The 115,343-nt window shown below is 57.2% G+C and carries 103 protein-coding genes, 2 tRNA genes and 2 other RNA genes (2 of these 107 cut by a window edge); 44 read left to right on the top strand and 63 right to left on the bottom strand.

Translation table 11 applies throughout. The annotated features are described in order from the left end of the window. On the top strand, nt 1-754 hold the 3' portion of the coding sequence (gene ppx, locus ACSJLU_RS00785) for an exopolyphosphatase (protein WP_043142260.1). The gene continues 743 nt to the left of window position 1, outside the view; 754 of the gene's 1,497 nt are visible here — the last part of the coding sequence; its start codon lies beyond the left edge, outside the window; its stop codon occupies nt 752-754. Nucleotides 755-786: 32 nt separating this feature from the next. On the opposite strand, the gene rep is transcribed toward ppx, so the two are convergent. Then, a complete protein-coding gene (rep, locus tag ACSJLU_RS00780) occupies nt 787-2,811 on the bottom strand; it encodes a DNA helicase Rep (protein WP_043142264.1) in 2,025 nt (674 codons plus the stop codon). A gap of 109 nt (nt 2,812-2,920) precedes the next feature. On the opposite strand from rep, the gene ppiC reads away from it, so the two are divergent. After that, complete coding sequence (ppiC, locus tag ACSJLU_RS00775) at nt 2,921-3,202, top strand: peptidylprolyl isomerase PpiC (protein ID WP_004934175.1); 282 nt, start codon at nt 2,921-2,923, stop codon at nt 3,200-3,202. Between the two features lie 26 nt (nt 3,203-3,228). On the opposite strand, the gene ACSJLU_RS00770 is transcribed toward ppiC, so the two are convergent. From ACSJLU_RS00770 to bcsR, 9 genes are all read right to left on the bottom strand, one after another. Continuing rightward, nucleotides 3,229-4,731 carry a M16 family metallopeptidase gene (locus tag ACSJLU_RS00770; protein WP_025304850.1) on the bottom strand — a complete coding sequence of 501 codons (1,503 nt, stop codon included), beginning with the start codon at nt 4,729-4,731 and terminating at the stop codon, nt 3,229-3,231. Between the two features lie 261 nt (nt 4,732-4,992). Next, complete coding sequence (locus ACSJLU_RS00765) at nt 4,993-6,279, bottom strand: dicarboxylate/amino acid:cation symporter (protein WP_016929514.1); 1,287 nt, start codon at nt 6,277-6,279, stop codon at nt 4,993-4,995. A 273-nt stretch (nt 6,280-6,552) separates the two neighbouring features. After that, nucleotides 6,553-8,559: a biofilm formation regulator HmsP gene (hmsP, locus tag ACSJLU_RS00760; protein ID WP_025304849.1), complete on the bottom strand. Its 2,007-nt coding sequence runs from the start codon at nt 8,557-8,559 to the stop codon at nt 6,553-6,555. 228 nt (nt 8,560-8,787) lie between these two features. Further along, nucleotides 8,788-12,261, bottom strand: a complete 3,474-nt coding sequence (gene bcsC / locus ACSJLU_RS00755) for a cellulose synthase complex outer membrane protein BcsC (protein WP_342096845.1) — start codon at nt 12,259-12,261, stop codon at nt 8,788-8,790. After that, nucleotides 12,243-13,355 (bottom strand): cellulose synthase complex periplasmic endoglucanase BcsZ, encoded by a 1,113-nt coding sequence (bcsZ, locus tag ACSJLU_RS00750; RefSeq protein WP_043142331.1) that lies wholly within the window; start codon nt 13,353-13,355, stop codon nt 12,243-12,245. The genes bcsC and bcsZ overlap by 19 nt, the downstream gene beginning before the upstream one ends. A 5-nt stretch (nt 13,356-13,360) precedes the next feature. Then, entirely contained in the window at nt 13,361-15,667 is a 2,307-nt protein-coding gene (gene bcsB / locus ACSJLU_RS00745) for a cellulose biosynthesis cyclic di-GMP-binding regulatory protein BcsB (RefSeq protein WP_089181522.1), read from the bottom strand. 62 nt (nt 15,668-15,729) lie between these two features. Next, a complete protein-coding gene (gene bcsA, locus ACSJLU_RS00740; protein WP_060434820.1) occupies nt 15,730-18,333 on the bottom strand; it encodes a UDP-forming cellulose synthase catalytic subunit in 2,604 nt (867 codons plus the stop codon). Then, nucleotides 18,330-19,070: a cellulose biosynthesis protein BcsQ gene (gene bcsQ, locus ACSJLU_RS00735; RefSeq protein WP_025304844.1), complete on the bottom strand. Its 741-nt coding sequence runs from the start codon at nt 19,068-19,070 to the stop codon at nt 18,330-18,332. The genes bcsA and bcsQ overlap by 4 nt, the downstream gene beginning before the upstream one ends. A gap of 3 nt (nt 19,071-19,073) precedes the next feature. Next, entirely contained in the window at nt 19,074-19,265 is a 192-nt protein-coding gene (bcsR, locus tag ACSJLU_RS00730; protein WP_025304843.1) for a cellulose biosynthesis protein BcsR, read from the bottom strand. A 189-nt stretch (nt 19,266-19,454) separates the two neighbouring features. Between bcsR and bcsE the strand changes: the two genes are divergently transcribed. The 3 genes from bcsE to bcsG are packed head-to-tail and all read left to right on the top strand — an operon-like array spanning nt 19,455 to nt 22,865. Continuing rightward, nucleotides 19,455-21,023 carry a cellulose biosynthesis protein BcsE gene (gene bcsE, locus ACSJLU_RS00725; RefSeq protein WP_164100149.1) on the top strand — a complete coding sequence of 523 codons (1,569 nt, stop codon included), beginning with the start codon at nt 19,455-19,457 and terminating at the stop codon, nt 21,021-21,023. Next, nucleotides 21,010-21,213, top strand: a complete 204-nt coding sequence (gene bcsF, locus ACSJLU_RS00720; protein ID WP_004934139.1) for a cellulose biosynthesis protein BcsF — start codon at nt 21,010-21,012, stop codon at nt 21,211-21,213. Before bcsE ends, bcsF begins: the two co-directional genes overlap by 14 nt. Beyond that, entirely contained in the window at nt 21,210-22,865 is a 1,656-nt protein-coding gene (gene bcsG, locus ACSJLU_RS00715) for a cellulose biosynthesis protein BcsG (RefSeq protein WP_043142279.1), read from the top strand. Before bcsF ends, bcsG begins: the two co-directional genes overlap by 4 nt. A 297-nt stretch (nt 22,866-23,162) precedes the next feature. Here the strand turns inward: bcsG and dppF are convergent, their stop codons facing one another. The 15 genes from dppF to ACSJLU_RS00640 form a co-directional block, all read right to left on the bottom strand. Continuing rightward, on the bottom strand, nt 23,163-24,152 hold the full coding sequence (gene dppF / locus ACSJLU_RS00710; protein WP_015376237.1) for a dipeptide ABC transporter ATP-binding subunit DppF: 990 nt from the start codon (nt 24,150-24,152) through the stop codon (nt 23,163-23,165). Further along, nucleotides 24,149-25,129: a dipeptide ABC transporter ATP-binding protein gene (gene dppD / locus ACSJLU_RS00705; RefSeq protein WP_004934132.1), complete on the bottom strand. Its 981-nt coding sequence runs from the start codon at nt 25,127-25,129 to the stop codon at nt 24,149-24,151. Before dppD ends, dppF begins: the two co-directional genes overlap by 4 nt. Nucleotides 25,130-25,144: 15 nt before the next feature. Continuing rightward, a complete protein-coding gene (gene dppC / locus ACSJLU_RS00700; protein ID WP_025304838.1) occupies nt 25,145-26,047 on the bottom strand; it encodes a dipeptide ABC transporter permease DppC in 903 nt (300 codons plus the stop codon). A gap of 11 nt (nt 26,048-26,058) precedes the next feature. Then, nucleotides 26,059-27,078, bottom strand: coding sequence for a dipeptide ABC transporter permease DppB (dppB, locus tag ACSJLU_RS00695; RefSeq protein ID WP_038630050.1), 1,020 nt, complete (start codon nt 27,076-27,078; stop codon nt 26,059-26,061). Nucleotides 27,079-27,248: 170 nt separating this feature from the next. Then, nucleotides 27,249-28,856: a dipeptide ABC transporter periplasmic-binding protein DppA gene (gene dppA, locus ACSJLU_RS00690; RefSeq protein ID WP_025304836.1), complete on the bottom strand. Its 1,608-nt coding sequence runs from the start codon at nt 28,854-28,856 to the stop codon at nt 27,249-27,251. Nucleotides 28,857-29,457: 601 nt separating this feature from the next. Next, a complete protein-coding gene (locus ACSJLU_RS00685) occupies nt 29,458-31,149 on the bottom strand; it encodes a glycosyl hydrolase family 18 protein (protein ID WP_342096844.1) in 1,692 nt (563 codons plus the stop codon). A gap of 424 nt (nt 31,150-31,573) precedes the next feature. Beyond that, a non-coding RNA gene (locus tag ACSJLU_RS00680) (RtT sRNA) lies at nt 31,574-31,702 on the bottom strand. 36 nt (nt 31,703-31,738) lie between these two features. Then, nucleotides 31,739-31,867, bottom strand: a non-coding RNA gene (locus tag ACSJLU_RS00675) — RtT sRNA. Between the two features lie 36 nt (nt 31,868-31,903). Further along, a tRNA-Pro gene (locus ACSJLU_RS00670) sits at nt 31,904-31,980 on the bottom strand. 120 nt (nt 31,981-32,100) lie between these two features. Continuing rightward, nucleotides 32,101-33,432 (bottom strand): MFS transporter, encoded by a 1,332-nt coding sequence (locus tag ACSJLU_RS00665; RefSeq protein WP_089181519.1) that lies wholly within the window; start codon nt 33,430-33,432, stop codon nt 32,101-32,103. A 95-nt stretch (nt 33,433-33,527) separates the two neighbouring features. Further along, nucleotides 33,528-35,072 (bottom strand): signal transduction histidine-protein kinase/phosphatase UhpB, encoded by a 1,545-nt coding sequence (uhpB, locus tag ACSJLU_RS00660; protein WP_043142285.1) that lies wholly within the window; start codon nt 35,070-35,072, stop codon nt 33,528-33,530. Further along, nucleotides 35,069-35,659 (bottom strand): transcriptional regulator UhpA, encoded by a 591-nt coding sequence (gene uhpA / locus ACSJLU_RS00655; RefSeq protein WP_033645065.1) that lies wholly within the window; start codon nt 35,657-35,659, stop codon nt 35,069-35,071. Before uhpA ends, uhpB begins: the two co-directional genes overlap by 4 nt. 123 nt (nt 35,660-35,782) lie before the next feature. Further along, nucleotides 35,783-37,477, bottom strand: coding sequence for a kdo(2)-lipid A phosphoethanolamine 7''-transferase (gene eptB / locus ACSJLU_RS00650; RefSeq protein ID WP_025304831.1), 1,695 nt, complete (start codon nt 37,475-37,477; stop codon nt 35,783-35,785). A gap of 225 nt (nt 37,478-37,702) precedes the next feature. Then, nucleotides 37,703-38,128 (bottom strand): organic hydroperoxide resistance protein, encoded by a 426-nt coding sequence (locus ACSJLU_RS00645; RefSeq protein WP_004934114.1) that lies wholly within the window; start codon nt 38,126-38,128, stop codon nt 37,703-37,705. 160 nt (nt 38,129-38,288) lie between these two features. Then, nucleotides 38,289-38,753 (bottom strand): MarR family winged helix-turn-helix transcriptional regulator, encoded by a 465-nt coding sequence (locus tag ACSJLU_RS00640; RefSeq protein WP_049209001.1) that lies wholly within the window; start codon nt 38,751-38,753, stop codon nt 38,289-38,291. Between the two features lie 96 nt (nt 38,754-38,849). Here ACSJLU_RS00640 and ACSJLU_RS00635 point away from each other — a divergent pair, with 96 nt between their 5' ends. Continuing rightward, complete coding sequence (locus ACSJLU_RS00635; RefSeq protein ID WP_025304829.1) at nt 38,850-39,449, top strand: HD domain-containing protein; 600 nt, start codon at nt 38,850-38,852, stop codon at nt 39,447-39,449. Here ACSJLU_RS00635 and ACSJLU_RS00630 read toward each other — a convergent pair whose 3' ends face one another. From ACSJLU_RS00630 to ACSJLU_RS00615, 4 genes are all read right to left on the bottom strand, one after another. Continuing rightward, complete coding sequence (locus ACSJLU_RS00630; protein WP_373408032.1) at nt 39,450-40,820, bottom strand: carbohydrate porin; 1,371 nt, start codon at nt 40,818-40,820, stop codon at nt 39,450-39,452. It abuts the gene before it with no gap. 151 nt (nt 40,821-40,971) lie between these two features. Further along, nucleotides 40,972-42,375, bottom strand: coding sequence for a glycoside hydrolase family 1 protein (locus tag ACSJLU_RS00625; RefSeq protein WP_049295046.1), 1,404 nt, complete (start codon nt 42,373-42,375; stop codon nt 40,972-40,974). A 14-nt stretch (nt 42,376-42,389) separates the two neighbouring features. After that, nucleotides 42,390-44,252 (bottom strand): PTS beta-glucoside transporter subunit IIABC, encoded by a 1,863-nt coding sequence (gene bglF, locus ACSJLU_RS00620; RefSeq protein WP_060448370.1) that lies wholly within the window; start codon nt 44,250-44,252, stop codon nt 42,390-42,392. A gap of 260 nt (nt 44,253-44,512) precedes the next feature. Further along, complete coding sequence (locus ACSJLU_RS00615) at nt 44,513-45,271, bottom strand: SDR family NAD(P)-dependent oxidoreductase (protein WP_025304825.1); 759 nt, start codon at nt 45,269-45,271, stop codon at nt 44,513-44,515. 114 nt (nt 45,272-45,385) lie between these two features. Here ACSJLU_RS00615 and ACSJLU_RS00610 point away from each other — a divergent pair, with 114 nt between their 5' ends. Next, a complete protein-coding gene (locus tag ACSJLU_RS00610) occupies nt 45,386-46,249 on the top strand; it encodes a LysR family transcriptional regulator (RefSeq protein WP_197813068.1) in 864 nt (287 codons plus the stop codon). Between the two features lie 93 nt (nt 46,250-46,342). Beyond that, nucleotides 46,343-47,092, top strand: a complete 750-nt coding sequence (locus ACSJLU_RS00605) for an NAD-dependent epimerase/dehydratase family protein (RefSeq protein WP_043142321.1) — start codon at nt 46,343-46,345, stop codon at nt 47,090-47,092. A 33-nt stretch (nt 47,093-47,125) separates the two neighbouring features. Here the strand turns inward: ACSJLU_RS00605 and ACSJLU_RS00600 are convergent, their stop codons facing one another. Then, entirely contained in the window at nt 47,126-48,292 is a 1,167-nt protein-coding gene (locus tag ACSJLU_RS00600; protein WP_025304822.1) for an MFS transporter, read from the bottom strand. Between the two features lie 379 nt (nt 48,293-48,671). On the opposite strand from ACSJLU_RS00600, the gene ACSJLU_RS00595 reads away from it, so the two are divergent. Further along, nucleotides 48,672-49,772: an alkene reductase gene (locus tag ACSJLU_RS00595; protein ID WP_025304821.1), complete on the top strand. Its 1,101-nt coding sequence runs from the start codon at nt 48,672-48,674 to the stop codon at nt 49,770-49,772. Between the two features lie 31 nt (nt 49,773-49,803). Here ACSJLU_RS00595 and ACSJLU_RS00590 read toward each other — a convergent pair whose 3' ends face one another. Both ACSJLU_RS00590 and ACSJLU_RS00585 read right to left on the bottom strand, forming a co-directional pair. Next, a complete protein-coding gene (locus tag ACSJLU_RS00590) occupies nt 49,804-50,547 on the bottom strand; it encodes a nucleotidyltransferase domain-containing protein (RefSeq protein ID WP_089181517.1) in 744 nt (247 codons plus the stop codon). Between the two features lies 1 nt (nt 50,548). Continuing rightward, complete coding sequence (locus ACSJLU_RS00585; protein ID WP_049205736.1) at nt 50,549-51,061, bottom strand: Mpo1 family 2-hydroxy fatty acid dioxygenase; 513 nt, start codon at nt 51,059-51,061, stop codon at nt 50,549-50,551. 409 nt (nt 51,062-51,470) lie between these two features. Between ACSJLU_RS00585 and ACSJLU_RS00580 the strand changes: the two genes are divergently transcribed. From ACSJLU_RS00580 to ACSJLU_RS00505, 16 genes are all read left to right on the top strand, one after another. Beyond that, nucleotides 51,471-52,196 carry a winged helix-turn-helix domain-containing protein gene (locus ACSJLU_RS00580; protein WP_049205755.1) on the top strand — a complete coding sequence of 242 codons (726 nt, stop codon included), beginning with the start codon at nt 51,471-51,473 and terminating at the stop codon, nt 52,194-52,196. Next, a complete protein-coding gene (locus tag ACSJLU_RS00575) occupies nt 52,138-52,650 on the top strand; it encodes a hypothetical protein (RefSeq protein ID WP_141996979.1) in 513 nt (170 codons plus the stop codon). Before ACSJLU_RS00580 ends, ACSJLU_RS00575 begins: the two co-directional genes overlap by 59 nt. Nucleotides 52,651-52,795: 145 nt before the next feature. Continuing rightward, nucleotides 52,796-53,026 carry a Flp family type IVb pilin gene (locus ACSJLU_RS00570; protein ID WP_049205753.1) on the top strand — a complete coding sequence of 77 codons (231 nt, stop codon included), beginning with the start codon at nt 52,796-52,798 and terminating at the stop codon, nt 53,024-53,026. Further along, nucleotides 52,975-53,526, top strand: coding sequence for an A24 family peptidase (locus ACSJLU_RS00565; RefSeq protein ID WP_080352627.1), 552 nt, complete (start codon nt 52,975-52,977; stop codon nt 53,524-53,526). The genes ACSJLU_RS00570 and ACSJLU_RS00565 overlap by 52 nt, the downstream gene beginning before the upstream one ends. Nucleotides 53,527-53,538: 12 nt before the next feature. Further along, complete coding sequence (locus tag ACSJLU_RS00560) at nt 53,539-54,498, top strand: hypothetical protein (protein ID WP_049205749.1); 960 nt, start codon at nt 53,539-53,541, stop codon at nt 54,496-54,498. Next, nucleotides 54,479-55,750, top strand: a complete 1,272-nt coding sequence (locus ACSJLU_RS00555; protein ID WP_142105465.1) for a type II and III secretion system protein family protein — start codon at nt 54,479-54,481, stop codon at nt 55,748-55,750. Before ACSJLU_RS00560 ends, ACSJLU_RS00555 begins: the two co-directional genes overlap by 20 nt. Continuing rightward, nucleotides 55,737-56,201, top strand: a complete 465-nt coding sequence (locus ACSJLU_RS00550; RefSeq protein ID WP_342096750.1) for a hypothetical protein — start codon at nt 55,737-55,739, stop codon at nt 56,199-56,201. The genes ACSJLU_RS00555 and ACSJLU_RS00550 overlap by 14 nt, the downstream gene beginning before the upstream one ends. Next, nucleotides 56,201-57,343, top strand: coding sequence for a hypothetical protein (locus ACSJLU_RS00545; RefSeq protein ID WP_142105463.1), 1,143 nt, complete (start codon nt 56,201-56,203; stop codon nt 57,341-57,343). The genes ACSJLU_RS00550 and ACSJLU_RS00545 overlap by 1 nt, the downstream gene beginning before the upstream one ends. A 4-nt stretch (nt 57,344-57,347) precedes the next feature. Beyond that, entirely contained in the window at nt 57,348-58,601 is a 1,254-nt protein-coding gene (locus ACSJLU_RS00540) for a CpaF family protein (RefSeq protein ID WP_043140903.1), read from the top strand. Further along, nucleotides 58,594-59,499 (top strand): type II secretion system F family protein, encoded by a 906-nt coding sequence (locus ACSJLU_RS00535; protein ID WP_049205748.1) that lies wholly within the window; start codon nt 58,594-58,596, stop codon nt 59,497-59,499. The genes ACSJLU_RS00540 and ACSJLU_RS00535 overlap by 8 nt, the downstream gene beginning before the upstream one ends. Beyond that, nucleotides 59,496-60,407, top strand: a complete 912-nt coding sequence (locus ACSJLU_RS00530; protein ID WP_043140897.1) for a type II secretion system F family protein — start codon at nt 59,496-59,498, stop codon at nt 60,405-60,407. Before ACSJLU_RS00535 ends, ACSJLU_RS00530 begins: the two co-directional genes overlap by 4 nt. Then, on the top strand, nt 60,407-61,165 hold the full coding sequence (locus tag ACSJLU_RS00525; RefSeq protein ID WP_260515996.1) for a tetratricopeptide repeat protein: 759 nt from the start codon (nt 60,407-60,409) through the stop codon (nt 61,163-61,165). The genes ACSJLU_RS00530 and ACSJLU_RS00525 overlap by 1 nt, the downstream gene beginning before the upstream one ends. After that, complete coding sequence (locus ACSJLU_RS00520; protein ID WP_260524078.1) at nt 61,162-61,629, top strand: TadE/TadG family type IV pilus assembly protein; 468 nt, start codon at nt 61,162-61,164, stop codon at nt 61,627-61,629. The genes ACSJLU_RS00525 and ACSJLU_RS00520 overlap by 4 nt, the downstream gene beginning before the upstream one ends. Beyond that, nucleotides 61,613-62,140, top strand: coding sequence for a tight adherence pilus pseudopilin TadF (tadF, locus tag ACSJLU_RS00515; protein ID WP_197832504.1), 528 nt, complete (start codon nt 61,613-61,615; stop codon nt 62,138-62,140). The genes ACSJLU_RS00520 and tadF overlap by 17 nt, the downstream gene beginning before the upstream one ends. A gap of 12 nt (nt 62,141-62,152) precedes the next feature. Beyond that, nucleotides 62,153-63,820: a hypothetical protein gene (locus tag ACSJLU_RS00510; protein WP_260515997.1), complete on the top strand. Its 1,668-nt coding sequence runs from the start codon at nt 62,153-62,155 to the stop codon at nt 63,818-63,820. Continuing rightward, entirely contained in the window at nt 63,813-64,442 is a 630-nt protein-coding gene (locus ACSJLU_RS00505) for a hypothetical protein (protein WP_060434853.1), read from the top strand. Before ACSJLU_RS00510 ends, ACSJLU_RS00505 begins: the two co-directional genes overlap by 8 nt. Before the next feature lie 14 nt (nt 64,443-64,456). Here the strand turns inward: ACSJLU_RS00505 and ACSJLU_RS00500 are convergent, their stop codons facing one another. From ACSJLU_RS00500 to ACSJLU_RS00480, 5 genes are read right to left on the bottom strand one after another with little or no spacing between them, the layout of a single operon-like run. Beyond that, nucleotides 64,457-64,900 (bottom strand): universal stress protein, encoded by a 444-nt coding sequence (locus ACSJLU_RS00500; RefSeq protein ID WP_025304818.1) that lies wholly within the window; start codon nt 64,898-64,900, stop codon nt 64,457-64,459. Nucleotides 64,901-64,921: 21 nt separating this feature from the next. Next, the gene (locus ACSJLU_RS00495; protein WP_025304817.1) at nt 64,922-65,695 is read right to left on the bottom strand and encodes a siderophore-interacting protein; all 774 of its coding nucleotides are present in this window, start codon (nt 65,693-65,695) and stop codon (nt 64,922-64,924) included. Next, nucleotides 65,676-67,121 carry an efflux transporter outer membrane subunit gene (locus ACSJLU_RS00490; RefSeq protein ID WP_025304816.1) on the bottom strand — a complete coding sequence of 482 codons (1,446 nt, stop codon included), beginning with the start codon at nt 67,119-67,121 and terminating at the stop codon, nt 65,676-65,678. The genes ACSJLU_RS00495 and ACSJLU_RS00490 overlap by 20 nt, the downstream gene beginning before the upstream one ends. Next, nucleotides 67,118-68,161 carry an HlyD family secretion protein gene (locus ACSJLU_RS00485; protein WP_043140870.1) on the bottom strand — a complete coding sequence of 348 codons (1,044 nt, stop codon included), beginning with the start codon at nt 68,159-68,161 and terminating at the stop codon, nt 67,118-67,120. The genes ACSJLU_RS00490 and ACSJLU_RS00485 overlap by 4 nt, the downstream gene beginning before the upstream one ends. Before the next feature lie 41 nt (nt 68,162-68,202). Next, nucleotides 68,203-69,738 carry an MFS transporter gene (locus ACSJLU_RS00480; protein ID WP_342096749.1) on the bottom strand — a complete coding sequence of 512 codons (1,536 nt, stop codon included), beginning with the start codon at nt 69,736-69,738 and terminating at the stop codon, nt 68,203-68,205. A gap of 140 nt (nt 69,739-69,878) precedes the next feature. Here ACSJLU_RS00480 and ACSJLU_RS00475 point away from each other — a divergent pair, with 140 nt between their 5' ends. Continuing rightward, complete coding sequence (locus ACSJLU_RS00475; RefSeq protein WP_025304814.1) at nt 69,879-70,781, top strand: LysR family transcriptional regulator; 903 nt, start codon at nt 69,879-69,881, stop codon at nt 70,779-70,781. Between the two features lie 35 nt (nt 70,782-70,816). Here the strand turns inward: ACSJLU_RS00475 and ACSJLU_RS00470 are convergent, their stop codons facing one another. Both ACSJLU_RS00470 and ACSJLU_RS00465 read right to left on the bottom strand, forming a co-directional pair. Further along, nucleotides 70,817-71,992, bottom strand: a complete 1,176-nt coding sequence (locus ACSJLU_RS00470) for a sensor histidine kinase (RefSeq protein ID WP_025304813.1) — start codon at nt 71,990-71,992, stop codon at nt 70,817-70,819. Beyond that, a complete protein-coding gene (locus tag ACSJLU_RS00465; protein ID WP_043140865.1) occupies nt 71,989-72,687 on the bottom strand; it encodes a response regulator in 699 nt (232 codons plus the stop codon). The genes ACSJLU_RS00470 and ACSJLU_RS00465 overlap by 4 nt, the downstream gene beginning before the upstream one ends. 127 nt (nt 72,688-72,814) lie before the next feature. On the opposite strand from ACSJLU_RS00465, the gene ACSJLU_RS00460 reads away from it, so the two are divergent. From ACSJLU_RS00460 to ACSJLU_RS00450, 3 genes are all read left to right on the top strand, one after another. Next, on the top strand, nt 72,815-73,603 hold the full coding sequence (locus tag ACSJLU_RS00460; protein ID WP_025304811.1) for a MipA/OmpV family protein: 789 nt from the start codon (nt 72,815-72,817) through the stop codon (nt 73,601-73,603). A gap of 1,569 nt (nt 73,604-75,172) precedes the next feature. Then, nucleotides 75,173-77,701, top strand: coding sequence for a colicin-like bacteriocin tRNase domain-containing protein (locus tag ACSJLU_RS00455; RefSeq protein WP_342096748.1), 2,529 nt, complete (start codon nt 75,173-75,175; stop codon nt 77,699-77,701). Between the two features lie 11 nt (nt 77,702-77,712). Continuing rightward, nucleotides 77,713-77,970: a colicin E3-like toxin immunity protein gene (locus tag ACSJLU_RS00450; RefSeq protein ID WP_025304809.1), complete on the top strand. Its 258-nt coding sequence runs from the start codon at nt 77,713-77,715 to the stop codon at nt 77,968-77,970. Nucleotides 77,971-78,165: 195 nt separating this feature from the next. Here ACSJLU_RS00450 and ACSJLU_RS00445 read toward each other — a convergent pair whose 3' ends face one another. From ACSJLU_RS00445 to ACSJLU_RS00395, 11 genes are all read right to left on the bottom strand, one after another. Further along, a complete protein-coding gene (locus ACSJLU_RS00445) occupies nt 78,166-79,482 on the bottom strand; it encodes an IS4 family transposase (protein WP_342096747.1) in 1,317 nt (438 codons plus the stop codon). A gap of 103 nt (nt 79,483-79,585) precedes the next feature. Further along, nucleotides 79,586-80,629, bottom strand: a complete 1,044-nt coding sequence (locus ACSJLU_RS00440) for a virulence RhuM family protein (RefSeq protein ID WP_025304807.1) — start codon at nt 80,627-80,629, stop codon at nt 79,586-79,588. Between the two features lie 2,068 nt (nt 80,630-82,697). Next, entirely contained in the window at nt 82,698-83,684 is a 987-nt protein-coding gene (locus tag ACSJLU_RS00435) for a reverse transcriptase domain-containing protein (protein WP_230201429.1), read from the bottom strand. A gap of 17 nt (nt 83,685-83,701) precedes the next feature. After that, nucleotides 83,702-84,277 (bottom strand): fimbrial protein, encoded by a 576-nt coding sequence (locus tag ACSJLU_RS00430; protein ID WP_015376214.1) that lies wholly within the window; start codon nt 84,275-84,277, stop codon nt 83,702-83,704. A gap of 10 nt (nt 84,278-84,287) precedes the next feature. Further along, nucleotides 84,288-84,788 (bottom strand): fimbrial protein, encoded by a 501-nt coding sequence (locus ACSJLU_RS00425; protein ID WP_015376213.1) that lies wholly within the window; start codon nt 84,786-84,788, stop codon nt 84,288-84,290. A 12-nt stretch (nt 84,789-84,800) separates the two neighbouring features. Then, nucleotides 84,801-85,292 (bottom strand): fimbrial protein, encoded by a 492-nt coding sequence (locus tag ACSJLU_RS00420; RefSeq protein ID WP_015376212.1) that lies wholly within the window; start codon nt 85,290-85,292, stop codon nt 84,801-84,803. 10 nt (nt 85,293-85,302) lie between these two features. Then, complete coding sequence (locus tag ACSJLU_RS00415) at nt 85,303-85,968, bottom strand: fimbrial protein (RefSeq protein WP_015376211.1); 666 nt, start codon at nt 85,966-85,968, stop codon at nt 85,303-85,305. Between the two features lie 52 nt (nt 85,969-86,020). Further along, a complete protein-coding gene (locus ACSJLU_RS00410; protein WP_049810819.1) occupies nt 86,021-86,806 on the bottom strand; it encodes a fimbria/pilus periplasmic chaperone in 786 nt (261 codons plus the stop codon). Between the two features lie 98 nt (nt 86,807-86,904). After that, nucleotides 86,905-89,496, bottom strand: a complete 2,592-nt coding sequence (locus tag ACSJLU_RS00405) for an outer membrane usher protein (protein WP_015376209.1) — start codon at nt 89,494-89,496, stop codon at nt 86,905-86,907. Nucleotides 89,497-89,564: 68 nt separating this feature from the next. Beyond that, nucleotides 89,565-90,101 carry a fimbrial protein gene (locus ACSJLU_RS00400; protein ID WP_015376208.1) on the bottom strand — a complete coding sequence of 179 codons (537 nt, stop codon included), beginning with the start codon at nt 90,099-90,101 and terminating at the stop codon, nt 89,565-89,567. 104 nt (nt 90,102-90,205) lie between these two features. Beyond that, entirely contained in the window at nt 90,206-90,742 is a 537-nt protein-coding gene (locus ACSJLU_RS00395) for a fimbrial protein (RefSeq protein ID WP_060434867.1), read from the bottom strand. Nucleotides 90,743-91,174: 432 nt separating this feature from the next. Here ACSJLU_RS00395 and ACSJLU_RS00390 point away from each other — a divergent pair, with 432 nt between their 5' ends. The 10 genes from ACSJLU_RS00390 to ACSJLU_RS00345 all read left to right on the top strand — a co-directional run bounded on the left by ACSJLU_RS00390 (nt 91,175) and on the right by ACSJLU_RS00345 (nt 99,508). Beyond that, nucleotides 91,175-91,972 (top strand): winged helix-turn-helix domain-containing protein, encoded by a 798-nt coding sequence (locus ACSJLU_RS00390; RefSeq protein WP_015376206.1) that lies wholly within the window; start codon nt 91,175-91,177, stop codon nt 91,970-91,972. A 6-nt stretch (nt 91,973-91,978) separates the two neighbouring features. After that, complete coding sequence (locus tag ACSJLU_RS00385) at nt 91,979-92,464, top strand: hypothetical protein (RefSeq protein ID WP_033639057.1); 486 nt, start codon at nt 91,979-91,981, stop codon at nt 92,462-92,464. Between the two features lie 371 nt (nt 92,465-92,835). Continuing rightward, nucleotides 92,836-93,480, top strand: a complete 645-nt coding sequence (locus ACSJLU_RS00380) for a helix-turn-helix transcriptional regulator (protein ID WP_015376204.1) — start codon at nt 92,836-92,838, stop codon at nt 93,478-93,480. 2 nt (nt 93,481-93,482) lie between these two features. After that, nucleotides 93,483-93,875, top strand: a complete 393-nt coding sequence (locus ACSJLU_RS00375) for a hypothetical protein (protein WP_015376203.1) — start codon at nt 93,483-93,485, stop codon at nt 93,873-93,875. Next, nucleotides 93,872-95,254 (top strand): FKBP-type peptidyl-prolyl cis-trans isomerase N-terminal domain-containing protein, encoded by a 1,383-nt coding sequence (locus ACSJLU_RS00370; protein ID WP_227944642.1) that lies wholly within the window; start codon nt 93,872-93,874, stop codon nt 95,252-95,254. The genes ACSJLU_RS00375 and ACSJLU_RS00370 overlap by 4 nt, the downstream gene beginning before the upstream one ends. 470 nt (nt 95,255-95,724) lie before the next feature. Beyond that, entirely contained in the window at nt 95,725-96,009 is a 285-nt protein-coding gene (locus ACSJLU_RS00365; RefSeq protein WP_015376201.1) for a DUF3892 domain-containing protein, read from the top strand. Between the two features lie 133 nt (nt 96,010-96,142). After that, a complete protein-coding gene (locus ACSJLU_RS00360) occupies nt 96,143-97,366 on the top strand; it encodes a nucleotidyltransferase domain-containing protein (protein WP_015376200.1) in 1,224 nt (407 codons plus the stop codon). Between the two features lies 1 nt (nt 97,367). Then, nucleotides 97,368-97,847 carry a hypothetical protein gene (locus ACSJLU_RS00355; RefSeq protein ID WP_230201430.1) on the top strand — a complete coding sequence of 160 codons (480 nt, stop codon included), beginning with the start codon at nt 97,368-97,370 and terminating at the stop codon, nt 97,845-97,847. After that, nucleotides 97,837-98,400 carry a 3'-5' exonuclease gene (locus ACSJLU_RS00350; protein WP_015376198.1) on the top strand — a complete coding sequence of 188 codons (564 nt, stop codon included), beginning with the start codon at nt 97,837-97,839 and terminating at the stop codon, nt 98,398-98,400. The genes ACSJLU_RS00355 and ACSJLU_RS00350 overlap by 11 nt, the downstream gene beginning before the upstream one ends. Nucleotide 98,401: 1 nt before the next feature. After that, nucleotides 98,402-99,508, top strand: a complete 1,107-nt coding sequence (locus ACSJLU_RS00345; RefSeq protein WP_015376197.1) for an SAVED domain-containing protein — start codon at nt 98,402-98,404, stop codon at nt 99,506-99,508. A gap of 248 nt (nt 99,509-99,756) precedes the next feature. On the opposite strand, the gene ACSJLU_RS00340 is transcribed toward ACSJLU_RS00345, so the two are convergent. The 10 genes from ACSJLU_RS00340 to ACSJLU_RS00295 form a co-directional block, all read right to left on the bottom strand. Further along, the gene (locus tag ACSJLU_RS00340) at nt 99,757-102,090 is read right to left on the bottom strand and encodes a primase-helicase zinc-binding domain-containing protein (protein WP_015376196.1); all 2,334 of its coding nucleotides are present in this window, start codon (nt 102,088-102,090) and stop codon (nt 99,757-99,759) included. A 10-nt stretch (nt 102,091-102,100) separates the two neighbouring features. Continuing rightward, nucleotides 102,101-102,436, bottom strand: a complete 336-nt coding sequence (locus ACSJLU_RS00335) for a DUF5375 family protein (protein WP_015376195.1) — start codon at nt 102,434-102,436, stop codon at nt 102,101-102,103. After that, the gene (locus ACSJLU_RS00330) at nt 102,433-102,696 is read right to left on the bottom strand and encodes a hypothetical protein (RefSeq protein ID WP_016928972.1); all 264 of its coding nucleotides are present in this window, start codon (nt 102,694-102,696) and stop codon (nt 102,433-102,435) included. The genes ACSJLU_RS00335 and ACSJLU_RS00330 overlap by 4 nt, the downstream gene beginning before the upstream one ends. Next, a complete protein-coding gene (locus tag ACSJLU_RS00325) occupies nt 102,693-103,238 on the bottom strand; it encodes a host cell division inhibitor Icd-like protein (RefSeq protein ID WP_072269882.1) in 546 nt (181 codons plus the stop codon). The genes ACSJLU_RS00330 and ACSJLU_RS00325 overlap by 4 nt, the downstream gene beginning before the upstream one ends. 5 nt (nt 103,239-103,243) lie before the next feature. Continuing rightward, on the bottom strand, nt 103,244-103,489 hold the full coding sequence (locus tag ACSJLU_RS00320; RefSeq protein ID WP_016928974.1) for a hypothetical protein: 246 nt from the start codon (nt 103,487-103,489) through the stop codon (nt 103,244-103,246). Then, nucleotides 103,486-103,749 (bottom strand): helix-turn-helix transcriptional regulator, encoded by a 264-nt coding sequence (locus ACSJLU_RS00315; RefSeq protein ID WP_016928975.1) that lies wholly within the window; start codon nt 103,747-103,749, stop codon nt 103,486-103,488. Before ACSJLU_RS00315 ends, ACSJLU_RS00320 begins: the two co-directional genes overlap by 4 nt. A gap of 783 nt (nt 103,750-104,532) precedes the next feature. Continuing rightward, on the bottom strand, nt 104,533-105,708 hold the full coding sequence (locus tag ACSJLU_RS00310) for a tyrosine-type recombinase/integrase (RefSeq protein ID WP_015376188.1): 1,176 nt from the start codon (nt 105,706-105,708) through the stop codon (nt 104,533-104,535). Nucleotides 105,709-105,870: 162 nt separating this feature from the next. Then, nucleotides 105,871-105,965 (bottom strand) — tRNA-Sec (locus ACSJLU_RS00305). Between the two features lie 100 nt (nt 105,966-106,065). Next, nucleotides 106,066-107,409, bottom strand: coding sequence for an esterase-like activity of phytase family protein (locus ACSJLU_RS00300; RefSeq protein WP_025304806.1), 1,344 nt, complete (start codon nt 107,407-107,409; stop codon nt 106,066-106,068). Between the two features lie 75 nt (nt 107,410-107,484). Beyond that, a complete protein-coding gene (locus tag ACSJLU_RS00295) occupies nt 107,485-108,600 on the bottom strand; it encodes a cyanate transporter (RefSeq protein ID WP_342093757.1) in 1,116 nt (371 codons plus the stop codon). Nucleotides 108,601-108,810: 210 nt separating this feature from the next. Here ACSJLU_RS00295 and ACSJLU_RS00290 point away from each other — a divergent pair, with 210 nt between their 5' ends. Beyond that, complete coding sequence (locus tag ACSJLU_RS00290) at nt 108,811-109,665, top strand: LysR family transcriptional regulator (protein WP_149570660.1); 855 nt, start codon at nt 108,811-108,813, stop codon at nt 109,663-109,665. A gap of 6 nt (nt 109,666-109,671) precedes the next feature. Here the strand turns inward: ACSJLU_RS00290 and ACSJLU_RS00285 are convergent, their stop codons facing one another. Both ACSJLU_RS00285 and ACSJLU_RS00280 read right to left on the bottom strand, forming a co-directional pair. Further along, on the bottom strand, nt 109,672-110,112 hold the full coding sequence (locus ACSJLU_RS00285) for a DNA-binding protein (RefSeq protein ID WP_149570661.1): 441 nt from the start codon (nt 110,110-110,112) through the stop codon (nt 109,672-109,674). Next, complete coding sequence (locus ACSJLU_RS00280) at nt 110,063-110,683, bottom strand: nucleotidyltransferase domain-containing protein (RefSeq protein WP_193402774.1); 621 nt, start codon at nt 110,681-110,683, stop codon at nt 110,063-110,065. Before ACSJLU_RS00280 ends, ACSJLU_RS00285 begins: the two co-directional genes overlap by 50 nt. Nucleotides 110,684-110,890: 207 nt before the next feature. Between ACSJLU_RS00280 and ACSJLU_RS00275 the strand changes: the two genes are divergently transcribed. From ACSJLU_RS00275 to ACSJLU_RS00265, 3 genes are all read left to right on the top strand, one after another. Continuing rightward, nucleotides 110,891-112,279, top strand: coding sequence for an amidohydrolase family protein (locus tag ACSJLU_RS00275; RefSeq protein ID WP_193402758.1), 1,389 nt, complete (start codon nt 110,891-110,893; stop codon nt 112,277-112,279). Between the two features lie 100 nt (nt 112,280-112,379). Beyond that, the gene (locus ACSJLU_RS00270; protein WP_043140796.1) at nt 112,380-112,931 is read left to right on the top strand and encodes an isochorismatase family protein; all 552 of its coding nucleotides are present in this window, start codon (nt 112,380-112,382) and stop codon (nt 112,929-112,931) included. A gap of 2 nt (nt 112,932-112,933) precedes the next feature. Continuing rightward, nucleotides 112,934-113,857 carry a GlxA family transcriptional regulator gene (locus ACSJLU_RS00265; RefSeq protein WP_049295032.1) on the top strand — a complete coding sequence of 308 codons (924 nt, stop codon included), beginning with the start codon at nt 112,934-112,936 and terminating at the stop codon, nt 113,855-113,857. Here the strand turns inward: ACSJLU_RS00265 and ACSJLU_RS00260 are convergent. Next, entirely contained in the window at nt 113,852-114,844 is a 993-nt protein-coding gene (locus ACSJLU_RS00260; RefSeq protein ID WP_089196390.1) for an acyltransferase, read from the bottom strand. The two genes, ACSJLU_RS00265 and ACSJLU_RS00260, sit on opposite strands and share 6 nt — an antisense overlap. A 217-nt stretch (nt 114,845-115,061) precedes the next feature. On the opposite strand from ACSJLU_RS00260, the gene ACSJLU_RS00255 reads away from it, so the two are divergent. Beyond that, on the top strand, nt 115,062-115,343 hold the beginning of the coding sequence (locus ACSJLU_RS00255) for an MFS transporter (RefSeq protein WP_049204735.1). The gene runs 966 nt beyond the window's last position; 282 of the gene's 1,248 nt are visible here — the first part of the coding sequence; its start codon is at nt 115,062-115,064; its stop codon lies beyond the right edge, outside the window.

Below are 115,343 nucleotides of genomic sequence, written 5' to 3'. Positions count from 1 at the left end.
GCTGGAAGAACTGGAGATCGAAGGGTTGACGCTGGAGCGCGCGCTGGTCTTCCCGAGCGGCCTGTCCATTCTGCTGGCCATTTTCCAGGAGCTCGGCATCGAGAGCATGATGCTGGCCGGCGGAGCGCTGCGTGAAGGCCTGGTTTACGGCATGCTGCATCTGCCGGTGGAGCAGGATATTCGCATCCGCACCATCCGCAACCTGCAGCGCCGTTACCTGATCGATACCGAGCAGGCCGAACGCGTGAGCCAGCTCGCCGCCAATTTCTCGCAGCAGGTCGCCAACGAATGGCAGTTGGACGCACGATGTCGCGAGCTATTGCACAGCGCCAGCCTGATCCACGAACTCGGCCTCAGCGTCGATTTCAAGCAGGCGCCGCAACACGCCGCCTACCTGATCCGCCATCTGGACTTACCCGGCTTTACCCCGGCGCAGAAAAAACTGCTGGCCACCCTGCTGCAAAACCAGAGCAACCCTCTCGACCTGTCGCTGTTGAACCAGCAAAACGCCCTGCCGCCGCGCACCGCGCAGCGTCTGTGCCGCATTTTGCGCCTGGCGATCATCTTCGCCAGCCGCCGCCGCGACGACACGCTGCCGGCGGTGCGTTTACGCGCCAATCAGGACGATGAACTGACGGTGATTTTGCCGCCGGGGTGGCTGGAACAGCATCCGCTGCGCGCCGAGGCGCTGGAGCAGGAAAGCCACTGGCAGAGCTACGTCCACTGGACGCTGCGGTTGGAAGAACAACGTTGAAATGACCAGGGCGCGATGAGCGCCCTGTCTTTTTAATTCCCGCCTTTGGCCTTGGCCAGCTGGGCGCGGATATTGGCCAGATGGCTCTGCCCTTTCTGCATCCGCTCCTGCGGGCTCACCACTTTGCGCTCGGTTTCCCACGCCAAATCGTCCTGCGGCAACTCCAGCAGGAAGCGGCTCGGCTCCGGCCGCACCAGCTCACCGTACTGACGGCGCTCGCGGCACAGGGTGAAGATCAGCTCTTTTTGCGCGCGGGTGATCCCCACATAGGCCAGACGCCGCTCTTCGTCGACATTGTCTTCGTCAATGCTGCTCTGGTGCGGCAGCAGGCCCTCTTCCATGCCCACCAGGAACACGTAAGGGAACTCCAGCCCCTTGGAGGCGTGCAGCGTCATCAGCTGTACCTGATCCAGTTCTTCTTCGCTTTCGCCGCGCTCCATCATGTCGCGCAGGGTGAAGCGCGTCACCACCTGGGTCAGCGTCATCGGCTCGTCCAAATCGTTGCCTTCCAGCATCTCCGTCATCCAACCGAACAGCGTGTTGACGTTCTTCATCCGCATTTCGGCGGCCTTCGGGCTGGTCGAGGTTTCAAACAGCCAGCTTTCATAATCCACGCCGCGGATCAGATCGCGCACCGCCGCCACCGGCTCACGTTCCGCCTGTTGAGCGATGCCGCCCAGCCAATGGGTGAAGCGCTGCAACGATTCCAGCCCGCGCCCGGTCAAGTGCTGGCTCAGCCCCAGATCGAAACTGGCGTGGAATAAACTCTTGTTGCGCTGGTTGGCCCATTCGCCGAGCTTCTGCAGCGTCGCCGGGCCGATCTCGCGCTTGGGGGTATTGACGATGCGCAGGAAGGCGCTGTCGTCCTCCGGGTTGGTCAGCACGCGCAGGTAGGCCAGCAGATCCTTGATCTCGGGGCGCGAGAAGAACGAGGTGCCGCCGGAAATCTTGTACGGAATGCGGTTCTGCATCAGCATCTTTTCAAACACCCGCGACTGGTGGTTGCCGCGGTACAGGATCGCATAGTCGCCGTAGTTGGTCTTTTTCACGAAGTGGTGGGCGATCAGCTCCCCCACCACCCGCTCGGCTTCGTGCTCCTCGTTGTTGGCAGTCACCACTTTCAGCTCTTCACCATACCCCAGCTCGGAAAACAGCCGTTTTTCAAACACGTGCGGGTTATTGGCGATCAGGATATTGGCCGCCTTCAGAATGCGCTCGCTGGAACGGTAGTTTTGCTCCAGTTTGATCACCTGCAGCGCCGGGAAATCCTCCTTCAGCAGCACCAGGTTCTGCGGCCGCGCGCCGCGCCAGGAGTAGATCGACTGGTCATCGTCACCCACCACGGTAAAGCGCGCGCGGTTGCCCACTAACAGCTTCACCAGCTCGTACTGGCTGGTGTTGGTATCCTGGTATTCATCCACCAGCAGGTAGCGGATGCGCTGCTGCCAGCGTTCGCGCACCTCTTCGTTGCGTTGCAACAGCAGCGTAGGCAACAGGATCAGGTCGTCGAAGTCCAGCACGTTGCACGCCCGCATATGGGCGTGGTACAGGCCGTAGCAGTGGGCGAACAGCTTGTCGCGCTCCGAGCGCGCCAGCTCCGCCGCCCGCTGGGGATCGATCAGGTCGTTTTTCCAGTTGGAGATGGTCGAAATCAGCTGCGCCACCAGCGTTTTATCGCTTTCCAGCCACTTTTCGGTCAGCTCTTTCAACAGCGCCAGCTGATCCTGGTCGTCGAACAGCGAGAAGTTGGATTTCATCCCCAACGCCACGTATTCCCGCTTGATGATCTCCAGCCCCAGGGTATGGAAGGTGGAAATCATCAGCCCGCGCGCCTCTTTGCGCCCCAGGGTTTGCGACACGCGCTCTTTCATCTCGCGCGCGGCCTTGTTGGTAAAGGTCACGGCGGCGATGTGCCGCGCCTGGTAGCCGCAGTGGTGGATCAGGTGGGCTATCTTGTTGGTGATAACGCGCGTCTTGCCGGAACCGGCACCGGCCAACACCAGGCAGGGCCCGGTAACGAATTCGACGGCTTGTTGTTGGCTGGGGTTTAATCGCATGGTGCTGGCTTGCTCGGCTGTAAAACGTGGAAGGGAATTGTAGCAGAAAGCGCCGACGAGATTTAGCGGGTATAATCAGCGCAATTTTCGCATCGACAAAGGCAATACCATGGCAAAAACGGCGTGCGCCCTGCACATTCTGGTAGACAATGAAAAGCTGGCCAACGAGCTGCTGGCCAAGCTGAAGCGCGGCGTCAGCTTCGACACGCTGGCGCGCAAATACTCGAGCTGCCCGTCAAAACGCAACGGCGGCTCGCTGGGCGAGTTCAACAAAGGCGCGATGGTGCCGGCGTTCGATAAAGCGGTGTTCAGCATCCCGCTGCTCAAACCTTACGGCCCGGTCAAAACCCAGTTCGGTTACCACATCATCAAGGTGCTGTACCGCAACTGAGGGGGCCTGAGCCCCCCTGCGGCGAATTACTGCGCGCTGGCGTCCGTCGCCGGCGCTGCCACCGCGGCGTCGGCCGGCTTGGCTTCTTCCGTCACCACCGCCGGCGCCGGCATCATGATGCCGTCATAGGTTTCCTGCAGCTGCTTCATGCTCATTTCCGGCTCGCCCTTCGGCTGCATCAGCACTAGCGTCGCCTCCTGAGAAAGCTGCAGCTTCAGCGCCTGATTCAGCGTCTCCAGCGTCAGGCTGGACAGGAACTCCTGGCGCAGCTTCTGATACAGCTCCGGCGCGATATCCACCACCCCGCTCTGTTGCGAGCGCAGACGCTGGCTCATCAGCACATCGGTGTCGGTACGGGCGTAGGTCGCGAACAGCTTGCTCAGCTGATCGTTTTTCTGCGCCAGCAGCGCATCGAATTCTTCTTTCGACAGGCCGTTGTCACGCACGTTGGCCAGCTCGCGGGCAATAAAGCCCAGGCTGCCGTTCAGATTGTTGTTCGGCGTATCCAGATGAATGGCGCACTGCCCTCGTTGATACTGCACGCGGCAGTCAAAGCCCAGATGCAGGCTCTTCTGTTCGCTTTTTTCCAGCGTCTGCTGGAGATGCCAGAACAGCGCCTCGCGGGCGAGATCGCCACGCCAGTAACGAAGCAGGCTCTGCGAATCGCGAATCGGGTGCCACGGCGAATCCCACATGATCGACAGCGTATCCTGTTTCACCTGCTCGCTGATCAGACTCACCGGCTGCTGCGGCAGGGGTGTCAGCGTCGGCATCGGGGCCGGGGTTTCACGTTTGCCTTGCAGCGGCGAGAACGCCTTGTTGATCTGCTCGCCCAGGCTGCGGCTGTCAACCTTGCCGACCACGAACAGCGTCATGGCATCCGGGGTATACCACTGTTGGTAGAATTTCTTCAGCTGCTCGAGGTTGACCGGCCGTTTTGCCGGCTGCGCCGGATCGTGCGCCAGCAGCGTCGAGCCTTTCAGGCGGTAACGCCACCAGACGTCTTGGGTATTAGGCGGGAAAGTGCCGACCGGATTGATGCTGGAATTCATCACCGCATGCACCGTATGCTCGTCGATCGCCAATTTGCCGGTGGTATCCGCCAGCCAGGCCAGCGCTTCTTTCAGCAGGTCGGGCCGGTTGTTCGGCAGGCTGAGGTTATACATGGTGAAATCATACGAGATGATAGCCGGCGGCAGCGGCCGCTCGTTGTCCACGCTCTGCTGCCACAGGGCGCGCAGCTGCGGGGCCGTGAAGCTTTCGCTACGCGCCAACGCCAGCCGCGGCAGCAGATGAGCAAAGCCGGTCTGCTGCGAAGACTCCACCAAAGAGCCGGTATTGACGATCAACCGCAGTTCAACGCGGTCACTCGGCCGCTGCGGCGTATCGAGAATCTGCCATGAAAACCCGTTGGCCAACGCCCCCTGCTGCCAGGCAGGGTCGGGTTGTAGTGCTTCAGCCTGCACGCTGCTACTGGCTGCAGCCAATAGCAACCCACCAACTATAAGATGAATTCTGGTGCCCTGCATGTGAACCCCTACTTAATGACTATCCAATTTCTTATGCAAATGCGTGTATTCCATTCAATGGAATCATAAAAATACGCCCTGAGTTTCACGGTGGGGCGGAAAGCAGAAAGTGTACCACCGTGTTAGACCGCGCGCCTTTGCGGATGTCACTCATTAGAGTGAAAAATAATGGATTGCGGGGTTTTTAATGCAAAAAATCGTTACGAGGCAGGGGGAAGAACCTCACCGGCCGCGGATGCGGCCGGTGATTTACCGCCGATATCAGGCGGAAGGCAGCGTTTTGTCCGCGCCGGTGTTTTTGTTGTTCAGCGTGTCTTTCAGCTGTTTTTCATCCAGCTGGTTACACCATTTTGCCACCACCACGGTCGCCACCCCGTTGCCCACCAAGTTGGTCAACGCACGGGCTTCCGACATGAAGCGGTCGATGCCGAGGATCAGCGCCAGGCCGGCCAGCGGCAGGTGGCCGACGGCGGAGATGGTGGCGGCCAACACGATAAAGCCGCTGCCGGTGACACCCGCCGCCCCTTTGGAGGAGAGCAGCAGCACCACCAGCAGGGTAATCTGATGCATGATGTCCATGTGGGTATTGGTCGCCTGCGCGATAAACACCGCGGCCATGGTCAGGTAGATAGAGGTGCCGTCCAGGTTGAAGGAGTACCCGGTCGGAATAACCAGACCCACCACTGATTTCTTGCAGCCCAGCTTCTCCATTTTATCCAGCATGCGCGGCAGCGCGGATTCGGACGACGAGGTCCCCAGCACGATCAGCAGCTCTTCTTTGATGTAGTTGACGAATTTGAAGATGCTGAAGCCGTTGGCGCGGGCGATGCTGCCCAACACCACCACCACGAACAGGATGCAGGTGATATAGAAGCACACGATCAGTTGGCCGAGTTGCACCAGGGTGCCGACACCGTATTTACCGATGGTAAACGCCATAGCGCCGAAGGCCCCCAGCGGCGCCAGGCGCATGATCATGTTGATGATGCCGAAAATCACCCGTGAGAAGCTGTCGATCACGTTGTAGATCAGCTGCCCTTTGTCGCCCAGACGATGCAGGGCGAAGCCGAACAGTACCGCGAACAGCAGCACCTGAAGAATGTTGCCACTGGCGAACGCGCCGATCACGCTGCCGGGGATGATGTCCAGCAGGAACGGAATGATGCCCTGCTGCTGTGCCTGCTCGGCGTAGACCGCCACCGCCTTGGCGTCCAGCGTACCGGGATCGACGTTCATGCCGGCGCCCGGTTGCACCAGGTTGACGATCACCAGACCGATAATCAGCGCGATGGTGCTGACGATTTCAAAATACAGCAGCGCGATGGCGCCGGTGCGCCCCACCGCCTTCATGCTTTCCATGCCGGCGATGCCGGTCACCACGGTGCAGAAGATCACCGGTGCGATGATCATCTTGATCAGTTTGACGAAGCCATCGCCCAGAGGTTTCATCTCGGCGCCGAGGTCAGGGTAGAAATGGCCAAGCAGGATACCCAGCGTGATCGCCGTCAGTACCTGAAAATAGAGGCTCTTAAAGATCGTTGTTTTCATATGAACATCCTATGGGGGGAAGACACGCACCAGGCAGCAGTCTAAAAATCCAGCCTGTTCATTGCTTGCGCGGAAAATAACACCCACTTAACAACATGGAAATAATTTGTTGCACCCGCCCCTGAGGGTTGATGTGAATTTAAGAGCTGAAACGCGTCAGTCGAGGTGCAAAGCTGAAAATTGCGTAAGCCTTTGTTTGCACTAACGCAAAAGAGGTAGATAAAGAATAGCGATTTTCGGACGGGGAAAAGTACCGGAAAGGTCACGCGGCGCTCACGGCGCCGCGCGGCAAAACTCGGCTTCGAACGCTTCGCGCGGCAGCGGCCGGGCGAACAGGAATCCTTGCCCGCTGCGAATGCCGTGCTGCAGCAGCCAGTCGCGCTGCCCGGCGTTTTCCACGCCTTCGGCCATCACCGGTAACGCCAGCACTTCGGAGATCGAACTGACGATACGCGCCATCGCATCGTCGGCCGGCAGCCCCTGAATGAAGCTGCGGTCGATTTTGATCAAATCGATCGGCAGGGATTTCAACCGGTTCAGGTACTCCAGGCTGGAGTAGCCCATGCCGAAGTCATCTAGCGCGATAGACAATCCCAGATCGTGCAGCTCACGCAGCAGCGCCAGCGCGTGGTCGAGATCGTCGATGCGTACCGTCTCGGTGATCTCCAGCAGCAGCTTGCGCGGATCGATCCGATACTGCGCCAGCAGGTTTTTCAGATGCGGAACAAACGCCTCATGTTGCATCTGAATACCGGAAACGTTGACCGCCAGCGGCAGCGCAATGCCGCGTTGCTGCCAGTCCGCCAGGATGCGGCAGGACTCTTCCAACACCCAGTTGCCGAGAGGCACGATCACACCCAGCTCTTCCGCCAGCGGGATAACGTCGGCCGGCAGGGTATAGCTGCCGTCATACTGCTGCCAACGCAGCAGCGCTTCGGCGCCGATCACCTCGTTGGACTGCATGTCGATCTGCGGCTGCAGGAACAGCGTGAAATGCCGCTGCTCGATGCCGTGCAAGATCTCGCTCTCCTGGGTCAACCGCTTCTGCGTGCGTTCCGTCAGGCTGGGCTCGAAGAACAGGATTTGATTTTTTCCTTCGCGGTGCGCGGACATCATCGCCGAGGTGGCGCTGCGCAGCAGCTGTTCCGCACTCTCCCCCTGATTGAGGTAGTGCGCGATGCCGATACTGGCGTTGGGCCGCAGCGCCAAACCTTCCAGCGTCAACGGCGCGTTGATCTCCGCCATGATACGCCGCGCCAGCTGCATGGCGTGGAACGGCCGCTCGATGCCCTTGGCCAGAATGGCGAATTCGGTATTGCTCAGCTGTGCCAGCACGCCGTTTTCGTCGATGCAGCCGCGCAGCTTCTTCGCCAACGCCAGCAGCAACGCTTCACGCATCGCCGGGCTCATCACGCCAGACGCTTCATGCAGCGTCTCGATGCCGATCACCAACAGGTTAAAACGCTCGGGGCGCAGGCTGGAGGCGATATGCTGTTCCAGCAACGCGTTCAGCAACGCCGGATTTGGCAATTCGGTCACCGGGTGGCGGGTGCTCAGGCGGCTCATGTCGGCATGCGCCTTGGCCAACGTCTGTTGATTGCGGTTGTAGTTGCGCACCAGCAGGCCGAGCTCGTCGTCCTGGTGCAGCGCCGGCAGCATCAGTTGGTGATAGGGCGCTTCGTCCTGCGAGATGTTCTCCAGCTCTTTGGCCATCGCGCGCAGCGGGTGCACCATCAACCGGTTCATGCACCAGGTGATGGCCACCGACAGGATCAGCGCCAGCAGCAGGTAGGTCGACAGCATGGTCGACAAAATGCTGAGGATAAACTGGTACATGCGGAACGAATCGGCCTGCAGCACCAGATAGGCCAGCGGCTGCTGGTTGGCCGGCACCCGTTCCAGCGAATAGAGCGGCACGGAAATTTGGATAGGCAGTTCAAACAGCCGGGCGATCAGCGTCGGCACCGGCCGCTCCGGCGGGAAATTGGCGTGCAGCGCCTGAAACTCGTTCGGCAAGACGATATCCGCCCGACTAAGAATGCCGACCGGCAACAGAGTGTTCAGCACCCTTTTGGCTTCCGGCACGTCCATCCGCAGCACCGCTTCCGCCAGCGGCTGGCGCACGGAGTGAGCGATATTCTCCAGTTGCTGGGCGTAGTCATCCCTGCGCTGCTGCACAAAGTGGAATAACTGGATCACGATAAAGATGCAGATCGTGACCAGCGCCACGCCGGACACTGTCGCCATCTGCTTAATCGTTAACGAACGCCTGACCCGCAAACCTGCTCTCCGTGAAATCGGGCTAAAACAAAAAGGGGGCTGACTCTCACCCGCCCCCTCGAACCGGGCTGAGTATACTCGATCATCGGCTGTTTTTATCTGGCTATGCCGCAGGCAAAACCAAGAAAATCGCGGGTTTCAGTCTTTTCCTAAAGCGAACAAACACGACCCGGACACAGGGTAACAAAACTCCCCGGCGTCCGACACTCCGAATCTTTCCCCTTCCGACTACTTAAAGTCGGCGTAAGGCGTCAGCGGCTGCGGCGGCAAATCGAGATCCCCCTGCCAGCCGGCCAGGGAATAGCGCAGATAAATCAACGCGTGGCTCGGCGTATAGTCCTTCGCCTGTTGAATGTCGATGCCGGCGCCGAGCGTCCAGTGCGAACTGAGACGGCGTTCGACGATTGCCCGCAGGGTATAACCGACGCCGCTTGAGGAGCTGCCGTCCTCGACGGCGAACTTATCGGGCAACGAATCCGGGATCAGCCCCTGCAGTGGATAACGGCGCTGGCTGTCGGTTTTGGAATGGGACAGCGAAACCGAACCGCCCAGCTCCCACGACCAGTTCTCGGTGCGCTGACGGTAGTTGACCGGCAGCGACAGAGACAGATATTGCTGCGGGCTGTAATAGCCGCCCTGCCCCAGCGAATAACCACTCAAATCCTTCTGGTAATGCCACAGCATGGTATTGAGCCCGACGCTCAGGCGGCGATTGTCTTCGTTGATCAGCTTGTAGTAGTAACCGGCCATCAACCGCTGCCGCTGGTTGTCCGCCACATTCTTGCCGGTAATCTGGTGCGCGCTGAGATCGGCCCATACGCCGTTCGCCTCGCCGCGATCGTAGCTGGCGCTCAGGCTGACGCCGGTGGCGCGCACGCCGCCCCAGGTGGTACCGGTGTTCGGATCTTTGGCACCGCCGAACGCCAGCAGCGAGCTGGAGATCGGCCGCCGCGAGGCCGCCAGCGTCCAACCGATGTGGTTCCAGTCGCCGCTGTAGGCCAGGCCGCCGGTCCAGTCGACCACCTCAAAGCCCATCGGCGTCGTGCCGATATCGGCGGCCCAGCGATCGTTTTTCCAGCCGGCCGCCACGCTGGTGCCGGTGGTTTTCTGGTGTTCATCGCCGCGGCACCCTTGCGTGTGGCAGGTGCCGAAGGTTTCGTAGTATTTGCCGCTGCCGTCGGTCGAGAAGCGGCCGGCATCCAGCTGCACGGTGTCGGTGCGCAAGAAGGCGCGCCCGTCATACAGCGGCATGTCCACCTGCAGCATGGTGTCGTGCGCGTTGAAATCGGAAATGCCACCGGTGCCGCTCGAGCGCCAGTAATCGTGATCGAGCGTGACGTTCACGTCTTGCTGTCGATACAGATCCGCGGCGTCGGAGCGGATGCCGCGTTTCAGCCAGTCGTCGCCCGCGTTATTGCGCGTCAAATAAGTGTAGCTGTCATTATCCTGCGGCAGCGTCGGCGTGATGCCGCCGGCCACCATCGCCTGCCGGAAATCCTGCTGCGCCCGCTCAGGCTGTTGCTGAGCCCGCTCCAGACGGGCGGCGTCACGGTAGATCAGCGCCTTGGTCTGCCCGACGGGTTCTGAAGCCGCCGCCGTTTTCAGCCGGCCGAAGAGCGCGTCGGCCTGCTGCGCATCGCCGACCGCACTCCAGGCGTTGGCAACCCGCCGTTGGCTGTTGAGCGAAGCGTCTTGCGGCTGCGGTTCGGTTTTCAGCCGCTGGCGCGCCGCGTCAAGATCTCCCTGCGCCACATAGGCTTCGATCTCGCCCAGCTGCGCATCCGGATTGTTCGGTTCACGGCGTTTCACCCGCTGATAGTCGTCCAGCGCCGCCGCATACTCCCCGCGCGCCAGCGCCCAGTCGGCGAGCAGCAAATCGATGCGCGTGTCCGCCGGCTGCCGGCGCAGATAGGCTTCCGCCGCCGGTTCGTCACCGGCCGCCCGCAGCCCTTCGGCATGCGCGATCGTCGCCTGCATTTTCAGCCGCTGCGCCAGTTCGCGCATGTTGTCGTTCCACTGCGCCGCCGGCAGCGTATTGAGCTGCGCCAGCGCCTGCCGGTCGCGATCGCTGCCGGAAAGATAGAGCGCATAGGCGTAGGTCAGCTGCGGATTGGCGTGCTGGCGCTGCGCCAGCTGCCGGAACAGAGCGTCCGCCTGCTGCGGCTGCCCAGCCTGACGCAGCGCCTGCGCGTAGCGATAGGTCAGCCAGACATCGTCGGGATCCATCGCCTGGGCGCGGCGATAAATTTCCACCGCCTGTTGCCACTGTTGCTGCTGCGCCAGCGTCTCCGCCTGCTGTTTCAACATGTCGAGCCGCAGCCCGTCGAAGGTGCTGCGCAGCTTGGCCTGTTGGCTGCGCGGCAGGCCGCTGAGGTAGGCCAACGCTTTTTCCGGCGACTGCCGTTGATAGATATTCACCAGGCCGCGCAGCGCGCTGCCGTTGCCGGGATCGCGTCGCAGCGCCTGCTGATAAAACCCTTCCGCCGCGGCGTCATCCTTGCTCGCCACCGCCACATCGCCCAGGCCGATAAACGCATCGCCGTCGCTGTCGTCGAGCTGGCGCGCCTGCTGATATTTCTGCCGGGCCAGCGCGAGATTGCCTGCCTTGAGCGCTTTGTCGCCCTCGTCGATCGCCAGCCAGTAGCCGGTGCTCTTGATCAGGCTTTGCCATTTGCCGCTGCCGTAGCCATTCTTGTCGGCGGCCAGCGCCTGGCGAAACAGCTTCAGCGCCTGCGGGCGGTTACCGGCGCGCGAATAGGCCTGGCCGAGCGCGCCCAGCACCTCGGCGTCGTTCGGCGCTGCCGTCAGCGCCTTTTGCAACGCCGGAATGGCCGCCCGGCTGCCACCTTTATCCACCTGCGCCAGGCCGCGCACCCGCGCCTGATAAGCCGGATCGGCCAACAGTTTCTGTTGTCTGGCCAGCTCTTCACGGGCGCGGGTCGCCTGATCGCCGGTATCGAACACGCCGAGGAAGCGGTTGAGCGCCGCCACGCTTTGCGCGTTGACCGGCATCGCTTTGACCTTGTCCAGCCACAGATCGGCGGCATCGCCGCGCCCGGCCGGATCGGCGGCGATCTTCTGCAGCAGTTCATAGGCCTGCGCGTCCTGATTCTGACTGAACAGCATGCGCGCCAGCGACATGCGCAGCGCCACGTTGCCGGAATATTGCTGGTCCAGCGCCTGCAACTGCTTTAACGCCTTCGCCTCCTGCCCCGGCAAACGCGCCACCAGCCGCCAATACTCCACCGCCAGATCGAGCGTCGGCGGCTCGCCGTGGAACAGCGCATCGTACTGCGCCTTGGCCTCCGGCAGCCGGCCGGCGGTCGCCATCAGGCGGGCCTGCTGCAGCTTTTGCCGGGTTTCCGGCTGGGTCAGCAGCATGTTCATTTGCGCCTGGCGATAGGCGCTGGACTGCGGCGCGAGAGTTTTCAGCTTGTCCAACTGCTGTTGCGCCAGCGCCATGTTGCCCTGCCGCAGCGCCAAACGCATGCGCGCGGCGATCACGTCCGGGTTATTCGGATCCATCAGCTCGAGCCGGTACAGCGACTGGCGCACCAGATCGTCCTTGTTGCCGGCCTCGCCAATGCGCACCTGCTCCAGCAGCCACTGCTCCGGGGCCACGGCCTCCGCGGCGCGCGCCTGCGGCAGCATCGCCAGGCTCAGCGGAATCAAATTCAGCCAGTTTATTTTGAAGTTGTGCATTGGCCGTCCCACGAGGGTTGCAATTCACCCTGACGATTAAAGCGATAACGTTGTTGATCCCACCCCTGACCGAACAGCGTCAGCGAGGCGCTGAAATAAGCGTCGTCACCCGGCGGATGTTCGCTGATGCGTTGCCGCTGTGTCGCCAGCGCCTCGGCCTGCGTCGCCAACATCGGCAGCATTGAGGCGGAAAAGCCGACCGGGCCGTCACCGGTGGTTTTGCCGCTGGCGGTATCGGTTTTCTCCGGCGGCACACCCTGTTTGGCGGTGAGCTGCGCCATCGGCTGGAAGCGTGCGAGCAGCGCCGCCTTATGCTCATCGTCGTCCGCCAGCATGCCGGCCCACAGATAGACCCGAATCGCGTCGTAGCTGCCGACGTTCGGCTTGACGGTATCCGGCTGCCAGCCGGTGCCGACTCGCCACACCACCCAGTCCGGTGAGAAGCCGTGCGGCGCGCTGTCCAGCCACAGCCGCTGATTGACCTGGCGCATCGCGCGCCACGGGCCGTTCAGCGCCGCAAAACGCGCCAGCAGCTGCGGCGGCAGGTAGCTGGGGTTCAGCCGCCAGCGATCTTCCGCCACAAACCCGACTTTGCCCGGCAGCAACATCAGGCCCAGGCCGGGGATGTCGGCCACTTCCTCGCGGCCGATGCGTTGCAGCAGCAGCGTTCCCAGGGTTTGATAACGCCGGCTTTTCCACAGGCGGCCGGCTTCGAGCAGGTTATAAGCGATCCACAGATCGGCATCTGACGCCGAGTTGGCGTCCAGCACCTTCCACTGCTTGTCGTCGCTCTCGCCCCACAGCCAGGCGGGCAAACGGGCGCTGAGATCGCCCGCCGCCAGGTTGTTCTCCGTCCAGGCCAACAGCCGATCGAAGGTCGGCCGGTCGTTGGCCACCAGAGCGAAGAACAGGCCGTAACTCTGTCCCTCGGAGGTGGTGATCTTGTTCGGACTGCTCGGATCGATCACCCGCCCCTGCGGGCTGATGTAGAATTGCTTGTACTGTTGCCAGCCCGGCCACTCGCAGACCGCCGCCGCGCTGAACGCACACAGCAGCAGCATGCCGAGCGACAGGCGTTGCAGCATCGCGCTCACCGCCGTCAATCCCGATCTTCAGGCGCCAGACGACGCCGGCTGAAGGCCTTCAGGCCGCGCCACAGCATCAGCCCCAGGATCACCACCAGCACCACCGCGATCACCGCCAGCAGGACCGGATGGGTGGAGAGGGCATACCACAGCCGCTCCCACCACGGCAGGTGGCCGACATAGTAAATATCGCCGACGCGCAGGCTGTTGACCCCTGATTCGCGGATCACCGCCACCGAACCAAACACCGCGGCGCGCTTGCCGCTGTCCAGCAGGGCATTGTTGAGCAGCTCATAGCCGCGCGGGCTGTCCGCCAACAGCGCCACGATGCTGCGCTGGTCGTTGAACGGCGACTGTACGCCGATGATCGCCGACATTGCGCCCTCGGAGCTGACGGTGGTCTTGCTGTCCGGCTTGGTGTCCTCTGCCAGCACTTCCGCACTCGGCAGCGGCGGCTGCCGCGTCGGCTGTTTCACCCAGCTTTGGGTCGCGTCCACCAGCAGACTGATTTTCTTGTCGTCGCGCAGCGCCGGCGGAATGGTGCCGACCATCAGGATGTCGTCGTCGCGATCCTTGGCCTGCGACCAGTCGTCGCTCAGCGTGAAGGCCAGCGCCGGATAACCGGTTTGCGCGCCGATCACACCCAGCGCGTTCAGCAGCGCGCTGACCTGCGCCGGCTGCGGTTTCTGGTTCACCAACACCAGCGTTTGCGACAGATCCGCCAGGCGGCTGAATGGGAAGCCGGCGTTGGCGAAGGCGCGCAGGTCCGGCATCGCCATAAAGTGGCGGTAGCCGGAGAAATCGATGGTAGACGCACCGTCGATCACCGCATGGTTTTGCGTGAAGGAATAGGTTTCGCAGCGCCCTTCCGCGCCGCTGGCCAGCAGCGTGGTGTAGTCAAAGTCAAAACGCAGCTGGTTGGTAGCCCCCAGCCGCAGCGCCGGGATATTGACGTTCTTGTCGGAGTCGAGCAGCCCCTGCGTCAACGGCAGGCGCAGCAGCTGCGCGCCCTGTTCGTGTTCCGGCACCAGCGAGTACGCCTGCACGAACTGGTTGTTCAGGCTGACGCTCAGCCGCGAACCGTCCTGAATGCGCGGCGCGGTATAGCGGTATTTCAGGTGCATATCGATGCCGGTGCTGCGGATCAGGAACAGGTCCGGCGGCAGGTTCATGGTCAGCGAAATCGGGCCAGGCTCGATGCCGCTGGTTTGCAGCTGTTCGGCATATTGCTGCAGCTCGGCGAAGGTCATCGGCCGATCGGTGCGCACCCAGTTCGGCGCGTCGTAAGGCTGGCGCGGCGCGAGCTGTTCCACCTTGTCCACCGTCACGTTCTGGCCGCGGAACAGAATGTTGCCCTGCGCGATGCCCTTCACCGCGGTGATCAAATCGTTGTCGTCACGCCCCTGAATCAACAGCAGTTTGACGTACGGATTGTCGGGGTGGCTGATCATCTCCACCGTCGGGCCGTTGACCGCCGGATAATCGCGCAGGAAATCCGGGCGCTGCGAGTTGGTGGCGAACACCACCGCGTGCTGCGTCGGCAGCGCGTTGTACAGCGTCGGGAAGGATTGCCCGCGCCACTGCGCCTTGCTGCCGAACCAGGAGGCCAGAATACCCGCCGCGCGCTGCTGGGTGAGGTCAGGCTGGCCGGCGAACACCATCGGCAGCGTCAGCGGCCGATTGTCACGGCTGTCGAAGAACGGCTCAGGGAAGTGCGACAGCTCGTTTTTCACCGGCAGCGTCTGGAAACGCAGCTTCAGCGCGCTGGACTTGCTGACGTCGAGCCACAGCGAGGTGCTGGCCGGGTTTTCGCAGATGTTCTGATAATGACCGACGAACACCAGCCGGACGCGGTTAAAATCGGTGATATAGCGCGGATCGATCACCATCTGGATGCGATTGGGCTTGCCCAGTTGCTCTTTGGCGAGGGTAGTTACGCCCATCAGTTCGTCGTTCAGATAGACCTTGACGTGCGACTCCACCGGGATCAGCGCCGGTGACGGCGTAAACTCCATATCGAGCATCGCCTGCGAGACCACCTCATCGCTGCGCACGCCGAATTCGATCTGTCCGTCCGGCCGGGTACCGCGCAGAACAAAGGTGCCCGGCGGCGGCGCTATCTGCGCAAACGACAGCGATACGTCGCGCACCGGCGCATTCGGATCCTGCGGTGCGGTGGCCAGCGGTGGCGCGGTCGCCGTATCGGCCGCCGCGGCGATCGGCGGCTGGGCCGCCACGGTCGGCGCGGTGGCGGTTTCGGCCTGCGACAGGGTACTGATGCCTAAGGCCAGAGCAGTTAACCAGGTTATTTTTCGCGTCATCGTATCATCATCAATGTTGGAGCCTGTTCACCGGGCGAGTGAGCGGGCGGTTGAACTCGCAGCTAACCCACTGTTTCTTGTTGACCCAAGGTCGGATCCCTGCCGACGCCGCGCGGAATAAACGACACGACCCAGGCGGTCAGCGACGTGACCCCGACCAGCAAACCGCGCACCAGCGGCGGCGCGTAGTCCGCCATGCGCACATAGCCCCGGAAGCCCAGCGCCAGCACGTCGCGCAGGCTTTCGATCGGCCGGTCTTCAGGGAACCCGTCCTGCCACAGCGCCCAGGTATCGGCGCGGGCGAAGGTGCACTGAATGAAATCGATGTGTTCACGGGTAGAGAGACTGACCAGACGCACCCCCACCTTGTTGCCGAAGGCGCGCGTCACCACGCAGGGGAAGCTGTACTCCTGCTGGCCACGCTTGAGCAGCAGCGAGGCTTTGTCGCCGTCTTTCAACGCGTTTTCCACTCGCATCTCAATGCCCACGCCGCCGTCGGAGTAATCGCGCAGCGTGCAGGGGTAGAGGTGGCCGTCGGCACGCGCGATCGCCGCCGGCATGGCGATCTCCACGCGGTGCGCCTGACGCACCTGCTTGGCCTCTACCGCCACCGCCACCGCGCCGCCGAGAATGGTCATGTTGTACAGCACCCACACCAGGCTGATGATCACCGTCATCACCTCGTCCGTCGGGCCATAGGCCAGCCGCCAGGCGCCGAACGCCAGCCCGGCCAGGTTAAGGATCACCAGGAACATATAAGGTCGGGTGATCACCCAGTCTACGTGCTCCTCCTCCACCAGTCCGCCCTTGGCGGTGACGTTGAATTTGCCCTTGTGCGGATTGAACAGCGCCACCGTGGTCGGCCGCGCGATATACCAGGCCAGCACCGTTTCATAGATTTCGCTCCAGAACGAATGGCGGTATTTCCCCTGGATACGCGAGTTGGTCAGGCTGGCGTGGATCATGTGTGGCAGCACATAAAGCGCGATCGCCAGCGCCGGCGCGAAGATGATGTAGGCATGCAGCAGCAAAAACGCCAGCGGTGCGGTGAGGAAGATCAGCCGCGGAATGCCCGACAGGAAGTGCAGCATGGCGTTGGCGTAGCACAGGCGCTGCGCCAGTTTCAGCCCCTTGCCCAGCAGCGGGTTGTCGAGCCGGAAGATCTGCACCATGCCGCGCGCCCAGCGAATGCGCTGGCCGATGTGCGCCGACAGGCTTTCGGTCGCCAGCCCGGCAGCCTGCGGAATGCGGATATAGGCCGAGGTATGCCCGCGCCGGTGCAAACGCAGCGAGGTGTGGGCGTCTTCGGTGACGGTTTCCACCGCGATGCCGCCGATCTCGTCCAGCGCGCTGCGGCGCAAGATGGCACAAGAGCCGCAGAAGAAGGTGGCGTCCCACATGTCGTTGCCGTCCTGCACCAGCCCGTAGAACAAGGTGCCCTCGTTGGGCGTCTGGCGGAAACGCCCCAGGTTGCGCTCGAACGGATCCGGCGAGAAGAAGTGGTGCGGGGTCTGCAGCATCGCCAGCTTTTTGTCTTTGAAGAACCAGCCCATGGTCAGCTGCAGGAAAGAGCGCGTCGGCACGTGGTCGCAGTCGAAAATCGCCACGAACTCGCCGGTGGCCTGCTTCAACGCGTTGTTGATGTTGCCGGCCTTGGCATGTTCGTGGGTCGGCCTGGCGATGTATTTCACCCCCACTTCGGCGGCGAACGCACGGAATTCGGGGCGATTACCGTCATCAAGGATATAGATATTCACCTTTTCCTTCGGCCAGTCGATGCCCAGCGCCGCATAGACGGTCGGCTTCACCACCCCGAGGTCCTCATTGTAAGTCGGCACCATCAAATCGATGGTTGGCCAGGTCGCGCTGTCAGCGGGCAACGGCACCGGCTGGCGATTAAGCGGCCAGATAGTCTGGAAATAGCCCAGCACCAGCACCACCCAGGCGTAGGTTTCCGCCACCAACAGCAACAGGCCGCACACCAGGCTAAGTGGATCGTCCCAGTTCAGCGTGGCGGTATAGCGCCACCACAGGTAACGGCAGGAGACGGTCAGCGACAGCACGATCAGCATCAGCGCAGGCAAGCGCCCCGGCACCCGGCGCACCACCATCGCGATCCCCCACAGCAGCACGACGAACACGAATTGCGCCGACAGATCGAACGGTTGCGAGATGCACAGCATGGCGAGGATCGCCGCCAGCACGCCGACCAGAATAAACAGCGCGCGTCGCATGCCGCGGTTCATGCGGCCGAGGCGCTCTACCGAACGCTGTTCCACGCCGGCGTTTTTCAGCCGCTGCGGCAGGCCCTGCAGCCAATCGGCGTAGCGCTGCTGCAGCCGACGCCACCCAGCGAAATAGTCACGCTGCACTGGCGCGCGGCCGCTGCGGAACAGCAGTAGCCACAGGCCCTGCAGCAGATAGCGCAGCGCATCCGCCGGGCGTGGGCGTTCGGCGGACAGATGCGGGAACCAGTAAGCGCGGCCGGTACGCACACGCTGCCAGGCCGGTGATTCAAAGCGCAGCAGCATCCACCCCAGCGCCACCAGCAACGTGGCAAAAAACGCGGTCAGCGCCGACGCGCCGTTGCGGCGATAGCCGCGGTAGCGCGCCTGCACCGCCTGACGCACCGGCGGCACCAGCAGCAGGCTCAGCACCCGGCTCATGGCGCAACACCCCGTTTGAGGTTGATCAGGCACCAGTTGGCCAGCGTCAGCACTTCATCCGCCGCCAGACTCTCGGGGCGGTACTCGCCCAGCGGCTGTTTGACCGCCAGCGCTTCCGCCAGCGCTTCATCGCGGTGGATCACCACCGGCAACAGACCGCTCAGGGTTTGCAGCCACAGCTGATGCAAATCCTGCTGCAGCTGGCTGGCGGAGGAGTAGTGATTGACCAGGAACCGGCAGTCGTTCGGCAGCGTCTGCTGATGGAGCCGTACCTGACAGTTGGCGTCGGGGTTCAACAGCATGAACACGCTGTCGGCTAGCTGCAGCGCCTGCTGCGCCAGAGCGCCGTCCCCGATCGGAACATCTAATAGGATCCAGCGCTGCGGATCGCCGGCGCTCAGTTGGCGCAGGTTGTCGCGCCAGCGTTCGGGCAGCTGCTGACACTGACGCTGCACTTCCAGCCGTTCCGCCGCATTCAGGCGGCCAAACGGCAGAAAATCGAGGTTTTCACAATAACGCAGCGCGCCTTCCTGCCAACCGCCGCCGTCCTGCTCCGCGCGGGCCCAGCCGCGTGCCAGTTCGAACGGCGTGTTGAAATGCAAGCGCAGCAGATTATCCGGCGTGAAATCGATCGCCAACACCGACTCACCCAGCTGCTGCAACGCCCAGGCGAGCGCCGCCGTGACCGACGTCGTCCCCATCCCACCCCGCAGCCCTTGCAGCGCGATCACCGGCATAGATCAATGGCTCCCCGCAGTCTGCGCCAATTCGGCCAACAGTGACCAGCGCGTCATCATGTGCGTTAGCCGCTCCTGCCGCGAAATATCGACATAGCTTAATTTCGGCAATGAAAAAGCCTGGCTGAGCGCCTGCAGGTCATCCTGGCTCTCCCCAGGTGCCGCTGCACGAAAATGGGTAGGTGCGTTATTCATTCTTCCGCCTTGGCGAAAATAGGCTATGTTAATTAACTATAGCAACGATACAAAAAGAGACAGGCAATAAGATGATTCTCAACAAATATTGCCGAATAGCGTCGGATATTTGTTATTGCCAGAGTAAAAATGGCTATCTTTAAATATAAACGCCTTTAGTCGGCTTTCAACGAAAGTAGAACACATCCTATGGCGCACTCTTTTTCTCTAGGCATTCGGCAGATTTGGGAAGAGCTCTCGGTGATGCAGGCTCCGGGGCTCTATTGGATCAATGTCGACAGGCAAAGCGACGCCGCGTTGCTGTGTCGCCAGGTGATCGCCGCCCAGCCGGCCACTCACAAAGTCGCCCTGATCTGCAGCGGCGACAAACCCGAAAGCCTGCTGGCCGAGCTGGCTTCGCCCGCTTTGCAAAAGCTGCCGCTGTATCAATTACCAGAGAAAAAAGCCGCGCTGACGCAGCTGAGCGACGATCTGATGCGCGCCCTGCGGCCGCAGAATCGCTTGCTTATCCTGCTGGCCCACGCCAGCCTGTGGCAAACCTTCACCACCGAAGAGCTGCGCGAGTGGACGCGTACCCTCGCCGCCTGGCTGCGGCGGCAGGGCTGCACGCTGTTGATCCTCAGCCACGGCGGCGGCATCAATAAGCTTAAAGGGCAGCTCAGCGCACAGCATCGTATCCTGAACGGCCTATCCAGCCTGCAATGGCAGCAGGACAGCGCGCAATATCTGGTGAACTGGTGGAGCACCGAAAACGGCATCAACGCCAATCAACTGCTGACGTTGTACGCCGCGCAAGGCGGCTGGCAGGGCGAGGATGAAAATAGTCAACCCTCCCCCACCGCCTTGCGCAGCGACGAAGGTCAGTATCTGGCCGAACGCAGCATTCTGGAGGGCGCGCCGCCGCTGTCCGCCAACTGGCAGCTGTTGGAGAGCAACGACGAACTGGCGCAGCACGGCATGCTGAGACTCTCGGCAACGTTGATTTTCGCGTTGTATCAAAGCGACCAAATCGATCACCTGGCGCACCAGATCCACACCCTGCGACGCAGCCGCGGCAGCGGCCTGAAAATCGCGGTGCGCGAGATGAGCGCCAGCCTGCGCTACAGCGACGAACGGCTGCTGCTGGCCTGCGGCGCCAATCTGATCGTGCCGCACGTCGCGCCGCTGTCGCGTTTTCTCACCATGCTCGAGGGCATCCAGGGGCAGCGTTTCTCACGCCATGTGCCCGCCGACATCGATGCGTTACTGGCCGGTTTACGCCCGCTGCAGCTCAAAGGCTATATGCGGCCGGAGGCGTTCAGCCAGGCGGTGCTTTCGCTGATGGGCAACACGCTGCTGCCTGAGGACGGCAAAGGCGTGATGGTGGCGCTGCGCCCGGCCACCGGCCTACGCGCCGAACAGGCGATGACCCTGTGCCACCTGCGGCGGTTCGGCGATGTGATGACCGTGGTGCAGGGGCGGCTGGTGCTGTTCCTGTCCACCTGCCGCATCAACGATCTGGATACCGCGCTGAAGTTCATCTTCCGGCTGCCGGTGGATGAAGCCTTCAGCAACCGGGTGGTGTGGCACCAGGACGTCGATATCGTTTCGGAAATCAAACGCATGGCCCAGGGGCACTGGCAGCTTTCGGCTACCGGTACCGCCGGCGCCGCGCCGCGCCCCAGCGTGGCGGTGGCCGAGGAACCCGTGGAACGGCGGCAGCCGGTCGCCTTCACGCTGTCGCTTGACCCGCAGGAGGAACCGCATGCTGAACCTTAACGATATCGTGCAACTGATCCTGCTGTGCGCGCTGATCTTCATTCCGCTGGGTTACGCCTTTCACCGGCGTTTTCCGCATTTGCGTCAATACTGGCAAAACCTGTTGTTATCGCCGCGCTATTTGAAATCCGCCGGTTTGTGGGTGCGCACTGGCTCCTCATCTCAGATTAAACGTAAGAAGCAGCCATGAATCGAAACTCGAATACGCAATCCGATAACGCTCTGTGGCGCTACTGGCGTGGGCTGGGTGGCTGGAACCTTTATTTTCTGGCTAAATTCGCCCTGCTGTGGTTCGGCTACCTGAATTTCCACGCGCTGCCGAACCTGGTGTTCATGGCGTTTCTGCTGATGCCGATCCCTTCGCAACGCCTGCATCGCTGGCGCCACTACCTCGCCATCCCGATCGGCATCGCCTTGTTCTACCACGACACCTGGCTGCCGGGCATCAACAGCATTCTTAGCCAGGGGTCGCAGCTAGCCGGCTTCAGCGCCCAGTATCTGCTGGAACTGGTCAACCGCTTTATCAACTGGCAGATGATCGGCGCGGCCTTCGTACTGTTTATCGCCTACCTGTTCGTCGCGCAATGGGTGCGCGTCACCGTATTCACCGTGGCGGCGCTGGTGTGGCTCAATATCGTCAACATTGCCGGGCCGGCGGTCTCACTGCTGCCCGCGACCTCCACAGCCTCGGCCGGCAGCGCCAATACGCCGGCCACGGCCGCGCCGGCGGCGGGGGACGCTGCGCCGGCGGACAGCCTGCCGCCGACCAGCGCCAACCTGACGGCCTACCTGAACCAGTTCTACGACCGGGAAAAAGGCCGCGCCACCGCGTTCCCGACCACCTTGCCCGCCGACGCCCAGCCGTTCGATCTGCTGGTGATCAACATCTGTTCGCTGGCCTGGGCCGATATGGACGCGGTCAACCTGCAGAATCATCCGCTGTGGTCGAAGATGGATATCATGTTCGACAGCTTCAATTCGGCCACCGCCTACAGCGGCCCGGCCTCGATACGGTTGCTGCGCGCCAGCTGCGGCCAGCTTTCGCATCATGATTTGTACCAGCCGGTGAACCAGCAGTGTTACCTATTCGACAACCTGACAAAACTCGGCTTCAAGGAACAGCTGATGCTCGATCACTCCGGGGTGTTCGGCAACTACCTGAAAGAGCTGCGTGAACAGGGCGACATGCAGGCGCCGTTAATGTCGCAGGCCGGCATCGGCAACGAGCTGACGTCGTTCGACGGTGAGCCGATTTATAACGATCTCGAATTGCTGACCCGCTGGCTGGATCAGCAGCAAAAAGGCGGCGACGGCCGCACCGCTACCTTCTTCAACGTCATCCCGCTGCACGACGGCAACCGCTTCGTCGGCGCCAACAAGAGCGCCGACTATCAGCCACGCGCGCAGAAGCTGTTCGATCAGCTGAACACCTTCCTCGATCAGCTGGAAAAATCCGGCCGCAAAGTGGTGGTGGTGATCGTGCCGGAACACGGGGCGGCGTTAGTGGGTGACAAGATGCAGATGTCCGGCCTGCGCGATATCCCCAGCCCGAACATCACCCATACGCCGGTCGGCATCAAACTGGTGGGCATGAAGGCGCCGCATCAGGGCAGTCCACTGCAGATCAAAACGCCGAGCAGCTATCTGGCGCTGTCTGAACTGGTGTCGCGCCTGGTGGACGGCAAGGTCTTCAGCGAATCCAGCGTCGATTGGCAGACACTGACGCAGGCGCTGCCGCAGACCCCGGTCATCTCCGAAAACGACAACGCTATCGTGATGCAATATCAGGGCAAGCCTTACATTCGCCTGAACGGCGGCGACTGGGTGCCTTATCCGCAATAAGCGCGACCTCATCAACCTAAAGCACGCCGCCGGCGTGCTTTTTTATTAGGGTTTTATAATAGAAATGGCGAAACAACTCGACCGACAGAATGTTATTAACAACAAACCGTTGAATTCTATTATTCGATTATTATTTTCATGCGAAGATTCTTAAAAAATAACGATTTGTCAGAATGACGTTAAGGGAATAATTTAAAAAATGAGTTGTCGCGATCGTTTACTGACTAACCCTTTGATTGAGTAATAAAAAACGCCGGCGTGATGCCGGCGTGAATTTAAGCGATGACGTTCGACGCCTTACGCCCCCGGATGTTCGTCCTGATCGACCGCAAAGCAGGCCACCATCTGCTCACCGTACTGTTTGAGCTGCGGCTGCAGCTGTACGCAGGTGCCAAAAGCGCGGCGGCAGCGGGCATTGAACGCACAGCCCGGCGGCGGATTCATCGGGCTGGGCAGCTCGCCGGTCAATTTGATGCGCTCGCGGCGCATATCCGGGTTTAACCGCGGCGTCGCCGACAGCAGCGCCTGAGTGTACGGATGACGCGGGTTGTTGAAGATCGCCTCTTTGCTGCCCTTTTCCACGCAGCGACCGAGGTACATCACCATCACCTCGTCGGCGATGTGTTCCACCACCGACAGATCGTGCGAGATAAACACATAGGACAGCCCCAGCTCCTGCTGCAGATCCATCATCAGGTTCAACACCTGCGCGCGCACCGACACGTCCAATGCCGACACCGGTTCATCGGCGATCACCACGTCCGGATTCAGCATCAGCCCGCGGGCAATGGCGATACGCTGGCGCTGGCCGCCGGAGAACATGTGCGGGTAGCGGTCATAATGCTCGGTCTTCAGGCCGACCTTCGCCATCATCTCCAGCGCTTTTTCCCGCCGTTCGGCGGCGCTGAGCGACGTGTTGATCAACAGCGGCTCCTCGAGGATCTGCCCGACCTTCTTGCGCGGGTTGAGCGATCCGTAAGGATTCTGGAACACGATTTGGATCTTCTGGCGTCGCAGTTTCTCGGCCGAGACGTCCGGCTTCAGCAGATCCTGCCCCTGGTAGTACAGCTCGCCGCCGGTCGGCACTTCGATCATCGTCAGCAGGCGGCCGAGCGTCGATTTGCCGCAGCCCGATTCGCCGACCACCGCCAGCGTTTTGCCGCGCTCCAGGGTGAAGGACACACCGTCGAGCGCCTTGACCAGCCGCTCCGGCGCGAACAGGCCCTTTTTCACCGGGTAATGCTTCTTCAGGTCAATCGCCTGCAGTAAAGGTTGATTCTGGCTCATACGGTCGGCCTCCCCGCATCATCCAGCGGTGTGTGACATTTAACCTGACGGCCGGGAATGCTGCGCAGTTCCGGCTCCTCGTTACGGCAACGCTCGTTGGCGTACGGACAACGCGGATTGAGCAGGCAGCCGGTCGGGCGATCGTATTTGCCCGGCACCACGCCCGGCAGCGAAGCCAACCGCGCCTTGTCGGCGGCAAACTCCGGCAGCGCGCGCAGCAGTGCCTGGGTGTACGGGTGGCGCGGCGCGCGGAAAATCTCCGCCGCCTTGCCGGATTCCACCACCTGGCCGGCGTACATCACGATGATGTGATGCGCGGCTTCCGCCACCAGCGCCAGATCGTGGGTGATCAGCAGCAGCGCCATGTTTTCGCGCTGCTGCAGGTCCAGCAACAGCTCGATGATCTGCGCCTGGATGGTCACGTCGAGCGCAGTCGTCGGCTCATCGGCGATCAGCAGCTTCGGCCGACAGGCGATGGCCATGGCGATCATTACGCGCTGGCTCATGCCGCCGGAAAGCTGGTGCGGGTATACGTCCAGCCGCGAAGCCGGATCCGGAATGCCCACCTGGGTCAGCAGGTCGATAGCACGCTGGCGGCGAGTGCGGCGATTGCCGCCCTGATGCACCTTCAGCGCCTCCATGATCTGATAACCGACGGTATAGCACGGGTTCAGGCTGGTCATCGGATCCTGGAAGATCATCGCCACTTCGGAGCCCACCAGCTGGCGGCGCTCTTTTTCGGAGATCTTGCGCAGATCCTGGCCGTTGAACTCCAGCTTGTCGGCCATCACCTTGCCGGGGAAATCGATCAGGCCCATGATCGCCAGCGAACTGACGGATTTGCCGGAGCCGGATTCACCGACGATGCCGACCACCTGACCTTGCTCCACGCTGTAACTGATGCGGTCTACCGCGCGGAACGGGGTGCCTTCGTCACCGAAGTGCACCGAAAGCTTGTCTACATTCAATAACGCCATCTCTCTCGTCCTCTGTTACTGCTTGAGTTTGGGGTCGAGAGCGTCACGCAAACCGTCCCCCATCAGGTTGAATGCCAGCACCGTCAGCAGGATCGCCACGCCGGGGAAGGTCACCACCCACCAGGCACTTTGCGCGAACTGCAGCACGTCGGAGAGCATGGTGCCCCACTCCGGCGTCGGCGGCTGCGCGCCCATGCCCAGAAAGCCGAGCGCGGCCATGTCCAGAATGGCGTTCGAGAAACCGAGAGAAGCCTGCACGATCAAAGGCGCCAGGCAGTTAGGCAGAATATTGACGAACATCTGGCGCAGTGCGCCGGCGCCCGCCACCCGCGATGCGGTGACGTAGTCGCGGTTGACCTCCACCAGCACCGCCGCGCGCGTCAAACGTACATAGTGCGGCAGGGCGACGAAGGTCAGCGCCAGCGAAGCGTTAACGATCGACGGCCCGAATACCGCCACCAGTACCAGTGCCAGCAGCAGGCTCGGCAGAGCCAGCATGATGTCGACGACGCGCATGATAATCGCGTCCACCACGCCGCCGAAGTAACCGGCCAGCAGGCCGAATATCACGCCCATGATCAGCGACAGCACTACCACCAGGCAGCCGACCAACAGCGACAGCCGTGCACCGTACATCAGGCGCGACAGGACGTCGCGGCCCACGTCGTCGGTGCCGAGGATATATTGCCAGCTGCCACCCTCTTGCCACACCGGCGGCTTGAGCAGAGCATCGCGGAACTGGTCCGCCGGCGCATGCGGCGCCAGCACGCCGGCGCCGAGCGCGATCACCAGCATCAGAACGATATACACCAGGCCGACCACGGCCCCTTTATTGCGCTTGAAATAGTGCCAGAACTCCTGAAACGGGGTCATTGGCTTCGGCGCACCTTTAACTGCAGACTCAGTGATTTGAGACATGAGAGCGCCCCTTATTTCTTGTGGCGAATACGCGGGTTGACCACGCCGTAGAGCACGTCTACCAGCAGGTTAACCAGAATGATCATACAGGCGACCAGCAACACCCCGCCCTGCACCACCGGGTAATCGCGGCGCTGCAGCGCGTCGATCAGCCAGCGGCCCAACCCCGGCCAGGAGAAGATGGTTTCGGTCAGAATGGCGCCGGCCAGCATGGTGCCGACCTGCAGCCCGATCACCGTCACCACCGGCAGCAGCGCGTTGCGCAGCGCGTGGACGACGATCACCCGCATACGGCTCACGCCCTTGGCGCGGGCGGTGCGAATGTAGTCTTCACCCAACACCTCCAGCATCGAGGAACGGGTCATGCGCACGATCACCGCCAGCGGGATGGTGCCCAGCACGATGGCCGGCAGGATCATGTGCATCACCGCGTCGATAAAGTCGCCCGGCTCGCCCCAGATCAGGGTGTCTATCAGCATAAAGCCGGTCAGCGGCTGGCTGTCGTCAAGGAATACCGTGTCGCTGATGCGCCCCGACACCGGCGTCAGGTTAAGCTGCACCGACACCAGCATGATCAGCATCATGCCCCACCAGAAAATTGGCATCGAATAGCCGGTCAGCGAGATGCCCACCGCAGTATGATCGAAGACCGAGCCACGTTTGACCGCCGCCAGCACCCCGACCGGGATGCCTACCAGCACCGCGAAAAGCATCGCGCAGAAGCCCAGCTCCAGCGTAGCCTGAAAGCGCGGAACGAACTCGCTCCAGACGGAGATGCGGCTTTTGAGTGAGGTGCCCAGATCGCCGTGCAGCACGTTGGACACGTAGGAGAAATATTGTTGATAAAGCGGCTTGTCCAGCCCCATTTCCGCCATCAGCTGCGCGTGGCGCTCGGCGGAGATACCGCGTTCCCCGGCCATGATGGTCACCGGGTCGCCGGGGATCATATGGACGAATGCAAAAGTCAGCAATGTAATGCCGATAAACGTTGGGATAACTAACCCCAAACGTCGGAGTATGAACTGCAACATATCCCGAACTCTCTGTATCAATGCCCGGCAGCTCATCGTCCGCCAGGCTTATTAACGCTCACATGCCTTTGAACGATTCGACGGCCATACGCCGGAGACTGGTCAGCAGGGGCGCAAACCTGTTGCGCCCCTGCAAGTCCATTCGTGCGTCTCCGGTAAAGCGGTCGAAATCAGTCTACAGAGACATTCTCGAAGTGATGCTTACCGAGCGGATCCACGACGTAGCCTTTCACTTCCTTACGCACAGGCTCGTACACGGTGGAGTGTGCGACAATCAGCGCCGGAGCCTGATCGTGCATCACCACCTGCGCCTGTTTGTACAGTTCGATGCGCTTGTCGTGGTTGGATTCGGCGCGCGCCGGTTGAATCAGATCTTCAAACGGCTTGTAGCACCAGCGGGAGTAGTTGGAGCCGTCTTTCGCCGCCGCGCAGCTGAACAGCGTGGCGAAGAAGTTATCCGGATCCCCGTTGTCGCCGGTCCAGCCCATCATCACCGTCTGGTGCTCGCCCGCTTTGGCGCGCTTGAGGTATTCACCCCACTCATAGGTCACGATTTTGGCTTTCACGCCGATCTTGGCCCAGTCGGCCTGGATCATTTCCGCCATGCGGCGTGCGTTCGGGTTGTAAGGACGCTGTACCGGCATCGCCCACAGGTCGATGCTGAAACCGTCGGCCATGCCCGCTTCTTTCAGCAACTCTTTCGCCTTGGCCGGATCGTAAGCGTAATCCTGCACCGCGTCGTTATAGCCCCACATGGTTGGCGGGATCAGGTTCTTGGCCGCCTGGCCCGCGCCCTGATAAACCGCGTCGATGATCGCCTGCTTGTTGACCGCCATGGTCAACGCCTGGCGCACCTTCAGGTTATCCAGCGGCTTTTTCTCGACGTTGAACGACAGGTAACCCACGTTCAGGCCCGGCTGTTCCATCAGGTTGATGGACTTGTCTTGCTTCATGCGGGCGATATCGGCCGGGTTCGGGTACGGCATCACCTGACATTCGTTTTTCTGCAGTTTGGCGTAGCGCACGGAGGCGTCAGGCGTGATGGAGAACACCAGGCGATCGATCTTCGGCTTGGTGCCCCAGAAACCGTCGAATGCCTTGTACAGGATCTTGGAGTCTTTCTGGTATTGCAGCAGCTGGAACGGACCGGTGCCGATCGGATTCAGGTCGACTTTCTCCGGCGTGCCGGCTTTCATCATCACGTCGGCGTATTCGGCGGACAGGATGGACGCGAAGTCCATGCCCAGGTCAGCCAGGAACGGCGCCTCCGGGCGGTTCAGCACGAAGCGCACGGTGTTGTCGTCTACTTTTTCAATCTTGGCGATCAGCTTAGGCATGTCCATGCCTTCAAAGTATTCGTAGCTGCCGCCGGACACTTTGTGGTAGGCGTTGTTCGCATCCAACTGGCGCTCAAAGGAGAACACCACGTCGTCGGCGTTGAAATCGCGCGTCGGTTTGAAGTCTTTGTTGCTCTGCCACTTCACGCCTTTGCGCAGGTGGAAGGTGTAGGTTTTGCCGTCTTCGCTGACGTCCCACTTCTCAGCCAGGCCCGGCTGCAGTTCGGTGGTGCCGATTTTGAATTCGACCAGGCGGTTGTAGATCGGTACCGAGCTGGCGTCGTAGGTGGTGCCGGAGGTAAACAGCTGCGGGTTGAACCCTTCCGGGGAACCTTCAGAACAGTAAACCAACGTCTTGGCCTGTACGCTGGCCGCCACGGTCAGCGCGATCAGCCCAATACCGAATTTCAGAATCCCCGATTTACCCAAGGAACGTGTCATCGTTAGTGCTCCATTGTGTGATGTGATGTGTGTAATTGCCGCCAGACCTGTATTTTTTATTGCGTGGCCTGTGCGATCGGCGCCCGAAGGCAGAAGGCGTACGAGGAGAGAATGCCGGATGGAACGCATCGCGGCGGGGACGTCTGAGCGCGTGGAATTCACTCAAACAACTCTCGCTCTTACCCCTGAGGCTATCAAGTTGCCAACTGTTTGGGGTGTCGTCAATATAACCAGTGGGGATTTACGCAGACTGTGAGAAACAGCAAACAAACATAAAAAAAACCTTTTGTTAACAGTTCCAGCATGAAAATTTATGCTAAGCGGCCATTTTTAGCGCATTGGTCTGACCCTAACAAAGTTACTGGTTTTTAACTCCGTTAAAAAACGCCAAAACTTTGTTGCTGAATGATGAATATCTGAACGGTTATTTTTGTGATCGCCGTTAAAGACAGGAGGAAATGCTGAAGGACTACCCAAAAGGGTGAGTCCGATGAGCGCGTTTTGCACCGGGCAGGCCCACAATCTGTGCGGCGTAAAAAAACTTTCGGCTGCGAAAAAGCCGGGGGCGAAAGGATATCCCCCGGCAACGCACTGCAACCGATTATTGAACGCCGGCGCTATTGCCCAGGCTGGCGTTCATGCTGTTAAGAATATCGCCATTGTCCGCGTCGATCTCCCAGGAGAACAGGCCACCTAACTGCTTCTCCAACACGTACTTGCCTTTGGCCTGCACCGAGCGGGCATCGTCGAAGGTGATCAGATCGCCGGTGGAAGGTTTGAACACGTAAGGCGCTTCCGCCGTGGCGTCGTAGGTATACTGCCACTCGCCGCTCATGAACTGGCTGGCGATTTGGCGGTAGTCCACGATGCCGTTCTCCCAGGTGCCTTTTACCGGCCCGGTAGCGGTACCGGTGAACGGAATATTGTTCTGGTAGCCGTTCACCCCGGTCCAGCCGCGGCCATACATGGCGGTGCCGACCACGATCTTGCCCGGCTTGACGCCCTGCGCCAGCAGCGCATTGACGCCGTTCACCGTCGTATAGGCAGTGTCCGGTTTCCAGGCCGGCGCATTCAGCGCGGTCTGATGCCCCAGGTTCTTCAGATCGAAGGCGCCGTAGAAGTCGTAGCTCATCAGGAAGATGTGATCCATCGAGTTCTGTGCGACGTTGTAAGCCACCTTGTCGATCTTGTCCTTGCCGGCGCTGATGGCGGAGGTTAGCTCATACTTGCGGCCGGTTTCCGCCGACAGCTGATCCAGCATCGCCCGCAGCTCTTTCATCAGCAGCACATAGGTTTCCCCGTCTTGCGAGCTGCCCAGGTTAGGGTTAGCGCCTTTGCCGCCCGGGAACTCCCAGTCGATATCCACGCCGTCGAAGAACTTCCAAGTCTGCAGGAACTCTTTCACCGAGCCGACGAAGCGATCGCGCTTCACCTTGTCACCCATGAAGAAGAACGGGTCGGACAGCGTCCAGCCGCCGATCGACGGCAGAATTTTCAGGTCAGGATGCGCCTGCTTCAGCGCCATCAGCTGACCGAAGTTGCCCTTGTAGGGGTCATCCCAGGCGGTCACGCCCTTCTGCGCTTTTTGCAGCGCGGCGAACGGATCGTGGATCGAGACTTTGAAGTCCTCGCGGCCCTGACAGGAGCGCTGCAAGGCCTGGAAACTGCCTTCGATCTCTTTCAGGCTGTCGTTGATGCCATTGCCGCCGCAGATCGGGATAAAGCCGTACAGCAGGTGGGTCAGGTTTTGCGCCGGGATCTTGTCGACGGTGAAATTGCGCCCGTAAACGCCCCACTCGACGAAATAAGAACCGACCACTTTGCCGGAGTTCTGTTTATACGGTTTATTCTTTTCCAGCAGCGGCTCTTTCAACGGCGCCAAATGGCTGCCGTCGGTGTCGGCCACCACAATTTCGGTGGCGTCACTGGCGGTGCAGCCGTCGGCATTGCACAATGCCACCTGCATTTGATAACGGCCGCCTTTATTCACTTTAAAATTCGCCGTACCGGAAGAACCGGTTGAAGGGCCGCTCCACGCCTCTTTGCCATTTAATAAAATTTTTGCCGTCGTGCCCGCGTCGCCATTCCATAAATTCCAGGAGACAGAAACGTCGGCGGCATTTTTTACCTTCACCAGATTATTATAAGCGGTGGCCGCCTGATCGACTTCGACAATGGCGAACTTGGTGTTGCCCCAGGCGATGGTCGGCTTGCCCGGCGCGGCGGCCTGCGCCGCGGAACACAGCGTACTGCCGATCAACAGCGCCAACAGCGGTTTATTAAATTTGCGCATAACTGATTCCTTTATTCCGAGAGGATAAACATAAAAGAGTTAATCGTCGCTACGCATTGCCGAAGCGAAAAAATTCCGCAATAATCCACGAAGATTAACGTTAATAAATAATCACGGTATTTCCCACGCGACGGGAATAAGAGTTCCCGCGTTGTCCATTTAGACTATAGGTAAAAAAAACGTGAAAACAAGAGCGCTATCAATCGGGTTTTATTTGGCAAGCATGAATTTATTTAAACATGAAAATAAGAACCTAATGGGAATAAGGAATGTGAATTAATTAAGCGTAAAGGATAAATATATTTCACGAGGACGGCAGATTGAGGCACGCCATAAAGCGAAGCCGGTCGTAGCGAAGGAGGTACTCATCCTCATAAACTGCAGGCGAAAAAAACCTGCTTTAAAAAGCAGGTTTTTCGAATGGTGGTCGGCGAGAGAGGATTACGCGCATCTTTGATGCGCGCCCTGCGGGCCGTTGCTAAAGCAACGTTGTCTCGCTTCGCGAGGCTCGAACCTCCTGCGGAGGTGCTCATCCTCATAAACTGCAGGCGAAAAAAAACCTGCTTTAAAAAGCAGGTTTTTCGAATGGTGGTCGGCGAGAGAGGATTACGCGCATCTTTGATGCGCGCCCTGCGGGCCGTTGCTAAAGCAACGTTGTCTCGCTTCGCGAGGCTCGAACCTCCTGCGGAGGTACTCATCCTCATAAACTACGGGCGAAAAAAAACCTGCTTTAAAAAGCAGGTTTTTCGAATGGTGGTCGGCGAGAGAGGATTCGAACCTCCGACCCACTGGTCCCAAACCAGTTGCGCTACCAAGCTGCGCTACTCGCCGATGCGGGGCGCATCTTACTGCTGGCGGTTATAGGCGTCAATCACTTTTTTTCCCCTGCATTTCAAGTGATGATAAAAGCGCCATAATGCGCTGCGCCGGGGGCTGCGCAGCGTATTTTACTCAGGCGTTGGCCGGTTTCAGTGCCGGCGTCTGCGCACGCAGGAACGGCAGCAGGAACAGCGCTGACAGGCAAGCGGCGATAGAAATCACCACGAAGAAGCCGTTCCAATGCCAAATCTCCATCACCCGTGCAATCGGGTAGCCGGACAGCGCCGCGCCCAGGTAGGCGAACAGGCCGACGAAACCGGTCGCCGCGCCCGCCGCATCCTTGTGCGAGCACTCCGCCGCCGCCATGCCGATCAGCATCTGCGGGCCAAAGATGAAGAAGCCGATGGCGAAGAAGCAGCAGGCCTGCAGCAGGTAGGTCACGCCCGGCATCAGCCACAGCGCCGCCACCGACAGGAAGATACCGATGGCGAAAATCAGGTTCATCGGGCCGCGGTTGCCGCGGAACAGCTTGTCGGAGCCCCAACCGGCCACCAGTGAACCGATAAAACCGCCCACTTCAAACAGCGAGATGGCCGAGTTGGCGGTCATCAGCGAATAGCCCTTTTCCTGCGTCAGGTAGAGGTTGCCCCAGTCGTTGATCGCGGTGCGCACGATGTACACCAGCACGTAAGAGACCGCCAACAGCCAGATGTACTTGTTGGTCAGCACGTAGCGTTTGATGATCTCGCGGTTGCTCAGCCCCTGGCCTTCCGATTCCTGCACCAGCTCCATGGCGTCGTTACGCCATTTGCCGACGCTCGGCAACCCCAGGGTGGATGGCTTGTCGCGCAGGCGCCAGCACATCAGCAGGCCGAGCACCACGCCGATGATACCGGGAATGATCATGCCGTAACGCCAGCTGAAGTGCAGCGAGATAAAGCCCACCAGCAGCGGGATCAGCGCGCCGCCGACGTTGTGCGAGGTGTTCCAGATCGCCCACCAACTGCCGCGCTCGGAACGCGAATACCAGCTGGTGAGGATTTTGGAGCACGGCGGCCAGCCCCAACCCTGGAAGAAGGCGTTGAGGATCCACAGCGTGCCCAGCATCAGCAGCGACGAGCTGAGGCCGAAGAAGATATTCAGCACCCCGGTCATGATCAGGCCCAACCCCATAAAGTAACGCGGGTTGGAGCGATCGCTGATCATGCCGGAAATGAATTTCGAGCAGCCGTAGGTGATGTAGAACAGCGTGCCGAGGATACCGACGTCGGACATCGTCAGACCCAGATCGCTCAGCATCGCCGGCATGATGAAGTTGAAGCTTTTGCGCGTGAAGTAAAACGCAGCGTAGCCGATGTACATGGTGCACATCAGCTGGATGCGCCAGTATTTGTAGCTGGCGTCGATCTGCCGTTGATCGGTGACCTGCGGCGCGTCCGAGCGACTTTTAAGGAAAGACCACATGTGGAACCTCAGAGGATTGAATAAAGTGCCGCTATGATGCTCCCCGCGCGCGCGGGAGGCTTACGCCGGATTCCCGACGCAGTTAGGAGTTTTTCCTAGTTTTGCGCTTGCTCCGGTGAAACTGTGGGCAAGATCACACTCAAACAGGCGCCCCGCTCCGAGGTGAGCCGCAGGCTGCCGCCAAGGGCGCTGATGCGCTCCTGCATGCCGCGCAGGCCATACCCCGGCTGATGGTTTTCCGCCTCGAAGCCCACGCCGTTGTCGCGGATGGTCAGGGCGATCAGCGGCGCGGCGCCTTTGCGCGGCTGCAGGCGTGCGTCCAGCTCCAGGCGGCTGGCGCCGGCGTGGCGGCACACATTGGTCACCCCTTCCTGACACACCCGGTACAGCGTGATTTTCAGCGTTTCATCCAGCAGCTCGTCCGGTACCTGCCACTGCAGGCTGCTCACCAGCGACGCGTCCTGCGGCAGCGATTCCCGCAGCATCGCCGCCACCGCCGCCGACAGCGGCAGGTTGTTCAGCGCCGCCGGCCACAGCTGGGTCAGCACGTCGTGCACCCCGTCGTAGACCCGCAGCGCCAACGCATCGATGGTGTCGGCGCAGCCGATCACCGCCGGTTCCGGCGCCAGGCGTTTGACGATGCTGGCCTGGGTACGGATCACGGTGATGGTCTGCCCCACTTCATCGTGCAGCTCGCGCGCCACCTCGCGCCGGGTTTGCTCCTCCGCCGTCACCAGCGCCCGCGCCAGCTGGCGGTTCTCCGCCAGCCGCAGCCGCAGCTGTTGATTCAGTTCGCGCTGGCGCTGAATGCCGGCGCCCAGCAGCAGCCCGGTCAGGCTTTGAGCCAGCAGCGACAGCAGCAGATCGCGGTGCGACTCCGGCTGCGGCGGCTCGTTGACCATCAGCGCCACGCCGTTGAGCAGCGTCGCCAACAACGCGCCCTGCCAGCCATAGCGATAAGACATGAACACGATAGGAATGGCCAGGCAGAACGGTGCGAAACGCCGCAGCTCGGCGGCGTTCACCTGCTGCTGCAGCCAGATGCTGAATGCAAACAGCAGCAGATAGCTGGCCAAGTGGCCCAGACGCAGCTCCACCGGCTTGTGGATCAGCCCCGGCTCCAGCGGCACCCAGATTTGGCGTGCCAGATAGTGCCACAACAGCAGGCAGGTCGGCGCGATGGTGAAACCGCCGGTCAGGCCGAGCAGCAGCGCACGGGCGCCTTCGCCGCTCACCAGCTGCCACACCAGCGCCTGCAGCAAGGCGGCGGCGGTGACCACCGCACCCTGCAACAGCGGCCATCGCCATTCGCTGTCGCTCTGCTGATGGCGCAACAGCCACGGCGAGGCCAGCAGGCTGAGCAGCACCGTCAGCACCAGCACCGCCACCGACGCCCACAGCGCCGGGCCGTAACCGAACTGGTCCGCCAGCAGCGCCATCAGCAGCAGGTCGGCCAGCAGGATCCCCGGCCAGAAACGGTACGGGCTCTGCAGCAAAATGCCCATGCGCAGGCCGAACGGGAACAACAGCAGCGCCTGCCAGGGCGGGTCGATCAGCGCGGTGCCGATGCCCCACAGGCAAAACGCGCTGGCGGCATAGATGAAGAACAGCGCCAGCTGGGTGATCAGGCGCTGCGTCACAGGTTCAGCATCCGTCTGGCCAGCTCAACGTTGTTGGTGATGCCCAGCTTGGCGAACAGGTTGGCGCGATGCACATGCACCGTCTTCGGCGACAGCCCCAAGGCGGCGGCGATCTCGCGCACCTCCTGGCCCTGCGCCAGCAATAGCGCGATCTCGCGCTCGCGGCGGGTCAATGGATCCACCTTCACCCGCGCCAACTGCTGCGCGATTTCCGGCATCAGGTAGACGCCGCCGCCGGCGACGGTGCGCACCGCGGTGATCAGATCTTCCGGTTTGCAACGCTTGGAGAGGAAACCGCTGGCGCCCCGTTCCAGCGCCATTTCCACCAGCGCCGGGTTATCGTGCATCGACAGCATCACCACGCGGATGCCGGAGGGAATGTCCGCCAGCAGATCCAGCCCGCTGCCGTCCGGCATCGAAATGTCGCAAATGCAGATTTCCGCCTCCAGCCCCGGCAGGCCGGCGCGCGCCTGCGCCGCGCTGCTGAACTCGCCCACCACCTGAATATCGGCCTCCAGCGACAGCAGCTGCACAAAGCCCGAACGCACAATGTCATGATCGTCGATAAACGCCACGCGCAGGGTCATGGAAATCTCCGGTTAGAAGGGGAAGTGCGCAAGTATACCGTATGCACACACCGGAATAATTGATGAAGAGAATGTATTGGGTGAAATTACCGGGTGCGCAAGGCAGGCACCCGGCGGGAGGGATCACAGACGGGCTGGCGCCGTTTTATCCTGTGGCAGATGGCACCAGTTGTTTTTATCCACGATGCCGCCATCAGGAGACGTGTATCCGAGGCAGCCAAGGAGGGTGTCAAACAGCTCGACATGGCGATGCGTTTTGCCGATGCGCTGCTGCGCCTGCAGCTGCTCAAAGGCGCTGAGGTGCTGCGGGTTTTCGAGGAACTTGTCCGACGCCCACACGATCATCGGCACGCGAAATTGCTCCGGCGGCGCCATTTCGCGCGGCGTGCCGTGCAGGTGCGTATTCTCACCGATCGATTCGCCGTGATCGGCGGCATAGAACACGATGGCCTTCTTGTCCCGCACCTGGTCGATCACATTACTGATAAAGCTGTCGGTATACAGCACCGTATTGTCGAAGGCGTTGATCAACTGGGCCTTGGTGCACGAATCATCCACCCCCATGCACTCCGGCTGATAGCGCGCATAGCTGCGCGGATAGCGCTGCGAGTACAGGTAGTGCGAGCCTTTGGTATGCAGGATCACCAGGTGTTTGCCCTTCGGATAACGCGCCAGCGACTCCTTCATTTCGTCCACCAGCAGCATATCGTCGACCGCCTTACCGTCGTTGCGCTTCTCGGATGCGATCATCTCGCGGAACGAATAGTTGTTCACCTCGGTGTTGTTGTAGAACCACACCTCGCTCTGCATGGCGAACAGCTCGGAAGAGAAGCCCAGATCCTTCAGCACCGCGAACACGTTCTGCTCTTTCAGCGTGCGCTGCGGGTTGTCTTCGGTGCCGCCTTCGCGCACGAACATGCAGCGCAGCGACAGCTTGGTAGCGGTGTCACACGACTCGCCGCGGAACGCCACCAGATTCTTCTCTTTAGACAGCCGCGGCGTGGTATCACGCTCATAGCCCAGCATGCCCATGTGATCCCAGCGCGTGGTCTCACCAATGATGAACACCACGTAGGTATCGTCGATATCCGCCGGTGGTACATAAGTGAAGTGTTTGCCCGGATCGAACATCGTGCTCTGGTCCTGGCTTTCGTCATAGCGGGTGTAGGCAAACAGCCCCAGCGCCGACAGCCAGTTGGACGGCAGATACGAGTGCGCTACCACGCCGCCGTAGCTCGGCAGATCGACGTTGGAGAGCTTCTCTTGCACGCTTTGCTCATCGTCCAGCATGCGCAGCGGCAGCCAGACCAACGCCACCACCGCCAGCAAGACCAGCAGCGGTTTGATGCGATGGCCGGGGGTTTTCAGCTGTTCGATCAGGGTGTAACGCAGGCTGTTTTTCCAGATCAGCAGCAGCGGCAAGGCGCTGAGCGCCACCATCCACAGCACAAAGTGCAGGCCAACCACCTCTTTCGACAGATCGATGTCGGTGGTCATCACCGACACCACGATGCCGTAGCCAATCACCACGTTGAAAAACGTCATGTAGTAGCTGGCAGCCACCGAAATCAACACCAGCAGCGAGGCGACGATGCGATAAAACAGCCGGCCGCCGAGCGATACCAGCCGCATGATGAAGAATGTGAACAGGACGATAGCGATGACTTCCGTCACCGCCGAAATAAGCTTAATCCCCTGAATGCCATGCGCCAACGAATCAAAACGGCGATAGAAAACGGACAGGTTGAGAAAGATGCCGATATAGATCGCTAACAATAACGATAAATTCTGCTGCGATAGCGATTTAACTTTGTTCATGTAACGCGGTGGCTCCGGGGGCGGTGTAGCGGTTCTGACTCAGTCAGACACTGATTGCGGCTTCTGGTTCAGCCAACCGGCAATAAGCGTTATTTTGCGGGTAATAATCAAGAGAATTCTCACAAAACGGACAAAATTTACCGTTTTTTTGAACGATTTTCAGGCAGGGCACGCAAGAAAATGGAGGGACAAACCCTCCATTTTTTCCATATTTCGGCAAAAATCTTACTTAACGTTCAGAGTCACATCGATATTTCCACGGGTAGCGTTGGAGTATGGGCACACCACGTGCGCCTTTTTCACCAGATCTTCCGCCACGCTGCGCTCGATGCCCGGCAGCGAGATATCCAGCTGCACTTCGATGCCGAAGCCGTTCGGGATCTCACCGATGCCGACGGTGCCGTCGATCTTGGCTTCGGCCGGGATTTTGACCTTTTCCTTCGCCGCGACAAACTTCAACGCGCCGAGGAAACAGGCCGAGTAACCGGCAGCGAACAGCTGCTCGGGGTTGGTGACTTCGCCGCCGGCGCCGCCCATCTCTTTCGGCACGCCCAATTTCACGTCCAACACGCCGTCGGAGGAGGTCGCACGGCCGTCGCGGCCGCCGGTTGCGGTGGCGTGAGCGCGGTAAACCACTTTCTCAATAGACATCGTTCATTCCTTCTTGCTGGTTGGCGAGATGACTACGGCTTCCACGAGGTAAAGCCGGTCACATATTTATCTTTTGCGATTAAATCGCGCACTACTTATTTTTGACACTTATTAACCAGTGTAGACCACCCGTGCCGTTCTTGCGTCCGGCGGCGGCGGGTCAAATCTGATCGATCAGGCTGCCGCGCAGCTTTTCCAGCTGCTGTTTGAGCGAGACGATCTCGTCCAGGCTGCAGTCGGTAGCGCACATCACCGCCTCGGGCACCGATTGCGCCCGCTCGCGCAGCGCGCGGCCGGCTTCGGTGAGTGCGATGATCACCTGCCGCTCGTCGGCGGTGGCGCGATAGCGCACCAGCAAACCGGCGGTTTCCAGCCGCTTCAGCAGCGGCGTCAGCGTGGCGGAATCGAGGAACAGCCGCTCACCGATATCCGATACCGTCACCCGATCGCGTTCCCACAACACCATCATCACCAGGTATTGCGGGTAGGTGAGTTCGAGCTGACTCAACAGCTTGCGGTAGACTTTGTGCAGCGCCAGGTTGGCGGAGTACAGGGCGAAACAGAGCTGCTGATCGAGCTGTAGCAGGTTCTTCGCCTTGGGTTGTTCGGTATCGGTGCTTTTCATGTGTACGAATATAGATAGCGCACGATGTAATCGCAAGCTATTTCTTGTGAGATATGCTACCTTTTTTTATGCAGAGGATGCTCGGAGGGAAAGGAAATGACGAACACGCTTGTAGAACGCGCACGCCGCTACGCCACCAAGGCGCATGCGGCCATCGATCAGCGCCGCAAATACACCGACGATCCGTATATCGTCCACCCGCAGGCGGTGATGGAGCTGGTGCGCAGCGTGCCGCACACCGAAGAGATGCTGGCGGCCGCCTGGCTGCATGATACGGTGGAAGACACGCCCACCACCCTCGGCGACATCGACAGCCACTTTGGGCCAAAAGTGGCGGAACTGGTGCGGATGTTGACCAACGTCAGCCACGCCGAGGACGGCAACCGCTTCGAGCGTAAAAACCGCGATCGGCGCCACAGCGCCGGCGCGTCGCCGCAGGCCAAAACCATCAAGCTGGCGGATCTGATCGACAACACCCGCTCGCTGCTGGACTACGACAGCCACTTCGCCCAGACCTACCTGATCGAGAAACAGCGCCTGCTGGAGGTGCTGACCGAAGGCGACCCGACGCTGTGGCGCCAGGCCAGCCATATCGTTGAACAGGGGCTGCTCAGGTTGCAGCAGCCACCGCACAACGTGCCGGCCAGCTGGTTCGAACACGCCCGCCGGCGCTACCGCGAGAGCGACGCGGCCTGATCAGAAGGTCACCACCGTTTTCAACGCCGTCACCCAGGCGTCCTGCGTCTCGCTGACGCCCGCCGGGTGATGCCAGTACTGCAGGCCCGGCTGCAGCTGTAGCCACGGCGTGACGTTAACGCGGTAATACAGCTCCGCCGTCACCGAGTGGCCCGGCACTGGCCGGTAGTTCGGATCGTGATAATCACTGATGCCGCTCATCTGGTTGAGATACCGCTGATTGTCTTTATAGCGGTCGCTCAGTTTCACCACCGAGACGCCGAGCCCCAGCCAGTCGTCCGGCCGCGCATCGAACAGCCCGCGATAGCGAATGCCGGTCGAGGTAGACCAGTGCAGGTAGTTACTGCGCTGATCTCCCAGCCCCAGGCTGTAAAACACGCTCAAGCCGCGGTTGACGTCATCCGCATGGCGCGTCACCTGCTGGTTGAAACCGGTATACAGGAACCAGGTGCGATCGTGGTTGCGATAGCCCTGCGGATCGCTGGCGCCCGGCCCGCCGGACACCCCTTCATAAAGATCGCTCTGGCGCGCGTTGGTGAACAGCACGCCCAGGTTATACACCCCCGGCAGCTGGTTGACGGCGTGGGTTTTCAGCTCCAGCTCCATCGGCAACAGGAAGCCTTTGCTGCCCTTGGTGGACCAACTCCAGGCGTGGCTGCGGCTGGGGGCGCTCGGGTTCTGCTCCATCACCCCGCCCTTAAGCGTCAGGCCATCGGTCAGCTTGTACTGTAGCGTGGTGCCCCAGTAATGCACGTTCCAGTTATACCAGGTCAACGAGTTGGCAGACTTGCCGCCGCACAGCGTCAGCGTCTGAAAATCGCAGGGGATGATCTGATCGAAATCCTGCACCTTGTTCATCATGCCGATGCGCCACTGCAGCCGGCTGTCGAGGAAAGAACGGCTGAAGGTCAACCAACCCAGCCGGGTAATCGACTGTCCGCCATAGCTCTCTTGCGACAGATCGGTCAGGCCGACGCGCGGATCCTGCAGCCGATCGCGGGTCAGGTTGTTGTCATGGTTGCGGTTGACGATATTGCCTTCGATCGCCGCGTCCGGAATGCCGGTCAGCGCCTGCAAATCCTGGCTGAAGGTCAGCGAAAATTGGTCGATATACGACGCCTGTTTATCGTGGTTGTAACCGCCGCCGGCGTTATACGACAGCTGGCTGAGGTAGCCGAGGTTATAGTGGAAGCCATGATCCTCCAGGATCGGCCTGATCCCCAGCATATCCCCCAACAGCCCAGGCTGCGGCGGTTCAAAACCGAGCGCCACCCCTTCCCATTTGGCGGTGGGGGCTTCAACGTCCTTGCCGGTTTGCAGCGTTTCCGCCTGCGCCTGGCTGCACCACAGCGCCAGCGCCGCCAGGGTCATGGAACGAGGTAATAAGCTTTTCATCATTATTATATTTCTCCGCATAACGGCTGACTGCGGGCAACAGCATTCCCTGGGAGAGAATTTCCCATCATGAACAGCAGCGAATAACGTTAGGTTAACGCCCGGCGCTTGCCGCCGGGCTGAAGGGTTACCGTCGGTCTTTCAGACTGGCGCCATTGCTGTGGATCACATCGCGGTACCAGTAGAAACTCTTCTTGCGGCGGCGCTCGAGGCTGCCGTTGCCGGCATCGTCTCTGTCGACGTGAATGAAGCCGTAGCGCTTCGACATTTCGGCCTTCGAGGCGCTGACCAGATCGATCGGCCCCCAGCTGGTGTAGCCCATCACCTCGACGCCGTCGTCGATGGCTTCCGCCACCTGCACCAGATGGTCATTGAGGTAGTTGATGCGGTAGTCGTCGTTGATACTGCCGTCCGCCTCGACGCGGTCTTTGGCGCCCAGCCCGTTCTCGACGATGAACAGCGGCTTCTGATAGCGGTCGTACAGCACGTTGAGCAGGTAACGCAGCCCGATCGGGTCGATTTGCCACCCCCACTCCGAGCTGGCCAAGTGCGGGTTCGGCACCATATCGAGAATGTTGCCGCGCGCCGTCTCGTACTGCTCCGGGTCGGCGGTGACGCAGCCGCTCATGTAATAGCTGAACGAGATGAAGTCGATGGTTTCGCGCAGCGTTTGCCGATCTTCCTCGGTGATCGTCACCTGAATGCCGTTTTCACGGAAAAAGCGCTGCATATAGGCCGGGTAATAGCCGCGCGCCTGCACGTCGCCGAAGAACAGCCAGTCGCGGTTTTGCCGCTGGGTTTCCAGCAGATCTTCCGGCTTGCAGCTCAGCGGGTACAGAATGCCGCCCAGCAGCATGTTGCCGATTTGGCCCTCCGGCACGATCTCGTGACAGGCCTTCACCGCTTTGGCGCTGGCCACCAACTGATGGTGGATCGCCTGATAGACGGCGCTCTTGTCGCTCTCCTGCGGCAGGCCAACCCCGGTGAAGGGCGCGTGCAGCGACATGTTGATTTCGTTGAAGGTCAGCCAGCGTTTGACCTTGTGCTTATAACGTTCGAATACGGTGCGCGCATAGCGCTCGAAGAAATCGATGGTGCGCCGATCGCCCCAGCCGCCGTAGCGCTTCACCAGACCGTAAGGCATCTCATAGTGCGACAGCGTGATCAGCGGCTGAATGCCGTATTTCGCCATCTCGTCGAATAGCCGATCGTAAAACGCCAGCCCGGCTTCGTTCGGCGTCTCTTCGTCGCCCTGTGGAAAAATGCGCGTCCAGGCGATCGAGGTGCGCAGGCACTTGAAGCCCATTTCGGCGAACAGCGCGATGTCCTCCGGGTAACGATGATAGAAATCGATCGCCACGTCCTTGATGCCGCTGTCGCCCGCCGTGCGCGGCGTAATGGCGCCGAAGATGCCCTGCGGCTGCAGATCGGAGGTCGACAGCCCCTTGCCGTCAGCCTGATACGCGCCTTCTACCTGGTTCGCCGCTACCGCGCCGCCCCACAGAAAATGTTGCGGAAACTTGCCGTTCATCGCTTGCTCCTCAATTAACGTAATAAAGTCAGCAGCGGCGCCTGTTCCTGCACCGGAGACAGGCCGCTGGTCAACACGTCCACGTAGTCATCGCTGTTGCTGATGATGATCGGCGTGGTGGTGTCATAGCCGGCGGCATGGATCGCCGCCTGGTCGAACTCGATCAGCAGATCGCCCGGGGCGACCCGCTCGCCTTCCCGCACGTGGGCGGTGAAATGCGCCCCGTCGAGCTTCACGGTATCGATGCCGACGTGGATAAGAATCTCCGCGCCGTCGTCCGATTCGATGCCGATGGCGTGTTTGGTTTTGAACAGCGACGCCACGCTGCCGCTGACCGGCGCCACTACGCGCCCCTGCTGCGGCGCAATCGCCACCCCTTTCCCCAGCAGGCCGCTGGCGAAGGTCGCGTCGTTCACCTGATCCAGCGGCACGATATCGCCGGCGATCGGGCTGAGAATGGCCTGTTTGCGGTTAAGCGGCGCGGCGGCTTCAGGCTGTACCGTCTCTTCCGCCGGTGCGACGCCGAACAGATAGCTGGCCAGCGCGGCGAACACGAACGACAGCAGGGTGCCGCCGATCGCGCCCCATACCGTGGCGTCGATGCCGCCGCCGGGGATAATCTGCGCAAAGGTGAATACGCTCACCAGGCCGAACGAGTAGACCGAGGTATGGAAGTAGCCAATCACCGCACCGCCCAGCGCGCCGCCGATGCAGCCGAAGATGAATGGGCGTTTGTTCGGCAGCGTGACGCCGTACACCGCCGGTTCGGTGATGCCGAAGATCCCGGCGCCGATGGCTGAAGCGGACAGCGCCCGCAGCTTGGCGTCGCGGGTGCGCAGCATCACGCCCAGCGTGGCGCCGACCTGCCCCATCACCGCCGGCAACAGCAGCGGTACCATGGTGTCGCGCCCCAGCACGCTCAGGTTGTTGATCATCAACGGCACCAATCCCCAATGCAGGCCGAAGATCACGCACACCTGCCACATCGCCCCCATAAAGGCGCCGGCAATGATCGGGTTAAAGGCGTAAATGCTCTGATAGCCGTTGGCCAGCAGGTGGCTGAGCCAGGTTGCCGCCGGGCCGATCAGCAGGAAGGTCAAGGGCACGGTGATCGCCAGGCACAGCAGCGGCGTGATGAAATTGCGCAGCGCGCTGTGGATCACCCGGTTAAACAACGGCTCCAGGCGGCAGGACACCCAGGCCGCAAAGATGATCGGGATCACCGACGAGCTGTAGTTGATAAAAGTCAGCGGAATGCCGAAGAAATATTCGCGCACCGCGCCCGGCTGCTGCGCCGCTTCGAACGCCGCCATCATCAGCGGATGCGTCAATGCGCCGCCGATCGCCATGGTGACGAAGGGGTTGCCGCCGAATTTTTTCCCGGCGGTGTAGCCGAGCATGATCGGGAAGAAGTAGAACAGCGAGTCGCTGGCGGCGAACAGCATTTTGAAGGTGCCACCGCTCTCCAGCAGCCAGCCGCAGGCCAGGCTCAGCGCCAGGAAGCCTTTCAGGATCCCCGAAGCGGCCATCACCCCGAGCAGCGGGGTAAAAATGCCGGACACCAGATCGATAAAGCGGCTGAGCAGGTTGTCTTTTTTACCGTCCGCGTCGTCGCTCGGCGCGCCCTCGGCCAATCCGCCGACCCGATTGACCGCGTCGAACACCTCCGCCACGTGGTTGCCCACCACCACCTGGAACTGGCCGCCGCTCTCCACCACCATGATGACGCCCGGGTTTTTCTTCAGCGCTGCCGCGTTGGCGCGATTGTCGTCGCGCAGCTTGAACCGCAGGCGGGTGGCGCAGTGCACCAAGCTTTTCACATTGTCGCGGCCACCGACGCCGGCCAAAATCTCACTGGCTAATGTGTCATATTTCATACGGTTATCCTTAGACTTCGCGTTCTGCCGCTCCCCTCCCCGCACTGGCCTGGCGCCGGGGCGAAATGCGGCGCAAAAAAAAACCTAAACCTCGCGGCCTCTGTCCCATCGGGGAACAGAAACGCGAGGTTTAGGTTTTGCCTGCCGCAGCAGTAACAACCCTAAATCGGTTGAGCTATGACGTTAACACCGTGGATTTTGCCGGGGCAAGGCTTTGCGCCGGCAAATTGCCGAACTGTGATCGCGGGGGCAAAACGGCCTCAATGCGCGAAATAATGCATGCCGCCATCTACCGGGATCACCGCGCCGGTGATATATCGCGCGAGCGGGGAACAAAGAAACGCCGCCAGATAGGCCATATCTTCCGGTTCGCCGAAGTAGCCAATCGGGATATGTTGCGCAATGAACGCCCGGCGCGCTTCATCGCAAGCGTATAAGCGCTCGCGGATCTGTTCACTGTTGATGCGCCCCGGCTGTAACGTATTGACGGTAATCCCCTGCGCAGCCACGTCGCTGGCCAATCCTTTGGCCCACAGATGCAGCGCGCCCTTGGCGGCGCTGGCGGCGCTCAGGCTGCGCGGCTCCATCGATCCGCTGATGTTGATAATCCGGCCCCAGCCTTGCGCCTGCATGGCCGGCAACAGCGCCTGAGTCAACCGCCGGGCCGGTGTGAAGTTCAAAGCAAAGGCGTCATCCCAGCTGCGATCGCTGTCGTTCAGCGTCGTGGGGTGAAACGCACCGACCGCGTTGATCAGAATATCGACTGTCCCCGCCTGGCGCAGCGCCTGCGCCGCCAGCTGGGTTATCGCGTCGGGGTCGGTCACGTCTGCAACGGCTACCCACGGGCGCACCGCCCCTTGCCGTTCAACCTCATCCGCCAGCGCCTGCAGCCGATCACCGCGTCGTGCGGTAGCCACCACCTTGACCCCTTGAGCAGCCAATACCCTGACCATGCCGGCACCGATCCCTTCGCTGGCGCCCGTGACCAATGCCGTACGGTGTTGCAACTGTAGATTCATAAGAAAACCTAACCTAATTTTTCGGTTTTAAAGGGAACGTTCACACATTGAATCACGGCGCGCTCTGTGTGAATATTCCTGAAAATTACGTCGATACCGTGCAGGAATTCACCGATGTTTGACTGGCAGGATTTAAAACACTTCGTGGCGCTGGCACGCAGCGGTTCGTTGTCGGCGGCAGCGCGGGAGCTGGGTTGCGATCACGCCACCGTCGGGCGACGCGTAGCGGCGCTGGAACAGGCGCTCGGCCTGCGTTTGATCGTGCGTCGGCCACGCAGCACGCCCTTGACCCAGGACGGGCAGGCGATTGCCGGGCTGGCGGCGGAGATCGAGGCGCAAAGCCAGGCTATTGCCCGCCATGCGCGCAGCGCCGGCGCAACGCCACAGGCCGGGGTGCGCATCAGTGCGCCGCCGTCGATCGCCGCGCATATTCTCGCGCCGCGCATTGCCGCATTTAACCAGGCTTTTCCACAGATCGTCGTCACGCTGTCGGGTGAATCGGCGCTCGCCGAGCTGGATCGCGGCGAAGCCGACATCGCCGTGCGCATGGTGCGCCCACAGCAACCGGAGCTGTTGACGCAGCGCATCGGCATGATGCGCTACGCGCTGTATGCCGCACCGGAGCACGCGGCTCTGCCCGACGCGGCGCGCCGCTTTCTCGCCTATGACCATCACTATCGGCAGCAGCCGCATCAGCAATGGTTGCTGCAGCTGTTGCAGGGGCGTCCGGTGGTCTTTCAGGCCAGCGATCTGTTTTCACTGCAACAGGCGGCGCGTTCAGGGCTGGGCGCCGCCGTTTTGCCGACGTTCGTCGCCGATGGCGATCCGGAGCTGGTCGCATTGCCAACGGCCAACGCCGCGCCAACGCGTGAGCTTTGGCTGGTGACGTATCCCGATTTGGCGCGCACCGCAGCCGTGCGCGCGGTGATGAATTTCCTGGCCGAAACGCTCGGCAAAACGTGCCCATTGCCGGCATAAAGCATCAGAATGACTAATATAAATACTGGACAAAAGTCACGCAGGGGATTATTACTGGTCAACGCTTAATCGAGAGTAGGGATGGCAGTCACCATGGTGTTGCGTACTGATGTAGGACGGATTCTGATCACCGGCGCCGGCGGCCGGGTAGCCACGGCGTTTCGTCAGGCGATGGGCGATCGCTACCCGCTACGGTTGGCGGAACGGGATGTCAGCCTGCTGCGCGATCGGCAGCCCGGCGACGAAGTCATCAGCTTCAACATCGCCGATCTCGACGCCTGCCGCGCGGCCTGCGCCAATATCGACACCGTGTTGCATCTGGCGGCCGATCCCTCCCCCGATGCCGACTTCTGCGGTTCGTTGATGGACAACAACATTCTGGGCACCTTCAATATCTTCCGCGCGGCGAAAGACGCCGGCTGCCGCCGGGTGGTGTTCGCCAGCAGCGCGCAGGCGGTGGAAGGCTATCCGCTCGACTATCAAATCCGCCCGGATGACGCACCAAAGCCGAAAAACCTGTACGGCGCCAGCAAGGCCTTCGGCGAAGGCATCGCCGCCTACTTCGCCCATCAGGAAGGGCTTTCCGCCCTGTCGGTGCGCATCGCCAACTTCACCACCCTGAGCCGGGGCGAACAGCTTAGCGCCCGCGACATGAGCGCTTTTCTCAGCCATCGCGACGCCGCCGATCTGCTGGAGCGCTGCATTCGTGTCGAAGGGGTGCAATATGCGGTGGTGCACGGGGTTTCCAACAACCGCTACAAACGTTTATCGCTGGAAGAGACCCGACGCCTGCTCGGCTACGCCCCGCAGGACGATGCGTTCAGCCTGCTGGGCTTTGAGTGAGCACGGCGGAGAGTTCCGCCGTGCAGGTACAACTTAGTTGCTGGCGTAGGCCACTTTTTCGGCCTGACGGTGGGTGAACAGCACCAGCAGCAACGCCAATCCGGCAATAATTGCGCCCATCACCGGCACGAAGCTGTATCCCAGCCCGGCGGAGACCACCGCGCCACCGGCGGCGGCGCCCAGCGCATTGCCCAGGTTAAAGGCACCGATGTTGACCGAGGACGACAGGCCCGGCGCTTCGCTGGCGACACGCATCACGCGCATCTGCAGCGGCGGCACCACGGCAAAGGTCGCCGCGCCCCAAATCACCATGCTGACTGCCGCGCCGATTTCACTGCGCGCCAGGAACGGGATCACCAGCATAATGACCACCAACAGCAGCAAGAAGCCCTTCAGCGTCGCGCTCTCGGAACGGTCGGCGAATTTGCCGCCCAGGTAGTTGCCGATGGAGAAACCGACGCCGATCAACACCAGCATGGACGTCACGAACAGCGGCGTCGCATCGGTGATGTGCTGCAATACCGGCGAGATATAGGTATAGAGCGTGAACATCGCGCCCGCGCCCAGCACGGTCGTCAGCAAGGCGGACAGCACCTGCGGGCGTACCAATACCGACAGTTCGCGCTTCACATCCGGGCGCGCGCCGGCGCTGCCTTTCGGCAACGAGAACCACAGACCCAGCATGGCGATCACCCCTAGCCCTGCGGTGGCCAGGAACGACATGCGCCAGCCGATGGTTTCACCCAGCCAGGTCGCGGCAGGCACCCCGCCGATATTGGCGATGGTCAAGCCCATAAACATGGTCGCCACGGCGCTGGCCTGTTTCTCCTTCGGCACCACGCTGGCGGCCACCACGGAACCGAGACCAAAGAACGCGCCGTGGTTCAGGCTGGTGATGATACGCGACAGCATCAGGGTGGTGTAGTCAGGCGCAATGGCCGACAGCACGTTACCCAGGGTAAAGATCGCCATCAGGAAGATCAGCGCGCTTCTGCGCGCCCGGTGCGAGAGCAGCAGCGTCATCAGCGGTGCGCCGACCATCACGCCAACGGCGTAGGCGCTGATCAACATGCCGGCCATCGGGATGGAGACATCCACCCCTTTGGCGATCGTCGGCAGCAACCCCATCGGGGAAAACTCGGTCGTGCCGATGCCGAACGCCCCCACCGCCAGGGCTAATAAGGGAAAGTTAATTTTCATTCAACAACTCCGGTTAACCGCTGCCGAAGCGCGGGAAAGTTAAGATGCCAAAAGTATGACATTGATCACACCAAAGATAAGCAGGCAGGAGGCTAAAAGACTTTTGCGATTTTGTTAAAAATCGTGGGGAAAAACAGCCGCCGACTCTATCTCAGCAACGCACCGACAAGCAATAGCCGCCGTCGCCCGAGCGCACATCGGGTTCATTCGCACCACCTGTGCAAGCCGCCATACCGGCCCATCGGCGGCTACCGCAACTATTGAGCACAGAGCAAAAGTGTTTTGTTATTGTGCGCGTTTTTAGAATTAAACGACGAAATATAATGGCCTCAGTAAAACATCAATGCCCTACGACCTAATTCACATAGAGGGAAGCGCCATGCTTTTTGACTCGTATTCTTTAAACGGTTTATCGCTGAACAATCGCATCGTCATGCCGCCAATGACCCGCTCTCGGGCCGGCGCCGGCGACGTCGCCACCGACATGATGGCTGAATATTATGCCCAGCGCGCCAGCGCCGGGCTGATCGTCAGCGAAGGCACGCAGATCAGCCAGCAGGGCCAGGGTTATGCCTGGACACCCGGCATTTACTCCCCGGAACACATCGCCGGTTGGAAAAAAGTGACCGACGCCGTACATCAGGCCGGCGGCAAGATCTTCGCGCAGCTTTGGCACGTCGGCCGCGTGTCGCATACCATTTTACAGCCTGGCCACGCCGCGCCGGTCTCCTCCTCCGCCATCCAGGCCGACGGGGTCAAGGTGTTCGTGGATGTCGAAGGTCGCGGGCCGGAACATGGCGTGGGTGAAATGGTGCAGCACTCCGCACCGCGCGCCTTAACGCGGGAAGAAATTCCGGCGATCGTTAACGACTACGCTCAGGCGGCACGCAACGCCATCGCCGCCGGTTTCGACGGCGTAGAGCTGCACGGTGCGAATGGTTATCTGATCAATCAGTTTATCGACTCGCGGGAAAACCAGCGCGACGACGAATACGGCGGTTCACTGCAAAATCGCCTGCGTTTCCTGCGGGAAGTCGCGCAGGCGGTAGCGGATGCCATCGGCAAAGAGAAACTGGGCGTGCGCCTGGCGCCGCTGACCACCCTGATGGGCTCGCAGGACGATACCCCGGAAGCCACCTATCTGGCAGCGGCCAGCGTGCTGAACGATATCGGCGCCGCTTACATTCACATCGCCGAAGCGGACTGGGATGATGCCCCGGTGATGCCGGCAGCGTTCAAAGAATCGCTGCGCCTAATTTTCCGCGGCACGCTGATTTACTCGGGCAAATACACGCGTGAACGCGCTGAAGAAGCGCTGGCCAAAGGCTGGGCGGATCTGATCGGCTTCGGTCGCCCGTTCATCGCCAACCCGGATCTGCCCCACCGCCTGCAACACGGGCTGGCGCTGAATGCGCCAATCAAAGAGAAATTCTTCGGCGGCAGCCGGGAAGGCTACACCGATTACCCGACGGTCGGGTAACGATTGCCGACAACGCCGGCTCAAGCCGGCGTTATTTTTTCTGTGCTTCGATCCAGTCGAGAAATCGCATCATTCTGTCGCTAAAATCCGCGTCATTCGCCTCTCCCACCGCGTGCGCTAACCAATAGTCCATTTCACCTCGCTGCTCTGCATAAAGCGCCAACAGCTGTTCGGCATAGTCGGTTAACGTTATCGGCCAGAACGGGCTTCCCTCGGCGCGCAGCATATTGGTGGCTCTGATCAGTTTTCTGGCCGCTTCGCGCTTTAAGCGCCTCTCATCCGATACCGTCCTGGCCTGCAGCAGTTGCTCCCGATAACGCGCCAATACGCGGGGCAAATCGGCATTGACCGCCAACGCGATGCGCCGATCGGGCTGAAACAGCGGAAAAGCGGCGGACAGGTCTTCGCCCCACAGGCAGCGGCAGTGATGCTTCAGCCAAAATCCCCAGGAATCGTGATGCTCCGGCGCCAACGCCTCATCAACGCTGCCGATATCAAAGTCGACCTTGCTCACGATCCGCTGCTCCAGCTGAAAGGCTTGCCGCCACGCCTCAAGGCGCTGTAACGCCTCACTATCGGCTGGCTTGTTGAGCAACAGCGTGATGTCCAGATCGGACACGCCGGGAAGGGCTTCGCCACGCGCGACGCTGCCGTAGAGGTAAATGCTGTGGATGAGTGCCGGGAATTGGCGTGGCAGCCCCGCCGTCAGCGCTTCCAGCAGCGGGATAAAAGCCCGCTGCAGCGGAAATGCCGCCACCGTGGGAATCAGCGCCACCTCATGCCCTCCCGTTGCGCACTTTGCCCGAGCGCATTTCGATGTTCCGCTGCAGTTCGCGCAGCCCGCCGGCCAGGAAGCAGGCTTCCGCCAGCACGAATAGCGGGCCGATGATCAGACCCGTCACGTCGTCCATAAACGCCGGTTTTCGTCCCTCCCAGAAATGCCCGACAAACTGAAACAGCCAGCCGATGACGAAGCCGCCGATGCCGACGCTCAGCCACGCCGCCGTCGACAGCGACGCCACCCAGGCGCCGACCCCGAGGCACAGCAGCAGCAACGCCAACATCATGACGCCAAGGCGCAGGCTCAGCCGCAGGTAATAGAGAGCCGAAACGATAACCACCGCGCAGGCCGGCGAGAACGGCAGCCACCCCGCACCCCATGCCGGCCGGGAGAGCAGCGTCAGCAGGCTGACGACGATCAGGGGGATGCCGATAAAGTGCGTGACGATATTGCGCGCATCACGATGATAGGCGGCGTAAGCGGCAAGTTGATCTTCCAGACTTCGCATGTTGACCTCCGGTATGTACGGCCTTCGTCGCCGAACGCGCGCAGCCGCATGCGGCTGCCCTTACCCATAGCTTAGCGCGGGATCACCAATACCGGTTGGCCAATCTCATCCAGCAGGCCGCGCCTATCTGCCAGAATTATAGAAAGCAATAGAGGTAGATGGATAATATAAAATATAAAATAAAACATCCAAAAACACTAACAAGAAAAAATATCCTCTAAGATAAAACACACCGCCCGCCTTGTTTTATCTTAAAAAAAATATTATTTATAATAATAATAAAATTAAAATGAAAAACATATCAAACATACCGATTAATATAAAATAAAATATAAATAAAAAACTTAAATTAGTATTTACAATAAAAAACAGGATTGTATTATAAGAAGTCACAGTCAAGGAAGGTGTCATGATGATCGTTTATTACCGGGAAAGAATGGCTATTTTAATACCAGAAAACAATCAGCAGATTATTTTAAGGAATAAAGAATTGAAGCTATGGCATTTTCTTATTGAACAGAGCCCTAATGTATCATCAAGAAAAGATCTCGGTATACATATATGGGAAGGGCGTTATGTGACAGATTTCGCCATCAACCAAACGATAAATTCATTGAGAAGAAAGATTGGTGATGCATCACGTGAAATTATCATTACCGTTCCTAAAAAAGGGTATACGATTAATGCAGAGAAGGTCATCATTAAAGTTGATGATGAAACCGAGTTAATACCCAATACGAGCACTGGCACAGCGGAACTGGGGAGCAATTCGGATAATGATTCAAAACATAAAGAAGAGATATCTCCTCACCGATTTAAGAAGACTCGTGAGGTTCACGAAACTGCATCAGAAAAAGCGACATCCAAACGTGATAAAGTGAAAAGAAGCATGCTGATGATAGCCGTATTGATATGCAGCTATATTATAGGCGTTTGGTTTTCCGTAAAAATAAATGAAGATAAAAATGAAGAAACCTTATACCTTGATGGATACAGGATTCACTCTACTGGCGATCGCATAGAATACGTTCACGGTGAAAAAAAAACCGTTTGTTATCGAATGAAGAGCAATATAAATGACAATAAAAAAAGAGACTACCTTACAGAAATCACGACTTGTAAAAATGAAGGTTAAGGGATTATTTTTAATTGCTTGCATATTACTTTTCATCTGTGGAACTCTAAGTTATAAACAATATATTTTAGAATCAATGAGCAATAGTTACCATGGGTTATTATTTCTGGACGGCGAAGAAAAAATAAAGCTAAACCTATACTTAAACAAAGATAGAGAAACCGCCTACATCAGATTGATTCAAAGTGATGGCAATCACTTACGTTATATCACTGCCGAAATGGAACTCAATGCATTGTTAACGCATTCAATAGCCACAGCAAAAGTGGATTTGCATGAGCGAAATATGACAGAGAGCGCATTCAGCTCCGACAGTCGCAATCGTCTGGTATCGGTTTTGTTGCACAAGAACAGCAAACAATATTTTTTGGTTATAAACAAGGATGACTTCTATATTCCAACAGGTAATAATGATATTAATGAACTGATTTTCCTCATTTTTCCTGATAAATGATGCAATTTTATATTTCATTATTAAATATGATATGACGTTTTTTTTATCACTGAGTAGGATACCCCCGGCCTAAACAACACGCTTCAATTAAAAGCGAGTTTTTAGCGTCATAACCATCCTACTAATATATTTAAAGGAATAAAAAATGTTGAAAAATGTAGCTCTGAAAGCGTATGTCTCTATGGCTTGCCGCAACGTCAAAAACGCAGAACAAAACGAGCGTGGCATCACCGCTATCGAATACGCCATCATCGGTGTAGCGATGGCCTCTGCCCTGTTCTTCATCTTTGACAAAGGCGGGTTCATTGAATCCCTGAGCGCGGCATGGAACACCATGGCCACGAAGATCACTGCTTCAGGCAACATCCTGAAGTAATAGTAAACTTTCGTCATATAGCCTTCGACTCTTCGAGGGCTATATTTAAAACCTATATGTTCATAGCGATAATAATCATATCTTTATACATATCACTTAAAGATATCACAGAAAGAAGAATACCTAACGTAGCGCATTTTATGATACTTACGGTGGCATACTGCTATATTTTTTCCCACCCAGGCATTATTGGTGCGGGCCAGGTGCTGATATGGCCGTTTGCCATGCTCTTGGTTGGTATCATTCTTTCGTCTTGCAACATACTGGGGTTTGGCGATACCAAACTGCTGTTCATCACCATGCTGGTGGTGCCGCCGGAACAATACGTTAACGTTATTTACCTGACTGTTTTTATGGGTGGCGTATGGGCAATCTTATGGACATATGCCCTGTCAAAAATTTCGCTGATCAAGCGCTATGATAAAGTAAGGAGCGGCGTACCCTACGCCATCCCTATTTTAATCAGTTTATGTACCTATACGTTTATCGGTGCAGTTTGATAAGGAGCATCTGTGCGCTTTAAATTTATTGCAATAGTCGCACTGCTAACCATGTTAGCCGGCGTAGTAGGTATATACAGCGATAAAGGCAACGAGGACGAGGAAAAGACTAAGAACCTCATAGTGAATAAAAGCCTTATCTATTATACCGCAAAGCATAATATTGATGTGGGTGCCATCGTCACCACGGATGACTTCGCCGAGAAAGAGATAAAATATCCACCAGGCTCGCCCCCCGCCTGGCTAGACACGATTTTTGGCGAAAAGGACTTTCGCGGACTAATGGCGTCCGGCGGCGTGGCATATCAAAATATTGCCTCCGGCGAACGGGCCTCGAAAGATAACCTTGGCAACCTGTTGCAGAAAATCGATTCGAGCTATTCGATATTGCCTATTTCTGTCACCACCGCCAGCCTGAAGAACCCTAACATCGCGGACTTTGGTTTTATCGATCTGTTCCTGGTCTCCAATGATAACAAAGCCTACCGGGACGATCTTTATCAAAAATCGCGCAGCGATAACGGTACCACGGGGAAAGACTACAAGGACACGCGGGTCAAACAGTTCGCCAGCAAGGTGTGGTTCTTTATGGGCAACGGCAACCTCAATAAGCTGCAAAAGTTCGATCAGTCGGGGCTGGTTTCCAGCCTGATGAAAACAACCAGCGGGGAGAATTCGCTGGCGAATGAGGTGCACAGCAACCGGGCCGTCAGCGATGACAAGTCCTCAACGACCATCGTCTATGCCTACTTCAAGCCCGAGGACGTGGATAAAGTCATTCAGGCGCAAATTATGGGGATGTTCTTCATCACGCCCACCAAGGTTCACAATATCAATGAGGGCATCGCCAAAATAAATAACAGCACAAGAGAGATTACCCCGTCAGACATTGTCTCTGGGGCGCCCATTTCGGAAAGGCAAAGCCGCGTGGTTGAAATCAGGGGAGCGCAAAGTGAAATTCGTAAATATTAACAGGCTGGCGGTTTTTCTTATTGTGATGTTAACCGCCAGCTTTAACGCTGCGGCGCTCGACGTGGACATCAATAAAACGACCGATCTTGAGATTGACTTCAGCGTGAAGTCAATCGTCGTTGGCTCACCGGAAATTGCCGACTTCCGGGTGGTCGATGAGAACCACATCTATGTCTTCGGTAAAAAAAGCGGGCAAACCAATCTCTCCGTTAATGGTACCAACGGTGAGAGTCAAACGCTGCTGATCACCGTGAACGATCTGCAAAAGAAATCCGTCATGTTGAATACCTTGCTGATCAGCGAGGGGTTTAAAGACGTGAAGGTCATCGACATGAGCGACTCGCTGCTGGTCAGCGGCCCGGTATTTTCCACTGAAGATGGCGCACGGATCAAGTCGCTGATCGAAGAGTACGTGGATAGCGATCAGGTCAGGTACTCCTTAGTAACCCAAAAAAATCAGCAAATTAAGATCAGGGTTACGGTCGCGGAAGTCTCGAAGGACGTGACGGAAACCCTGGGCATTGACTGGGGGCGGGGCAAGATCAGCACCGGCGTGAGTAACGATCTGACTATCAACAACGGCATCTACAGCAGCCTGGTTAAGGGGTTTAACTTCGACTCTCTGGGCGTAGCCATCAACGCCCTGGCGAAAAACAGCCTGGCTAACGTGCTGACCACGCCAAGTATCACGGTCACCAACGGGAAGACCGCATCATTTCACGGCGGCGGGCAGATACCTATTTTTCAGCGCAGTGAAAATGGCTCAACGGTTGAATGGAAAAACTATGGCGTCATGCTGAACTTTGCACCGGTGATCAATTCGGACTCCTCGATTAGCATGGACGTGAGCGTCGAATCATCTCAGATCGGCGGGTACTATAAATATGAGAACACCGAGCTGCCGACGATTAACGTGCGCAACGTGAAGACCTCAGTACGAATGCGGGATGGAGAGAGCTTCGTCCTCGGCGGACTGATCGACAACAGCCAAACGCAATATGTTAATAAAGTTCCAGGATTTGCCGACATTCCAGTGCTGGGCGCCTTGTTCAAGTCAACCGGGTTCACATCTGGGCGCAGTGAATTAGTCATCTTCGCCACCGTTGAGTATGTCAAACCCGTAGAGAGAAACTACATCAAGCTCCCCTACGCCAAATTCTCCAGCCCGTGGGAAGTCTTTTTCGATCTCGGGCACAGTGATAACAGCATTACCGATGTCTTTGTCAAAGGAGCCGACTATGTCATTAACTAATTCGCTGCTCCTTATTTTTATCTGCCTGGGCTTAAACGGCTGCGCGTTCGAAAGGCAGCCCGACGAAAGAAAGGCGTATTACGTTAAGTTTGTCGGCAACCCCGACCGCACCAAGATGGCAAAGCTTGAAAACTTTGTTTTAAGCAAGAAAATCGGCTCCATCAGCAGCTTGGCGATTATTTATAGCGATAACCACTATGACCGTGCGATCAGGATGCAAGAAGAAATACAGAAACAGTATGGCATTAATGCTGTATTGCAAGAGAGCGTGAACCAGCTTGACGCAAACTATATTGCTATCGGTAACCGGCATAAAACCGAGCGAGGTTGCTATCGGTTCCGGCTCTCTGATTTTAACTGGTACAGCTCCGACGAGCAGGCTCTGGATAACTATTCGGAGCGAGAAGTTTGCTCGACCAATGGTAATGATTTCGCTGAGAGAGCACGTTAATGTTCATAGAAAAACTAAAGAGAAAAAACGAGGCCAAAAAGAAAAAGGCCAGCGTGATTGTTTTAACCAAAACTGAGACTGATTTTTTATCACTCTCAGAACCACTCTCATTGTACGACGTCGATACGATGATCAAGCACATCCCCGCTGGCGACCTGCTGGAGTTTATTAATAACGCCCTGACGGGGAAAAATTATTTTGTGCTGGATGCCCAGAGCTACAGCGAGACTGAAATCGCGGACATCGCCATGATGCTGCGTGGTCGCTATCCCTCCATGCTGATCGGCAACGAGGATTCGATCCAGGCAACGTGGCAGGCTCGCGAGCTGGGGTTCAGCAGCTATTTTACCCGCACCAGTGAGATCCGCCTGCTGCTGCTGGGGATAGTGGAACACTTCGGCTATGTGCGCTCCAGAACCTCTCTGGTGATTGGGTTGTGCAATACCTCGCCTGATATCGACATTAATTATCGCGTTTTTCACGATCTCTGTAACAGCGAAATGATGAAAGGCTATTCAATGCTGTTTGTTAACTGCGACATCGCAAACATTTTCTTTGATGCCGCATTGGGGGTAAAGGCCAATAAAAACACCGTTGAGCACGTGCTGGGCTATGAGAATGAACTGGATACCACCTCGTCCCTGAAACTGGTGATGAAAATAAAAGATCACTTCGACTACGTTTCCTTCAACATTGCCAACGACGAGGCGCACGTTGACAACGTTGACGCCTTCCTCAACGGCGTTGAGAAATTCATCGAATCGCTGGCAAACTCCTATGGATTTATTTTTATTAATATCCCCTACTATTTTCTCACGCTGCACGGCGGAATTAATTTGCTCAATGAGAGCGACATCCGTGTGCTGATGACCAATGGGCAGATCGAGTCTATCTATAACCTTAACTATCTCAAGAACCGAATTGGCTTTAAGCAGGATAAAGGGGAGAAAAGAAGGGACAAGCTGATCTCCATCCGAAAACAGGCCGGTAAGCTGGCAACTGAAATCACGGATAAAGAAATCCACACCAAGCTGGGCATCAAGGTGGACTTCAACAATAACGCCAACCTGCTGGGGGGGTTGTTAACCGCTTTCAACCGTAAGAAAGAAAGCAAAAACATTATAGACAGCATATTTAGGTGATGACATGGATATAAAAACCTATGAAAAAATCAGAAACGCGCTGTTAGAGCAAATAAAAATAGAAAACTATGACAGCTCTGCCACTCATGAAGCGCTGATGAAAATTGAAGAACTGCTCATACCGGCGCTCGATCTGGAAAATATTATATTAACCAGAAGAAAGTTTGATGAGCTGATCAAAAGCTATTATGACGACATCTTCGGGCTGGGGCCCATCGAAGATCTGCTGGCCGATCCCAGCGTTAACGACATCATGGTTAACGGGTGTAAATCCATCTACATCGAACGGGCGGGCAAACTCATCAAGCAAGATTCTCAGTTTAAATCTAATGAGCAGATCCTGCGTATCGCGCAGCGTATTGTTGCGCCGATTGGGCGTCGGGTAGATGAAAGCTCGCCGATGGTCGATGCCCGCCTGGCCGACGGTAGCCGCGTCAACATCATCATTCCGCCCGTGGCCCTAGATGGCTGCACCATCTCCATCCGAAAGTTTAAAGAGGATAAATTAGACCTGATCGACCTGATCAACTTTGGCTCGATGAGTGAGGCGATGGGGCACTACCTGAGCCTGATGGTCAGGGCCAAGGCGAACATCATCATCTCGGGGGGGACGGGTTCAGGGAAAACCACCCTGCTCAATGCAATTTCGAACGAAATCGATGATGGCGACCGCATCGTCACCATCGAAGATGCCGCCGAGCTGCAGCTGCAAAAAGATCACGTCGTGCGCCTGGAGTCGCGCCCTAAGGGTGTTGACGGCGGCGGTGAAGTCTCGATTCGTGACCTGGTGATCAACGCGTTGCGTATGCGCCCAGACCGGATCATCGTGGGCGAGTGTCGTGGCGATGAAACCTTTGAAATGCTTCAGGCCATGAACACCGGCCACGAAGGTTCGCTCTCAACCATTCACGCCAATACGCCAAAAGACGCGCTGGTGCGCCTGGAAAGCATGCTCTCCATGGCGAACTCCAATATCTCGGCCAAAACCATTCGCGGCCAAATATCGCAGGCCGTTGATATTATTATTCAATGCGCAAGGTTGCCCTGCGGCTCGAGGAAGATTACCAACATTACGGAAATCGGCACGCTGGAGGGTGAGGTCATTCAAAGCCAGGACGTGTTCCTGCTCGAAAGGCGAAAAGAGTCGGATACGGTCACGAAGTATGCGCATAAGCAGAATATCGCCTACTCCATTCTGGAATCAAAGGCCGCGTTCGCCGGGCTGCTCCCAGAGCTCAAAGGCATCCTGCATGACTAACCTGACGGGCTTCCTCATCACCCTGCTGCTTCTGCTGCTGATGTTCTCATACGTCAGGCAAAAGGCCGCGAAGAAGAAAAAGTGGGAGAACTTTTTCGGTAAAGCGAAGCCGGCTGAGAAAGAGAAAACAAAGGAAATAAAAAAGCTCATCGGCAAGTCTTACCTACCCGACTTCGTGTTTATTTTTGGCACCAAAAGCCTGGTGATGTCTCTGGTGGTCAGCGGCGGCTACATCCTGTTTTGGTGGTTCTGCTGCCTGACCTTCAGCGCCTCGTCGTTTGCCTATGTATTTGGCACCGTGATCCTGGTAGCTATTTCGTTTGCCGCGTTGTACGGCATCTACCAGAGCCGTTTCAGCGACTATTTCGAAGCACAGTTCCCCTATGCGCTGCGGCTTATCAGCCGCAACCTGGCCGTGGGCCAGACGATATACGCGGCCATTGATGCAGCGGCGGAGAACCTGAGCGATATCATGAAGCGAGAATTTACCCGCATCTCATTCCAACTGAAAAACGGCGTGTCCTTTGATGACATACTCAGCCGGGGTGAGAAAATCTACCCCTATAAAGGCTACTTTGTTTTTAGTTCGTATATTCGTATCTCCATACAAAAAGGCAGCAGTCTGAAAGATACCCTGCTGTCCCTGGCCAATGACCTGGTCGCCGCTCAAGTCATTAAGAAAAAAACCAAGGCGTTAACCTCAGAGGCACGCGGGGCGGCAAAGATCCTGGCGCTTTTACCGCTGCTGATGCTGGTCGTACTCTATAAGTTCGCCTTTTGGAACTTCGTTTACCTCTTCGATGAGCTTTATGGCCGCTACGTGGTGATTTACGTGGTCATTAGCGTCAGCATCGGGTTTTTCATTATTTCACGCATGATTAAGGGAGTTGAACTGTGATTTTCTTTATCTCAACCTCGCTCTTTATCGTCGGCGTTATTGTGTTTATCTGGGGATTAAAGAGCCACAAGAAAGAAGAAGAGTATTATGATAAATTTTACTTTATCGTTTCCTCACACGAGAACCTCGATGACTACCTCAGCCTGAAAAACAGGATTAAAGACCTGTTCTCTTTATTAATGAGAAAGCTATCATTCTACGTTGAAAACAACCTGTCCCATACGGAATACCATGCTCTCATTAATAAGGCAGGATATTACTCGCTGCAAGAAAGCACCCTATTTTATATTTATATCTCTAGCATATTTCTCTTTTCAACTCTGTCCCTAACGCTGTTAGCCTGCCTGGGTAATCTGTCATTCTATGTCATTCCTGTTTTCATGATCGTGTACTACATTGGCTCAAAGATTTATCTCGAGAGAAAACATAAGAACGAGATCAAAAAGTTCAGGATCAACTTCGTCTACTTTCTCGATCTGTGCGCCACCTGTATCAAAACCGGCATGACGCTGACGGCCGCTTTAGAAACCGTTTCCCCGGTGCTCTATCGCTTCTCCGGTCTGTTAGGCAACAGCATGCAGAACTTTTCACGCACGCTGAAATACAGCGATATAAACATCGCCTGCGAAAAGCTCTATGAAGAGGTTCCCCTAAGCGAGGTCAAGGAGTTTATCGCAACCGTGCGTAACTCCGCCCAGTTCGGCGCTGGCATGCAGTCCGGTCTGCAAGAGTTATCTAAAGAGATCCGCCAGTTTCACTTTATAGAAACCGAAGAAAAAATTGGCTCCGTCAACGCCAAGATGGGGATACCGCTCATTCTCTTTATCATGTTCCCGGTTATTGTTGAAATCATTGCTCCTGGCCTGCTACGCGCCATGGGCAGCCTGTCATTGGAGATGATCTCGTAATGAAAAAGTTAGTCCTCACTTCGATAGTCTTTCTTGCTGCCTGCGTCAACGGCACGCCCGATATGTTGAGAAACGATCGGGAAACGGCTCAGCTGGCGGTCCGCGTCGGCGCCTTTGAAAAGGCCAGGGAGATCGCGGTAGATAGTCTGCAAGCGCAACCAGACAATATCGAGACACGCTTCTACCTGGCCGATATCTATTCCAAGATGAATAAATATGATATGGAGGGCCAGGAACTGGAGATTATTCAGGGAAAAATTAGCCGCGCAGATGAGAATTACCCAAGGGTGATTATCGAACTAATGAAGAACAGTCTGATGCGGCATCAATATCAGGAAACTATCTCTCTGTATAAACAGAATTTTGCCGAAGGGAAAATGGCGCTTACCCAAAGCGCCACTATGCGCGGCAAATCGCTGATGTATGCCGCCATTGCCTACTGTAAGCAGAATAAGTATGAAACCTGCATCGCCGAACTGAAGCGCGCCAGAACCTACCTGCCGGGAGACCCGGCGCTGGCCGACAACCTGAAGATTGCACAATACATGGCCAAGGCCAGCACAGGGGATATAGACCCTTCTCTGCTGTATGCCGGCTATAGCAATACGGAATCTAAAGAGATGTATGCCAACCTGATCATGGCGCTGATTCGCGGTGACCAAGAGACCCGCGCCTTTGAGCTGCTCAGCATGCGCTATTCCCGCGAGGATTCCATGACGATCATCAACGATCTTAACGGTATGAAAATCGCAAAATGATAAGTCTATTCACTAGAGTAGGGAGTGAGGAGCGAGGTATCTCAACCATCGAGGCCAGCGTGCTGCTGCCGATCCTCTTTATCATATTGATGATGATTTATGAGGTGCTGAGGTTTCAGAACGATATCTCAATCATTTATTTCAACGAAGAGTTTGCGTCACAGCGCGTCGATCTCTCGTTTTTAGACAACGATGTCGAAAAGATAAATGAAAACTTCCTGGCCGATTTAAAAAAGAGCGGCAGTGAGTTTTATTTCAGCGCGCTGATCTATTCGGAGCCAAAGATAACCTGCTATGAGGATGTCAATATCAAAGTCAGCAAAAAGTGCGGAAAGAAAACCAAGCTGATTAACATCGCCTATCAGATCCAACGTGAATACAGCAGCGATTGGATAAGCGACCTACTGTCTTTCCCACAACAATTTGATCGCGAGGTATTTATCGTCAATGATTACTTCCATTAACAGGCTTGTTGATAAGGAGGATGGCAGCGTCGCCGTTGAAGGCACCTTTGTTACCCTATTCTTGTCCGTGCTGCTGATTTATACCATGCAGCAGGCTTTGGTCATGTCAGTACAGTTTAGTATTAATAAACTGGCCGATCAAATGGTGAATATTATTTCCCATCGTGACAGCCTGTTTGGCAATGCCAATTTAAGCCAAGGCGACGTCGTTAACGTCGCTAAAATGTTTAGCCAGATCAAGAACGGCGGAGAAGCGCCGTTTTTCGACGTTTTCGTTGAGGAAATCGCCTACGCAACGGGGCAATACAGCATGTATAAGCTACCCGGGAGCAAAGAAGGCTGCCAGCTCACCAAGCGGCTGACTGACTATGGCATCGATATCAAAACCTCATTCGGCAAATCTAACTCGGTGTATCGGGTTTCCATCTGTAAAAAAACAGAACCGGGATTATTCTCTAAAAATAAAACGCTGCTGGCAGAAAGTGCCATCCAAATTGGCCATCATCATTAGAAGATAATAATCATGAAGAATAAATTCGAGCGTTTTTTAGGTGATGAACAGGGTGGATTAATGCCGCTGTGGGCGATTGGCGGCATGATGGTGGTGATCTCTATTTTTTGGGTCGAAAACTACTCCTCCACAATCATGGAAAAAACGCGAGAAATGCGGCTGACCTCCGTCGTGACCCGTACCTCGATGGTAGAAAGAGGAACGGTGACCGCCAATGCCGGGCGGCTAGCCGAAGCGACAGGCGCCAATATGAATCAGGCAACCCATGCCTTCTCGGCGGAGCTGCAAGAAACTACGCTGGAAAAGCTTCAGGAGCTAAAAGAAAATAAGCGGATCAGCGAACTGCTCGCGACCACTTCCAACGTCAGTCAAAACACTAACGTTCCCTTCGATGAAATAAACAAAACCATTGGCCTCGACCCAGAGGTCAGGATCTCCACGGCGGATAACGCCGTCAAAGTTTTTAGACCGTTACACGTGATTATCGCCGTCGAGGCCAGCAGTCTTAACCGTGCAAACGTGATGCAGGCGCGGGCGGCGCTAATGAGCTCACTATCCCGCCTGTATGCCGAAGCGCCGGCTACCCGAACGACGGTGATCCCATACTCTTTTCGCGTCAACTCCGGGGGCAAATGCTATACCGGGATCGCCCGGAGCGATGCCTTTTCATTTGTCTGGTGGGAAAGCTTCTTTGCGCAAGATGACTACCTTGCCGAACTGGAAAACCGGCTGAAAAACGCCGAGAACTACCTGGCCAGGCTAAAGGCAGAGATTGAGACCAGTCGTCAAATGGTGGAAAGCACCTTGAACGAGCGTGGCCAATATGACCCCGGCACTCAGCAATATCAGGTCCTGACGCAGTATATTGAATATTATCAACAGCAGATTCAGCTGGGCGAGGAGCAGATCCCTAGCGCCCTTGACAGCGTGACAACGGCTAAAGATAACGTCAAGGCGCAGAAAGAGTGGGTCGAGAACCTCAAACAGCAACAGCAATATATTGATTATTTCCCTCTGGCTAAACACTATGCCAAAAGATATCAGAACTACAGGCTGCTGGAAGACTATCTGGACGACTTTGCCAACTCAGGCATCTTCTCCATTACTAAAAATGACTTTGAGCGTGCCACCAGAGCGACTTACCAAAGTGCGGAATATCTATCCTCCCTCGCGGTCAAACGCGGCGTTTATTTTGGCGATGCCGGCACCTGCCCCGCCAGCACCGTAAAGTATGGCCTGACCTCATCCCAAAATGTGAATAGCGCGCTTTCCGGCATCGACTTTAGCACCAATAAGATTAAAACGCTGGAAGGGCTACTGTGGGCGGGGCGCACCGCGTTTTCTGCCTCTCGCGGCATGGCACGCAACGTCATTATTCTGTTTGCGTCGGACACAAAAGAAGTTATCGATCCCGACGAGGTCACCGGCATCCGACAGAGCTGCGCAGCCATTAAGACCGGCTTTATCAATAATAAGTCGGCCAAGCTGATCGTCGTTACCCAGAATCAGGATGGCCGAGATAAGTTCGAAGAGCTGAGCTGCGCTACCCAGTGGTTCACCGATCCGGGCTATATCAACCTTGAAGATATAAACAACGAATCCACGCCAACGCTGGAAGAGCAATTCAACTTTATCTTCTCGCAAGAATCCACCACCAGGAACATTAACGCACATGAATAAAGTTATAACGATCGCGCTGATGCTGCTCTGCGCCCCTTTTTCCTATGCTAAAAGCAGCGACGAGCTCAATCAGTCCAGCTGCCAAACCGGCCCGATATATGAACGCTTCGGCGACGCAAAACGCCAGGCCGGTCTGCTCCGGTTCGACGGCCGCACCAACGCACGGCTGAGCCGTAGCCAGCTGGTGCAGTATCGATTCGTCACCGTGTTGCACGAGTACCTGGGCACACTGTGCCACCAGGAAAACGCTTACGACGCCAACAGCCTCGGCGCCTTGCTACTGACCAAGGAAAACATCGTCATGAGCCATGTCGGCACGGTGCATTTCGCAAGCGGTAGCGCCCTGGTTGATGAGGCGACGCTGGCGCGTTGCTGCTCGCACATCAGCCAGACGTCCGACTACGACGGCATATTTATTGTCAGCCGCACGGACTCAATAGGCAACGCGAGCCACAACCGAGCACTGTCATATCAACGCGGCTACCGTATCGCCGAGCGCTTACCTCAGGCCAGCCCCATTCACCTGATTGCGCTCGGCGCCAGGCCAGCGCGCAGCGGCCAGAGGCCGATCGCCAACCCCAACGATCGGCGCGCCGACATTTATCTCTATCAGCGCCAGTGAAATCCCCCTCCGGCTTAGCGCGGGATCACCAATACCGGTTGGCCAATCTCATCCAGCAGGCCACGCGTGACGGAGGCGTTCAGCCAGCGCCCCAACGAAGACAGGTGGCGGTGCGAGATGATCAGCAAATCGCAGTTGAACAGCGCCATCTGTTCCGGGATCACCTCGATGGGCGTCCCCGCTGCCAGCAAGCCCTGGGCGTTGAAACCCTGCTGCTTCAGCGCCCGCGTCACCTGACCGACCTGCTTTTCCGCCAGCGCCTCTTCCCGTTGAGCGGCGGGGTACTCCTCGCGCTCATCGCTGTCGAAACGCAGGCCGCTGCGGCTGAGCGTAAAGGCATTGTCTACCACCGTCAGCACGATCACGTCGCCGATGCAGCCTTGCAGGCGCGCCATAAAATCCAGGGCATTGCCGCTGTGTTCAAAGCAGTCCACCGCCAATAACACTCTCTCAATCATAACCATCCTCACTCGCCTGAGTTAAATCGCGCCCTTGAAGTTGGCTTCGCCCTTTTTCCAATACCCCTTGGCAAACAGCGCAGCGCGGGAGATACCCATTTCGTTGATAAAGCGCGCCTTCAGGTACGCGGCAATCTGGTGTTCGCAGGCCAGCCATACCTGCCCTTCGCCGGACGGCAGTTCGCAATGGCTGACGGCCTGCACCAGCGGGCTGTTCATCACGCTGTCAAAATGTCGGGTGCGAATTTGCCAGCTGTTCACCTGCAAAAAGGAATAATCGACATCCTGAATCTCCTGCGCATCGCCCACTTCGGCGAACCACAGCACCGGCAACGGGTCGGACAGCGAGGCGAGAATGGTGCGCATGGCGGGCAACGCGGTCTCATCGCCCAGCAACAGTAGCCAGCGAGTTTGCGGCAACAACCGGAAGCCGCCGGAGCAAGGGCCGGCGAACCCCAGCTTGTCGCCCGGCATCGCGTCGCGCGCCCAGTTCGACGCCGGGCCTTCGCCGTGCAGCACCATATCGATATCGAAAGTGCGGGCGAGTTTGTCGATGCCGCTCAGGGTGTAAGCCCGTCCGGCCAGCGTGTCGCGCCACGGGAAGAACACTTTGACCCAACTGGCCGGCTCCTGCGCGCGCGGATCGGCGATAAACTTATCCACATCGTCGCCGCTCAACGTGATGCGGCGGATCCGGGCGGTGACTTGCCGCACGGCGCTCACCCGGGCCTCCCGTTTGCGGCGGGTGTCTCTTTCCAGCATCTCGTCGACAATCTTATTCAGCGTGTTGTGCATCAGCCTTCTCCTGTGGCGCCGCCGACGGGTAGGTGTGTTCCCAGCCGCCGCCCAGCGCTCGATAGATATTCACCACGGCGATCGCCGTCTCCTCCTCTGAAACAATTTGCGCGGACTGCAGATCCAGCAGCGCACGCTGCGTGCTCAGAACGTGGATAAAATCGCTCGCACCGTTCAGATAGCTGTCGCGCGCCAGCGCAAACGCGTGTCGGTTGGCGGCCAGCGCCTCGGTCAGGTGCGTCTGGCGGCGCTGCTGGGCGCGATAGCCGGAAAGCGCGTCGTCGATCTCGTGCCAGGCGCGCAACACCGTTTGCTGGTAGGCGATGGCCATTTCCTGCTGCCGGTATTCGCTCAGGCGCACCCGTTGGGTGATTTTCCCCCCGTCGAACAGCGGCAAATACAGGGCGGGGCCGATGGCGAAGGTATGCGTGGACCAACTGCCCATATCCGCCAGTGCCAGTGCCTGATAGCCCGCATTGCCGGTCAGCGTGATGCGCGGATAGTAGTCGGCGGTGGCGATGCCGATCTCGGCGGTTGCCTGATGCAAACGCTCCGCCGCTTCGCGAATATCCGGCCTGCGCAGCGCCAGATCCGACGGCACGCCCATCGGCACCGCGCGCGCCAGCGTCGGCAGGGGCTTCGTCGGCGCCAACATCGCTTTCAGCGCGCCCGGCCGCTCGCCCAACAGCAGGCTGATGGCGTTGATCAAGCGTTCCTGCCTATCGAACAGCGTCGGCAGCAGGGCATCCACCTGCGCCAACTGCACCTGCGCCTGATCGACATCCAGTTCGTTGCCCGCGCCGCTCTGATAACGACTTTGCGTCAGCTGCAGCGTGCGCAGCGCCGTGGCGCGGTTTTCCTGCGCCACCGCCAGCTGTTGCTGCGTGGCGCGCAGGCGTAGATAGTCGCTCGCCACCTCCGCCGTCACCGACGTCAGCAGTGCGCGCCGGTTCTCCTGCGAAGCGGCAAAGCCGGCGCGCGCACTTTCCGACGCGCGACGCAGCTTGCCCCACATGTCCAGCTCCCAGGTGGCGCTGGATCCGCCGCGCCAGAGGTTATAATCCGCCTCTCCGCCGTTGCCGGACGGATCCATGCTGCCCACCGAGGTGGCGCGCTGGCGCTGATAGGCGCCGTCCAGGCTCAGATCCGGCATCAGCGCCGCCTCTGTCACGCCCAGCAAGGCGCGGCTTTGCTGCATGCGCGCCGTGGCGAGCTGCAGATCCAGGTTGCCGGCCGCCGCGCGCTGCACCAGTTGCGACAGCGACGCATCGTTGAATATCGACCACCAGGCCACCGGCAGCGCCCCGCCGCCGGCCTGCTCACCCCAGCTCTCGGGCAGCGCGTTCTGCGGCCGAGCGTAGTCCGGCCCTACCGCCCGGCAGCCGCTCAGCGCAATCAACAGCAGCGGGATCACGGCTCTGTTCATTGCAGGCCCCCGTCCAGCGTATTGATGCTGACGTCCGCAGACATGCCGACGCGCAGGGCGCTCAACAAAGCGGCGTGCTCTTTGTTGATATCAAATACAATTTTCACCGGGATGCGCTGAACGATCTTGGTGAAGTTGCCGGTGGCGTTCTCCGGCGCCACGGCCGCGAAACTGACGCCGGAAGCCGGCGCGATGCTGTCCACCTGCCCTTTCAGCGTTTGGCCGGGAAAGGTATCGATATGGATGTCCACCGACTGCCCGTGCGCAATGTTTTCCAACTGGGTTTCCTGGTAGTTGGCGATGATGTACAGCTTGTCCTGCGGCACGATGGCCAGCAGCGCATCGCCCGGTTTGACGAACTCCCCGACCCGCAGGCTTTTCTTGCCGATCACGCCGCCGATCGGCGCGGTGATGCGGGTGTAAGACAGGTTCAGCTCGGCCATCGCTTTCTTCGCCTGCGCCAGCATCAGCTCGGCATCGCTGTCCGCCAGCTTGGCTTGCAGCACCTGCTCCATGTTTCGCGCCGCTTTAAGCGTCGCCTCCGCCTGCGCCACATTGGCGGAAAGCGTGTGCACTCGCGTTGTCGCCTGCTGCGCCGCCTGCTGTGAACCCGCGCCGCTGCTGGCCATTCTCTGGTAGCGGTTCTGCTCCTGGCGCGCAAACGCCAGCTCCGCCTGCGCCGCCTGCCGCTCCGCCTGCGCGGCGGCGATCAGCGCGCTCTGTCGGGTCAGGTTGGCCCTGGCGTCGTCCTGGCGGGCGCGGGCGGATTGCTCCTGCGCCGTCGCCTGCGCCAATGCGACGTTGAATTCACGCGGATCGATCACCGCCAGCAATTCCCCCTGTTTGACCCACTGGTTGTCCCTGACCAACACCTGCGCAATTTCACCGGCAATCTGCGGAGAAATACGCGAGATATCGGCGCGAATATAGGCGTCGTTGGTATTCTGCTGTGTCTCTTTAATAAAGAACTTATTGATTAATAACCCCAGCGTAATGACGGCAACCGCCAATACGGCGACGGCGACTTTCTTGTTAGCCATAAAAGTGACTCCAATTAATATTTATTTCTGATGATAAAATGTCAGGCAGCGACCGAACGCGGCGGATAAATACGGGTCGGCATAACTAAAATCAGCGCGGTCAGTAATAACGCCAGGCCGGCAACCAACAGATAAAGATCGGCGCTGGCCAGCACGTGGCCCTGCCGGGCGGCAAGCTGCGCCAGCTGCTCCGTCGACCCCGATGCGCGGCTGTAGGCCGAGCCGAAGCCGTCGGCGATCGTACCGGCGTGATAATCCCCGCGCTGCCGGCTGAGCAGCGCGATGGCGCCGCCGGCAGCGGTGGCGGCGAAACCTTTCACCGCGTTGAACCAGGCCGCCGCAAACGGCCCGTCGGTCGGCAACAGCCCGCCGGTCGCCTGCATCAGCAACGGGATGATCGCCATCGGTTGAGCGACCGCCTGCAACAGCGCGATGACGCGGAACGTGTCGCCGTTCCATTCCGGCGTCAGCTGAGCCGCCAGCACGCAGGCGGTGGCCATCAACAGCAGGCTGATCGCCAGCACCCAGCGGCAATCCACCCGCGGCGTATTGCAAATTATGGCGACGATCGGCAGCGTAATTAATTGCGGCAATGCGACCCACAGCATTAAGTCGGAGGTTTGTTCCTGACGATAACCCTGAATCGCGGCTAAATATCCCGACGTGATATTAACCAGCGACACCATAATTAACAGCACGCCACCCAGCGTAATTAAGGAGAAAGACAAATTCCTTTTGCTTAATAGCTGCAAATTAAAAAAAGGCAGTGGGTGATACCATTCGTTAATCAGAAATAACGCCAATAATCCGCCGCCGCCCAATAATAAAACGTAGATCAGCGGCGAGTTCAGCCAGTCGAGGCGCTCCCCCTGTGAAATGCCCACCGTCAACATGCCGAGCGCCATGCCGCCGAACAGCAGGCCGCGCCAGTTGAACTGCCGCAGGCGCTCCAGCCGCAACGGATCCTGCGGCAGGCCGTAACCGATGCACACGGCGGCGATCGCCATCAGCGGCAGGTTCCAGTAGAAATACCCGCTCCAGCCCCAGTGAAAGGCAAAGGCGGCGGCGGTAGCGCCCAACGTAGCGCTCCAGGCCGAGACCCAGCCGTAGGCACCCAGCCCCAGCACCTTGATCAGCGGCGGCATAAAACGCAGCACCACCGTCATCAGCATCGGCGGCAACGCGCCGCCGGCGAAGCCCTGCAGGCTGCGCACCGCCAGCAGCACGCCATACTGATCTCCCAACCAGGGCGTCAACAGCCCACCGGCCAGGTAAATGCCGCACATCGTCAACGCCACCCGGCGCAGCGAAAAGGTCGGCCAAAAACAGGGCGTGAACCCGGAACCGATCACAAAGCCGGTGACGTAGCATGTGGTCAGCCAGCTGCCGGCATCGAAGCTCAGCAGCATGCCACCCTGTATATCCGCCAGCGCAAACTTGCTGGCGTTTTCCCCCACGCCGCTGGCCATCACCGCCAAAAACACGCCGAACAACCCCAGCCAGGTACGGCCGTTGATTTCACCGGCGCTGGCGAGCCATCGATTTTTGTGGTGCGGCGTAACAGACACCTCAACCATTCCCCACTCCTGCTGTTTCAGCCTCAATCTTTGTTGTCGTGGGCAGTATCCGGAGTTATTTCGATTGTTTAAAATGAAATGATGTAATTAACTAGTTGCACAAAACGCAACCCATTGAGCGCATCCCCCCCGGAGAGGCCATGCCGCAAAAAATTGATTTCAACCTGATCTATGCGCTGAATCTGCTGCTGGAAGAAGGGAGCGTGAGCGGCGCCGCCGAGAAGATGAATCTGAGCGCGCCGGCAATGAGCCGCATTCTCGGGCGCATCCGCCGGCAGTTCGACGACCCGATCATGGTCAGAGCCGGTAAGCATCTGGTGCCGACGCCGCGTGCGCTGGAGTTGAAACGCCAGCTCGGCGACATCATCGAGCAGGCCACTGCGCTGATCGCACCGAGTGATGCGTTCGAACCCGGCAAGCTGACCAGAACCTTCACCATTCGCGCCAACGATATCTTTATCGGCGCGCTGGCGGGCGGATTGCTGGAGACGCTGCGGGAATCGGCGCCGCTGAGCGGCCTGAAATTCATCGCCGAAAGCGACGGCGAGGATGACGCGCTGCGCAGCGGCAAAGTGGATCTGGTGATCGGTTCCTCACGCGACTGGCACCCGGAAATCAAGACGCAGAGCCTGTTCACCAGCACCTTTCAGGCGCTGGTGCGCCCTGGGCACCCGATCATCGGCCGGGTAACGCCCGAAACCCTGACCCATTACCCGCATATCAGCGTTTCTCGCCGCGGACGCACGCAGGGGCCGATCGACGACGCGCTGCGCGATCTCGGCCTGCAGCGCAACGTCGCCCTGACCCTGCCGGGCTTTCATTCGGCGATGATGCTGACCATGAAATCGGACTTTATCCTGCCGCTGCCGCGCCACGTGCTGCAGGGGGTGAGCAACATCCACCTGCCGTTGGCGGAGCTCGAGCTGCCGCTCGAGCTGGAATCGGTGTTTATCGTCCAGGCCTGGCACCCGCGCCTGGATCGCGATCCGGCGCACCGCTGGCTGCGGCAGACCATCAAGCAGTTCTTTTTGCAGCGGGAGTGAGGGGGTTCGCCGCCCATAATGCCCCCTTCAGCGCATTATGACACTGCCGGCAGGGGCAAGTTTATCGTGATTAACAGCCCTTTGCCGGCCGGCAGACTGGCCTTTATCGTTCCATGATGGGCAGCGCAAATCGCTTTCGCAATGGAGAGCCCGAGCCCGCTGCCGCCGGAATCGCGCGCGCGGGAAGTCTCACCGCGAGTAAAACGCTCAAACATTTGCGGCAAATAATCCTGTGCAACGCCAGGCCCCGTATCTTGAAAAGCCAACACGATTTCCTGTGCGGTCTGTTCGAGACGAATGCACATTCGATCGCCCTGGCTACAATAACGAAGCATATTTTCGATAAGTATGCTGAATACCTGACCTAGTCTGAATTCATCCCCAATAAAATGAAGCGGCCCGCCCTCCTCGATAGAGATGGACATGCCCGCAGCCTCCAACTGAGGTTTGAGCCAGGCGACTCTCTCCTTTAACACGCTATTGATAGTAAAAACGTTTTTACTTAATTTCAATTGGCCCGCACTGGCCAGAGAAAGGAAATACAGATCGTCAGTCAAATAACTCAGGTTTTTTAATTGCGTCATCACCATATTCAGCTGTGCCTGACTCGCAGGAAACACGTTGTCTATCATGCCCTGAAGGCGGCCCATAGCCCCGGTCAACGGTGAACGCAACTCATGGGCCAACGCCACATGCGACGCTTTTATTTCACGCTCGTATAAAGCGAGTTTATTGACCATCTCATTGAAATTTATTGAGAACCTTATTATTTCATCAGGACACGCCTGGACCAGCTCGGCTTGTTGCTTAAAATTTCCCTGAGCCACGGTTTCCGCAACGTCGGTGAGATTTCGGAATTGGGCGGTAAGAGGGCGTGCGATGCGCACGCACATTAACGTTATCAATGGAACGACAACGATCAGGAAAATAAGCAGCCATCCCCAATTTAAAGAAGTCAGCGAAGGTGTACTGTAATCCAGCCCCCAATACGTATCGACGATCTCATGAAACGCCTCTATGTCCAGGCTGGGGTTCTCGCGCAGCACCAAGAATCTTTCGTAAACCGATGCCGGCATTTCATGAATGACATAAAAATACTGGGCAGCAAAAATGCCCCACATCGCCAGAATAATGGTAAAAAGCGTCACGATGGCGACGATGACGATGCGAACAGACACCCAAAACAAAAGAGATTTATTTTTCCTTTTCATGATTTGCAAAACCTATAGCCGACGCCGCGCACATTAAAAATCACGTTATCAACGCCTGCCGCTTCAAGCTTTCGTCTTAGATTATAAACATGCGTATCCACCACTCTTTCGAGCGCATCGCTTTCAGGTAAACATTTTTCAAGTAATAGCTGACGACTCAGTGGCCGTGTCGACGCTTTCATTAACGTACTGAGAATGGAAAATTCGGTTAATGTTAAATCCAGAACATGGGCGCCGTCCTCGCTCGTGATGACTCTCGCTACCATATTAGCGATATCCAGTTCGAGCCTTTCCCAGCGCAATATTTCTTCGCCAGCCAGCTGACTTCCGCCGCTTCGTCTTAACACTGCCTGCACACGTGCCATAACTTCACCGGGGTTATAGGGTTTAACGATATAATCATCCGCACCATAACGAAGAGCGCCAATTTTATCATGAGGTTCCCCCATGGCCGTGATCATGATAACCGGCGTATTCACCTTGCGCCTGAGCGCCGCCAATATTTCCGTTCCATTCATATCAGGCAACATCACATCTAGTAATATGAGATCGGGTTTCCAGGTTAAAGCCGTATTCAAACCAATCAGCCCATTCCCCACCACCGCGACATTATAGCCTTCACGCTTAAGGTAAGCCTCCAGTACATTTGCCGCATCGACATCGTCTTCAATGACTAGAACCCGTTTATTTTGCATCTCATTCCCCTGAAGGATCTTGGCTATTTATTGATTATTCATTGACGGTTAATTGACAAATCATCGGCATACTCCGCCTTGCGTGAACAGTCTTATCATACCGATACACATAATACCGAGGCTCATAATGTTAGAAAAGAAAATCATTAAAAATACGTTGGCTCTGCTGATAATATCCAGCATTCCACCCAGCCATGCAAGTAATAACGATAACAGCGGAACGGCATTTACCGTGAGCCTTGGCGCGGCATCATCGCCTAAATACAGTGGTTCGAATGAGCAAACCTGGGGAGCCGCACCGCAATTTCATTTCCAACAGGATAACTTTTTTGTCGATTCAATGAATGGTGCTGGTTTTCGTTTCCAAAGCGAGAACGGTTTATATTTCATTCCAACGATAGGCTATGATTCAGGGCGAACCGATGAAGATTCAGGTTGGCGTAAGGGCTCTGACGCGCTTAAAGGCATGGGGGATATTTCAGCAACCGTTAACACTGGCTTAGCCTTGGGATGGGCGGTAACGCCATGGTTGGTCTTAGAGGGAAAAGCCACCCTGCCGCTGAGTGATGGCCAGGGGATATCTTACGCGACCTCCGTCGATTTCATTCCTGTTCTGGATGAGGAGGATACCGTCGCGCTAAAAATCAGCGCATTATTTGCAGACTCTCGCTATATGAACACCTGGTACGGCGTTAATAGCACGCAAAGCGCTAATTCGGGTTACTCACGTTATAACAGCTCGGGCGGTTATTACGGTACCGACGTGAGCCTGACGTGGGCGCATCAGTTTACCGAAACCTGGGGTGGATGGGTTGGCATTAACCATACCTGGCTGGGGGATAACGCCGCCAATAGCCCTATCGTTAAACAAAAGGAGGGGACAACGGGAGTCGTGGCAATAAGCTACACGTTCTAAGCCAGTGCAAAAACCTGAAACCGCAAAGTGACGTTCAGAAGAGTAATGGGACTTTAAAGATCCTCCACTCAATAGCTTGCTGTAATTAAAGTTTCATTACTCTTCAACCGACGATTCAGGAAAATTTGACTGATGAAGTTAAAAACTGGGGTTTTAACGCGGTTTTCAAACGCTTTAGTAACGGTTTGAATATATAAAGCCTGGGGGCATTAACGCATTGCGGTACATCATGAGAAGAGCACGACTTGAAATCACAGGTTATTGCTCCTGCTCCGTTGCCGAGTATGGCAATACCGCTTTGAATGCCGGAACATGGGCTTTCATGACAATGAATCGCGGTGATGAATATTGATACCAGTAAAAAGATTAACGACATGGTTTTCACGATGGCTTTCCTCATTACAGTTTAACTGTCTGAATGGTTTATTCACCCAAAATGAAAGCATGCCAAAAAATCATCAACCCAGTGTCAATCCACTGCAAAGAAACGCTCAACATGGCGCCAAAGTGAAAACACCCCGGTCTTCCAGACCCGGATAGCCGGATTAAATATGCAGTTATTCATTTTCTACAAAATGAATCAGACGTTATCAAACCGAGAGTCGATACCGCAAAAACAGGATGAATTTATGTTTCTAAAGATTGCCTATTACCTTTTAACCCTATCATCAACGCTTGCGTTATCCGGCTGCGTTTCGCTTTTCTAATCGTCAGAGGCCTGAATGAAGTCACTCATTTACATTTCTGTTCTGTCATCCATTTTTTTACTCAGCGGCTGTTTATCCATCGGCACGCACCTATTCAATAAGTAGCCGTAATAATCCCTCGCGCAGCCGGACAATCTCATTGTCTGGCTGCAAGATCTCATATCCATCTAGGTGGACGGTCATTTATGCTGCAGAGCTCGGCTAACACAGAAGAACAAGGGAGACGATGATTGGCGGAAGATCACAGGAGTCGCATTTGATAGCCAATTAATTTGAATTTACTCAGTTTTATCAATTTCGATTTTGAACCATGCCCCCTATTATGCCCCCAAATGATTTTGCTTGTAGGGTTTAAGGGGTCAGTTTGGATAACTTCCCATTTATGCTCCATAAAATCTCCTTTTTGATATCTGTCATTTTGCACACAAACACTGTGTTTATATAGTGTTTGATGCTAAACCATCCTCTCAAGCCCGCCAATCAAATGATAATTATTCTCGTCTATACCAAGCGTGACACAAAAAAGCAGCCGCCTGCGACAGCTGTCACACTGACAAATGTGGGTTAATCCCGGCTGCGCGTCCGTTCCCACTCCAGCTTCTGCAACCAGTCATACTCCCGGAGGATATTTTGAAGGGAGAGTAGGGAGCATTAATTTTCAAATTAAACAATTAATTATCTACTTGACGTACGTTTTCGTTCCATTGGCCCTCAAACCCCATTCACCCCAAACCTCCTCTCTGTTTTGTTTGATATACAGCACAACAACCAGCTGGGTTAATGACTTGTAAACTCCTTTAATTCTCGCTAAAAACTGGATATGCATACAGTATTTGTGTGCAATTTCAACAGGAGATGAGTTATGAGTGGTGGTGATGGTAAAGACAGCCGCGGTCCTGGCGGTGGGGTGAATGGTGGGCCGACGGGGCTGGGTGGGGGTGTGGATGCATCCGATCACTCTGGCTGGAGTTCAGAAAACAACCCATGGGGAGGCAAGGATAAGGACACTGGCGGGCATACTGGTGGTGGCAACAATGGTGGGGACAGGGATCCCGCCAACAGTGGCGGCAATGTTAACCCAAGCCTGTTTCCGGAAGCACAAGCGTCTGTCGCTGTGGGGGCACAGTTCAATCTTTCACTGTTCGATGGCGCATGGGGATTCAGCCTACTGAAATCCCAAAAGGTACAATCGTTTATCACAAAATCGATAACCAAAGTGAAAACGCTCGGTATTCCCACGGTAGGCACATTGTGGCGAACTAGTCTGTGGGGATTGGTCGTGGAAGGCATTACGCCAACCAAGATCGCTCCTGATGATATGTCTATGGTGCGACATATTGTGACGACACTCCCTGCGGATTTGGTCACTCAGACGCCGCCGGGCCAACTTCCCACTCAACCGGCAACCCTGGTCAGCGCTCGTATTGCTGACCTCGTTGATGAGGGGCAGCAAAAAGTAGCCGTTGTTCGTTCACCGTCGTTACCGATGAGCGTTCCGGTTGTGGAGGCCAAGCCCACCAAGCGACCGGACGTCTATACGGTAGGAATTGTACCGGGCATGCCTGATATTCATATTCGCGTCAATGCGCCGGCGCCGCCAACCACGGCGAAACCTGTGGACGGTGTTACCGAGATAAATAATGCTGAAGCCAAACCGTTGCCAGCGACGCAACCGGGTGGCAATACGCACGATGGTATCGTGGTGTTCCCTCCAGGCAGTAATCTGCCGCCGGCTTATGTGGCCGTGGTGGAGATCATTCCGCAAAATGAAGTCAATGCACGCGAAGCCGAACGCAAGGCATTTCTGACTTATCAGGATGCACGCCAACGTCGTGAGTCAGTTCAAACGGATGAGTACCGAAAGTCACACAGTTATCAATGGTTGCTGCCTGAACGGACTATCAACCAGCGACAGATTGAGGAAAAGCAGGCTCAAATCACCCTCAATCAGCGAATTGCTGAACGTCAATCTATCCAGGAAGCCAATGCGCGCGCTCGCCGTCAGGCGGGACGAGCCGAACAATTTCATCGTGACGTGGAAAGAACCAATGGCACCATTGCTGCATTAAACGAAGATCTTTCCCGGCTGCGTAAGGAAGAAAAGGATCTAGCGGCTCAGGTTGCTGAATTTGATCGCATTGCCAAAGACAATATGAGCAAAATTCGCGCACGGCAGCCGACCGATCCGGATATTGCTTCGTTGTCACCGCAAGCGCAAGCGGCGTTCTGGCGCAACCAGGCGAAGAAAGAATTCGTTCTTACGGTTGGCGATGGCGATTTGCCCAAATATCCGCCGGTCATGGGCAGCAAACCCAGTCCGCTGTTTCTGGAGCAGACTGCCTACTTCTGGCGTGAAAGCGGGTTTGCTATCAGCAACTATAATTCGGTGGCGACGACGGAGACACTGGAAGCCGGTATCCGTGGCGCGTTTGCCCGGGCCTCGGCGGCGTTGACGAGGACACCTGCGGAAAAACTGTATGCCAACGGGCAGGTCACCACGGCTGAGTTTGCTCAGCTCTCTTTTGTTTTTTCCGAGAGTTTGGACGTGCCGGCATTGACCGTCATGTCATCCCTGGGTGTTGGTCGGTTCGGATTGACGCGAGACGATGTGAGGAATGCGCTCGGCAACTATAATTCGGTGCGGTTACCTTATCGGCTGGTTTCTCGTGAGACGGGGGATGTCGGGGAAGAGAAAATCCACATCAACATCGTTCGCCCTGATGAGCGGAACGTAAAAGGTGCGGTGCCACTAAGGCCACTATCATGGGATGCGGTGAAAAGGGAGTTACGCTTTACCACTGATGACGGTGCTATCTCTCTGACCTGGACACCGGCGAATGACAAGAGCGTATCCGGTTATATTATTACCGTCACGCCGGTTGGTGCGCCTGCAGGCAAGCTTTCGACGGGGGGCAGTGTCGATGTGTCAGGGAAAGGAACGCTGACTGCATTGCCCAATGGTGATGTTCAGCAGATCCATGACTATATTTTGGTTCCACCGGTTGAAAGTGGTCTTGATCCGATTTATGTCATGTTCAACAAACCACGAAAAAAACCGGCCAAGGAGGATAAGCCTGAGCTTGTCAAACCCCGCAAAGGGCTAACAGAATTTGGGCATGATTATCATCGGCCTCCAAAAACAGAGGATATACACGGGCTGGGTGAACTCAAAAAAGGTGAGTCGAAGAATCCAGTTCAGGGGGGAGGAGGCCTTCGAGCACGCTGGTATGGCGACAAGGGCCGTAAATTCTATGAATGGGATTCACGGCACGGCGAGCTGGAGGGATATCGAGCCAGCGACGGTACGCACCTAGGTGCATTTGATCCCACCACCGGCGTACGTACTAAAGAGCCGAGACCTGAACGCAACATTAAAAAGAAATATCTGTAAGGAGAGTTATCATGGGACTAAAATTAAATCTTGTTTGGTTTGAAATTGATTCACGTCAATTTGTAGGGGAAGAATACTCTAAGGACTTTGGGGATGATGGCTCAGTTATCGAAGGCTTAGGGTTGCCATTGGAAGATAATATTAATAATGGTGGGTTCAATGTTGAGCGTGGTTGGATTCCATTGCTTCAACCGTATTTCAAGACAAAAATTTCCCCTGAAAAATTTGCCTACCAGATCTCGTTCGATTATCAGGATGGCAATTGGTAATCTGACATTTTACCCATAACAAATAACGCCCAACAATTGCAATATTGTTGGGTTTTTTTGTTATTAAGATCAATCCCCTAAGAATACCGTATAGTGCAGGAGTGACCCTATTGCGATAACGGATTATGTTTAAAAAACATCCTTACCGTACAATAATTTCCGATCTCCAAACTCCCCCCTTTAAGGTAACACCGTTCACTTAAGATGTTTTGAGTGAACGGGGTACTGGGTTTTTGAGATACGAACGGTCCTCTTTTTGGGCCGTTTTCTCTTTTCTGGCAGGATGAACTGCTTCACATTCTCCCGCATTTTCTTCAGCTTCGTCGGGATTGTCCCCGGTTTTCCCAGTGAGCACCAGATGAGTTCATCCTGGATCAGTCTCATCGCCATCACGAAGCTTATTCGTAACGGAGACACCCTGGCTTCCCGTGCTATCTGGCTCATCTCCATTCTGATCAGATTATAGGCCGTCAACAGACCCCATATTTCCTGATATATTCCGCTCATTTTCTGACTGCGCAACAGCGTGGCTGTACTCAACTGGAACTGTTTCAGCTCGCCGTAGCCGTTTTCTATGCTCCAACGCGCTTGGTACACATAACGCAACGCGTCTGCCGGATACAGCTCCGGAGCGGTCAGAGAGCTGATAAAACCTTTGTAATCAACTGATTCATCTTCATATTCCATTAGTCGGACCTGCCAGTATTCAGGGAGCGAGCTGTCCTGTTTTCGGGCCTGTGGTGAGACCTGCATCTCCACAAGATGATCTCCTTTACCGAACGTTTCCACTACCCGGTATTTCGTGTTCCCTTTCAGGGGAACCAGCCAGTGCGCATCATTCTGTCTACGTTGCCAGTTAATCAGTAACTCTGCTGATAAATAGCAGCGGTCAAACAATGTCAGGCTCTTCGCCTGCGGCGATAACTGCTTCGCGTAGTTGACTTCGCCAGTGTTTGCCGGCCCGAATTTCACGTCATGGATCAACCGGCTGCGCAGCGACATCATGGCGCACAACCTGACCATCGGGTATTCAGTGTGTCTGTCTGGACGATGTTTTATGTACTCAAAATGGTCTGCAAGTTCGGGCGTATCGGGTGTGCGAAAAAGCGTGCCATCAACAGCGAACAGCCGTAGCCCGTGCCAGAGGTCATCCTTATCTTCCTGTTGAGTCCAGTGTCCGGCCGTCAGCGTAAAGAGTTCGCGAAGCGGTTCATCGCTAAGCCGCTGGCGGGCCTGGGCAATAGAGCTGGCAGCCAGAGTCTCACTTTCCTGCGAACCCAGGACGAGGTCGAGTTTTGTCACAACGTCCGTGATGGAGCGGTCGCGGTACAGGCCCATGCCGACAATGAGCCACACCACGAGTTCTGCGGGGAACTTACGCTTACGAATACTGGCTTTATTGGTAGAATCAAGCACCTGAGAAATCCACTCAAGGGAAATGGCACGCTGAAAACAGGAAAGTGAAGCGGGTTCAGCCCATGTCTGTGTATCGTCAAGCCAGGTCGAAAGCATAAAAAAGCCCCATCAGAGAATTGATGAGGCTCTTGTCGTCTACCTACCGGATCGTTCAACCGATCATTTTGCTTAACCGATCGGTGTTACCCTTTAAGGGGGTTTATGGACGCTTTTTGGTGTCTGTTTTCCACTGCAGTAAACCGGCAATATCCTGTTCCCCCGCCGCTTCTTTTAAGCGGCGCTGCTGCTCGGCATACAGGACGTATTCAGCCTGCGCTTTTTCATCTGCCGCTTTCTTACTGACTGTGCCAGCCCCTTGTAGAACGTCACGGTCGTTAAATTGCAGAAACTGATCCAGCTTATCCTGCCAATCACGCAGGAACACCTGTTGACGACGCCGCGCCTGATCTTCAGCGAAATCTAACCACATGTTGACCACGCGATTGAGTTCGCTGACTTCGTCTTGATTGAGGTAATTTTTCGCCACCGTCACGTCGCTTTTGCGCACCTCTTCACCCTTATAGCTGCTCAAGCCCATATGGGGCTGGCTGGCGTCAGCCCGCTGATGGATAAGTTCGGCAGCGGTGTGGCCGGTGCAGGCAAAATGCAGCTTGTTTTGGATTGTTTGGAAAAACAACGTTGTCTCTTTAAGTGACGGCTGATAGTCGGCAGCTAATGCGAAGATCTCCCTAACCCGCAAATAAACCCGACGCTCACTGGCACGGATATCACGGATGCGCTCTAGCATCTCATCAAAGTAATCAGGCACAGCGGATGAACCTACGGGCGGATTTTTAAGCCGCTCGTCATCCATCACGAAGCCTTTGATTAGGTATTCCTGGAGCGTTTGGGTCGCCCACTGGCGAAATTGGGTGCCGCGAGCGGAACGAACACGATAACCGACGGCAAGAATAACGGGCAGACTATAGTGCAGGATATTGCGACTTACCTGACGGCCCCCTTCCTGCTGAACCTGTAAGTAAGACTTACAGGTTGCGTTTTGTTCAAGTTCCGCTTCTTCGTAGATCGCTTTGATGTGCTGCGTAATCGCCTGGGGAGTCACTTGATAAAGATTCGCGATGGTCGCCTGGGGCAGCCACAGCGTTTCTTGCTCAAAACGACATTCAACGCGCACTTCGCCGTCATCGCTGGCAAACATGACAAACTCACCTGCCGGTGATTGGGTTAAGTGCTTGTCTGTCATGTCGCCTCCGCTTTAATCTGACTTACAACGCTGTAATTCGCTTAGTATGCCAGAGAAGCCCATCGAAGCTCATTACTCGATCAACGGTTATTTTCCCAAAAAATGTCTGCGAGGTGAATCGCTCGGATAGGATTTTGTTGAATTCAAGAAAGTGTGGAAAACAGTAATTTGGCGGAAGATCACAGGAGTGACAAAGAAACACTATCCAATTGATATATAATATGTTTTTAATTGGAAAATTTTATTTTATACACCATGATATACACAAATACCACTACATATAATTTTTACTCAACCTCTACAAATCAGCACTGACATAAAAAGATTTATCGAAAAACACGTCACAGTAGTCATAACTAGATTTTATTATTTTAAATCATGTGATTACACAGAGAATAGTTAGTTCAGACTATGCATCACCGTTCACTTTTAGGGAGCTTTGGGATTTGTTCACGAGGAGATCGCAGTGCATCACAATGCCCAGAACTTCGCCGTTCTTGGACTGGCTGATGCAGTCCGCACAGGCATTCCTCGGGAGGTCGTCAGTCGGACATATTCGTGTATAAGCATGAAATCAAATATAGCCCCACGGTATGAGGCGGGGCCTACTAGGCCCCACGGGGTCGCCCTTCGCGATAGCGGTCCAACATGCACGGCGATGGATAAACCCCATTGCGAATACGAGCAAACAAGCCACAGGGAATAAAATCAACCACTTTCGGACTATTTGAACAAAAGCCCATGCCACCCACTATTTTTGTACCCACCGTGGGTTACGTCGCTCGTGCAACTGTGACCTACGCATAGCCACATTCTTCGCGTATAAATTATCCCCCCCCCCGCGCCCGTTACACCACTGGTACGGTTGTGATGGTAGGCCCAGGGCACGGTTACTCGACTAGGGCGGAAAATATGCTCTACCCGTCCAGTCTAGTAGGTACGATGACCACTTTGAACGGGTATTACCCTCAACGAGCACGACGTCGGTTATCTCGCAGGAGCCAACGAGACGGAGTGCCGCCACCACCCACGTTCCCCATGGGACACCCCCCATCCAGGGGCCGGCCTCCCCGCAACGACATCCCTCCACTACAGACATTCAACGAGGGATCGCCATCCAGCCCTAGGCTGTAATCCGTCTTTCACCCTCGACTCCGCCCCTACGGCGGGGCGACGGGGTTATCCTACCATTAGTATGGGGATACCCGTACGACCGCCGCGCCCCGATATTCCCCCGGAGCGGCGTTGGTCACTGTCAGCTTCGACGTCAACGCCACCGTTGTCGCAGACGTAACGTTCGTAGACAACCGGCTTTTCACCCCAGCGCCTAGGACAACTACATCCCCTCCCACGATCTCCACAACGGGCTTGGCACCACAGGAGATAGAACCAACCACGGTGACGGAACCCGAGCCCTGCTGGGGCATCGTCTTGTGGTCGATACTAGTTGGGATATCGAGGTCACACCGAACGGCCGGTGGTAGGGCCTTCTGACAGAACCGATTGCCAGAGTTCGCGACGGTATCAGGGTGCAGCACCCCAAACGGCGTATTGAGGGTGCCCACGCTTGTAGTCTTTACCTGGGTGAAGATCACGCACTCGCCACCCGGCCCCGCGCCGTTGTGACCGTCCCATCCCCCGGTGGCGCACGTGGAGTCAGGAGTTAACTCCCACGAGCTCGTGTTTTTCAGCTCGCACTTACCCGTCACGATTGGAATGTGCCTGGCAAAGGGCCGGACCCAGTGGCACCCACTGAAGGGGTTACCGATAAGGCTGTTCCCGTAGTAGCAATGAATACCCACCGCACGAATCTTAGTTCCTAGCGAGGGATCGGGTTGACCCACGGGCATGATGTCAATGAACACGACACCATCACTATCGTAGAAAACGCTGTTCGAACATTCGCCTTGGCTGCCAGAGGTGCATGAGATAATCCGGGGATTATTAACGTAGGGCCACGCCACAGCGTTCGCCGCGGTGCTCAACGATTGAACTAGAATCAAGAGCGAGAAGGTGTACCAACTCATGAGACGATACCTATCGTGTAATTTATTTAATCAACAGGCAATCACCCCACTTTTCTCAAATGGTGTTTTGCCCATGTCATCCACCGGGCTTCATATTCCCGCACACGGTTATCGGTCTCTGCCTTCGACAGTTTCCTCAAACGTGCTTGCTCATAAAGCCGCGCAATATGTTCCCGATGGTTCTCTATTGCTCTCGGGGCTATCCGGGGCCCTTCGGGGGCATACCATACCCCCAGCCAGTCAAAGCCATTTTCCATTCTCCCCAGTTGTGTTTTATCCGGGTGGGTTTCAAAACCGCCCAAATCGAAAAATTCATACAGCGATTTAATCGTTTTACGTAAATGCCAGCGCGTTTTGGTAAAGAAAATAAAGTCATCCATATATCGGGCATAAAACAGTTCCTCGCGCGTCGCAAAATAAGAGTCAACATGCCTTAATAGGCTGCCGCCAATCATCGGGCTCAGCGCACTGCCGCGACAAATTCCTTTTTCAGGGGTACGGATCTCACCGCCGTCTTCCACGCTGTAATAGAGCCATTGCAGGCACAGGTTGCGGCAAACCGCATCCTGTATATGCCAATGCAATTGTCCGGCCACCTGATGCTTTAAAACATGCCGGTAATAACCCCGGATATCCGTGCGGTAAATATAACGCCATTCCCCACTTTGCCAGGCAGAAGCAACAGATTGCGTCGAACCGCTCACGCCACCGTGCCCTCTCAGGTGATGGCAATGCGCGTTCCTGGGCAATTGATCTTCGACCTGCATCGCCACCCACTTGAGCACCAACGCATCATGCGCCGACCATTGCACCCAACGTTTATTCCGCCGTCGAAAAACCTGCATTGGCGACAGCTGGTATTCCCCTGCCAGTACCCGGTTTAGCCATTGATACTTTTGCCGTGGCCACTTAAAGCGTAAATCCCACACATCCGCATTCGGTGGCGCATGCTGTCGCCGCAGGCACAACCAGCGATACGCCTTATCCCAGTCCTGCGCGGCGCTGTCTTCTTTCTGTATGTTTGTCACTGCCGATTTGCTGTCGCTTACTCATATTCCAGATTGAAAGTGGCGACCGCGCTGAACGCGCCCCGGCCAATCGTCTGGTCGGCTATCGCCAGGGGCTCACCTTGCACATACGCCCTCAGCGCAATGGTGTTGCCCCCGTCCTGCAACAGGGATTTGCCACTCTGGGTATTGAGCGGCAGCGGTTGGGCCGACGGCGTCTCAAATCCGATGGCAATCCCCGTCGCCGCACTGCCGCCATCGATGGCCAACAGGCCCGGCAAGGCTTGATTTTCCGTGCCGGTAAAGGTCACGCTCACCGTCTTGCCCAGCGTCAGGTCGCACTCCTCCAGATGTATCTCGAAGGCTTGCCCGAGAGTGCGCGTGTTCAGGTACAGGTACTTGTCGATAATGGTGCCAAAATCCAGCGTGATTTCTTCATCGCCCGGCGGTATCACACAGGGCTCTGCGACCAGAGCGCCATGCAGGTACAGGTTATTGTCACCCGCGGCCAGCGCCGATAGCGGTGCGGCCATCAACATCGGCACCAACAGCAGGGCACCCACCCGAGAACGTGGATCCCCCGAGGGTTGGCGCCAGCCCGATTCCCCTTTCATGTCGCGCTCCTTATTCATAATCGGCACGCAGCGTGGCCCAGGCCTCAAAGGCCCCTTCGGTCAACGTGGCGCCCGCTTGTTTGATCGGTACCGCCTCCAACCGAGGCGGGTTGGCCAGATTTATCTTCACCGTGCTGTTCGGGGTGAAGGGTTTATCGTTCTGGTACACCCGAATGCCGAGGCTGGCTTTGTCCGTCAACAGGGCTTCACTGTCGAACCCTGCCGCACTGCCGCTCAGGCTGAGCGTCAACGCCCAGTTCCCGCCGGCGGCGCTGTCACAGGTGATTTGGTAGTTCAACCCCTGCCGGTAATTCTCGCCGTCCACCTTATTGATGCCCACCCGATCGCCGAAATCGACCTCCACCTGATTGCCGTCGTTGAGGGTGCAGGGCGGCGGCTCGATCAGGGTGCCGTGAAACGTCATGTCGGCTTCACCGTCTTTGGCCTGTACCGGCGTCATGCCCACCGTCACCCCCCCGGCCAGCAACAGGATCTTTAGTGTTTTGCTCATGCTCCGCTCCCGTTACTGGTAATCCACGGCCATTGTGGCCCCTGCGCTGAACTCGCCGCCCGTCAGGGTTGTGCCGGCCTGTTTTACCGGCACGGCCCACAGTTCGGGCTTGTTCGGATAGGTGAAATTCAGCCAGCTGTTGACGGCCAGTTTGCCGTCGCCCTGGCGCAGTTCGATGCCAAGCCCGGTCTTGTTGGTCTGCAACACCGTCGCGTCGAACGCGGCGCCATTGCCTTTGACCTGCAGCTTCATCGCATTCGTAGTGCCCCCGGTGCACGACAGCGTGTAATTGACCGGCATCTTGTAGTTATCGCCATCCACCCGGGTGGTCATCACATCACCGAACTCCACTTCAACCGGTCGGTCATCGTTTATCACGCAGGGCGGTGGCGCCACCACGGTAACCTTGACGGTGACCGTGGCCGAGGGGGCTGCACAAGCCAGCATCGGCAAGGCCGCCAGCACCCCCGCCAGCGTTCGCTGCAGCGTTACGATCCCATTCATTGCGGCCGCCTCAGTCATAGCTCAGATGAAAATCCACCACGGCCCGATAGCTGCCCGCCATCAGAGCGGCGGGAGTGCGTTCCGGGGTTATCGTGTAGCTCAGCGTATTCTGCCCCGGCGTCAGCAACAGCGGTTTCCCCCTGCTGCCCAGGCGAACGTCTTCCCCCTGCGCATTTTCAAGTCGCAGCCCCAGCCCGGAAACGCCCTGCGCCTTCATCAACTGCGGGTTATCGGCGTCACGCGCCGCACGGAAACTCACCGTGACCGACGGCTGGTTGTCCGCCCAGCTCAGGCCGCCGGTACGCACATCGCGGCTACCGGCCGGGCTGCGCAGGCAATCCTCCAAACGCAGCTCGAATCGGATCGGTTCGCCGCGCGCACCAACCGTTCTCAGGCGCCCCGCCCCCGTCTCACCGAGTGCGACATCCTGATGGGCGCTGGTCATCTCCAGCCGACAGGCGCTCTCGGTTAACGCCCCATGAACGTACAAGGTGCCGTTGGCGCCTTCGACATCCCAGTTGTCCACCGCCGCCTGCGCCGGTGGCAATAACCACATCACTGCCCCCAGCGTTATCGGGGCCATCAGCACCAACCCGAACAACACGCCGTAATACTTCAGCTCAATCGCTCCGCACAGGCCCCGTCGGTGTCTGCCCGTCTCGTGTGTCATGCCCATATTCTTGTCTCCCTTCGCTTGACCGGTACCTGCACCGCCAGACCGTGCTCTGCTACGCTTTCTTCGCCGGTATCACCGTGCATGTGCTGCCGGAGCAACTGAAGCTCAGCTGCGGCCGGCCGCCGTAGTCGTTAACGTAGGTCAGCACCGGGCTGTTACCTGCCTCAGCCGCACTCACCGTCAACGGCAAATTGCCCTTTGGCGGCACCATCATCGGTTCGAAGCTTTTGATCCCCGCGCCATCTTTTTTGGTGGCGGCATCAACCAACGTGACGTAATACGCCGTCGGATTGTTGACCACATACTTGTCGCCCTGCTTGCTCAGGGTCAGTTGCTCCTGCGGCGGCGGCGCATTTTTGTCCATCGCAATGGCGGCCGGGCGGTAGAACAGCTTGATGCGCGTTTGTAGCGCGATTTGCAGCGTATTCGGCTTGGTGCTCTTCGGCGGGATTTCCCGCAGGTTGAAGTAATAGACCGTCTCGCGATCCTGCGGCAGCGTCTTCGCCACGGGCAGCGCCTGGATTTTCACCTGGCTCGGTTTGCCCGGCTCGATGCGCTGAACCGGCGGCAGTACCGTGAGGGGGCTCTGGATTTTGTTGCCCTTGTCGTCTTCAATCCAGCCCTGCGCCAGATAAGGCAGCTGCTTGTTTTGGTTGCTGACGCTCAGGCTCACCGATTTTTGGCTACCATCGAAAATAATCCGCGTGCGATCCAGCGCTATCGCTGCCTGAGCCTGCTGGGCCAGCAAGGCCGCGAGTAGGGCACCGGCCACTGCCGCCGTCGTCAGGGCCTTTTTCCGCACGGACGCAACCGGGCGGCCTTCGTGATGTTGTTTCATGTTCAATTCGCTCTTTCGCATGTTTTCATTCCCGGCCGTAGCGGCCCTCATAGCATTTGGGTTAAATCTGCACGCCGTGTTATCCCTCGGCGCAGCGGTTACGAAGCCGGTTCCGGCTCTGGCGCAACCACTGGCACTGGCACACCCTGCGTCCGCGCGTCAGGCTCTGTGCGCGCCCCCAGCGGATGACAAGGCAACAGCAGCGTATTCATCAGCATGTCTGCCGGCAGCGGCGTTGGCATTCGCACCTCACACTGCGCGCCGCCGTTCCAGTGAACCGTCATGGCATCGCCGGCGTTAATGCCGCTCAGGTAAACACTGCCGCCGTCATTGACGATACCCGTCTCCTGCTTGCGGGCGTTCATTACCGTGGCGCCGAATGGGGGTTCACTGCCGTCGGCCAATTTGATGACCGCCATCGCCTTCTCGCCGGCAATCACGTCGAACTGGCGGTAACCGATAGCGCCTTCGGTGAGCGTGGCCTGCACCACCGACTTCGTGGCTTCGGCGTTATCACCGAGTTTGTTCACATCGATACTCGCCCTGTTGCGGTAATAGCTGTTCACGTCCCCGATGACCGCCTTGCCCCAGGCATTGGTGTTGGTGGTGCTGCCATAGCCCCGCACCGGCACGTCCGCCACCCCCTGCGTGTCAATCAGCATGCGGGTGCCGCCCGGCATCCCGGCCCGATGCAGCGCCCCACCGTTCGCCGTCATCGTCATGCCGCCCTGCATCGACATCCCGAAGGCGCTGTAACGGTTTTCCTGATAACTGGCGTTAGCACTCATGCGCGCCTTATCACCTTCATGGTTGTAATACCCGTTCACATTCACCCCGCTGCGCGAACTGCCGGCCCGCAACTGGTAGTTGTTGTGCTCATCAATTCGGTCGTAATACCCCACCTGATGTGTGGTGTCGTCGCGGTTCACCGTGGTGTTGTAGCTCACCGTTGAGTTATCCCCCCACGGCATCGACAGTGAAAGGTAGGCCCCATCGTCTTTCGTCCCGTTGTATTCATTACGGTACGCCGACAGCGACAGGCTCAGGTTGCGGAACCGGCCCACGTCGAAATAACGCGACAGCGTCAGGTTGTAACGGTCGTTGGCCGGCCGGTCCCAATACGTCTCGTGGCTGTAATTGAGATAGGTACTCAGTCCCCAGTCGCGGAAGTGCTTGTTGAAGGTAATGGTGTACATCTCCTTGCCATTCCCCGTTCGGGTGCCGTAATAACGCGCGTCCAGATACTCGCTCATGCTCATAAAGTCCTGTTCCGAGAAGCGATAGCCGGCAAAGGTCACCTGGCTGTCGTATTCGTCGAAGTTCTTTGAGTAACTGAGCCGATAGGAACCGCCGCTGAGCGTGCCGTCTTCCTGTGGCAACCGCGCCCGCGACTGGGTGGCATCAAACGACAGCGCCCCCAACGCCATCAGGTCACGGCCGATACCCAGTGACAACGCGTTGTAGTCGCCGCCCGCCAGCGCACCGCCGTACAGCGACCATCCGTTGCTCACCCCCCAGGAAAACTCGCCGGTGCCGAACAGCGGGCCGCGCGAATGGTGCTGCCAGTCTGACGGTTTACCCGTCGCCAGCTTGAAGCGTACCGAGCCTGGCCGCGTCAGGTACGGGATGTTCGCGGTATTCACCACGAACTCCTGCACGCCACCGTCCTGCTCTTCCACCCGCACGTTCAGCTCGCCGCTGATCGCATCGTTGATGTCCTGAATGCGGAATGGTCCGGCCGCCACCGTGGTCTCGGACAGCACACGCCCTTGTTGACTGATGGTGACTTTGGCGTTGGTTTTCGCTACTCCCACCACTTCCGGCGCATAACCGCGCAGATTAGGGGGCAGCATGCTGTCGTCCGACACCAGGCTCGCCCCCGTAAAACGGAAGCTGTCGAACATGCCTGAGTCCAGGTAGTTTTCACCCAGCATCAGCTTCGAGCGCAGCGCCGGTATTGCCCGATAGGCGTAATACCGGCTCCAGTCCAGCTGTTTATGGGTCGGTTGCCCGCTCCCCGTTTGATGGTCAAGATTCGCCTGCCAATCGGCACGCAGACGCCATGCGCCCAGGTTGGCGCCCGCCGTACCGTTGCCGCTGAGGCTATAACTGCGCGATCCGTCCCGCTGCTGATGCTGGCTACGCGCATTGACGTTGTAATCGAAGAGCAACCCTGGAATACCCTCATCCCAGCGAGACGGCGGATCCCAGTTCTCGTCGCTGTACTCCAGATAAGCCTGAGGAATGCTCAGGTAAAGAGAGGATGTGGGCAAATCGCCACGCACTTCCATTCCCTGTACGCTGGTCTCGTTCAGACATTCTCCCTCTCGCCACCAGGTCAGGTCTTTCAGCACGCCGGGCTTGAATCCCAGTTGCTCGACCAACTCAGGGCTGAGGCAGGCACGACTGCCATTTGGGTCGCCCTCCGGCGCATAAAATGCAATCTGTTGCTCCGGCAAGTCATTCTTATTAACGTGCACCACCATGCCGTAGGTCCCCGGCATAATGTAGCCACTGCGCGAGAATTGGCTCAGATCGATGTTTTTCCGATCGTTGACATCCAGCACATCGGTATTGAACAGAATATTATCGGCAGCATGGGCGCTTATCACTGAAGTACCCAACGCAAGGGAAATAAACAATCCTAACGAATGCAGAGGTGCAATTTTTCCAAGCGAAGAAAACTCCATGCCATTACCTTATTAGTATAAATAAATCCATTACGCGAGGCGAAAAACAGCACTCTTCCAGCAAGAAATTAAAAATAGTCCAACTTAAATCGGATAGATGATAAATAATCACCTGCTTTTAACGCATGATTATTGGCTACCAATCTCATGGCGTAATTCAATTGGCTGTCGCCGGGAATAATATCCACTGGCGGCATAGCCTTGCCCGGCATTGCGACATTACCCTGGGTATCGATGATTTGCAGCGCCACGCCGGAGGCATCCCCGTTAACACCAAATAACCCGCCATGAGCTTCACCATCAAAAGTAACCTGAAATTTCTTCCAGCCTTCCTTTCCAGGGCGTTCAGTGATGCAGTTGACTAAATCAATGGAAAAAGGTTTGCTGCGACCCTGCCCATCGCGAATAATATCCGATAAGGGTAAAACCCCCATATCAATGGTTTGTTCTCGGCTGTTAACCGCAATAGCACAAGCGGTGTCGATAATGGACCCTTGCATATTTACCCGCCCCCATCCGGCAATGTGCTCGCCGGCTAAAACAGAGAGCACTGGAAAGGAAAACAGGCAAGAAACCACTATAATAACGGTATTATTCGCCCTCATAAAACGCGCTCCATACTTTGTAATATTGTCAAAAAGGCATGCGGAGATACCGCATGCATATACACACATACAGAGAAAACACTTACTTTATGTGGAGTGAGCTTTTAGTTATAAGCCAGTGTAAAATCGGCCACTGCCTGGAATTCACCTTCAGTAATAGACGCGGAAGAAGCGGTATCGCCCTGCATGTAGGCAGCGAAACTCAGCGTGTTGTTACCGTCCTGCAATACTTGCTCTTTCGTTGGCTCGCCCAGTTTGATGATTTCACCATCAGCCTGAGTGATAGCTACGCTGGCGCCTTTAGCCGTGCCGGTAATCCCCAGCAGGCCATTTTTAGCCGCAGATTCCATACCCGTAAAGGTTACCTGCACCTTATTTTTGGTGGCAGGTGAGCCGAACGTGCAGTTCTCCAGGCCAATCGAGAAATTACGTGGGGTAGATTTCCCGCCACTGAGTAAAGCAGCCTTAGAGATTTGCCCCAGCTCAACGGTCTGATCAATAGACTCTGGAGTGATAGAGCAAGGTGCATCAATAATAGAACCGGTGAAGGTGACTTTACCATGTCCTTGATCGGCGGCCTGCACACCAGAAACAGTACCGAATGCCAAAACTGCAGCCATCATGATTTTATTCAATTTCATTTCTACTTTATCCTTAATTAAGGTCTGTCACATTTCCGTTAAGTCGCCATTATTTCGGCACCAAACATACAGAGAAAGAAAGGTGAACATACACCTGTCAACTTGCTACGTTATGGCTACCGGCAACTGGTGAATATAGTAATCACAAAAAAACAAAAAAGATAAATAATCTATTTAATTTAAAAAAATTAGATTAAAAAACCAAATTAAAACAAAAAACACAACACATATAGATTATTAACCTGAATTGAGCCGCATAATTAAACAATAACACCACTTGGCTTTCAACGACATCCGCAATAAAAAACGCCACTCTAAAAACAAGTTGACGGGCAGCCCCCCATCCAATAAATTTTATAAATCTTAAAACAAGATTATTCTTACCTTTAGTTAATCTTAAGATCAAACACCAGAAAGAAAAAATACATCATCATGAAATACATAATAAATTTAATCATCACTTTCGATCCTGACAACCGGCTGTTAATGCTTAGGAATAATGACCAACTCACTATAGGGTTATCCAAACCAGGCAACCGATTGTTAATCGAGCTAGTTAAAAACAATAGAAATGAACTGACGCGCGAAACGCTGATCAAGCACGTCTGGGAGGATTACGGATTCTCTCCGTCCAGCGCCACCTTGAGCAACCATATCAGTGAGTTAAGAAAAGCCTTTGAAGCGCTTGGGGTAAGCAAAGACATTCTGCTTACGGTGCCGAGGGTGGGGTTTAAAATGGATGCAGAAATCCACCCCGAAACTAAACCACCGAAAGAAGATGGATCTGTTGAAATGGTTGCCCCCGCGGTTACCACGAGTGAGCCGGTAAAGCAGCAAAACCTAACGCCTCATCCCACACATTCGGGCCTCAGAGGAACGCTGCAGCGTATGCTGAAACCCGGCCTGGCTCTTATCTTCGCCTTACTCGCCATTGCTGCAGCGATAAAGTTGATGACTCTGCACAGTAATGAAGAGCCAATGCTCATAGGCGTTCAGGATAAATGCAATTTTTATGCCCTGGGTAACAATAAGCCAAGCAGTGAACAGTTTGATCATGCGCGAGAAATGCTCTCCGATGCAAAGATAGACTGTGCGCAGATAAATCGAGACATCTACTATATTGGGGCACGCCCTGCCAATGACAAACTAAAGGTTCACTTTATGGCGGTTTGTACCAAAAGCACCAATATGAGCTATCAAACTTGCAATAACTATAAACTGGTTGAGTAAAGTGACATGAATAGAGTAATCGTCTGGGTATCTATTTTTAGCGTCATTGGCATGGGGCTGTTTTTCTTTTACCTAAACAGTCTTAGCTGGAAACCGTTCCGCTGCGATACTCAAGTGAATTCGAGTATTGCAACAAAGAATGGCAACTGGATTAAGTTTAACGCGAATATAAATGTCATTACCCTTCATAAAGAGCACAGTGAAGTTCTGGTGATAGGCTCCCTTAAAGACAAAAGTGAAAATTACACGATATACAGAACAATTTTCGTCACACATAAACCGGCGGATATAAACGGTTATAGTGTAGCTGTAATCACGAGTGAAAAGCGCAATCCTAAAGACAACGTGCCCGATACACTCTGGCAACATTACGTATTACCAGAAGTTCCAGGCGTTTCCTTCTATCTAGAAACAAAACACCTGAAGGAAAACTCAGTTATCTACAAGCGATTAGATAACCCAATTTTTGTCTGCGCTATAACAGAACAGTAACTCTCACAAAGGTTTAATCGCGTGCCTGGCAAGCGGTTAAACCTCCCCCCTAATCGTACTGAATATCACCATGACTTAACCACCTCACCAACCGATTAATAACAGAAAAAGGAAAGAACAAAACGCTAAAAAAAATAAAAAAACAGAATAAAACCATAATAAAAAACAATGAAAACAATTAAGTTGTGTATCACATCGTTAATTCGCTAGCCTGTCCTCCACACAAACAACACAGTTTTATCAATCCAAAAACACGCTTTTACTACCCACATCAGCCAGGTGGCGATTAGTTCCCTAGCTGACCGTCGACATGCAAAAAAACATTGATGACCAAGGCACTATGAATACTCAGAGCACAGGCAACCCAAAACATGAAAAGCACGCAAAATGCCATCATGAATAAGACACTGAACATCGTCATCATTGACGATGACAAATTTTATACCGCCGGATTAGCGATGGCATTGACCATTTACTTAAAAAACCAAGGCCAGCAAGTAGAGTTTTCCTCCCATCTCGCCTACGGAAAAACGACAGATATCGTTTTTCAGGCAATACGTTGCGGCACTTTGATTGCGCCTGGCAGCGCAATCTGTATGAACAACGATAAACCAGTGTATGTCGCCATCGCTGACAGAAAAGATACCCATTTGCAGCACTTATACCGTAGCGTTAATAAATCTAACATCCTTTATCGACACCAATCGGTAAGCTTACTCTTGCAGCTAATGGAAAACGTCATGCTTTCCCTGCAAAAGACATCGGTAAAAACACAATCTACTTCGGAGAACTTGCAACACTTAGCGCTCACACAACGAGAACGCGAAGTGTTGCATCAACTCAAGCAGGGAAAAACACCTGCCTGCGTAGCCAGCTTCCTGGGTATCAAGGAAAAGACCATCAGCTCGCACAAACGAGCGGCGATGAGAAAATTGAATTTTAAACGAAGTAACGAGCTGTTCCATTGGATGCTGCAAGGCGGTTTAACCTGCCACCAACCGAGAAAAGGAATTTGAACATGAGCCATTCACCCCTATCCATCACGGCGGTATTGATGTGTGTACTGTTGGTCAGCAGTTGCCAGTCCACCAAAATGCCCCAGACAAAATCCGCTTCGGCCAGCACATTGCAGGATGAAAAGGTCAAGCGTGAAACCCAGGATTTAAAGCAGTGCCAACAGAATTTAAGCGCACTGGGGACACTGAAAACGGCGGATTACCCGGCAAAAAAACAGGTGTTCGACAACCTGATGTCCGGCGCTTCGCAATACGCCGGTGTGCGTACCCAGGTCAACGAGCGCACGCAAGAGACCGTTGATGCCCTCTATCGTTATCAGGTGAGCTATCAATGCGCCGAGATTAATCAGGCGTTACTTACCGAACTGGCGAAACGCGGTGGTGCGATAAAATGATCGTCTGGAAACGGTTTACCTACCGTTTTTTGGCCTGTCTGGCGGGAGGGCTGATGCTACCAGCGGCTTCATCGGCGCCAAGCAAGGGTAATGCCGATATTCTGGCTTTGCTGCAGTTTGCCGAGCAATACAGCGAAAAAAGCTACCCGGCTGAAAAAGCCCCTGCCGTACTGGATAGCTCTCGCACAGAAAAACGCCCAACCCAAAGCGTCGAGAAAGGTAAGACTGATAAAAAACCGCCACCTCAACGCGAATCCTGGCGAATTAAGGATAAGGAGATCCAGCAACAGCGCACGGAAATAGCCCAGCTAAAATTACAGCTCTCCCGTCTGCAGCAAAACGCCGTAACGGCAACGCCGGATTGGGCTGCGCTATCACAATTGGCGCAGAGCTTGCGTCAGTCGCTGAGCATGACCCCGACAGAACGCCAGGCGAAAGCCAACCTCTTACAGATACGGCAACAGTGGTATCAGGATCGAGCGGCATTACAACAGCAGTTGTCAAAAGCTAAGTCGGAAAACCAGGCCTTATCGGCGGCAGCCAACCACCAAAAGAATTTGCTGATGGAAGCGGAAAAGCGCGACGTGGTGCTGCGGGAACAGCAAGCTGAATGGCGGTCACAGCGTCAACTGATGCAAACCGAACTGGATGAAACCGTTAAGAAACTGGCAGATACGCGAGCCAACATGGCTTCTTTGCAAGCGCGAAGTCCCCGTCTGGTGACGGCCGATGAGCTCAAAGGCGCACAACCGCGTGAGGATTACGCCGCAGGCATTTCACTGGGAGAGGAAATTCTGCAAATGCAGGAAGAACGGCAGCGTTGGGGAGTGAGAGCGGAGAAGGGAATGCTATTGGCCGGCATTGCAGATGCCTTTGCGGGCAAGCGGATGTTGTCGGATGATGAACTCAATAACACCCTGGCCGCCGCCGAGAAAAAAGTGGTATCCGCAAGAGAAGAAATCAGCGCAACCCAACGGCAAAAAGGTGCGGCCTATCTAAGGGAATTCAAGAAAGATCAGCGTGTTCACCAGGCATCATCCGGATTTTGGTACCGTATCGACTATGCGGGCGATGCGCAGATCCCCGCTACCGCCTCGGTGGATGTGGTGGTAAAAGAAACGCTGGTCGACGGCACCGTGGTGCAAGATATGGAAGCGACTGGTGCCACACTGTCGCAGCCGGTGGCGGATTTCCCACCGTTGTTTAAAGAAGCCATCTCGCTGCTGAAAAACCACGGTACGATGACCCTGGTGGTTCCCCCCGAGCAGGCTTACGGAGATAAAGGCTATCCACCTAAAGTCCCCCCCAACGCCACCATGATTTACACCTTGCGCATAGCGGAGGTATACCCACCCGCTCAGGCTAAAAAACAGCCCTAACCCCAGTCGCCCTGATATCCCTCATGAGTTTAATAGGGTTATCAGGCTGATGCGCAACCTATCAATGACAGATAAAACCCAGCATTGCGATTAATAAAAATTAAATTAAATTAAATTAAATTAAATTACTAACATAAACGCATTCAGAGTAGAGACACCGTCAATATATTATTGAAATAAATATGAATTATAATAATTATTTTTTCAAATTATAAAAATTATGTGATAACGAATCAAGAAAACCATCCTATTGATGTTGACTTTAATGAGGGCAAAAAACATCATTAACGCCACAGATAATTAGAAACTTCAGCACCCGTAATAGACTGGCTATTGAATGCACCACCATTAGCCGACTATACATTTATAGCAGTGATTTCAACCCAGGTTATGTAAAGGGCTATCCGGGCCCATTATTTCTGTTTTCCCTTACGCCTATGCGTAAATATTTCCCTAACCGAGGAGTTGTTATGTCGGACCATCAAGTTACCTGTATCAGAAAATCCGATCGCCAAAACGCGCATGAGCGCATTCAGGCTATTGGCGGCGTCAACGCCGATGGCACCCGCTGGTCACTGCCCCAGGCAGACGCCATTGCCGGGATCGAGGCGGGCACCTGGCGCTTTTGGGTCACCGCAAATGGCCATTCCGTCTGGGTGATTATCTCAACCAGCGCGGCGGGGAATAAATACCTCAAAACGCAAAATGACGGCGAACACCCCAATAACCTGCTCAGCCTGCCGGAATGCCCCTGACGTCACCCGAGTTTCATGAGTGATACGGTGTGTGGGCCCGCTTGCGGCCCATCGCTTCACCCCTTTTTATTATTGGCCGCTGTGGCGTTCTCACACCCGCAGTACAGCGGCCCCCATAGCATAAGGAAATACTATGTACGGTTCCGCTACCGCCAGAAGCCTGCCGGCAGGAAAAAAGCAGCGTATCGCCGATTTATTATCGCAAATTATTGAAACGCTGGATCTCACCAAAACCCAATACGCCAACATCAAAAGCGCCTATAACGGGGTCGGCACCTTCCTGTCTGAAGGCGACGATCCGCTATTGCAAGATGCCGTTATTTACCCGCAGGGCAGCGTGCGGCTCAACACCACCGTTAAGCCCAAAAATGAAGAGCAATACGATATTGACCTGATTTGTTATCTGCCCCATGCCACCCAGGCGGATTATACCGGCGTAATATCGGCCATTCGCCGGCGACTGGAGTCGCATAACACTTATAAAGATCTACTAAGCGATTTACCCCGTGGATTCCGTATCAACTATGCCGGAGATTATCATCTGGATATCACGCCGGGCCGCGAACACACCGGCGCACAACATCCGGGCCAGCCGCTGTGGGTCGTAGATGCGCACACCGCCTGGAAGGAGTCCAACCCCAGCGGCTACGCCGAGTGGTTCGATAGCAGCGCCAGCGTGCAGCCCCTGCGCACCATTCTGGTCATGGATTCCGCCAGCCGCGTGGGCACCGAGGCGCTGCTCCCGCTGCCGGACAGCACCGACAAGAAATTGCTTAATCGCATCGTACAAATTCTCAAACGCCACCGTGACGAATGGGCCGCCGAGCAGGATGATGTCCGGCAGCGCTGCCGCCCGATTTCGGTCATCATCACCACGCTGGCTTGTCATGCCTACAACCACATCATTGCTGACAGGCGCTCCTACGACAACGACCTGGATATTCTGTTAGACGTGCTGGAACTGATGCCGGATTTCATTGTGTCGATACAGGGAGAAATACAGGTCAGCAACCCGCACATGCCGGAGGAAAACTTCGCCGAGAAGTGGAACCGCTCAGAGCAGGATGAGGGGCCTCAGCGCAGTGAAACCTTTTACCAGTGGCATGCCGCGGCCCAGGCGACGTTTAACACCATCGCCGCCAGCGTGGGGGAAGACAACCTGTTCCTGAGCCTCGAAGACGGCTTCGGCAAAAAGCCGGTCGATGTCGTCAGGCAACGTCTGATGGAGCATATGCAGTCGGCCAGAGAACAAGGCAGCCTGCAACTTGATAAGAAAACCGGCGGGCTGATCGCCACCGGCCTCGCCAGCACGGCGGCCCAGGCCGGCGTGCCTAAAAACACCTTCTACGGTGAATAACGTGGTTATCAAGCATCACTGCAAACCGCTGACCCTCGCCCAGCAATATCACGCGTTGAAAGCCGGCAGCCCGTATGAACGGCTGCGCATTATCCATCACGATCGCACCCTGCTATGGGAAGGATGGCTGCAACCCTCGCTGTTCAGCCGCCGCTACAAGGTCGCGATCCGATATAGCCTGCTCACCCCACCGATTTGCGTGGTGACAGAACCGGATCTCTTCGCGTTGGCCGGTACGCGGGCTATTCCGCACCTGTATCCCGCCGATAAGCATATTCCCGGCGCCAGGCTGTGCCTGTTTTTGCCTGGCTCACAGGCCGACAATGGGCTCAGCGAATGGCGCGCCCAGTTAAAAATCAGCGACACGATCATTCCCTGGGCGTCGCTCTGGCTGTTTTATTTTGAACAGTGGCTGCGCACCCGCGACTGGGAAGGCGGCGGCAAGCACCCACGCACCAGCGAGGTTAAAAATGAGCGTTGAACATGAAGGCTTTATCTCGGTCGATATTGAAACTGCCGGGCCCATACCCGGCGTGTGCAGCCTGCTCTCTATTGGCGCCTGCGTCATCGACAACCCGGCGGAACGCTTTTACATTGAAGTGCAGCCGCTGAATCTGCATTACGATCCTGAAGCGCTGGCCGTCACCGGTTTCAATCTGCAGACCCAAATAACCCGCGGCATCGATCCGAAAGCGGCCATGCAGCGATTTGCTCACTGGGTCACCGCGGTCACCGCGGTCACCGACGCCACGAGTAAACCGATTTTCGTCGGTTTCAATGCGGCTTTCGACTGGTCATTCATCAATTACTACTTTCACGTTTATCTCGGCCATAACCCGTTTGGCTTTGCCGCCCTCGATATCAAAGCCCTGTACATGGGGGCCACCGGCAGCCGCTGGCAAGACACCCGCTCCAGCCGTATCGACGCCCAATTTAATCTCAAAAATCACGGCAGCCACAACGCGCTGGATGACGCGCTGTATCAGGCCGAGATGTTTTTGAAGATCAAAGCACACATAAGGGAAAAACGCTGACATGGAAACGGCAAAATATATTCTGATAAAGCTGGTCGACTGGAAAACGCGCCAGCGGAAAATCCAATACCTCATCATGCTGCTTGGCGCCGGGATCCTGAGTGTGAACAACTCGCTGGGGAAGGCGTTAACGCTGGAGAAAGGCGATGCCCGCTTCTCGCTGGCCGTCTCCGAGGGGAATGTCATCACGGACTATTTCATCAATTTCGTGGCGGCATTCATCATTCTGGGGGGATTTGTCTGGCTGCTGGTCGACGCTTACCAGGAGGCTAAAATCACGGTGCGCAAAAAGGTGGTGGTTATCGAAGGGAGAGCGCTGCGGAAAGTCGCGACCACGCCGCTGTATAAAACGGTACCTCGTCATTTCAACGGAAAGATAGACGCATTAACCCTCGATATGACGCAGCGGATGCGGGATGGCGCAATCAGTCACCCGGAAGAGGCCTTTGACGACAATATCAGCACGCTGGCCAGCAATATCGCCACCCGCATTGACGGTATCGATCATCAGGATCTGACACTGGTGTATGGCGGGCAATTGCCGGTTCCGTTCACCTTCTACATTGGCGCCATTCTCGATGACAACGGCCCGGTCTGCGTCTATGACTGGGACCGAGCGCAAGAGGCCTGGCGGCTGATTGACAACAATGCCGATGATGACCGCGCCGATTTTAGCCTGATGGAAAGCCTCGTCACCTCAGCGGCCAAAGATGTGGTGCTGGCGATCTCGGTGTCCTACCAGGCCGACATTGCCGCCATACGCCAAACTTTCCCCACCTACCCGCTGTCACATCTCTCGCTGAACGCCACAACGCTCGGTAATCACTGGTCGCTGTCGAAACAAACCCGGCTGGCGCTGCAATTTATCGAACAGGTCAAAATGCTGACGGCGTGTGGCGCCGAACGCATCCACGTGATTTTGGCCGCCCCCAGCAGCATTGCGCTCAATTTCGGCCGCCGTTATGACAATCGCAATCTGGCGCGGCTCATTGTTTATCAGTATGAGAAAGAACAGCAGCCGGCCTACCCCTGGGGGGTGGTGATGCCGACGCAGGGGCAGCGTCGGGGCGCGGTCGTTAAGCCTCCCGCCGTTCCCTCATCCGACTGACTGTCGGGCAGCCCTGCGATTCAGTACAGCGTCAATAGGGGGGCGAAACGAGGATATAAAAAACCGGCCTGAGCCGGTTTGGGAGCGCTTGTCGTTATGATACCGGCCGCTCTGCGGCCGGGGTAATGCCCTGGTGTTGTTGCGTATTTTTCACTGTCACTATAGGCGGTGCGATGATTGAGCGTCCAATGGATTCGGCAGATCAATAAAGGGCAATTGATCGGCCCGGCCGATCGTCCTGCTCATCGTCACACCGCCCCACACTTCGGCAGCCAGTCCGCTTCGCACTCTTCACTCAATACCACATTGGTCTGCATCCCCAGCCGGGTTTTACGTTTGAGCAGAGTTTTCTCATACTCTCTCAGCGTCTGCGGCACCGCGAGACCAAAGGCCGTCAGGTTCATCACGTGCTGATAGCCCCGTGCCGCCATAAACGACAGGTAGGCGTGATACAGGTAGCGACGCGGATTCGGCGGGGTGATGTTGGCATTGCCTATCATCATGCCTTCCGGGGTGCCGAGCACCGTCAGGTAACCGCAGAAGTCAACCAGCGGGTCGGCCTGGCGTTTGATGGTCAGCGCCTCGTCCGAGCTTTGCTGCGCCTGGAGCAGTGTGCGGGCCTCGTTCGGGTTGGCGAAGCGCTGCATCAGGTGGCGCACGATGACTGCCAGCTCTTGGGTGATTTTGTCCAGCAACTGCGGGTCGCGCTCGATCAGCGGTATCGCGTTCGGGAAGGTAATAATCACTCGTCGCCGGGAGACCCCGCCGCTGCGGTCGCTGAACTGCATCGGGTTGTTGTTGACCGCCAAAATCACCGCCGGGATATGGGCGGCGTAAGCGTCGCGGTATTTCGGGTCGATGGCGACCGCGTCGCCGCCGGTGATGGCCTTGATACCCGCCCCGTCACCGCTCCACTTTTCCTGGTCGGGCAGGAGTATCAGTGAGAAGCCGACCACGCTGGCGCGCTCGCGCGCCGACTCCAGGTTATCGATGGTGGCAGAGGTGGTATTGTCGGCACCGGCCAGCAACCGGGCGATGGCCGCCATCACGCTCTTGCCGCTGCCACCGGGGCCGGTCACTTCGAGGAACAGCTGCCAGTCATAGCGGTTGGCCAGTACCATAAAGAGCGCCGCGAGGATGCGCTCCTGTTTATCGTGGTTGCCCCCGGCGGCCCGCGTCAGCCACTGCCAGAAATGCGGCGCATGGTCGGCCAGGTTCTCCCCGGCACGCGGCGGCGTATAGTCCACGCTGTTGACGGTGCGCAGCCAGTGCTCTTGCCGGTGGGCGCTGAACTGCCCGCTAACGGTATCAAACACTCCGTTACGAAAGCCTATCAACCGGCGGGCCGGGTCGCCCATCTGCGGAACCATCAGCTTGAGGGTGTCCAAAATGCTGTTGATACCGGCGGCGGAGAACGGTGCGCGCACCTTCTGGAACAATGCGGCAATCTCCCGGCTCAGCTGCCGGTGCGGCAGCACCTGCCAGGCGCCACGCGTATAGCGGCACAGCTCTTCCCCCACCGGTGGCACCGCCAGGGTGTTGCCGTAGTGCTCGGCCAGCAGTTCGGCTTTCTCGCTGGCGCTCATGGCTTTCAAATCGGCATCGCTCAGCGTGTCGAACGGGCTGGGCTGCGGCGGCTGGCTGAACGCCCGGAGCTGGGCACGCGTAGCGTCTGCCCCTTCCCGGCCATAAACGTCGTTCCAGTCGCCCTCCGTGGGCGGTAGCGCCGGAGTGCCGCCGGTGAGTGCGGCCGCCTCGGCGGCACGGGTCTGCCCGGTGCCGCTGCGGTCATTATCGGCCGCCAGCAGCAGCCGTGCGTCCGGGTAGTGGCTGCGTACCTGCTCCGCCACGGCCGCCAGGTTGTTGGCGCTGAGCGCCACGCACACCGTCTCACCGGTCAGGCGGTGCACGGTGAGACCGGTGGCGTAGCCTTCGGTGAGCCAGATAACCGCGCTGTCCGGGCCGTTCAGAATGTGGCAGGCGGCTTTCACCTGCCCGCCTGCCAGCATGCGTTTATCACCGTTGGCGTTAATCAGCTGCACGTTGACCACCTCACCCTCGGCATTATGCAGCGGCAACAGCAGGTCGCCGGGGTGGAAGGTGATACCGCCAACGCGCAGCGGTTGCCCCTGCAAGGTCAGGGTTTCTGCCTCCGGCCAGCCTTTGGCGCTCAGATAGGCGTTGCCGGTCTGGGACTGAGCGGCAGCCACCAGAGCCTGTGCCTGTCGCGCGGCCTTGCGCTGGGCCTCGGCCTTGTCTTGTGGTGAATGACCGGCCTTAGCGGCCGGTGGTAAAGTGCTGGCATTATCCCCCATCACGGCAGCCACCTGTTCGGCGGCAGCCCGGGCAGACAGTGACAGGGCCTTTTCCACCAGGTTGAGGCCGTCACCGGCCCCGCACTGATTACAGAACCAGGTGCCGCGTCCGTCCTGATTGTCGAAGCGGAAGCGGTCTTTGCCGCCGCAGGTCGGGCACGGCTGCGGCTTGCCGTTTGGCTGCAAGGCAATGCCGAGGGCCGGGAGTATCACCGGCCAGTGGCCAGTGGCGGTACGTACGGTCTGGGAAACGAACTGGGCGCTCATGGTTTTCTCCTCAGTGTACGGTGGCGTTCTGTGCCGCCGACAGGCGCTCGCAGCACAGCTCGTCCATCATCTTTTGCCCCAGCGCGGTCAGGCGCGGCGCGGCCACCAGAACGTCCGGCTGCACCATATCACTCAGCATGGTGCACGCCATGTCCATGCCATCCTCTGCGCCGTACTGACGCACAAAGTGCCCTTCCAGACGCAGGGCAATCGTCATCTGCAGCTCGTCCAGCGTGTACCCGAGGCTCACCCGGTAAAAGGCGCAGGTGTCCAGATAGGCTTGTGCCACGGCGCGGCGGAAAACGGCGGTACGGACTTCAATCGGTAAACAGGATGCAGTGTTCATGCGGCGGTGGCCTCCATGCGGGCAAGGATTTGGGTTTCACAGGTGTTGACGACGTGGCCGAGCTGGTCGGTCAGCAAGGCAATGACCGAGGCAAACGATGCCTGTTGCACGGCGTCGGGGCGCTGCCCGCCGAGGTCGAGGGTGTCCAGCAGGTCAAGGAACAGCACGCCGGTGGCGTGCGCATGCTGGAGACGCAGAAAATCGGCATGCGGGATTGGGTAATGGGTGTCGCGGTAGTAGCGGTCGGCCAGGGTATTCATGCTGCCGCCTTAACCGGCAGACGACCGGCAAAGGACAACACGTAATCACGGGCCAGCAGGCGGCGGGCGTTGCGTTCGGTATCTGCCACGGTGCGTACAATACGCGGTGAAGCCGTCAGCGCAGACCGGCGCACGGCCGCAAACAAAAAGCAAAATGTCGGGTGAGTCGGGGTGAGGGTCGTAGCCATAACGGCAGCCTCCAAGGTTAGCGAATTACCGCTACCACCGGAGTTCCTACACTCAATGGTGGTAGCCCAGACGGGGGTAGGAATACCGGCAACCTTGGAAACCGGCCAGCCCGAAGGCTGCCCCGCCTGAGCCACCATTGATTGACTGCTGCGGTAGCATAACATCCACCGCGCAAAAAATGAGCGCACTAAGGCTGTGACATAAAAAAACACGCGTGGCGCGTGTTGTGTCGCCAAGATTAAACACGGGTTCCTACGCCCGGCGGCCGATTTTGCGGCAGCGGGAGGACTATAGCGCAGGGCCGGACGTGGGGGCAAGCCGTAAGATGCCCCCGGACGTTCAATCGATTGCATAGTGATCAACAGTCGGTCAGCTGGTCGTTGCGAGTATCGGCCGCCGCGCAGGTCAGCAGCACCGGCCCGGCGCGAAACAGGCGCGGCTCAGCCTGGCGACTCGCCAGACGAATAACGCCGTGTTTTTCACTGCGGTGCTCCGGCAAGACGACGCCAGGCTCTTTACGCTGCAACAGTATAGCTTCCGCCACAAACAGCGCGTCGCGCTCATCAAGGGTGAAATGCTGGCGACCAAAGGTTAGCTGCATCATGCGGCGGCCCCCTGGTGACGGTTAGCGATACGTTCGTCCATCCACTGCTCGACCTCAGAGGCCAGCCAGGCGACGTTTTTACCGCCGAGGGAGAGCTGGGCCGGGAACTGCCGGCGGCTCATCATCTCGTACACGGTGGAGCGGGATAGACCGGTGGTGTAGAGCACTTCCGGCAGGCGGATAAAGCGCTCGCGCGGGGTGTAACTGCCAGGAATAACCGGCGGCGGGGTGGATGGGGTGGGGGTGGAAACGGTCAACATAAAACGCTACCTCTTGGTGTCCGGCCAACGCTGGCCGGGACTGTGTGAACTTCGGTAGCGCCCTATTATGTGAATATTTACCGGAGTGGCAACAAGGCGTTGTTGTGTGGTGGGACAGCTTTTATGCCTATTTTTCAACCAAATGGGCATATAGGTTAATATTGACCTTTATTGGCAAACCTTGGCAAACCTAAAAAATAAACGAGCCATGAATAGCCGTTTATTAATAGGCAGAAACAGGCGTACAAGCACAACCCCAGGCTAGCCAGAGAAAAGGCCCTTCTTAGCCGAGTGAGCAGCAGTGAACACCGGGTGACGAGTGAGGAAATGACTCATCACAGTTTTATTTATTGATTTAACTAATTTTTTATCCAAGTGAACAGTAGTGAAGAGTTTAAAGAAGAACTAGAACCGCAAAGGTGATTTTGCAATCAATATCTGAGGCGGCCAAATAACAAAAACGCAGACGGGAAGAAAGGCGGCGTAAGACCCCATATATGGCCTCGCTATAATGAGATAATCACGCCCGCTTCCATCACGCGCGCCCTATCCTTCCCCAAAAACAGCCTTTTTCCTGGCTAGCGAGTGTCAAAAAACGCGTGCATGCATAAGGTGCATGATTTTGCATACAAGAACATGCATTATTTATCCCCTGCCGCGCCAGCAGCGGCGCGGCCTGCGGCCTCTCATGCACCTGCATGAAAAGTGACACATAAAGCGGGCAGGCGTGGCGGGGGTAGCATTGCGCGCCAAGGGGTTTTAACGATTTATTGGCGGCATTTTCTAGCGAGCAAGGCCCGAGATAAAATCGGCGTACCATTGCAGCATCACACGGCGTTTCTCAAGGTACTGCGCATGGTTGTAGGTACCGCGAATACCGTTCTTGTCCACGTGGGCAAGCTGCATCTCTATCCAGGCAGAGTCAAACCCTTGCTCATGCAAAATAGTAGACATCGTATGCCTGAAACCGTGACCGGTAGCTCGCCCCTTATACCCAAGCAGCTCTATTACCTGATTCACGCTTTCTTTGCTTATGGGTTTCCTACGATTGTTTCGTCCAATGAAAATGTAAGGATAGTGACCTGTGATCGGTTGTAGCTGTTTAAGCAATTCAACCGCCTGAGTAGAGAGCGGTACAATGTGCGGGCGGCGCATTTTCATGCGCTCGGCGGGAATCTCCCAGATACCCCGTTCAAAATCAATTTCCTCCCATGTAGCAAAGCGCATTTCTTGCGTGCGGACGCCGGTCAGCATAACGATCTTCGCTGCATTCTTGGTGATGATGCTGCCGGTATATCCCTCCAAATCCTTAACAAAATAAGGCAGTTCCTCGGCCGAAAGGAACGGGTGATGCTTTTGCTTGGGAACGGCTAATGCGCTGGCCAGATCTGGGGCTGGGTTATATTCTGCCCTACCGGTAATAATGGCGTAGCGGAATACCTCTCCGCAGCGCTGGCGTACCTTACGGGTCTTTTCCAATGCCCCACGCTTCTCAATGCGCCGTAGCACTTCCAGCAGCTCCAAGGGCTTAATTTCTGCAATCGGACGTTGACCAATGTACGGAAACACATCCTGCTCAAAGGTACGCATGATTTCTTCCCTGTAGGCCAGAGTCCACCGGTTAGCCTTGTTCGTGTGCCACTCGCGGCTAATAGCTTCAAAGGAATTCTCAACAGAAAGCTTCCGAGCGAGCTTTTGCGCCTTTTTCTCGGCTACAGGGTCAATGCCATTAGCAACTTGCTTACGGGCCTCTCCGCGCTTTTCTCGCGCGTCGGCCAGCGTTACCAAAGGGTAGGTACCAAAGGACATTAGCTTGGCTTTTCCGGCATAGCGATAGCGAAAACGCCAACCTTTACTCCCGTCAGTGTTGATAAGGAGAGACAGGCCTTGGCCATCGTTGAGGGTGTAGGGCTTTTCCTGCGGCTTGGAACGTCGAATTTGTATGTCAGTTAGGAGCATGTGTATAAGTGGATTCTGTGTATAAAAACATTATACGCACCATTATACACATTTTTCTCGGATTCAGGCGGTAACGCACGGACACCAGCGGACAATAAAACCATATAACAAATTGATTTTATGCATTTTAATGGACTTTTCAGGAACTACCCGGACAATCTTTGGCGGAAGATCACAGGAGTCGAACCTGCCCAGGACCGCTGGCGGCCCCAACCGGATTTGAAGTCCGGCCGCCCCACCGGGGACGAGGATCTTCCTTGGAGAAGAGAAGAAGCAAGGCGCTGATTATAGCGCAGTTTGTTCGTTGCGCTAAGCGGGAAATGGCGGCCGCCGGCGATTCGGCGGCCAGGGGGAGCGCTACTTCAGGAAATCCTTCACGTCCAGCAGGATGAACTCGTTGTCATCCGCCATATTGGGCTGGCGGCTGGAGGAGAACGGGAAGTTATTGTCGTTACCGACGATGATGTGGTTGGCGTCCACCACGTCCACGTTCTCGATGGTGAAGAACGGGAAGGTCAGCACGCCGTCGTTCAGCGGCTTGCGCGCCAGCTTGTTCGGATCCTGAATGTTCATCAGGTCGATATAGCCCAGTTTTTCGACCGGTTTGCCGACGTTGGCGTCCGAGAAGGCGATTTTATACACCCGCTTGAACTTGGCCACCTGGCTGAAGCAGTTGTCGGTCGGCGCGCCGGCGGCGCAGGCTTTATCCGGCGTGCCTTCGCCGTTGTCGCGCTCGATCACCAGCCCGTGGGTGGCGTCGATCATGTTGAAGTCGCCGATGGCGTTCTGGTTGTCTTCCAGCACGTACTGCCAGCTGCGGCCGGTCCAGGCCTGCTGTTTGACGTCGAACTCCAGTACCCGCAGGTAGCGTTTACCGCCGACGTTCTCGAACTGCTCGCCGTCCCACAGCGCCCCTTCCAGCAGCGGGTACAGCTTGCTGCCGTCCGGCGAGGCGGCCATGCCTTCAAAGCCTTTGGAGCGCGCCACCTGGAAGTTCTGCTTGCCGTCCGGCGCGCCCGGCAGGGTCAGCGTCGGGTTGTCCGGCGATTTCACCACCTTGCCGTCTACCTGGGTGTCGAACACTGCCAGCACCTTGCCGTTCAGGTCGGCCTTGATCAGGTAAGGCCCGAACTCTTCACCGATCCACAAGGCATCATCGGCAAACTGGAAGCTTTCCGGATCGAAATCACTGCCGGTCAGATAACGTTTCTCGGTGCTTTCGTTGATGATGTGAAACGGCACCTTTTTATCCGGATCGTGCAGGAACACCGTCTTCAGCGGCGCGACCGTGCCGTCTTTGAAATCGATCTTGTAGTGGTTGAGGTACAGCATGGCGTCCGGGGAGTTGGCCTTGCTGCCGAAGCCGTTGTCGGTCAGCACCCAGTAGGTGCCGTCGGGCATGTGTTTGATGCCGGAGTGGCCCTGCAGCGGCTGGCCGTCGATCGGCAGGCCGAGGCCGGTCAGGCGATCGGCGGATTTGCCCGCCACGCTGCCCAGCTCGGTGACGCGTTTGCCGCTGGTGTATTTGCCGCTCTGCTGCAGATCGCTCGGCGCGTCCTTCGGCGTGGAAACGGCGGATTTCACCGGCAGCAGCGCATGCCCGGCCAGCGTCGCTTGCACCGGCTGCGCGTCGGCCCACAGGTTGGCGCTCAGCGCCATGCAGCCGACCAGCAGCGCCAACCGGGTTTTGGTGTTGTGCATGTCATTGTCCCTTTTCGTTGTTATCGCCCAGAAGTAAAAGCAACGTCACTATAGGGAGCGGCAATGACAGAAATATTATTCGGCGAACGCCCGCCGGTAGCTGTGCGGATGGAAGCGCCAGGTGATGGCGATCAGCACCACCACCAGCAGCGCGTGGATCTGCCAGTCCAGCACGAAGCCGCCGCTGTAGTCGCGCAGCAGGCCGGAAAGGTAAGGCGTGACGCCCGCCAGCAGGAAGCCGACGCCCTGCATGAAGGCCACCAGTCGCCCGGCCGCCGCCGGCTGGTGCAGGTGATCGAGCGCCAGCACCAGGCACAGCGGGAACGCGCCGCCCAGCCCCAGCCCGGAAACCAGCACCCACAGCCACGGCAACGTCTGCGGCAGATAAATCAGGCCGATAAAGCCGATCAGCTGCATCATCAGCGCCAGCAACAGCAGCGGCCGCCGGTCATGATTGCGCGCCAGCGCCGGCAGCAGCAGCGCCCCCACCACCTGGCCAAAGGTCATCAACGCCAGCAGCGAACCGCTGGCCTGCGGCTGCCAGCCGAGCTGCATGTAATACGGCGGCAGCCAGGCGATCAGGCTGGTATAGCCGCCGTTGATCAGGCCGAAATAGGCGCCGAGCAGCCAGGCGCGCCGGTTGCGCAGCAGGCCTGGCCCGCGGTGTTCTCCCGCCGCGCCCAGGCGAGACAGCCCACGGCTGACCGGCCACCAGGCCACTAGCGCCACCAGGGCCGGCAACGCCCACCAGGCCAGCGCGCTGTGCCAGTCGTGCCCTACGCTCATCAGCCACGGGGTGATCGCCGCCCCCAACCCGCCGCCGCCCATCAGCGCCGCCGACCACAGCCCGGCCACCAGCGCCATGCTTTTAAGGAAGTGATGCTTGATGATGCCGGGCATCACCGCCTGGATCACCCCGATACCGAGCCCGCCCAGCACCGCGCTCATCAGCAGTTGCACGCTGCCGGGGGCCAGTTCGCGCCAAAGCGCGCCCAGCCCGATCGCCAGCAGGCTCAACGTCACGGCGCTGCGTTCGCTGAACAGCCGATTGATGGTGCCGCCCGCCAGCGCCATCAGCCCCATCATCAGCACCGGCAGCGTGGTCAACAGCGCCGCGCCGCCAAAACTCAGCCCGGTGGCCTGGCGCAACGTCGGCAGCAACGGGCCGATCGAAGTCAACAGCGGCCGCATGTTCAGGCCGATCAACACCAGCGCCAGCAGCAGAGGGTTGAGCCAGCGGCGCGGGGAAGGTGAATTAACAGAATGATTTAACACGGCATATTCCTGGTACTGCGAAATGAAGAGTGCGGCGTCACAACGCGATCGCCGCAGCGTTGCGTTACTGTAGGCAACGCCGCTAGTATTGGGAAATTAAATAATAAAATAGCCAACAGTGGGAAAATGAATCGCTACCCGATGTTCAATCCGCAGCTGCTGCTCAGCTTCGTCGCCGTGTGCGACAGCAACAGCTTCACCCGCGCCGCAGAGAGGGTGTTTTTGTCGCAGTCCACCGTCAGCCAGCAGGTGCGCCGGCTGGAAGAGATGCTGGGCAAGCCGCTGTTTGAGCGCTCCTCGCATCAGGTGCTGCTGACCGAAGAAGGCGTCAAGCTGTTGAGCTACGCGCGCCGCATTATCGCGCTGAATGAAGAAGCCCACGACGCGCTGACCGGCATCTGGCGCGACGGCGTGCTGCGGATCGGCATGCCGGAGGATTTCGCCGTGCCCACCACCGAGCTGCTGGCCGACTTCAGCCGTGAGCACCCGCACCTGCGGCTGGACGTCGCCAGCGGCCTGAGCGCCGATCTGCACAGCGCCTACGCGCGTGAAGAGCTGGATCTGATCCTGGTGAAACAGCGCCGCCGGCAACCGCCGCGCGCCGCGCGGCCGGAACCGCTGCTGTGGCTGGACAGCCTGGCCTTCCCGGCCATCGAGCAATCGCCGGTGCCGCTGGCGGTGTTTCCGCTCAACGGCCTATACCGCGACGAGCTGTGCCAGGCGCTCGACAACCTCGGCAAACGCTGGCGCATCGGCTACAGCAGCGCCAGCCTGGCGGCGCTGACCGCCGCTTCGGCCGCCGGGCTGGGCGTCACCCTGCTGCCGGCCGGCTGCCGTCTGCCCGCGCACCGGGTGCTGGGCGGAGCCGAAGGATTGCCGCCGATAGACAGCTTCGAACTGGCGCTCTACTACCGCGACGGCGCCCCTGCCGCCACGCTGGCGCTGGCCCAGCGGCTAACGGTGTTTTGCGGGTTGAAATGAGACCGCTTACGCCACTATCTGCGGATATTCGCGCTGCAGCCAGTCGATAATCCGTACCCACAGCGCTTCTGTCTGCTCAAGGCAAGCTTGTACCGCCGCGTCCGTCACCAAGTCGCCGGAATAATCCGCCACGTTGCGCTGTTTTCGCAATGCATCCAGGCAGATCATTGCCTCGCGCGGCAACCCTACAGTGAGCGGCAACGTTTGGATCATGGTCTGGTGATGACCAGGCCTGCTGGTCAGCGTGCGGTATCCTTTGGCTTGCAAAGCGGCATTCGCCATTTGCATGACCGCTTTATATGCCGTGTCGAAACGGCTCTCATTGCTGAGCTGAGTGATACCCGCATCGCGTCGGTTGCGAGCGGCAGCGGCCAGCAGTTTTTTAATCGCCCCCGCGTCAGGCGTTATCACCTCCAGTCCCAGCCCGACCAGATTGTCCAGCGTCATCCTTGTCTCCCGCAATCCAGAGTTGGGGTTTCTGCATAATGTCCTGAATAAACGCGGAGTTCTCGGCCAAAACCGCTCGCCACTCTTCCGGCGAGTACAGTTTGGGGTTAATTTCCCGACCCAGCGTTGCCTGCAGCGGATAAACCGCCTGAATTACATCCGCAAAAGACAGTTTACCGACGATCAGAACATCGATATCACTGGCCGCCGTCGCTTTGCCACTGGCGACGGAACCAAAGATGAAAGCCCGTTCAATGTCCTCCCCAAATCCTGCCAGCACATGCCGTAAGCGCGCAGCCGGGCCGCAGGTCTTGCGGAAAATCGCCGCCAGCTCGGGAAAAATCAGGCAATCGGCGTTAGCCTGATAGCAAATTTGGTTGCCCTGCCGCTTCCTGAGCAAGATGCCGCCTTCAGCCAGCCGGCTCAACTCTTTATGTAAAGTCCCGGCCTGAGTTGCGGTGCGCCGCGCAATTTCTCGCACATGAAACGCCTGCCCGGCTTCAATAAACAGCAGGCTTAGCACTTTTCTACGGTATTCGCTGAACAGTAATTCGAGCATCGGATCGTGCATCACGCTGACCTCAATGTAGCTTTAATGACTACAAATGTAGCCATTAAAGCTACGAAAGAGCAAGCCAAGAGCACCATTCCGCCGGCAGACGCCGATCATTACCAAATCGAATAGTCACCAGTGGCAAATGTCGCTGCCAACCGGTCGGTTCCTCTCCTAAATTGGGGGATATTTTCACTCCCTCACCTCTGGATTAAGGAACCGAACGTGGAAAATCCTCAGCAACCGGGCCGCAGAGCCTTCCTCAGCCAAACCGGCAAACTCACCACCGCCTGCGCGGTGATCGGCCTGACCGGCGGCATGGCGCAGGCCGCTTCGCCTGGCGGCGAGCCGTGTGCGCCAACGCCGATGACCCTGACCGATCGTCACTACTGCCTGAGTGAGGTGCGGCTGGAAGACGGCTTTGAATACGACGGCGAAACGGTGATCGGCACCCGCACCGCGCTGTACACCCTGGAGATCAAAGACGGCAAGATCGCCGCCATTCACGCCGCCAACGCCGCGTTGCCGGCCGGCGTGCCCCGCTATAAGGCGCAGGGCCGGCTGCTGCTGCCGGCATTTCGCGATATGCACATCCACCTGGACAAAACCTTCTACAGCGGCCCGTGGCAGGCGCCGCGCCCGCGCCAGGGCAAAACCATCATGGACATGATCGCGCTGGAGCAGACGCTGATCCCGAAACTGCTGCCCACCTCGCAGCAACGGGCGGAAAACCTGATCGCCTTGCTGCAGTCCAAAGGCAGCACCGTGGCGCGCAGCCATTGCAATATCGATCCGGTCAGCGGCCTGAAAAGCCTGGAGCACCTGCAGCGCGCGCTGGAAAATCACCGGGCGGATTTCAGCTGTGAAATCGTCGCTTTCCCGCAGCACGGGCTGCTGCACTCCAGGGTCGACGCGCTGATGCGCGAAGCGATGCAGATGGGCGTGCAGTACGTCGGCGGGCTGGATCCGACCAACGTCGACGGTGCGATGGAGAAATCGCTCGACGCCATGTTCCAGATCGCCCTCGATACCGGCAAAGGCGTGGATATCCACCTGCATGAAACCAGCCCGGCTGGGGTCGCCGCCATTAACTACATGATCGCCACCGTGGAGAAAAACCCGGCGCTGCGCGGCAAGGTCACCATCAGCCACGCTTTCGCCCTGACCACGCTGACGCCGGGCGAACTGGCGGAAACCGCCACCCGGCTGGCGGCGCAGCAGATCGCCATCGCCTCCACGGTGCCGATCGGCGGCCTGATGATGCCGCTGCCGCAGCTCAGTGAGAAAGGGGTGTTCGTGATGACCGGCACCGACAGCGTGATCGACCACTGGTCGCCTTTCGGCACCGGCGACATCCTGGAGAAGGCCAATCTGTACGCCCAGCTGTACCGCGGTTCCGACGAGTATCACCTGTCGCGTGCCATGGCCATCTCCACCGGTGGCGTGCTGCCGCTGGACGATAAGGGGCAGCGCGCCTGGCCGAAAGCCGGCGATGCCGCCGAGTTCGTATTGGTCAACGCCAGCTGTTCCGCCGAGGCGGTCGCCCGTCTGCCGGCGCGCAGCGCCACCTTCCATCAGGGGCGCCTGGTCGCCGGTCAGGTAAGCAAAGCCTAAGGTCGGTCCGCTGTTGTCATCATGATGGCCGTTTTTGGCCTTCTGCCAGAGTAAGGCGCGGCGCAAGATGGTCGCTACACACACTGATGGAGGGCCGAAAATGTCACAGAGCGCGTTATTGATCATCGATGTCCAGCAATCATTCCAGCACCGTCCATTCTGGCAGGAGGACGATCTGCCGGCGTTTCAACAGGCGCTGACGCGCCTGATCGCAGGCTGCCAACGACACGGCGCAGCGCTGGTCGACGTGCTGCACGTTTCGCCGCAGGGGCCGTTCTCTCTGGCTTCGGGCCATGTGCAGCGCCTGCCGTTCCTCACCCACCAGGCGGATATCACCGTACACAAGCATGTGCACAATGCGCTGACCGAATCCGGCCTCGACGCCTGGCTGCGCGAGCGGGATATCAACCACCTGATCGTCTCCGGCATCCGCACCGAGCAGTGCTGCGAAACCACCTCCCGGGTGGCGTCCGATCTCGGTTATCGGGTGACTTTCGTCACCGAGGCGACGTTAACCTTCCCGATGCGCCATCCCGACGGTGAAGTCTTTACCCCCGCGCAGTTGAAGCGGCATACTGAAACCGTACTGGTCGATCGTTTCGCCCGCATCGCCAGCGTGGATGAGGCGCTGGCGCAACTCGCACAGGAGTAATCATGTCGCAGGCCGTCTATTTTCTGCTGTTGCCCAACGTACTGTCGCTGGACGTCAGCGGCCCGGCGGAAACCCTGCGCCTCGCCGGGCAGTTCAGCCTGCGTTACCTCAGCCCGGCGCCGCAGATCGTCTGCTCCATCGGCATGACGCTGAGCGGCCTGCAGCCGTTGCCCGAGCGCCTGGAAGACGGTGCCATCCTGGTGCTGCCGGGCGTCGGCGATTCGCAGCGCTATTTCGCCGGAGAGGAGGCCGGGCAGGCGCGCCGCTGGCTGGCGACGCTGCGGCCCGATCTGCAGCGGCAGCGCATCACCCTGGTGTGCATCTGTTCCGGCGCGCTGCTGGCGGCGCAGGCCGGGCTGCTCGACGGCTATCAGTGCACCACCCACCACGACGTTATCGAGCGTATCCGCCGGCAGGCGCCGGCGGCGCAGGTGAAAGAGAACCGCATCTTCGTCGAAGATCGCGGCGTCTACACCAGCGCGGGCATCACCACCGGCATCGATTTGGCGCTGCACCTGGTCCACCGCCACTGCGGCTCCGGCCGGGCGCGTGACGTCGCACGCGACATGGTGGTCTATTTCCGCCGCGCCGGCGACGATCCGCAGCTGTCGCCCTGGCTGCGTTACCGCAACCACCTGCACCCGGCGGTGCACCGCGCGCAGGACGTGATGGCCGCCGAGCCGGAAGCCGACTGGTCGGTGCTGCAGGTGGCGGAGAAGGCGCACGTCAGCAGCCGCCATTTGGCGCGGCTGTTTCGCAGCCATGTCGGCATCAGCGTACGGGAATATCATGAGCAGCTACGTTTGGCGGTGGCGCAACAGCGCCTGCAACAAGGGTATGGGTTGGAGAAGGCCGCGCTGGCGGCCGGTTTTTCTTCCGGGCGGCAGCTGCGCCGCGCTCAGCAGCGCCAGCGCTCGCCGCTATGACACCAGCCGGCGGGTATCCAGCCGCTGCAGGCCGACAGACAGCAGCAGGCTGCCCCCCAGCGCCACACCGAACACCCAGAAGATATCCAGCAGCGGGTGGCCGGTGAAATCCAGGTGCCGATTGCGCATCACGTTGACGATAAGGGCGTGAAAACCGTAAATCGCCAGCGAATGGCGGGAAAATACGCTCAGCCAGCCGATCGGCTGCGGCAGACAGTGTTTCACCCACACCAGCAGCGCCACCGCCGCCATAAACACCAGCGGGCCGCTGTAGATGTAGTAGGTATCGGCGAAGTTGCCGTTGATGAACAGCTGATGTTTGGTGCCGCGTGCGATCAGCGCCACGCACAGCGCAAATCCCAACGCCGCCAACCAGCCCACGGCGCGCCCGCGCGCCTCCATCATGCCAATCGCCCGTCCGGCCAACGCATACAGCAGGTAGTAGAAGGTATCGCCGTAGATATACAGGTTAACCGGCAGCAGATGCGCGTTGCCGAAGGTCAGCTTGTCGGTATTCGGGTTAGCGATCGCCGCCAACACCACCAGCGCGGCGGCCAGGTAGCGGCGCGACACCGGTTTGACGCTGATCAGCGGCGACAGCAGGTAAATCACCGCGATAGCGTAGAAAAACCACAGATGATAGAACACCGGCTTTTGCAACATGCCGCGCAGCGACGGCCAGAAACCGATCTTGGTGAAAGCCGCGATGTAGATCAGCGCAATGGCGCTGTAGAACAGAATGCAGCAGACGATGCGGGTGAAATGCCGGCGGCCGGCGCTCTTTTCGCCGAAGAACAGGTAGCCGGAAATCATAAAGAACAGTGGCACCGATACGCGCGACAGCGAGTTCAGCACGTTGGCGATGTCCCAGTTGTGCAACCCTATTGCCGCGCCGTTGGTGACGTAATAGGTGGTGGCGTGGATCATCACCACCATCATGCACGCCATCGCCCGCAGGTTGTCTATCCAGCCGATTTTCTCGCTCAAACGCTCGCCCGATCTTGTGTCATATTGATATGTTAAGAAGAGGTTATCGGGCACGGCGTTCGGCGACAACCCAAAAGCGAAATATCAGAATGCACTTAAACAACACCTTATGATTGCGAAGGTGAACAATTGGCGGCAAAATAGCCGCCATAACTCGCTCAGTTTGCGCTTCCCGCCCTGGCAGTTCCTTTTTCTCTTTTACTATCAGTACAATAATATGAAAACGACATTACCACCTGCGGCACGTTTGGGCCGACAGGCGCTTTTATTCCCTCTTTGTCTGGTGCTGTTCGAGTTCGCCACCTATATCGGCAACGATATGATTCAGCCGGGCATGCTGGCCGTCGTGGCGGATTTCAACGCCGGCGAAGAGTGGGTACCGACCTCGATGACCGCCTATCTGGCCGGCGGCATCTTCCTGCAGTGGCTGCTCGGGCCGCTGTCGGATCGCCGCGGCCGTCGCCCAGTGATGCTGGCCGGGGTGGCGTTCTTTATCGTC

Source organism: Serratia bockelmannii, assembly GCF_051803255.1.
In the GTDB taxonomy this organism is placed as follows: domain Bacteria; phylum Pseudomonadota; class Gammaproteobacteria; order Enterobacterales; family Enterobacteriaceae; genus Serratia; species Serratia bockelmannii.
The sequence above is the reverse complement of the archived record's forward strand: the minus strand, read 5'-3'. Positions and strand labels throughout refer to the sequence as shown.

What these genes read in the sequence shown, in the direction of transcription:
- rep (WP_043142264.1), bottom strand. Translation starts at nt 2,811, where the DNA reads ATGCGATTAAACCCCAGCCAACAACAAGCCGTCGAATTCGTTACCGGG.
- ppiC (WP_004934175.1), top strand. Translation starts at nt 2,921, where the DNA reads ATGGCAAAAACGGCGTGCGCCCTGCACATTCTGGTAGACAATGAAAAG.
- ACSJLU_RS00770 (WP_025304850.1), bottom strand. Translation starts at nt 4,731, where the DNA reads ATGCAGGGCACCAGAATTCATCTTATAGTTGGTGGGTTGCTATTGGCT.
- ACSJLU_RS00765 (WP_016929514.1), bottom strand. Translation starts at nt 6,279, where the DNA reads ATGAAAACAACGATCTTTAAGAGCCTCTATTTTCAGGTACTGACGGCG.
- bcsC (WP_342096845.1), bottom strand. Translation starts at nt 12,261, where the DNA reads ATGCACAACTTCAAAATAAACTGGCTGAATTTGATTCCGCTGAGCCTG.
- bcsB (WP_089181522.1), bottom strand. Translation starts at nt 15,667, where the DNA reads ATGACGCGAAAAATAACCTGGTTAACTGCTCTGGCCTTAGGCATCAGT.
- bcsA (WP_060434820.1), bottom strand. Translation starts at nt 18,333, where the DNA reads ATGAGCCGGGTGCTGAGCCTGCTGCTGGTGCCGCCGGTGCGTCAGGCG.
- bcsQ (WP_025304844.1), bottom strand. Translation starts at nt 19,070, where the DNA reads ATGCCGGTGATCGCGCTGCAAGGGCTGCGGGGTGGGATGGGGACGACG.
- bcsR (WP_025304843.1), bottom strand. Translation starts at nt 19,265, where the DNA reads ATGAATAACGCACCTACCCATTTTCGTGCAGCGGCACCTGGGGAGAGC.
- bcsE (WP_164100149.1), top strand. Translation starts at nt 19,455, where the DNA reads ATGGCGCACTCTTTTTCTCTAGGCATTCGGCAGATTTGGGAAGAGCTC.
- bcsF (WP_004934139.1), top strand. Translation starts at nt 21,010, where the DNA reads ATGCTGAACCTTAACGATATCGTGCAACTGATCCTGCTGTGCGCGCTG.
- bcsG (WP_043142279.1), top strand. Translation starts at nt 21,210, where the DNA reads ATGAATCGAAACTCGAATACGCAATCCGATAACGCTCTGTGGCGCTAC.
- dppF (WP_015376237.1), bottom strand. Translation starts at nt 24,152, where the DNA reads ATGAGCCAGAATCAACCTTTACTGCAGGCGATTGACCTGAAGAAGCAT.
- dppD (WP_004934132.1), bottom strand. Translation starts at nt 25,129, where the DNA reads ATGGCGTTATTGAATGTAGACAAGCTTTCGGTGCACTTCGGTGACGAA.
- dppC (WP_025304838.1), bottom strand. Translation starts at nt 26,047, where the DNA reads ATGTCTCAAATCACTGAGTCTGCAGTTAAAGGTGCGCCGAAGCCAATG.
- dppB (WP_038630050.1), bottom strand. Translation starts at nt 27,078, where the DNA reads ATGTTGCAGTTCATACTCCGACGTTTGGGGTTAGTTATCCCAACGTTT.
- dppA (WP_025304836.1), bottom strand. Translation starts at nt 28,856, where the DNA reads ATGACACGTTCCTTGGGTAAATCGGGGATTCTGAAATTCGGTATTGGG.
- ACSJLU_RS00685 (WP_342096844.1), bottom strand. Translation starts at nt 31,149, where the DNA reads ATGCGCAAATTTAATAAACCGCTGTTGGCGCTGTTGATCGGCAGTACG.
- ACSJLU_RS00665 (WP_089181519.1), bottom strand. Translation starts at nt 33,432, where the DNA reads ATGTGGTCTTTCCTTAAAAGTCGCTCGGACGCGCCGCAGGTCACCGAT.
- uhpA (WP_033645065.1), bottom strand. Translation starts at nt 35,659, where the DNA reads ATGACCCTGCGCGTGGCGTTTATCGACGATCATGACATTGTGCGTTCG.
- eptB (WP_025304831.1), bottom strand. Translation starts at nt 37,477, where the DNA reads ATGAACAAAGTTAAATCGCTATCGCAGCAGAATTTATCGTTATTGTTA.
- ACSJLU_RS00645 (WP_004934114.1), bottom strand. Translation starts at nt 38,128, where the DNA reads ATGTCTATTGAGAAAGTGGTTTACCGCGCTCACGCCACCGCAACCGGC.
- ACSJLU_RS00640 (WP_049209001.1), bottom strand. Translation starts at nt 38,753, where the DNA reads ATGAAAAGCACCGATACCGAACAACCCAAGGCGAAGAACCTGCTACAG.
- ACSJLU_RS00635 (WP_025304829.1), top strand. Translation starts at nt 38,850, where the DNA reads ATGACGAACACGCTTGTAGAACGCGCACGCCGCTACGCCACCAAGGCG.
- ACSJLU_RS00630 (WP_373408032.1), bottom strand. Translation starts at nt 40,820, where the DNA reads ATGACCCTGGCGGCGCTGGCGCTGTGGTGCAGCCAGGCGCAGGCGGAA.
- ACSJLU_RS00625 (WP_049295046.1), bottom strand. Translation starts at nt 42,375, where the DNA reads ATGAACGGCAAGTTTCCGCAACATTTTCTGTGGGGCGGCGCGGTAGCG.
- bglF (WP_060448370.1), bottom strand. Translation starts at nt 44,252, where the DNA reads ATGAAATATGACACATTAGCCAGTGAGATTTTGGCCGGCGTCGGTGGC.
- ACSJLU_RS00615 (WP_025304825.1), bottom strand. Translation starts at nt 45,271, where the DNA reads ATGAATCTACAGTTGCAACACCGTACGGCATTGGTCACGGGCGCCAGC.
- ACSJLU_RS00610 (WP_197813068.1), top strand. Translation starts at nt 45,386, where the DNA reads ATGTTTGACTGGCAGGATTTAAAACACTTCGTGGCGCTGGCACGCAGC.
- ACSJLU_RS00605 (WP_043142321.1), top strand. Translation starts at nt 46,343, where the DNA reads ATGGTGTTGCGTACTGATGTAGGACGGATTCTGATCACCGGCGCCGGC.
- ACSJLU_RS00600 (WP_025304822.1), bottom strand. Translation starts at nt 48,292, where the DNA reads ATGAAAATTAACTTTCCCTTATTAGCCCTGGCGGTGGGGGCGTTCGGC.
- ACSJLU_RS00595 (WP_025304821.1), top strand. Translation starts at nt 48,672, where the DNA reads ATGCTTTTTGACTCGTATTCTTTAAACGGTTTATCGCTGAACAATCGC.
- ACSJLU_RS00585 (WP_049205736.1), bottom strand. Translation starts at nt 51,061, where the DNA reads ATGCGAAGTCTGGAAGATCAACTTGCCGCTTACGCCGCCTATCATCGT.
- ACSJLU_RS00580 (WP_049205755.1), top strand. Translation starts at nt 51,471, where the DNA reads ATGATGATCGTTTATTACCGGGAAAGAATGGCTATTTTAATACCAGAA.
- ACSJLU_RS00575 (WP_141996979.1), top strand. Translation starts at nt 52,138, where the DNA reads ATGACAATAAAAAAAGAGACTACCTTACAGAAATCACGACTTGTAAAA.
- ACSJLU_RS00570 (WP_049205753.1), top strand. Translation starts at nt 52,796, where the DNA reads ATGTTGAAAAATGTAGCTCTGAAAGCGTATGTCTCTATGGCTTGCCGC.
- ACSJLU_RS00565 (WP_080352627.1), top strand. Translation starts at nt 52,975, where the DNA reads ATGGAACACCATGGCCACGAAGATCACTGCTTCAGGCAACATCCTGAA.
- ACSJLU_RS00550 (WP_342096750.1), top strand. Translation starts at nt 55,737, where the DNA reads ATGTCATTAACTAATTCGCTGCTCCTTATTTTTATCTGCCTGGGCTTA.
- ACSJLU_RS00545 (WP_142105463.1), top strand. Translation starts at nt 56,201, where the DNA reads ATGTTCATAGAAAAACTAAAGAGAAAAAACGAGGCCAAAAAGAAAAAG.
- ACSJLU_RS00540 (WP_043140903.1), top strand. Translation starts at nt 57,348, where the DNA reads ATGGATATAAAAACCTATGAAAAAATCAGAAACGCGCTGTTAGAGCAA.
- ACSJLU_RS00535 (WP_049205748.1), top strand. Translation starts at nt 58,594, where the DNA reads ATGACTAACCTGACGGGCTTCCTCATCACCCTGCTGCTTCTGCTGCTG.
- ACSJLU_RS00525 (WP_260515996.1), top strand. Translation starts at nt 60,407, where the DNA reads ATGAAAAAGTTAGTCCTCACTTCGATAGTCTTTCTTGCTGCCTGCGTC.
- ACSJLU_RS00520 (WP_260524078.1), top strand. Translation starts at nt 61,162, where the DNA reads ATGATAAGTCTATTCACTAGAGTAGGGAGTGAGGAGCGAGGTATCTCA.
- tadF (WP_197832504.1), top strand. Translation starts at nt 61,613, where the DNA reads ATGATTACTTCCATTAACAGGCTTGTTGATAAGGAGGATGGCAGCGTC.
- ACSJLU_RS00510 (WP_260515997.1), top strand. Translation starts at nt 62,153, where the DNA reads ATGAAGAATAAATTCGAGCGTTTTTTAGGTGATGAACAGGGTGGATTA.
- ACSJLU_RS00505 (WP_060434853.1), top strand. Translation starts at nt 63,813, where the DNA reads ATGAATAAAGTTATAACGATCGCGCTGATGCTGCTCTGCGCCCCTTTT.
- ACSJLU_RS00500 (WP_025304818.1), bottom strand. Translation starts at nt 64,900, where the DNA reads ATGATTGAGAGAGTGTTATTGGCGGTGGACTGCTTTGAACACAGCGGC.
- ACSJLU_RS00495 (WP_025304817.1), bottom strand. Translation starts at nt 65,695, where the DNA reads ATGCACAACACGCTGAATAAGATTGTCGACGAGATGCTGGAAAGAGAC.
- ACSJLU_RS00490 (WP_025304816.1), bottom strand. Translation starts at nt 67,121, where the DNA reads ATGAACAGAGCCGTGATCCCGCTGCTGTTGATTGCGCTGAGCGGCTGC.
- ACSJLU_RS00485 (WP_043140870.1), bottom strand. Translation starts at nt 68,161, where the DNA reads ATGGCTAACAAGAAAGTCGCCGTCGCCGTATTGGCGGTTGCCGTCATT.
- ACSJLU_RS00480 (WP_342096749.1), bottom strand. Translation starts at nt 69,738, where the DNA reads ATGGTTGAGGTGTCTGTTACGCCGCACCACAAAAATCGATGGCTCGCC.
- ACSJLU_RS00475 (WP_025304814.1), top strand. Translation starts at nt 69,879, where the DNA reads ATGCCGCAAAAAATTGATTTCAACCTGATCTATGCGCTGAATCTGCTG.
- ACSJLU_RS00470 (WP_025304813.1), bottom strand. Translation starts at nt 71,992, where the DNA reads ATGAAAAGGAAAAATAAATCTCTTTTGTTTTGGGTGTCTGTTCGCATC.
- ACSJLU_RS00465 (WP_043140865.1), bottom strand. Translation starts at nt 72,687, where the DNA reads ATGCAAAATAAACGGGTTCTAGTCATTGAAGACGATGTCGATGCGGCA.
- ACSJLU_RS00460 (WP_025304811.1), top strand. Translation starts at nt 72,815, where the DNA reads ATGTTAGAAAAGAAAATCATTAAAAATACGTTGGCTCTGCTGATAATA.
- ACSJLU_RS00455 (WP_342096748.1), top strand. Translation starts at nt 75,173, where the DNA reads ATGAGTGGTGGTGATGGTAAAGACAGCCGCGGTCCTGGCGGTGGGGTG.
- ACSJLU_RS00450 (WP_025304809.1), top strand. Translation starts at nt 77,713, where the DNA reads ATGGGACTAAAATTAAATCTTGTTTGGTTTGAAATTGATTCACGTCAA.
- ACSJLU_RS00445 (WP_342096747.1), bottom strand. Translation starts at nt 79,482, where the DNA reads ATGCTTTCGACCTGGCTTGACGATACACAGACATGGGCTGAACCCGCT.
- ACSJLU_RS00440 (WP_025304807.1), bottom strand. Translation starts at nt 80,629, where the DNA reads ATGACAGACAAGCACTTAACCCAATCACCGGCAGGTGAGTTTGTCATG.
- ACSJLU_RS00430 (WP_015376214.1), bottom strand. Translation starts at nt 84,277, where the DNA reads ATGAAAGGGGAATCGGGCTGGCGCCAACCCTCGGGGGATCCACGTTCT.
- ACSJLU_RS00425 (WP_015376213.1), bottom strand. Translation starts at nt 84,788, where the DNA reads ATGAGCAAAACACTAAAGATCCTGTTGCTGGCCGGGGGGGTGACGGTG.
- ACSJLU_RS00420 (WP_015376212.1), bottom strand. Translation starts at nt 85,292, where the DNA reads ATGAATGGGATCGTAACGCTGCAGCGAACGCTGGCGGGGGTGCTGGCG.
- ACSJLU_RS00415 (WP_015376211.1), bottom strand. Translation starts at nt 85,968, where the DNA reads ATGGGCATGACACACGAGACGGGCAGACACCGACGGGGCCTGTGCGGA.
- ACSJLU_RS00410 (WP_049810819.1), bottom strand. Translation starts at nt 86,806, where the DNA reads ATGAAACAACATCACGAAGGCCGCCCGGTTGCGTCCGTGCGGAAAAAG.
- ACSJLU_RS00405 (WP_015376209.1), bottom strand. Translation starts at nt 89,496, where the DNA reads ATGGAGTTTTCTTCGCTTGGAAAAATTGCACCTCTGCATTCGTTAGGA.
- ACSJLU_RS00400 (WP_015376208.1), bottom strand. Translation starts at nt 90,101, where the DNA reads ATGAGGGCGAATAATACCGTTATTATAGTGGTTTCTTGCCTGTTTTCC.
- ACSJLU_RS00395 (WP_060434867.1), bottom strand. Translation starts at nt 90,742, where the DNA reads ATGAAATTGAATAAAATCATGATGGCTGCAGTTTTGGCATTCGGTACT.
- ACSJLU_RS00390 (WP_015376206.1), top strand. Translation starts at nt 91,175, where the DNA reads ATGAAATACATAATAAATTTAATCATCACTTTCGATCCTGACAACCGG.
- ACSJLU_RS00385 (WP_033639057.1), top strand. Translation starts at nt 91,979, where the DNA reads ATGAATAGAGTAATCGTCTGGGTATCTATTTTTAGCGTCATTGGCATG.
- ACSJLU_RS00380 (WP_015376204.1), top strand. Translation starts at nt 92,836, where the DNA reads ATGAAAAGCACGCAAAATGCCATCATGAATAAGACACTGAACATCGTC.
- ACSJLU_RS00375 (WP_015376203.1), top strand. Translation starts at nt 93,483, where the DNA reads ATGAGCCATTCACCCCTATCCATCACGGCGGTATTGATGTGTGTACTG.
- ACSJLU_RS00370 (WP_227944642.1), top strand. Translation starts at nt 93,872, where the DNA reads ATGATCGTCTGGAAACGGTTTACCTACCGTTTTTTGGCCTGTCTGGCG.
- ACSJLU_RS00365 (WP_015376201.1), top strand. Translation starts at nt 95,725, where the DNA reads ATGTCGGACCATCAAGTTACCTGTATCAGAAAATCCGATCGCCAAAAC.
- ACSJLU_RS00360 (WP_015376200.1), top strand. Translation starts at nt 96,143, where the DNA reads ATGTACGGTTCCGCTACCGCCAGAAGCCTGCCGGCAGGAAAAAAGCAG.
- ACSJLU_RS00350 (WP_015376198.1), top strand. Translation starts at nt 97,837, where the DNA reads ATGAGCGTTGAACATGAAGGCTTTATCTCGGTCGATATTGAAACTGCC.
- ACSJLU_RS00345 (WP_015376197.1), top strand. Translation starts at nt 98,402, where the DNA reads ATGGAAACGGCAAAATATATTCTGATAAAGCTGGTCGACTGGAAAACG.
- ACSJLU_RS00340 (WP_015376196.1), bottom strand. Translation starts at nt 102,090, where the DNA reads ATGAGCGCCCAGTTCGTTTCCCAGACCGTACGTACCGCCACTGGCCAC.
- ACSJLU_RS00335 (WP_015376195.1), bottom strand. Translation starts at nt 102,436, where the DNA reads ATGAACACTGCATCCTGTTTACCGATTGAAGTCCGTACCGCCGTTTTC.
- ACSJLU_RS00330 (WP_016928972.1), bottom strand. Translation starts at nt 102,696, where the DNA reads ATGAATACCCTGGCCGACCGCTACTACCGCGACACCCATTACCCAATC.
- ACSJLU_RS00325 (WP_072269882.1), bottom strand. Translation starts at nt 103,238, where the DNA reads ATGCAATCGATTGAACGTCCGGGGGCATCTTACGGCTTGCCCCCACGT.
- ACSJLU_RS00320 (WP_016928974.1), bottom strand. Translation starts at nt 103,489, where the DNA reads ATGATGCAGCTAACCTTTGGTCGCCAGCATTTCACCCTTGATGAGCGC.
- ACSJLU_RS00315 (WP_016928975.1), bottom strand. Translation starts at nt 103,749, where the DNA reads ATGTTGACCGTTTCCACCCCCACCCCATCCACCCCGCCGCCGGTTATT.
- ACSJLU_RS00310 (WP_015376188.1), bottom strand. Translation starts at nt 105,708, where the DNA reads ATGCTCCTAACTGACATACAAATTCGACGTTCCAAGCCGCAGGAAAAG.
- ACSJLU_RS00300 (WP_025304806.1), bottom strand. Translation starts at nt 107,409, where the DNA reads ATGCACAACACCAAAACCCGGTTGGCGCTGCTGGTCGGCTGCATGGCG.
- ACSJLU_RS00295 (WP_342093757.1), bottom strand. Translation starts at nt 108,600, where the DNA reads ATGCGGCCGCTGTTGACTTCGATCGGCCCGTTGCTGCCGACGTTGCGC.
- ACSJLU_RS00290 (WP_149570660.1), top strand. Translation starts at nt 108,811, where the DNA reads ATGAATCGCTACCCGATGTTCAATCCGCAGCTGCTGCTCAGCTTCGTC.
- ACSJLU_RS00285 (WP_149570661.1), bottom strand. Translation starts at nt 110,112, where the DNA reads ATGACGCTGGACAATCTGGTCGGGCTGGGACTGGAGGTGATAACGCCT.
- ACSJLU_RS00280 (WP_193402774.1), bottom strand. Translation starts at nt 110,683, where the DNA reads ATGCACGATCCGATGCTCGAATTACTGTTCAGCGAATACCGTAGAAAA.
- ACSJLU_RS00270 (WP_043140796.1), top strand. Translation starts at nt 112,380, where the DNA reads ATGTCACAGAGCGCGTTATTGATCATCGATGTCCAGCAATCATTCCAG.
- ACSJLU_RS00265 (WP_049295032.1), top strand. Translation starts at nt 112,934, where the DNA reads ATGTCGCAGGCCGTCTATTTTCTGCTGTTGCCCAACGTACTGTCGCTG.